Origin of the sequence: Microbacterium sp. UNCCL10 (genome assembly GCF_000746195.1) — a bacterium.
GTDB classification, from domain to species: domain Bacteria; phylum Actinomycetota; class Actinomycetes; order Actinomycetales; family Microbacteriaceae; genus Microbacterium; species Microbacterium saccharophilum.
In genome coordinates this window covers 281,309-393,215 of record NZ_JQKT01000008.1, presented here as the reverse complement: position 1 = coordinate 393,215, position 111,907 = coordinate 281,309, and the positions used below count along the sequence as shown (strand labels likewise).

112 protein-coding genes, 3 tRNA genes and 2 pseudogenes (1 of these 117 only partly in view) are annotated in these 111,907 nt (G+C 70.7%); 69 read left to right on the top strand and 48 right to left on the bottom strand.

Translation table 11 applies throughout. The features are described from left to right. The 5 genes and pseudogenes from BR85_RS15700 to BR85_RS10435 form a co-directional block, all read right to left on the bottom strand. Positions 1-259 (bottom strand): annotated as a pseudogene (locus BR85_RS15700) (IS30 family transposase); the annotation flags it as partial. 47 nt (positions 260-306) lie between these two features. After that, positions 307-1,178, bottom strand: a pseudogene (locus BR85_RS15695) (IS3 family transposase); the annotation flags it as partial. A gap of 209 nt (positions 1,179-1,387) precedes the next feature. Beyond that, positions 1,388-2,083, bottom strand: a complete 696-nt coding sequence (locus BR85_RS10445; RefSeq protein WP_028496170.1) for a hypothetical protein — start codon at positions 2,081-2,083, stop codon at positions 1,388-1,390. A 57-nt stretch (positions 2,084-2,140) separates the two neighbouring features. Continuing rightward, on the bottom strand, positions 2,141-2,635 hold the full coding sequence (locus BR85_RS10440) for a DUF6326 family protein (RefSeq protein ID WP_051526254.1): 495 nt from the start codon (positions 2,633-2,635) through the stop codon (positions 2,141-2,143). Between the two features lie 48 nt (positions 2,636-2,683). Further along, positions 2,684-3,679, bottom strand: coding sequence for an NAD(P)-dependent alcohol dehydrogenase (locus BR85_RS10435; protein ID WP_197018610.1), 996 nt, complete (start codon positions 3,677-3,679; stop codon positions 2,684-2,686). Positions 3,680-3,810: 131 nt separating this feature from the next. On the opposite strand from BR85_RS10435, the gene BR85_RS10430 reads away from it, so the two are divergent. From BR85_RS10430 to BR85_RS15690, 4 genes are read left to right on the top strand one after another with little or no spacing between them, the layout of a single operon-like run. After that, positions 3,811-4,518 (top strand): DUF2306 domain-containing protein, encoded by a 708-nt coding sequence (locus BR85_RS10430; RefSeq protein ID WP_051526255.1) that lies wholly within the window; start codon positions 3,811-3,813, stop codon positions 4,516-4,518. Between the two features lie 4 nt (positions 4,519-4,522). Then, on the top strand, positions 4,523-5,647 hold the full coding sequence (locus tag BR85_RS10425) for a sensor histidine kinase (protein WP_028496172.1): 1,125 nt from the start codon (positions 4,523-4,525) through the stop codon (positions 5,645-5,647). After that, the gene (locus BR85_RS10420; protein ID WP_028496173.1) at positions 5,644-6,297 is read left to right on the top strand and encodes a response regulator; all 654 of its coding nucleotides are present in this window, start codon (positions 5,644-5,646) and stop codon (positions 6,295-6,297) included. Before BR85_RS10425 ends, BR85_RS10420 begins: the two co-directional genes overlap by 4 nt. 34 nt (positions 6,298-6,331) lie before the next feature. Next, a complete protein-coding gene (locus BR85_RS15690) occupies positions 6,332-6,460 on the top strand; it encodes a GrpB family protein (protein WP_166657803.1) in 129 nt (42 codons plus the stop codon). Positions 6,461-6,612: 152 nt separating this feature from the next. On the opposite strand, the gene BR85_RS15430 is transcribed toward BR85_RS15690, so the two are convergent. Further along, entirely contained in the window at positions 6,613-7,071 is a 459-nt protein-coding gene (locus BR85_RS15430) for a hypothetical protein (RefSeq protein WP_155947967.1), read from the bottom strand. A gap of 298 nt (positions 7,072-7,369) precedes the next feature. Here BR85_RS15430 and BR85_RS10415 point away from each other — a divergent pair, with 298 nt between their 5' ends. After that, complete coding sequence (locus BR85_RS10415) at positions 7,370-7,867, top strand: hypothetical protein (RefSeq protein WP_028496174.1); 498 nt, start codon at positions 7,370-7,372, stop codon at positions 7,865-7,867. 19 nt (positions 7,868-7,886) lie between these two features. Here BR85_RS10415 and BR85_RS10410 read toward each other — a convergent pair whose 3' ends face one another. Both BR85_RS10410 and BR85_RS10405 read right to left on the bottom strand, forming a co-directional pair. Next, positions 7,887-8,234, bottom strand: coding sequence for a TraR/DksA family transcriptional regulator (locus BR85_RS10410; RefSeq protein ID WP_028496175.1), 348 nt, complete (start codon positions 8,232-8,234; stop codon positions 7,887-7,889). A gap of 6 nt (positions 8,235-8,240) precedes the next feature. Beyond that, positions 8,241-9,146 carry a TerC family protein gene (locus tag BR85_RS10405; RefSeq protein ID WP_028496176.1) on the bottom strand — a complete coding sequence of 302 codons (906 nt, stop codon included), beginning with the start codon at positions 9,144-9,146 and terminating at the stop codon, positions 8,241-8,243. A gap of 101 nt (positions 9,147-9,247) precedes the next feature. Between BR85_RS10405 and BR85_RS10400 the strand changes: the two genes are divergently transcribed. From BR85_RS10400 to BR85_RS10370, 8 genes are all read left to right on the top strand, one after another. Then, positions 9,248-9,472: a hypothetical protein gene (locus BR85_RS10400; protein ID WP_231478636.1), complete on the top strand. Its 225-nt coding sequence runs from the start codon at positions 9,248-9,250 to the stop codon at positions 9,470-9,472. Between the two features lie 164 nt (positions 9,473-9,636). Continuing rightward, positions 9,637-11,970: a phosphoribosylformylglycinamidine synthase subunit PurL gene (purL, locus tag BR85_RS10395; protein ID WP_036272638.1), complete on the top strand. Its 2,334-nt coding sequence runs from the start codon at positions 9,637-9,639 to the stop codon at positions 11,968-11,970. Continuing rightward, positions 11,967-12,101, top strand: coding sequence for a hypothetical protein (locus tag BR85_RS15805; RefSeq protein ID WP_261798686.1), 135 nt, complete (start codon positions 11,967-11,969; stop codon positions 12,099-12,101). The genes purL and BR85_RS15805 overlap by 4 nt, the downstream gene beginning before the upstream one ends. Positions 12,102-12,155: 54 nt before the next feature. Further along, on the top strand, positions 12,156-13,118 hold the full coding sequence (locus BR85_RS10390) for a patatin-like phospholipase domain-containing protein (protein WP_197018612.1): 963 nt from the start codon (positions 12,156-12,158) through the stop codon (positions 13,116-13,118). Positions 13,119-13,147: 29 nt separating this feature from the next. Next, a complete protein-coding gene (locus BR85_RS10385; RefSeq protein WP_028496178.1) occupies positions 13,148-13,882 on the top strand; it encodes a hypothetical protein in 735 nt (244 codons plus the stop codon). Between the two features lie 96 nt (positions 13,883-13,978). Beyond that, positions 13,979-14,356 carry a GntR family transcriptional regulator gene (locus BR85_RS10380; protein WP_028496179.1) on the top strand — a complete coding sequence of 126 codons (378 nt, stop codon included), beginning with the start codon at positions 13,979-13,981 and terminating at the stop codon, positions 14,354-14,356. Continuing rightward, a complete protein-coding gene (locus BR85_RS10375) occupies positions 14,353-15,276 on the top strand; it encodes an ABC transporter ATP-binding protein (protein WP_028496180.1) in 924 nt (307 codons plus the stop codon). The genes BR85_RS10380 and BR85_RS10375 overlap by 4 nt, the downstream gene beginning before the upstream one ends. Next, complete coding sequence (locus tag BR85_RS10370) at positions 15,273-15,968, top strand: hypothetical protein (protein WP_028496181.1); 696 nt, start codon at positions 15,273-15,275, stop codon at positions 15,966-15,968. Before BR85_RS10375 ends, BR85_RS10370 begins: the two co-directional genes overlap by 4 nt. 6 nt (positions 15,969-15,974) lie before the next feature. Here the strand turns inward: BR85_RS10370 and BR85_RS10365 are convergent, their stop codons facing one another. The 3 genes from BR85_RS10365 to BR85_RS10355 are packed head-to-tail and all read right to left on the bottom strand — an operon-like array spanning position 15,975 to position 18,816. Continuing rightward, on the bottom strand, positions 15,975-16,280 hold the full coding sequence (locus BR85_RS10365) for a chorismate mutase (protein WP_028496182.1): 306 nt from the start codon (positions 16,278-16,280) through the stop codon (positions 15,975-15,977). Between the two features lie 50 nt (positions 16,281-16,330). Beyond that, positions 16,331-17,536: a lactonase family protein gene (locus tag BR85_RS10360; protein ID WP_028496183.1), complete on the bottom strand. Its 1,206-nt coding sequence runs from the start codon at positions 17,534-17,536 to the stop codon at positions 16,331-16,333. Then, entirely contained in the window at positions 17,533-18,816 is a 1,284-nt protein-coding gene (locus BR85_RS10355; RefSeq protein WP_028496184.1) for an adenylosuccinate synthase, read from the bottom strand. Before BR85_RS10355 ends, BR85_RS10360 begins: the two co-directional genes overlap by 4 nt. A 101-nt stretch (positions 18,817-18,917) precedes the next feature. Here BR85_RS10355 and argG point away from each other — a divergent pair, with 101 nt between their 5' ends. Together argG and BR85_RS10345 are read left to right on the top strand one after the other, a co-directional pair. Beyond that, complete coding sequence (argG, locus tag BR85_RS10350; protein WP_028496185.1) at positions 18,918-20,360, top strand: argininosuccinate synthase; 1,443 nt, start codon at positions 18,918-18,920, stop codon at positions 20,358-20,360. Between the two features lie 96 nt (positions 20,361-20,456). Continuing rightward, positions 20,457-23,018, top strand: coding sequence for a penicillin acylase family protein (locus BR85_RS10345; RefSeq protein WP_331280852.1), 2,562 nt, complete (start codon positions 20,457-20,459; stop codon positions 23,016-23,018). 1 nt (position 23,019) lies between these two features. On the opposite strand, the gene mnhG is transcribed toward BR85_RS10345, so the two are convergent. The 7 genes from mnhG to BR85_RS10310 all read right to left on the bottom strand — a co-directional run bounded on the left by mnhG (position 23,020) and on the right by BR85_RS10310 (position 30,328). After that, positions 23,020-23,376, bottom strand: a complete 357-nt coding sequence (mnhG, locus tag BR85_RS10340; protein WP_028496187.1) for a monovalent cation/H(+) antiporter subunit G — start codon at positions 23,374-23,376, stop codon at positions 23,020-23,022. After that, positions 23,373-23,645: an MrpF/PhaF family protein gene (locus BR85_RS10335; protein ID WP_028496188.1), complete on the bottom strand. Its 273-nt coding sequence runs from the start codon at positions 23,643-23,645 to the stop codon at positions 23,373-23,375. Before BR85_RS10335 ends, mnhG begins: the two co-directional genes overlap by 4 nt. Further along, positions 23,642-24,196, bottom strand: coding sequence for a Na+/H+ antiporter subunit E (locus BR85_RS10330; protein ID WP_028496189.1), 555 nt, complete (start codon positions 24,194-24,196; stop codon positions 23,642-23,644). Before BR85_RS10330 ends, BR85_RS10335 begins: the two co-directional genes overlap by 4 nt. Then, positions 24,193-25,752: a Na+/H+ antiporter subunit D gene (locus BR85_RS10325; RefSeq protein WP_028496190.1), complete on the bottom strand. Its 1,560-nt coding sequence runs from the start codon at positions 25,750-25,752 to the stop codon at positions 24,193-24,195. The genes BR85_RS10330 and BR85_RS10325 overlap by 4 nt, the downstream gene beginning before the upstream one ends. After that, on the bottom strand, positions 25,749-26,282 hold the full coding sequence (locus BR85_RS10320; RefSeq protein ID WP_028496191.1) for a Na(+)/H(+) antiporter subunit C: 534 nt from the start codon (positions 26,280-26,282) through the stop codon (positions 25,749-25,751). The genes BR85_RS10325 and BR85_RS10320 overlap by 4 nt, the downstream gene beginning before the upstream one ends. Then, positions 26,279-29,212, bottom strand: coding sequence for a Na+/H+ antiporter subunit A (locus tag BR85_RS10315; protein WP_028496192.1), 2,934 nt, complete (start codon positions 29,210-29,212; stop codon positions 26,279-26,281). Before BR85_RS10315 ends, BR85_RS10320 begins: the two co-directional genes overlap by 4 nt. A gap of 72 nt (positions 29,213-29,284) precedes the next feature. Further along, positions 29,285-30,328, bottom strand: a complete 1,044-nt coding sequence (locus BR85_RS10310) for a LacI family DNA-binding transcriptional regulator (RefSeq protein WP_028496193.1) — start codon at positions 30,326-30,328, stop codon at positions 29,285-29,287. A gap of 58 nt (positions 30,329-30,386) precedes the next feature. Here BR85_RS10310 and BR85_RS10305 point away from each other — a divergent pair, with 58 nt between their 5' ends. Further along, positions 30,387-31,619: an MFS transporter gene (locus tag BR85_RS10305; RefSeq protein WP_028496194.1), complete on the top strand. Its 1,233-nt coding sequence runs from the start codon at positions 30,387-30,389 to the stop codon at positions 31,617-31,619. 15 nt (positions 31,620-31,634) lie between these two features. On the opposite strand, the gene nucS is transcribed toward BR85_RS10305, so the two are convergent. Then, positions 31,635-32,324 (bottom strand): endonuclease NucS, encoded by a 690-nt coding sequence (gene nucS / locus BR85_RS10300; RefSeq protein ID WP_028496195.1) that lies wholly within the window; start codon positions 32,322-32,324, stop codon positions 31,635-31,637. A gap of 68 nt (positions 32,325-32,392) precedes the next feature. Between nucS and BR85_RS10295 the strand changes: the two genes are divergently transcribed. Both BR85_RS10295 and BR85_RS10290 read left to right on the top strand, forming a co-directional pair. Beyond that, positions 32,393-33,073 carry an HAD hydrolase-like protein gene (locus BR85_RS10295; RefSeq protein ID WP_028496196.1) on the top strand — a complete coding sequence of 227 codons (681 nt, stop codon included), beginning with the start codon at positions 32,393-32,395 and terminating at the stop codon, positions 33,071-33,073. Continuing rightward, positions 33,070-34,326 (top strand): hypothetical protein, encoded by a 1,257-nt coding sequence (locus BR85_RS10290; RefSeq protein ID WP_028496197.1) that lies wholly within the window; start codon positions 33,070-33,072, stop codon positions 34,324-34,326. The genes BR85_RS10295 and BR85_RS10290 overlap by 4 nt, the downstream gene beginning before the upstream one ends. Before the next feature lie 9 nt (positions 34,327-34,335). Here the strand turns inward: BR85_RS10290 and BR85_RS10285 are convergent, their stop codons facing one another. Then, a complete protein-coding gene (locus BR85_RS10285; RefSeq protein WP_028496198.1) occupies positions 34,336-34,542 on the bottom strand; it encodes a cold-shock protein in 207 nt (68 codons plus the stop codon). A 294-nt stretch (positions 34,543-34,836) separates the two neighbouring features. Here BR85_RS10285 and BR85_RS10280 point away from each other — a divergent pair, with 294 nt between their 5' ends. Together BR85_RS10280 and BR85_RS10275 are read left to right on the top strand one after the other, a co-directional pair. Continuing rightward, complete coding sequence (locus tag BR85_RS10280) at positions 34,837-35,475, top strand: GntR family transcriptional regulator (protein WP_028496199.1); 639 nt, start codon at positions 34,837-34,839, stop codon at positions 35,473-35,475. A 119-nt stretch (positions 35,476-35,594) separates the two neighbouring features. Further along, on the top strand, positions 35,595-36,146 hold the full coding sequence (locus BR85_RS10275; RefSeq protein WP_028496200.1) for an AMIN-like domain-containing (lipo)protein: 552 nt from the start codon (positions 35,595-35,597) through the stop codon (positions 36,144-36,146). 125 nt (positions 36,147-36,271) lie between these two features. Here BR85_RS10275 and BR85_RS10270 read toward each other — a convergent pair. Further along, positions 36,272-36,355: transfer RNA gene (locus BR85_RS10270), tRNA-Leu, on the bottom strand. Positions 36,356-36,500: 145 nt separating this feature from the next. On the opposite strand from BR85_RS10270, the gene BR85_RS10265 reads away from it, so the two are divergent. The 7 genes from BR85_RS10265 to pknB all read left to right on the top strand — a co-directional run bounded on the left by BR85_RS10265 (position 36,501) and on the right by pknB (position 45,335). After that, positions 36,501-37,226 (top strand): FhaA domain-containing protein, encoded by a 726-nt coding sequence (locus BR85_RS10265; protein ID WP_028496201.1) that lies wholly within the window; start codon positions 36,501-36,503, stop codon positions 37,224-37,226. Continuing rightward, entirely contained in the window at positions 37,223-37,753 is a 531-nt protein-coding gene (locus BR85_RS10260; protein ID WP_028496202.1) for an FHA domain-containing protein FhaB/FipA, read from the top strand. The genes BR85_RS10265 and BR85_RS10260 overlap by 4 nt, the downstream gene beginning before the upstream one ends. Before the next feature lie 12 nt (positions 37,754-37,765). After that, on the top strand, positions 37,766-39,007 hold the full coding sequence (locus BR85_RS10255; RefSeq protein WP_028496203.1) for a PP2C family protein-serine/threonine phosphatase: 1,242 nt from the start codon (positions 37,766-37,768) through the stop codon (positions 39,005-39,007). Then, positions 39,004-40,383 (top strand): FtsW/RodA/SpoVE family cell cycle protein, encoded by a 1,380-nt coding sequence (locus BR85_RS10250; RefSeq protein ID WP_028496204.1) that lies wholly within the window; start codon positions 39,004-39,006, stop codon positions 40,381-40,383. Before BR85_RS10255 ends, BR85_RS10250 begins: the two co-directional genes overlap by 4 nt. A gap of 1 nt (position 40,384) precedes the next feature. Continuing rightward, positions 40,385-41,842, top strand: a complete 1,458-nt coding sequence (locus BR85_RS10245; RefSeq protein ID WP_028496205.1) for a peptidoglycan D,D-transpeptidase FtsI family protein — start codon at positions 40,385-40,387, stop codon at positions 41,840-41,842. Beyond that, positions 41,839-43,572 carry a serine/threonine-protein kinase gene (locus BR85_RS10240; protein WP_028496206.1) on the top strand — a complete coding sequence of 578 codons (1,734 nt, stop codon included), beginning with the start codon at positions 41,839-41,841 and terminating at the stop codon, positions 43,570-43,572. The genes BR85_RS10245 and BR85_RS10240 overlap by 4 nt, the downstream gene beginning before the upstream one ends. 62 nt (positions 43,573-43,634) lie before the next feature. Next, positions 43,635-45,335 carry a Stk1 family PASTA domain-containing Ser/Thr kinase gene (pknB, locus tag BR85_RS10235; protein ID WP_028496207.1) on the top strand — a complete coding sequence of 567 codons (1,701 nt, stop codon included), beginning with the start codon at positions 43,635-43,637 and terminating at the stop codon, positions 45,333-45,335. A gap of 18 nt (positions 45,336-45,353) precedes the next feature. Here the strand turns inward: pknB and BR85_RS10230 are convergent, their stop codons facing one another. Genes BR85_RS10230 through BR85_RS10220 form a run of 3 tightly spaced genes read right to left on the bottom strand, consistent with a single transcriptional unit; the run spans position 45,354 to position 46,932 of the window. After that, positions 45,354-45,995: an anthranilate synthase component II gene (locus BR85_RS10230; protein ID WP_028496208.1), complete on the bottom strand. Its 642-nt coding sequence runs from the start codon at positions 45,993-45,995 to the stop codon at positions 45,354-45,356. Then, positions 45,995-46,153 (bottom strand): hypothetical protein, encoded by a 159-nt coding sequence (locus BR85_RS15535; protein ID WP_036272641.1) that lies wholly within the window; start codon positions 46,151-46,153, stop codon positions 45,995-45,997. Before BR85_RS15535 ends, BR85_RS10230 begins: the two co-directional genes overlap by 1 nt. Then, a complete protein-coding gene (locus tag BR85_RS10220) occupies positions 46,153-46,932 on the bottom strand; it encodes a class E sortase (protein ID WP_028496209.1) in 780 nt (259 codons plus the stop codon). The genes BR85_RS15535 and BR85_RS10220 overlap by 1 nt, the downstream gene beginning before the upstream one ends. 73 nt (positions 46,933-47,005) lie before the next feature. On the opposite strand from BR85_RS10220, the gene BR85_RS10215 reads away from it, so the two are divergent. After that, a complete protein-coding gene (locus tag BR85_RS10215) occupies positions 47,006-47,245 on the top strand; it encodes a cell division protein CrgA (protein WP_028496210.1) in 240 nt (79 codons plus the stop codon). Between the two features lie 100 nt (positions 47,246-47,345). Here the strand turns inward: BR85_RS10215 and BR85_RS10210 are convergent, their stop codons facing one another. Both BR85_RS10210 and BR85_RS10205 read right to left on the bottom strand, forming a co-directional pair. Next, complete coding sequence (locus tag BR85_RS10210; RefSeq protein ID WP_028496211.1) at positions 47,346-48,206, bottom strand: rhomboid family intramembrane serine protease; 861 nt, start codon at positions 48,204-48,206, stop codon at positions 47,346-47,348. A 10-nt stretch (positions 48,207-48,216) separates the two neighbouring features. Continuing rightward, the gene (locus BR85_RS10205; RefSeq protein ID WP_028496212.1) at positions 48,217-48,774 is read right to left on the bottom strand and encodes a peptidylprolyl isomerase; all 558 of its coding nucleotides are present in this window, start codon (positions 48,772-48,774) and stop codon (positions 48,217-48,219) included. A gap of 89 nt (positions 48,775-48,863) precedes the next feature. On the opposite strand from BR85_RS10205, the gene BR85_RS10200 reads away from it, so the two are divergent. Both BR85_RS10200 and BR85_RS10195 read left to right on the top strand, forming a co-directional pair. After that, positions 48,864-49,439, top strand: a complete 576-nt coding sequence (locus tag BR85_RS10200; protein WP_028496213.1) for a hypothetical protein — start codon at positions 48,864-48,866, stop codon at positions 49,437-49,439. Further along, complete coding sequence (locus BR85_RS10195; RefSeq protein WP_028496214.1) at positions 49,432-49,905, top strand: aminoacyl-tRNA deacylase; 474 nt, start codon at positions 49,432-49,434, stop codon at positions 49,903-49,905. Before BR85_RS10200 ends, BR85_RS10195 begins: the two co-directional genes overlap by 8 nt. On the opposite strand, the gene BR85_RS10190 is transcribed toward BR85_RS10195, so the two are convergent. The 10 genes from BR85_RS10190 to dnaA form a co-directional block, all read right to left on the bottom strand. Then, positions 49,902-50,336: an NUDIX hydrolase gene (locus tag BR85_RS10190; RefSeq protein ID WP_028496215.1), complete on the bottom strand. Its 435-nt coding sequence runs from the start codon at positions 50,334-50,336 to the stop codon at positions 49,902-49,904. The two genes, BR85_RS10195 and BR85_RS10190, sit on opposite strands and share 4 nt — an antisense overlap. 72 nt (positions 50,337-50,408) lie before the next feature. Continuing rightward, positions 50,409-50,481: transfer RNA gene (locus BR85_RS10185), tRNA-Ala, on the bottom strand. Between the two features lie 17 nt (positions 50,482-50,498). Then, positions 50,499-50,572: transfer RNA gene (locus BR85_RS10180), tRNA-Ile, on the bottom strand. A 71-nt stretch (positions 50,573-50,643) separates the two neighbouring features. Further along, entirely contained in the window at positions 50,644-51,048 is a 405-nt protein-coding gene (locus tag BR85_RS10175) for a DUF3566 domain-containing protein (protein ID WP_028496216.1), read from the bottom strand. Next, entirely contained in the window at positions 51,045-53,636 is a 2,592-nt protein-coding gene (gene gyrA / locus BR85_RS10170; protein ID WP_028496217.1) for a DNA gyrase subunit A, read from the bottom strand. Before gyrA ends, BR85_RS10175 begins: the two co-directional genes overlap by 4 nt. Positions 53,637-53,661: 25 nt before the next feature. After that, complete coding sequence (gene gyrB / locus BR85_RS10165; protein WP_028496218.1) at positions 53,662-55,701, bottom strand: DNA topoisomerase (ATP-hydrolyzing) subunit B; 2,040 nt, start codon at positions 55,699-55,701, stop codon at positions 53,662-53,664. Between the two features lie 123 nt (positions 55,702-55,824). Continuing rightward, positions 55,825-56,310 (bottom strand): DciA family protein, encoded by a 486-nt coding sequence (locus BR85_RS10160; RefSeq protein ID WP_028496219.1) that lies wholly within the window; start codon positions 56,308-56,310, stop codon positions 55,825-55,827. Continuing rightward, positions 56,303-57,457, bottom strand: a complete 1,155-nt coding sequence (gene recF, locus BR85_RS10155) for a DNA replication/repair protein RecF (protein ID WP_028496220.1) — start codon at positions 57,455-57,457, stop codon at positions 56,303-56,305. The genes BR85_RS10160 and recF overlap by 8 nt, the downstream gene beginning before the upstream one ends. A gap of 63 nt (positions 57,458-57,520) precedes the next feature. Beyond that, positions 57,521-58,663 carry a DNA polymerase III subunit beta gene (gene dnaN, locus BR85_RS10150; RefSeq protein WP_028496221.1) on the bottom strand — a complete coding sequence of 381 codons (1,143 nt, stop codon included), beginning with the start codon at positions 58,661-58,663 and terminating at the stop codon, positions 57,521-57,523. A 442-nt stretch (positions 58,664-59,105) separates the two neighbouring features. Continuing rightward, a complete protein-coding gene (dnaA, locus tag BR85_RS10145) occupies positions 59,106-60,521 on the bottom strand; it encodes a chromosomal replication initiator protein DnaA (RefSeq protein ID WP_028496222.1) in 1,416 nt (471 codons plus the stop codon). Between the two features lie 308 nt (positions 60,522-60,829). On the opposite strand from dnaA, the gene rpmH reads away from it, so the two are divergent. The 9 genes from rpmH (at position 60,830) to BR85_RS10100 (ending at position 66,567) form a co-directional block, all read left to right on the top strand. Then, positions 60,830-60,967, top strand: coding sequence for a 50S ribosomal protein L34 (gene rpmH, locus BR85_RS10140; RefSeq protein WP_026302947.1), 138 nt, complete (start codon positions 60,830-60,832; stop codon positions 60,965-60,967). A 9-nt stretch (positions 60,968-60,976) separates the two neighbouring features. Continuing rightward, complete coding sequence (gene rnpA / locus BR85_RS10135; protein WP_028496223.1) at positions 60,977-61,315, top strand: ribonuclease P protein component; 339 nt, start codon at positions 60,977-60,979, stop codon at positions 61,313-61,315. An 11-nt stretch (positions 61,316-61,326) separates the two neighbouring features. Further along, the gene (yidD, locus tag BR85_RS10130; protein ID WP_051526287.1) at positions 61,327-61,668 is read left to right on the top strand and encodes a membrane protein insertion efficiency factor YidD; all 342 of its coding nucleotides are present in this window, start codon (positions 61,327-61,329) and stop codon (positions 61,666-61,668) included. Between the two features lie 6 nt (positions 61,669-61,674). Further along, the gene (yidC, locus tag BR85_RS10125; protein WP_028496225.1) at positions 61,675-62,778 is read left to right on the top strand and encodes a membrane protein insertase YidC; all 1,104 of its coding nucleotides are present in this window, start codon (positions 61,675-61,677) and stop codon (positions 62,776-62,778) included. A 32-nt stretch (positions 62,779-62,810) separates the two neighbouring features. Beyond that, the gene (locus BR85_RS15425) at positions 62,811-63,314 is read left to right on the top strand and encodes a Jag family protein (protein ID WP_028496226.1); all 504 of its coding nucleotides are present in this window, start codon (positions 62,811-62,813) and stop codon (positions 63,312-63,314) included. A 16-nt stretch (positions 63,315-63,330) separates the two neighbouring features. Next, a complete protein-coding gene (gene rsmG, locus BR85_RS10115) occupies positions 63,331-63,963 on the top strand; it encodes a 16S rRNA (guanine(527)-N(7))-methyltransferase RsmG (RefSeq protein ID WP_028496227.1) in 633 nt (210 codons plus the stop codon). Positions 63,964-64,293: 330 nt separating this feature from the next. Then, a complete protein-coding gene (locus BR85_RS10110) occupies positions 64,294-65,226 on the top strand; it encodes a ParA family protein (RefSeq protein WP_028496228.1) in 933 nt (310 codons plus the stop codon). Continuing rightward, on the top strand, positions 65,226-66,191 hold the full coding sequence (locus BR85_RS10105; RefSeq protein ID WP_028496229.1) for a ParB/RepB/Spo0J family partition protein: 966 nt from the start codon (positions 65,226-65,228) through the stop codon (positions 66,189-66,191). The genes BR85_RS10110 and BR85_RS10105 overlap by 1 nt, the downstream gene beginning before the upstream one ends. Positions 66,192-66,225: 34 nt before the next feature. After that, complete coding sequence (locus BR85_RS10100; protein WP_028496230.1) at positions 66,226-66,567, top strand: hypothetical protein; 342 nt, start codon at positions 66,226-66,228, stop codon at positions 66,565-66,567. Between the two features lie 68 nt (positions 66,568-66,635). Here the strand turns inward: BR85_RS10100 and trxA are convergent, their stop codons facing one another. The 4 genes from trxA to BR85_RS10080 form a co-directional block, all read right to left on the bottom strand. Beyond that, positions 66,636-66,959 carry a thioredoxin gene (trxA, locus tag BR85_RS10095; RefSeq protein ID WP_028496231.1) on the bottom strand — a complete coding sequence of 108 codons (324 nt, stop codon included), beginning with the start codon at positions 66,957-66,959 and terminating at the stop codon, positions 66,636-66,638. Between the two features lie 75 nt (positions 66,960-67,034). Continuing rightward, complete coding sequence (gene trxB, locus BR85_RS10090) at positions 67,035-68,021, bottom strand: thioredoxin-disulfide reductase (protein WP_028496232.1); 987 nt, start codon at positions 68,019-68,021, stop codon at positions 67,035-67,037. Between the two features lie 96 nt (positions 68,022-68,117). Beyond that, positions 68,118-69,716 carry a murein biosynthesis integral membrane protein MurJ gene (gene murJ, locus BR85_RS10085; protein ID WP_028496233.1) on the bottom strand — a complete coding sequence of 533 codons (1,599 nt, stop codon included), beginning with the start codon at positions 69,714-69,716 and terminating at the stop codon, positions 68,118-68,120. Further along, positions 69,709-71,856 (bottom strand): DUF6049 family protein, encoded by a 2,148-nt coding sequence (locus tag BR85_RS10080; protein WP_051526257.1) that lies wholly within the window; start codon positions 71,854-71,856, stop codon positions 69,709-69,711. The genes murJ and BR85_RS10080 overlap by 8 nt, the downstream gene beginning before the upstream one ends. A gap of 121 nt (positions 71,857-71,977) precedes the next feature. On the opposite strand from BR85_RS10080, the gene BR85_RS10075 reads away from it, so the two are divergent. The 12 genes from BR85_RS10075 to BR85_RS10020 all read left to right on the top strand — a co-directional run bounded on the left by BR85_RS10075 (position 71,978) and on the right by BR85_RS10020 (position 88,929). Beyond that, positions 71,978-73,501 carry a DUF7059 domain-containing protein gene (locus BR85_RS10075; protein ID WP_036272645.1) on the top strand — a complete coding sequence of 508 codons (1,524 nt, stop codon included), beginning with the start codon at positions 71,978-71,980 and terminating at the stop codon, positions 73,499-73,501. A gap of 26 nt (positions 73,502-73,527) precedes the next feature. Beyond that, positions 73,528-74,955 carry a CCA tRNA nucleotidyltransferase gene (locus BR85_RS10070; protein WP_028496235.1) on the top strand — a complete coding sequence of 476 codons (1,428 nt, stop codon included), beginning with the start codon at positions 73,528-73,530 and terminating at the stop codon, positions 74,953-74,955. A gap of 253 nt (positions 74,956-75,208) precedes the next feature. Further along, positions 75,209-77,383: a 4-alpha-glucanotransferase gene (gene malQ, locus BR85_RS10065; protein WP_028496236.1), complete on the top strand. Its 2,175-nt coding sequence runs from the start codon at positions 75,209-75,211 to the stop codon at positions 77,381-77,383. A 153-nt stretch (positions 77,384-77,536) separates the two neighbouring features. Further along, positions 77,537-79,171, top strand: a complete 1,635-nt coding sequence (locus tag BR85_RS10060; protein ID WP_028496237.1) for an ABC transporter substrate-binding protein — start codon at positions 77,537-77,539, stop codon at positions 79,169-79,171. A 101-nt stretch (positions 79,172-79,272) separates the two neighbouring features. Then, entirely contained in the window at positions 79,273-80,361 is a 1,089-nt protein-coding gene (locus tag BR85_RS10055) for an ABC transporter permease (protein WP_028496238.1), read from the top strand. Between the two features lie 2 nt (positions 80,362-80,363). Continuing rightward, entirely contained in the window at positions 80,364-81,362 is a 999-nt protein-coding gene (locus BR85_RS10050) for an ABC transporter permease (protein ID WP_028496239.1), read from the top strand. After that, positions 81,362-83,014: an ABC transporter ATP-binding protein gene (locus BR85_RS10045; protein ID WP_028496240.1), complete on the top strand. Its 1,653-nt coding sequence runs from the start codon at positions 81,362-81,364 to the stop codon at positions 83,012-83,014. Before BR85_RS10050 ends, BR85_RS10045 begins: the two co-directional genes overlap by 1 nt. A 107-nt stretch (positions 83,015-83,121) precedes the next feature. After that, a complete protein-coding gene (locus BR85_RS10040; protein ID WP_028496241.1) occupies positions 83,122-84,099 on the top strand; it encodes a glycosyltransferase family 2 protein in 978 nt (325 codons plus the stop codon). Further along, positions 84,096-85,463, top strand: coding sequence for a polysialyltransferase family glycosyltransferase (locus BR85_RS10035; RefSeq protein WP_028496242.1), 1,368 nt, complete (start codon positions 84,096-84,098; stop codon positions 85,461-85,463). The genes BR85_RS10040 and BR85_RS10035 overlap by 4 nt, the downstream gene beginning before the upstream one ends. Next, positions 85,460-86,620, top strand: a complete 1,161-nt coding sequence (locus BR85_RS10030; protein WP_036272649.1) for an acylneuraminate cytidylyltransferase — start codon at positions 85,460-85,462, stop codon at positions 86,618-86,620. Before BR85_RS10035 ends, BR85_RS10030 begins: the two co-directional genes overlap by 4 nt. 96 nt (positions 86,621-86,716) lie before the next feature. Further along, positions 86,717-87,589 (top strand): N-acetylneuraminate synthase family protein, encoded by an 873-nt coding sequence (locus BR85_RS10025; protein WP_028496244.1) that lies wholly within the window; start codon positions 86,717-86,719, stop codon positions 87,587-87,589. Then, a complete protein-coding gene (locus BR85_RS10020; protein ID WP_051526258.1) occupies positions 87,586-88,929 on the top strand; it encodes a DUF6716 putative glycosyltransferase in 1,344 nt (447 codons plus the stop codon). The genes BR85_RS10025 and BR85_RS10020 overlap by 4 nt, the downstream gene beginning before the upstream one ends. A 37-nt stretch (positions 88,930-88,966) precedes the next feature. On the opposite strand, the gene BR85_RS10015 is transcribed toward BR85_RS10020, so the two are convergent. Both BR85_RS10015 and BR85_RS10010 read right to left on the bottom strand, forming a co-directional pair. After that, entirely contained in the window at positions 88,967-90,148 is a 1,182-nt protein-coding gene (locus BR85_RS10015) for a hypothetical protein (RefSeq protein WP_028496245.1), read from the bottom strand. 9 nt (positions 90,149-90,157) lie between these two features. Beyond that, the gene (locus BR85_RS10010; RefSeq protein ID WP_036272651.1) at positions 90,158-90,805 is read right to left on the bottom strand and encodes a TetR/AcrR family transcriptional regulator; all 648 of its coding nucleotides are present in this window, start codon (positions 90,803-90,805) and stop codon (positions 90,158-90,160) included. A gap of 68 nt (positions 90,806-90,873) precedes the next feature. Here BR85_RS10010 and BR85_RS10005 point away from each other — a divergent pair, with 68 nt between their 5' ends. The 6 genes from BR85_RS10005 to BR85_RS09980 all read left to right on the top strand — a co-directional run bounded on the left by BR85_RS10005 (position 90,874) and on the right by BR85_RS09980 (position 95,232). After that, a complete protein-coding gene (locus tag BR85_RS10005) occupies positions 90,874-92,172 on the top strand; it encodes a glycosyltransferase (RefSeq protein ID WP_028496247.1) in 1,299 nt (432 codons plus the stop codon). A 168-nt stretch (positions 92,173-92,340) separates the two neighbouring features. Continuing rightward, positions 92,341-92,679, top strand: a complete 339-nt coding sequence (gene rpsF / locus BR85_RS10000; RefSeq protein ID WP_036272727.1) for a 30S ribosomal protein S6 — start codon at positions 92,341-92,343, stop codon at positions 92,677-92,679. 5 nt (positions 92,680-92,684) lie between these two features. Next, entirely contained in the window at positions 92,685-93,203 is a 519-nt protein-coding gene (locus BR85_RS09995; protein WP_028496249.1) for a single-stranded DNA-binding protein, read from the top strand. Positions 93,204-93,253: 50 nt separating this feature from the next. Beyond that, positions 93,254-93,508: a 30S ribosomal protein S18 gene (rpsR, locus tag BR85_RS09990; protein ID WP_005054609.1), complete on the top strand. Its 255-nt coding sequence runs from the start codon at positions 93,254-93,256 to the stop codon at positions 93,506-93,508. An 11-nt stretch (positions 93,509-93,519) separates the two neighbouring features. Further along, positions 93,520-93,972 (top strand): 50S ribosomal protein L9, encoded by a 453-nt coding sequence (gene rplI, locus BR85_RS09985; RefSeq protein ID WP_028496250.1) that lies wholly within the window; start codon positions 93,520-93,522, stop codon positions 93,970-93,972. 99 nt (positions 93,973-94,071) lie between these two features. Then, positions 94,072-95,232 (top strand): Gfo/Idh/MocA family protein, encoded by a 1,161-nt coding sequence (locus BR85_RS09980; protein WP_081782736.1) that lies wholly within the window; start codon positions 94,072-94,074, stop codon positions 95,230-95,232. 61 nt (positions 95,233-95,293) lie between these two features. Here BR85_RS09980 and BR85_RS09975 read toward each other — a convergent pair whose 3' ends face one another. Both BR85_RS09975 and BR85_RS09970 read right to left on the bottom strand, forming a co-directional pair. Then, positions 95,294-96,451, bottom strand: a complete 1,158-nt coding sequence (locus BR85_RS09975; protein WP_028496252.1) for a chaplin family protein — start codon at positions 96,449-96,451, stop codon at positions 95,294-95,296. A gap of 84 nt (positions 96,452-96,535) precedes the next feature. Then, the gene (locus BR85_RS09970) at positions 96,536-97,468 is read right to left on the bottom strand and encodes a hypothetical protein (protein WP_036272656.1); all 933 of its coding nucleotides are present in this window, start codon (positions 97,466-97,468) and stop codon (positions 96,536-96,538) included. 414 nt (positions 97,469-97,882) lie between these two features. On the opposite strand from BR85_RS09970, the gene dnaB reads away from it, so the two are divergent. The 5 genes from dnaB (at position 97,883) to BR85_RS09945 (ending at position 103,018) form a co-directional block, all read left to right on the top strand. After that, positions 97,883-99,253, top strand: coding sequence for a replicative DNA helicase (gene dnaB / locus BR85_RS09965; RefSeq protein ID WP_028496254.1), 1,371 nt, complete (start codon positions 97,883-97,885; stop codon positions 99,251-99,253). A 47-nt stretch (positions 99,254-99,300) separates the two neighbouring features. Next, positions 99,301-100,179: a hypothetical protein gene (locus BR85_RS09960; RefSeq protein WP_028496255.1), complete on the top strand. Its 879-nt coding sequence runs from the start codon at positions 99,301-99,303 to the stop codon at positions 100,177-100,179. A gap of 90 nt (positions 100,180-100,269) precedes the next feature. Further along, entirely contained in the window at positions 100,270-101,691 is a 1,422-nt protein-coding gene (locus BR85_RS09955; RefSeq protein WP_028496256.1) for a ferredoxin reductase family protein, read from the top strand. A 29-nt stretch (positions 101,692-101,720) separates the two neighbouring features. Then, positions 101,721-102,191: an FMN-binding protein gene (locus BR85_RS09950; protein WP_028496257.1), complete on the top strand. Its 471-nt coding sequence runs from the start codon at positions 101,721-101,723 to the stop codon at positions 102,189-102,191. Next, positions 102,188-103,018 (top strand): FAD:protein FMN transferase, encoded by an 831-nt coding sequence (locus BR85_RS09945; protein ID WP_028496258.1) that lies wholly within the window; start codon positions 102,188-102,190, stop codon positions 103,016-103,018. The genes BR85_RS09950 and BR85_RS09945 overlap by 4 nt, the downstream gene beginning before the upstream one ends. A gap of 61 nt (positions 103,019-103,079) precedes the next feature. Here the strand turns inward: BR85_RS09945 and BR85_RS09940 are convergent, their stop codons facing one another. Further along, positions 103,080-104,417: an HNH endonuclease signature motif containing protein gene (locus BR85_RS09940; protein ID WP_051526259.1), complete on the bottom strand. Its 1,338-nt coding sequence runs from the start codon at positions 104,415-104,417 to the stop codon at positions 103,080-103,082. Between the two features lie 222 nt (positions 104,418-104,639). Between BR85_RS09940 and BR85_RS09935 the strand changes: the two genes are divergently transcribed. Both BR85_RS09935 and BR85_RS09930 read left to right on the top strand, forming a co-directional pair. After that, positions 104,640-106,169, top strand: coding sequence for an MATE family efflux transporter (locus tag BR85_RS09935; protein WP_028496259.1), 1,530 nt, complete (start codon positions 104,640-104,642; stop codon positions 106,167-106,169). A 21-nt stretch (positions 106,170-106,190) separates the two neighbouring features. Further along, positions 106,191-106,994, top strand: a complete 804-nt coding sequence (locus BR85_RS09930) for an alpha/beta fold hydrolase (RefSeq protein ID WP_028496260.1) — start codon at positions 106,191-106,193, stop codon at positions 106,992-106,994. 7 nt (positions 106,995-107,001) lie between these two features. On the opposite strand, the gene BR85_RS09925 is transcribed toward BR85_RS09930, so the two are convergent. Further along, a complete protein-coding gene (locus BR85_RS09925) occupies positions 107,002-107,292 on the bottom strand; it encodes a DUF4287 domain-containing protein (protein ID WP_028496261.1) in 291 nt (96 codons plus the stop codon). 71 nt (positions 107,293-107,363) lie between these two features. Then, positions 107,364-108,287, bottom strand: a complete 924-nt coding sequence (locus BR85_RS09920) for an NADP-dependent oxidoreductase (RefSeq protein WP_028496262.1) — start codon at positions 108,285-108,287, stop codon at positions 107,364-107,366. Positions 108,288-108,362: 75 nt separating this feature from the next. Here BR85_RS09920 and BR85_RS09915 point away from each other — a divergent pair, with 75 nt between their 5' ends. Genes BR85_RS09915 through BR85_RS09900 form a run of 4 tightly spaced genes read left to right on the top strand, consistent with a single transcriptional unit; the run spans position 108,363 to position 110,640 of the window. Further along, the gene (locus BR85_RS09915) at positions 108,363-108,806 is read left to right on the top strand and encodes a helix-turn-helix transcriptional regulator (protein ID WP_028496263.1); all 444 of its coding nucleotides are present in this window, start codon (positions 108,363-108,365) and stop codon (positions 108,804-108,806) included. Positions 108,807-108,811: 5 nt separating this feature from the next. Next, the gene (locus BR85_RS09910; RefSeq protein WP_028496264.1) at positions 108,812-109,240 is read left to right on the top strand and encodes a VOC family protein; all 429 of its coding nucleotides are present in this window, start codon (positions 108,812-108,814) and stop codon (positions 109,238-109,240) included. After that, entirely contained in the window at positions 109,233-109,679 is a 447-nt protein-coding gene (locus BR85_RS09905) for a hypothetical protein (protein WP_028496265.1), read from the top strand. Before BR85_RS09910 ends, BR85_RS09905 begins: the two co-directional genes overlap by 8 nt. Before the next feature lie 7 nt (positions 109,680-109,686). Further along, on the top strand, positions 109,687-110,640 hold the full coding sequence (locus BR85_RS09900) for a Gfo/Idh/MocA family protein (RefSeq protein ID WP_028496266.1): 954 nt from the start codon (positions 109,687-109,689) through the stop codon (positions 110,638-110,640). A gap of 2 nt (positions 110,641-110,642) precedes the next feature. On the opposite strand, the gene BR85_RS09895 is transcribed toward BR85_RS09900, so the two are convergent. Beyond that, on the bottom strand, positions 110,643-111,764 hold the full coding sequence (locus tag BR85_RS09895; protein ID WP_028496267.1) for a PQQ-dependent sugar dehydrogenase: 1,122 nt from the start codon (positions 111,762-111,764) through the stop codon (positions 110,643-110,645). A gap of 76 nt (positions 111,765-111,840) precedes the next feature. On the opposite strand from BR85_RS09895, the gene BR85_RS09890 reads away from it, so the two are divergent. After that, positions 111,841-111,907, top strand: partial view of a VOC family protein gene (locus BR85_RS09890; RefSeq protein ID WP_028496268.1) — the start only. Its footprint extends 818 nt past the window's final position; 67 of the gene's 885 nt are visible here — the first part of the coding sequence; the start codon lies at positions 111,841-111,843; its stop codon lies off the right edge, out of view.

Sequence of the window (111,907 nt, the reverse complement as noted above, 5' to 3'; positions counted from 1 at the left end):
CCTCCCGCTCACGGAACGACAAGTACCGGCCTGAAGGGGGCTTGCTCAGATCGAACGGCGGCATGCCGCCAGCGTTGTGGAACCACCGGCCACCGACCGGCTGCGACACCCCGACCCGCGCCGCAGCTTCTTCCGGCAACAACCCCGTCGCAATCTCGACCCAGAACCGATGCTGCACCTCTCGCGGGATCGGAGGCGTGCCCGGAGACCGAAGCCTTGGCCGCACCGCTCGATCTGCCTGCTGTTGTCGTCGAACCATCCAAACACCTCCGATTCAAGGTGTTGCGACGACCAGTTGAATCCGCCCTGACTTCCCCTATCGCTGTGCACGGTCGTCCCTGTCGGGTTTCGACGCTGGATCGCCATCCGCAACGCCGAGACCGCGAGTTCTGAGGTCATCCGTTCGTTGATCGAGTAACCGACGATCCGGTTCGACCACACGTCCTTGATGGCGCAGAGATAGAGCTTGCCTTCACCGGTCGGGTGCTCGGAGATATCGGTGAGCCAGAGCCGGTCCGGGCCGGTCGCGGTGAACTCGCGCCGCACCAGGTCGTCGCGCACCGGCGGGCCGACCAGTCGCCCCTTGCCGCGCCGTTTGCGGACGAACGCACTGAAGATCTCGTTCTCCGAGCAGACCCGCCACACCCGCCTCTCCGATGCGGTGAACCCGGCCTCAGCGAGCTCGTCGGCGATGAACCGGTATCCGAACGCGGGGTCGTCGGCATGCACATCGATCGCCGCGTTGATCAAGTGCGCATCGTCCCAATCCCGCTGCGACACCGGGTCTCCGAGCCATCGGTAGTACGGCTGTTTCGCGAACTTCAGCACCCGGCACGTCACCGCGACGGGGATCCCATCGGCGGCGAGTTCACTCACGAGCGGGTAGAGCCTTTTGGGCCCGACAGGTTCGCCTGCGACAGATACGCTGCCGCCCGCCGGAGGATCTCGACCTCCTGCTCGAGAAGCTTCACCCGCTTGCGCAACTCACGATTCTCGAGCGCTTCGCTCGAGCTCACACCGGGACGGCGACCGCCGTCGACTTCAGCGATCTTGACCCGTCTCTGCACACACGACTCCGAGATCCCGAAGTCCTTCGCAATCTGAGCGAACGACGACTCTCGTCTCAGCGCGATCGCAACGACATCGTCCCGGAACTCCTTAGGGAACGGCTTAGGCATGAGGACATCCTTCCAGCGGCGACGAATCACCACAGATCAGGAGTCACCCAAACCCTCAGCAGTCCCCACTGGTCCTCGTTGTCGTTGCGCTGAATGCAGCGAAACGCCGATGCGGCTGCGGGTGACCCGAGCGCCGAGCAGGATGAGGCAGGACTTCTGTCAGACGAGGTCGGCGGTGTTGATGGCGAGTCGACGCCGCACCATCGCGGTCACCGCTTGAGGAGTCGTACGCCGGTTACGAGAAGCCAGACGACCCAGCCCGCGAAGCCCAACAGCCCGACGAAGATCAGTGTTGAGCCACCGGCGATCGCGAGGCTGCCGAGCCCCGCAGCGAGAAGCAGGGTCCCACCGACCAGGCCCAACACACGCTGCCAACCCGGAGTCAGTCCGCTCACGTGCGCCGCGACGGATGCACCGAGGAAGGTGGTGCCGAGCATCGGCAGCACAAACCCGAATGCAGCCGCGTGCATCCGCCAGACGAGTTCGAATGCGGCGGTCGGCGCGGAGAGCGCGTCGGCCGAGAGCGTGAGCCCGATCTGCGTGATGTTGAAGAGCACGAATACGGCCGTCAGGGTCGCGCCGGCCGCCACGGCGAGGCCCGACCAGTCGGCGCCTGCCCCGCCGTGTCGCGTAACGAGGCCATGCAGGCCCGTCACGAAGACGAGCAGCAACGGCAGGTACAGGGCCACCAACCCGGATATGACTGCGACCGCACTGCTGTTTGCCGCGTAGTAGGCCACCACGTCTTCCATCGGAGCGCTGTACGACGGCGCCCCTGTCACCGCGAACACCACGTTCTCTATCACCCACAGCACCGCGAACGCGATCGCCGAGGCGCCGACGAGCCGGTCTCGAGCCAGCGCTCGGCGAGCCGGCGTGTAGGCGGTTTTCTTCGGTGTGGGCATCGCTTACTCCTTCGTCGCGGTCGGTTGATCGGTGTTCGCTCGATCAGGCAGACGGCGTCAGCCGTGAACTCGGTGTCTCACGTCCGCAGCAGCGGCGAGGTCGTCTGGGGAGGCGGAGCTGCGGGGCCACGTCCAGGCGGTGCGCAGGATGAACGCGAGCACGATCAGTTCGAGTGCGACGGCCAAGAGGTAGAAGTACATCCACGAGTTGCCGACCTGCCCGACCGCGTTGAACGCCGCGAACGGGACCTGCAGAGCGGCCACGACGAGGTTGGTGATCCGGTTCGCTTGGGCGGGCAGCGCGATCGACAGCAGGACCATGAAGATCGGGATCGCGAGGAGTGTCAGAACCGTCACCGCCCACGTCCCGTTGGTCTCGAACTCCCAGACGACGCCGGCGAGGATGTCATCGACGACGCCGGGTTTGTAGAAGGCGAAGATGTCCACATAGGCGTAGAGGAAGACGAAACTCGTCCATGCGGCAGCGAGTTTGAGCTGCGCGGCGATCGGCGGACTGTCGAGCAGCTTGCGGGTGTTCGTTCGCTTGGCCATGGTTGCTCTCTTCTCGGTGAGTCTCGATGACTCGATCGGTGGGTGGCTTCACGCGGACGTGACGCGCAGCACGACGTTGCCGCGCTTGCGGCCGGTGTCGACGTAGCGGTGCGCTTCGACGATGTCGGCGAGGTCGTAGGTGCGGTCGATGACGGGGTGGAAACGACCTGCTTCGGCGAGGCTGACCAGGTGGGCGAGTTCCGGAGCGCCGGGTCTGCCGACGTCCCAGGTGACGAGCTTTCCCGACCTGCGGCTCTGCCCGCCACTGCGCAGCATCCCCCGCAGGTCGCAGATGACGAGCAGCAGCGCACCGCCCGGATTGATGGATGCGTCGACCCCATCGAAGGCGGCGTTGCCGACGCAGTCGACGATCACGTCGTATCGGATGCCGTTCGCGGCGAAGTCCTGCCGGGCGTAGTCGATGGTGCGGTCGGCTCCGAGGGAGGTCACGAACTCGGTGTTCCTGCCGCTGGTCACTGCGGTGACGTGGGCGCCGAGCAGTGTGGCGAGCTGGATGGCAGCCGTTCCGACGGCCCCGGACGCACCGTTGACCAGAACGCTCGTGCCCGCCCCGATCGAGACTTTCGACAGGAAGCCCTGGGCTGTCATGCCGCCGAACACCAGCGTGACAGCCTCCTCGAAGGTGAGGTTGGCGGGGGCCCGGGTGATGCCGCCGTCCTCGGGCACGCACACGTACTCGGCGTGACCACCGAACGCGCTTCCCGTTGCGGCGATCACCCTGTCACCCGGGGCGAAAGCGCTGACGCCGGGCCCGACAGCTTCGACGACGCCCGCTGCATCCATGCCCAAAACGCGTCTCTTAGGTCGGAACAGGCCGATGCCGGCGGCTGCGAGCAGGCCGAGCCCGCGGGGGACGTCGCGCGCTCGCGCCCTATGATCGGCGACACTCACGGTGCTCGCATGCACTCGGATGAGCACCTCGCCGGACTTCACCGCGGGCACGGGGCGCCGCTCGAGGCGCACAACGTCTGGAGCACCGAATGCGTCATAGACGGCGGCGGTCATCAGGGTGTTCGTTGCCATACCTCGACACTCGCGGCTCCGCCAGCCGCCCGCATCAGCAGAACGGCCCGAACCATCTCGGCCGAAAGTACGGGTCTCGACTCGTGCTCCGTGCCGATGCGGGCTCCCCGGCAACAAGGGAGCATCGAGCCATGTTCTCGACTCGCGCCGGCACCCGCACTGCGAACCCGACCGGCGAGAGACCCCGCTCACGCCACCGGAGTGGCTGGCTCGCCATCACCGGGCTCCTGCTGCTGAGCGCACTGCCCGTGGTCGGAGGGGCACTTCGTCTCGGTGAGTTGACAGCTCAGAACACACTCCTCGATCACTCGCCAGTGCCGTTGATCGGCCACGTCGTGGCGATGAGCGCGTTCTGCCTGCTCGGCGCCTTTCAGTTCTCGCCCGCGCTGCGCATCCGTCGCATATGGCATCGCGCGACGGGTCGCGTGCTCATCCCGGCCGGTTTCATCGCGGCACTCTCCGGTGTGTGGTTGGCGGTCGTCTTCGGTGGGCGCGCGGATGAGTTCGCGCAGGCGATGGTCCGCCTCGCCTTCGGCGTCGCGATGACCGGGTGTCTGGTGCGGGGGGCGTTCGCGATCAGGCGGGGCGACTTCGCTGCGCACGGCGCGTGGTTCACGCGCGCCTATGCGATCGCCGTCTCCGGCGGCACCCAGGCGCTCGTCTTCGTCCTGTGGGCCCTCATCTTCGGCGAGGAGGTCGACACCTTCGGCGAACCGTTCCTCGTCGCCGCGGGCTTCGTGATCAACAGCGCGGTGGCCGAGTTGATCATCATCAAGCGCGCCCGAGCATCCCGTGCCCCTGCATCCCGTGCCCCTGCATCCGGTGCGCTCGTATCATGAGGTGGTGACCGGGCTCCTGCGTTCCGCGTGGAGCGCGCCGAGTGCGGTTCCCCCACCACCGCGGCGGGTGTGGCGCGACTGGGTGCTCCTCGCCGTCGTCGTTGCGCTCGCGATCGTCGAGACGATCCTGCGCACCGACCTCCCCCTTCCACTGGCCTCCGCGCTCAGTGTGCTGGCGACCGCTCCCACAGTGCTGTGGCGCCGAACTCGGCCCTTGCTCATGCTCGCGATCGCGGTCGCCGTGGGCACCCCCGTGCAGCTGCTGTCTCCTGGATCCGAGCTCAACGCGAGCGTGTTCGTCGTGGTGCTCGTGTACGCGCTGTTCCGATGGGGCTCCGGCCGTGAGCTGCTGCTCGGCTCCGCGCTGCTGCTCACGGTGCTCGGGGTGTCGTTCGCGCGCGCGCCGGGGTTCGACATCCTCGTCGGAGGGTTCGCGGTGCTGCTGTCGGTGTCCGTGCTCGGCGTCGTGTTCCGCGCATGGTCGGCCGCGAACCGGCGGCGAGTCGACCGCATCCGTTCGCTCGAGCGGGAGCACCTCGCCCGCGACCTGCACGACACGGTCGCCCACCACGTCACGGCGATCGCGATCCGCGCTCAGGCGGGTATCGCCGTGGCGGCACGAGATCCCGCTGCCGCGACCGATGCCCTCGCCGTGATCGAGGCCGAGGCCGCCAAGACCCTCGGCGATCTGCGCTCGATGGTGCGGGTGCTGCGTCAGGGCGAAGACGCCGAACTCGCACCCACCCCGCGCCTCAGCGACATCGAGGGACTCGCGGGCACGCGCCCGGGTGGCGCCGCGGTCACGGTGCGGGTCGCCGGCGACGACGGCAGCATTCCGATGCCGGTGGTCGCAGCCGTCTTTCGCCTCGCCCAGGAATCGGTGACCAATGCGCTGCGCCACGCGCGACAGGTCACCCGCGTGGCCGTGGACGTCGACGTGAGCGCGAACGGGGTGCACCTGAGCGTGACCAACGACGGCGACGCCGCCCCCGCCCCGACCCCCGGCTTCGGCATCGTGGGCATGATGGAGCGCACCGCCCTGCTCGGCGGTACCTTTCAGTCCGGGCCGATGCCGAGCGGCGGGTGGGCCGTCACCGCGACGCTGCCTCGTGTTGGATGGGCCGCGTGACCATCCGAGTGCTCGTCGCCGATGACCAGGAGCTCGTGCGCACCGGGATGAGCATGATCCTGGACGCGCAGCCTGACATAGAGGTGATCGGCCAGGCGGTCGACGGCACCCAAGCCGTCGCGCTCGCCCGCAGCCTGCGACCGGATGTGTGCCTGTTCGACATCCGGATGCCGGGTCTCGATGGCATCGAGGCGACCCGTGCCATCGCGGGACCCGGTGTGGAAGATCCCATGGCGGTCGTCATCATCACCACCTTCGACCTGGACGAGTATGTGTTCGCCGCGCTGCGATCAGGCGCGAAGGGATTCCTGCTCAAGGGCGCCGGGCCGCAGCTTCTCGCCCAGGCGATTCGCGCTGCGGCCAGTGGGGACGCGCTCATCGCACCCAGTGTCACCGTGCGGCTGCTCGAGGCGTTCGCCGGGTCGGAGCCCGCGGCGTCGCCCGCGCAGCCGCTCGAGCCGCTCACCGATCGCGAAGAGCAGGTGCTCGCCAAGGTCGCCGGCGGGTTGAGCAACAGCGAGATCGCCGGCGAACTCTACATCACCCTCAGCACGGTGAAGACCCACGTGGCGAACCTGATGACCAAGCTCGGCGCTCGCAATCGCGTGGAGATCGCGATCTGGGCGCACGAGACGCGGCGCACGCGTTAGCCGTCTCGTCGACTGTGCCTGAGGTATTGGGATCGTGGCAATCACCGTCGCTCCCTACTCGCCGGGATGGCCCGTGCAATTCGAGCGCGTGGCAGCAATGCTGCGGGTGCCGTTGCGCGATGTGCGCATCGTCGGCGTCGAGCACTCGGCTATTCATTCGTAGAAGGGCACGGGAATGGATCCCATCCGTAATCCCTGTTCTCCCGGCGCCGGCCGCAAGCCAGCAGCTCTGGTCGGACGAGACGATGCGCTGCGCGGGTGGTCGACCTCTCTGGAGAGAGTCCAAATCGGACGCACCGATCAGCCTTACGTGCTCTACGGGCTTCGTGGAGTGGGGAAGACCCGAAGCTCATCGACGACCTCTCCGATGCCGCCGATGAGGAGGGCACCGGGTTGGCCATCCTCATCGACGAAGCTCAAGACCTCCAGGACGCCGAGCTCGCCACGCTCTGCACGATCGCTCACGCGGCCGCGCAGGACAACTGGCCCGTGCTCTTCGCCTTTGCCGGCTTGCCAAGCTTGCCCCGCATCCTCGCCGAAGCGCGCTCCTACGCAGAGCGGTTTCAGTACACACATATCCGGCAGCTCGACACCGAGGTGGTAGCCCAAGCGTTGACCATTCCTGCTGCAATCGAACAGGCTGAGTGGAGCGACGAAGCTGTCGATGTCGTCGTGGAGGCCTCGGGGAGATCCCCCTGCTTCCTGCAACAGTTCGGCCAGGAGACGTGGAACGTCGCCACGGGACCTCGCATCGAGGTCGACGACGCAAGGCATCGCTCATCAGCAAGGGCCTCATCTACGCCCCGGAGCACGGGGTCATCGCTTTCACAGTGCCAGGAATGGCCGCCTTCATCGACCGCCAGATCGCTGCGTAGCAAACGTCGCTCGTCCGAACTCAGCAATCGACGGCGCGAACCCCACCGGAAAGTGTCACGACAACATAGGCCCTTCGCCGCCGCCAGGCCCTGTTGCGCCTGACATTCAGTGTCATCTCAACGCGTTCCCGACACTTTCTGCCGGACACCTCGGCCGCCCGGCGGGCCCCGCCACCCGGCGCCCGTAGGATCCGATCATGAAGCACCGCATCCTCATCCCGATCGCGCTGACCGCGCTCCTGCTCACGGGGTGCTCAGGCAGCCCCTCGACCCCTGCCGGCGAAGGAATTGGAGGCGGCAGCTCCGCGTCGGCACCCCCTGCGGAGCCGACGACCCCGGCCGCGGAGCCGACGCCTCCCGCCGCGGACCTGGACCTCACCGGCGAGTGGAAGCAGACGAACTCGGACTCGGCCACCTCGTACCAGACCGCCACGATCGCCGGTGACGTGATCACGGTCAACTGGGTCAACGAGGCGGAGTCCACGACGGCGCTCTACTGGATCGGCACTTACGAGGCACCCACCGAGGCGACCGACACGTTCACGTGGACGTCTGTCGGTGACGTCGAGAAGATGGATCCCGCGCTTCTGGCCTCCGGCGACGAATCGAAGGTGTTCACCTACGAGGACGGCACGCTGAAGTACGAGCTGACCGCGATGAGCGTGGCGATGACCGTGGAGATGGCGAAGCAGTAGGTCCACCGCCGGCTCCCGCTCAGGCGCGCTGCGCACAGGCGACGCAGAGCGTCGCCATCGGCCGGGCCTCCAGCCGCGCCGGCGGGATCGGCCGGCCGCACGACGCGCACACGCCGTAGGATCCGTCGGCGACGCGCTGCAGCGCGGCATCCACGTCCGCCCGCTCGGCGCGGGCCGCCCGGCGGAGCGCCTCGACGCGCTGCCACTCGCCGGAGAGCGTCGATCCCTCCGGGTCGTGCTCGTCGTCGGCGGTGGCGTCGGCGCGGTCGACGCGGATGCTCTCCTCATCGCGATCGAGCCGCGCGAGCATCTCATCGAGCTCGCCCGCCCGCGCGCGCAGCGCGCGCTCCGCCTCCCCGCCGATCATCGGACGTCAGCCCAAGCCGTGCCGGTCGTCGGGCCCACCGGCATCCGTCCCTGCGACGGGGCGACCCGACAGTCCCACGGAACCGGCGCCGGGATCGGTCGAGGTCGCGGCACGGACGGCCACCGACTCGTCGATCGCGGGATAGGTCGGCCGCAGCTGCACGGGGCCGGAGGAGCGGGCGGCGTCGCGACGCCGCTTGCGTGCCGCGGCAGCAAGGTTGAGGCCTTCGACGAAGATCGCGAACGCCATCGGGCCGTAGATGAGCGCCTTGTCGATCTTGATGTGGAAGCCCTCAGCGATGAGGAACACGCCGATGAGGAGGAGGAACGACAGGGCCAGCATCTTCACGGTCGGGTGCGCGTTGACGAACGCGAAGATGAAGCGCGAGGCGAACAGCATGATGCCGAAGGACAGCACGACGGCCGCGATGATGACGATCATGTTGCTCGTCATCCCGACGGCCGTGATGACGGAGTCGAGGGAGAAGACGAGGTCGAGCAGCAGGATCTGCACGAGCACGCTGCCGAAGGTCGCCGTCGCGACCTTGTCGCCGGGACCGTGGTGCTCCTCGGCGCCCTCCAGCTTCTGATGGATCTCGTGCACGGCCTTGTAGACGAGGAAGAGACCGCCGACGATGAGGATGAAGTCCTTCACCGAGAACTCCAGCTCGCCGAGCGTCACGATGGGCTCGGTCAGGGTGATGATCCAGCCGGCGAAGAAGACCAGCAGCACGCGCATGAGCATCGCCAGCGTCAGCCCGAGGTTCCGCGCCCGCGCCTGCTGGGCGACCGGGAGCCTCGAGGAGAGGATCGAGATGAAGATCACGTTGTCGACGCCGAGCACGAGCTCGAGGACGAAGAGCGTGAGGAAGACGGCGATCAGGTCGGGCGAGAGCTCGAGCGAGAAGTCCATCACCCCAGCGTAAGCGGCTACCGTCCGGATGCGGACCGGTCAAGCCCCTGGGGCGACGCGCGCCGCACCAGCGATCCTGAGGGAGACGAAAGGAGTCCGTCATGTCCGACGCGACCCAGGGAGACACCACGATGCCGAGCGACGACCCGCAGGCCGGCGCGCAGCACGCGCCCGAGGACGAGCCCACGACGGCCGAACTCGAGGAGCCCAGCACCGAGAAGGACCCCGGCGAAGAGCCGAAGGCGCCCCCGGCGAAGGACGGTGAGCCGAGCCATCACGCCGTCGGCATCGGCATCCTCGACGACGAGGAACCGCACCGGGACTGAGCCCCCGGCGCGCGGCGCGAATGGTGGCGCTGCGCGCCGGCTCAGCGCGCGCGAGGCGGCGCATCCTGACCCCTTTTCCAGGCAGCCGCACCGCCGGGAGGGGGTGCGAGCGGCGCCGGTAGGATGAGACCATCCCCGGCACCCGAATCTTGGAGCCCAGCCGCGTGAGCACCCCTGTCGCAGACACCGTAGAGAACGCCGTCGCCACGCCGGAGAAGGAGCAGCCGTACGCGGCGCTCGGCCTCAAGCCCGACGAGTACGACCGCATCCGCGAGATCCTCGGGCGCCGCCCGACCTCCGGCGAGCTGGCGATGTACTCCGTCATGTGGAGCGAGCACTGCTCGTACAAGTCGTCCAAGAACTACCTCCGCCGCTTCGGCCAGAAGGTGTCCGAGGAGATGAAGACGCGGCTCATGGTCGGGATGGGGCAGAACGCCGGCGTCGTCGACGTCGGCGAGGGCTGGGCGGTGACCTTCAAGGTGGAGTCGCACAACCACCCGAGCTACATCGAGCCGTTCCAGGGCGCCGCGACCGGCGTCGGCGGGATCGTGCGCGACATCATCTCGATGGGCGCCCGGCCCGTCGCCGTCATGGACCAGCTGCGCTTCGGTGCCATCGACCACCCCGACACGGCGCGCGTCGTGCACGGCGTCGTCTCCGGCATCTCGTTCTACGGCAACTGCCTGGGCCTGCCGAACATCGGCGGTGAGACGGTGTTCGACGCCGTCTACCAGGGCAACCCGCTCGTCAACGCCCTCGCGGTCGGGGTCATGCGCCACGAGGACATCAAGCTCGCCAACGCGACGGGCGCCGGCAACAAGGTCGTCCTCTTCGGTGCCCGCACGGGCGGCGACGGCATCGGCGGCGCCAGCATCCTGGCATCCGACACCTTCGCCGACGGCGGACCCACGAAGCGTCCCGCGGTGCAGGTCGGCGACCCGTTCGCCGAGAAGGTGCTCATCGAGTGCTGCCTCGAGCTCTACAAGGGGGAGCTCGTCGAGGCCATCCAGGACCTGGGCGCCGCGGGCATCTCGTGCGCCACGAGCGAGCTGGCCGCCAACGGCGGCTCCGGCATGCGCGTCGACCTCGAGAGCGTCCTGCTGCGCGACCCCTCGCTCACGCCCGAGGAGATCCTCATGAGCGAGAGCCAGGAGCGGATGATGGCGATCGTCGCGCCGGAGAAGCTCGACGCCTTCCTCGCCGTGACCGGCAAGTGGGATGTCGAGACGTCCGTGCTCGGCGAGGTCACCGGCGACGGGCGCCTCCAGATCTTCTGGCACGGCGAGGAGATCGTCAACGTCGACCCCTCCACGGTCGCGGTGGACGGTCCGGTCTACGACCGGCCGGTCGCCTACCCGACGTGGATCGACGCGCTGCGCGAGGACTCGGCCTCGGCGCTGCCCCGCACGGACGACCCGGACACGCTCCGCCGCCAGTTCCTGCAGCTCGTGTCGAGCCCCAACCTCGCCGACACCGCGTGGATCACGAACCAGTACGACTACTACGTCATGGGCAACACGGCGCTGAGCTTCCCGGACGATGCCGGCATGATCCGCGTCGACGAGGAGTCCGGCCTCGGCTTCGCGATCTCCACCGACTGCAACGGGCGCTATTGCCAGCTCGACCCGTACGCCGGCGCGCAGCTGGCCCTCGCGGAGGCCTACCGCAACGTCGCCGTGACCGGCGCCGTGCCGACGGCCGTCACCGACTGCCTGAACTTCGGCAGCCCGGAGAACCCCGAGGTCATGTGGCAGTTCGGGCAGGCCGTGGACGGTCTCGCCGACGCGTGCCTCGAGCTCGGCGTCCCCGTCACCGGCGGCAACGTCAGCTTCTACAACCAGACCGGCGACACCCCGATCTTCCCGACCCCCGTCGTGGGCGTGCTCGGGATCATCGACGACGTCGCGCGCCGCATCCCGAGTGGCTGGCAGGATGCCGGTGAGAACATCTACCTGCTCGGCGTCACCTCCACCGAGCTCAGCGGCTCCTCGTGGGCCGGCACCGTGCACGGGCACCTCGGCGGCCGCCCGCCCGCCGTGGACCTGCAGAACGAGAAGAAGCTCGCCGAGCTCATCCACGCCGCCTCCCACCAGGAGCTCATCGCCTCGGCGCACGACCTGTCCGCCGGCGGGCTCGGGCAGGCTCTCGCCGAGGGCGTGCTGCGCTTCGGCGTCGGCGCGCGGGTGTGGCTGCGCGAGATCATGGAGCGCGACGGCGTGGATGCCGCGACGGCCCTGTTCAGCGAGTCCACCGGCCGCGTCATCGTGTCGGTGCCGCGCGAAGAGGACGTGAAGTTCCGCGGCCTCTGCGAAGGACGCGGCTACCCCGTCCTGCGCATAGGCGTGACCGATCCCGCGGCCGTCGGAGAAGAGCCGGCCCTCGAGGTCCAGGACCTGTTCACCGTGCCGCTCTCCGAGCTGCGCGCGGAGTCGCGGGGGACGCTGCCGGCGGCCTTCGGGGCGATCATCGAAGAGATCCCCGTGGAGGCCGGCGCATGAGCGACCAGGACGAGTATGCCGGCTTCGGCGACCGGCGGGCGACCCGCATGAAGATCGTCGCGTGGACGGTGATCGGCGCCCTGGTCATCGTCGGCGGCGGCGCCACGGTCCTCGCCCTCCTGTTCGGCTGACCCCGCCCGCTCGATCCCCGCTGCACTCCCAGGCGGAGTGGCTAGCATGACGACGTGGACCTCTGGGTGGCGATCGCCGAGTTCTGGTGGGTGGCCCCGGCCGTCATCGGCACGGGGGCCGTCGGCTGGTTCGGCGTGCGCCGGCAGCGGGCCGCGCATGCCCGGCGGCTCGCCTACGACGCGGCCCGGCACGAGCTGCGGGATGCGCGCACGACCGCGGCGGGCGCCCGCGCAGAGGTGCGCGTCGCACGCGCCGACCTCGCCCGCGTCCAGGCCGAGCGCGCCGCGGGACGGGCATCGTCGAGCGATGTGACCCGCGCCCGGAACGAGCTCATCCGCGCCCAGCGCGACGCGCGGGCCCTGGCCGCCGGCGTGCGTGCCCAGCGTGCCCGCGTCGCCGCCGCGCGCGCCGTGCTGCCGGGTGCGGCATCCGACCCGGCACGACTGCCCCTCGCGCAGCTCATGACCGCGCACGACACCGTCACGCGACGCTGGCTCGACTACGAGACCGACCCGGCCAAGCTCATCGCCTTCCCGGTCATGAGCGACGTCCGCTCGCCGCTGACCGCCGTGTACCTCGCCGAGCGCGCCACGGCGCAGCGCCTGCGCCCCCGATCGGCGCAGACCCCGATGTCGCCGGGCGAGTTCGCGGCGTACCGCGACGCCGTCCACCGGCTCGAGGCGAGCTTCGACGCCGCGGAGAAGGAGGCGTGGCGCCACGCGCGCGCGAGCGGCGCCGTGCCGCCTGCCGAAGACGAGCCGTCGGCGCCGCGGTGGACCCAGGTCGCGCAGCGCGTCACCGAGACCGTCATCGCCTCGTCGGCCGACGTCATCGCCCGCGTGGGCGACGCCGCGCGTTCCGCCGCGCGCAGCGATGCGCCCGCCGACGCTCCGGTCGACCCCACGCCGCCGCGCACGACGCCTTCGTCGCCCCCCGCGCCTCCCGCCCCCGACGCGCCCCCTCCGCCGGTGTGGCCCGTGCCGTCGCGTTCGAGCAGACGGCCGCCTCGTCCGTGACGCCTGCCGCGGTTGCATAGCATGGCACCGTGGACGCCTTCTTCGACTTCCTCCGCGGGTACTGGTGGCTGGCGTTCCCGCTCATCGGAGCCGCGGGCGGCATCGCGCGCGGCTGGGAGAGCGCCGCGCGGCGGCGGCACAAGCGGCGCCTGGAGATCATCCGCGCCAAGAGCGAACTGAAGGCCGCCTCGCGCGTCACCGTCGCGACGGCCTCGGAGCCGAAGCCCATCACGCGCGCCTCGCCGGTGCCCACGCAGCTCGAGCAGCTGTTCCATGCGCACGACGCGGTCACGGCCCGCTGGCTGGAATACGAGCTGGATGTCGCGAAGCTCATCGCCTTCCCGACGATGAGCGACGGCCGGCAGGAGCTCACCGCGGCGTTCCTGCGGGCGAAGAAGACGGCCGACAATCTGCGTCCGCGCTCGGCCGACGAGCGCATCAGCGCGGGCGACCTCGCCGCGTATCGCGCTGCCGTGACCGACTTCGAGGTCGCCTTCGACATCGCCGAGCGCGATGCGCGGCGCGTCCGCGACTCCTCGTTCACCGAGGGCGAGCGGAAGCGGCTGAACACCGCGAAGCAGCTCCTCACCGTCGCGATCGATCAGGCTGCGACGCCTGCCGAGCGCCAGCTGGCGTACCGGCGCGTCCGCGAGGAGCTCGACGGGCTCCTCTCGATCTCCGACGAGGCCATCGAGGTGCTCGAGAAGAAGGTCGCCCTCGAGCTCGACGCCGGGCACTCGGCGAGCGACACGCCCGCCGACTGAGCGAGCCGCACAGCCCGCCGCACGCCGGGGGTTGACAGGCGCGTGCGTTCCATGGTTTCTTAGTCAAGTAACTAACCAACACACTCGGAGGTGCGGGTGATCGACGAGGGCCGGGCGCTCTTCCTGCAGATCGCGGAGAGCGTGGAGGACTCCATCATCGACGGCAGCCTCGCGCCCGAGGCCCAGGCGCCGTCGACGAACGAGCTCGCCGCCTTCTATCGCATCAACCCCGCCACCGCGGCGAAGGGGATCGCGATGCTCACCGACAAGGGCGTGCTCTACAAGCGCCGCGGGATCGGGATGTTCGTGGCGCCCGGCGCGCGCGACCTGCTCCTGGCCGAGCGCCGCAGTGCGTTCGCCGACCGCTACATCGACCCCCTCCTGGTCGAGGCCCGCAAGCTCGGTCTCGGCCCCGACGACCTCGGCCGCCTCCTCACGGAGCGCGCCGCCACGACGGAAGGAACCGCACGATGACCACCGTGATCGAGGTGCAGAACCTCACCAAGCAGTACCGCGACACGCTCGCCGTCGACGACGTGAGCTTCTCGGTCGAAGAGAACACGATCTACGGCCTCCTCGGCCGCAACGGCGCGGGGAAGACGACGATCATGTCGATCCTCACCGCGCAGAACTTCGCCACTCGTGGCGACGTCCGGATCTTCGGCGAGGAGCCATACGAGAACGCCCGCGTGCTCGGCCGCATGTGCTTCGTCCGGGAGAGCCAGCAGTATCCGGACGATGCCACGCCCCACCATGCGTTCCGCGTCGCGCGCCTGTTCTACCCGAACTGGGACCAGGAGCTCGCCGACCGGCTCGTCACCGACTTCCAGCTGCCGCTGCGCAAACCCATCAAGAAGCTGTCCCGCGGCCAGCTGAGCGCCGTCGGCGTCATCATCGGCCTCGCCGCGCGCGCCGAGATCACCTTCTTCGACGAGCCGTACCTCGGCCTCGACGCCGTCGCGCGGCAGATCTTCTACGACCGGCTCCTCGAGGACTACGCCGCGCACCTGCGCACCGTCATCCTCTCCAGCCACCTCATCGACGAGGTCTCCAACCTGCTCGAGCGCGTGCTCGTCATCGACCGGGGACGCCTCATCATCGACGAGGAGACCGACGCGCTGCGCGACCGCGCGACGCACATCGTCGGCGACAGCGCCGCCGTGGACGCCTTCGCGGTCGGCCGTGAGGTCATCCACCGTGAGAGCCTCGGGCGCGTGTCCGGCGTCACCGTGCTCGGCCCGCTGACGACGGCCGACCGCGCACACCTCGCCGATGCGGGCCTCGATGTCGCACCGGTCTCACTCCAGCAGCTGATCGTCCGCCTCACGCAGCACGCAGCAGGCGATGCCGAAGCGGACGACGCCGCCCGCGCCCAGGAAGGAGCGCTCCGATGAGCCGCACACTCAACGTCATCCGCATGCAGCTGGTGAACCGGCAGACCTATATCTGGGTGCCGCTGATCGTGCTCGCCGGATCGCTCGTGGTCACCCTCGCGATCTACGCGATCCTCATCAACGCGGGCGTGGACGGACCGAAGTACGGCGGCGGCGCGCAGGCGCCGCTCTGGCTCCTCGCCGTCGTGGGCGCGCAGGCCCTGACCCGGACCTTCCCCTTCTCGCAGGCGATGAGCGTCACACGGCGGGAGTTCTACCTCGGCACGATGCTGACAGCCATGCTGGCCGCGGCCGTCCTGGCCCTCATCTTCGTCGCCGGCGGGCTGCTGGAGCTGGCGACCGGCGGCTGGGGGATGAACGGGTACTTCTTCCACCTCCCATGGATCTGGGAAGCCGGCCCGGCTGTCGCAGGGCTGTTCTTCTTCGCGCTCGCGCTGCTCTTCTTCGCGGTCGGATTCTGGGGCGCGACGATCTACAAGCGCGCGGGGACGGCTGTGCTGATGAGCGTGATGATCGGGCTCGCGCTCGTGCTCGTCGCGGTGCTCTGGCTCGTAGGCCGGCTCAACGCGTGGGCGGAGGCGTTCGGCTGGTTCGCCACGCAGGGCGCTCTCGGGCTCGGCCTCTGGTCGCTGCTCGTGATCGCCGTGCTGGCAGCGATCAGCTATCTGACACTGCGGCGCGCGACGCCCTGACCTGGATCACTCGGCCTCGGCCGCGGCGGTGTGGTGGCGGATCACTTCGGCCACCACGAAGGTGAACCACTTCTGTGCGAACTCCGGGTCGAGGTCGGCGTCGGCGGCGAGGCGGCGCAGGCGCTCGAGCTGCTGCTCCTCACGGGCGGGATCGGAGGCCGGCATCCCGTGCTGCGCCTTCAGGACGCCCACCTGCTTCGTGCAGCGGAAGCGCTCGGCGAGCAGGAAGATCAGCGCGGCATCGATGTTGTCGATGCTCGCGCGCAGGTCGTGCAGCCGCGCGGTGGCGTCTTCGGGGGTGGCGTCGCTCATGGTGTGTCCTCCTCGTCCGAGGTTACCGGGCGGGCGGACGCGCCCCGGCCTCAGCCCGCGTCCGCCAGGATGCAGGACGGCGACGGCGCGACCGTGCGGTGGCGCACCCGCCCGGGCACGCCGGTGCGCTCGTCGAGCGTCAGCGAGGCCACCTCGTCGGAGTGCTGCCCGGCCACGAGCAGGGTGTCGCGGACCACGACATGGTGCCGCGGACCGCGCACGCCCGCTTCGGCGAGCGCGACCGGCGTGAACGCGGCACCGGTGTCGCGCACCCGCACCGAGGCGATGGCATCCGTTCCCCGCACGCCGGCGTACACGAACTGGGCGTCGCGGGAGAGCGCGACCTCCGCGGCCGCGTCGCCGGCCGACACGGCCGGCGAGAGCGGCGTCCCGTCGACGAGACGCCACGCGCCGGCGGCATCCGGAGCCAGCGCCAGCAGCTCGAGGGAATGCTCCGTCACGACGTACAGGTGACCGCTCGGATGCCACACCGTGTGCCGGGGTCCGCATCCGCGCGGCAGCACGACGCGACCGCGTTCGCGGAGCCGGCCGCCGGCGGCGCTCCAGAAGCGGACGAGGTCGAAGCCGGCATCCGTCGTCACGAGCGTGCCGTCCGGGAGGAAGCGGGCCTGGTGGGCGCGCGAGGACCGCCCCGCCGGCGGCGGCGCCTCGTCGGACGCGTCGGGCTGATCGGGCTCGTCGGCGAACGGCACGAGGTGCGCGAACTCGGCTCCGGCGGCATCCCGCAGGGCCCGCGCCGCGGCGGCGAGGTCGATGCCGGCGGCGGACCCGAGCGTGACCGCCCCGGACTCCGGCGACCCGTCACGCGAGCCGTACGGGTCCTCGGCCGCCCCCCCGATCTCCGGCGCGGCGGGCGTCCCGTCGGCGCCCAGCGCCATCCGCACGACGCGGCCGTCGCCCCAGCACGAGGCGATGAGCGAGGCGCCGTCCGGAGCGACCGCGACGTGGCACACCGCGTCCCCGGCCGCCACCGCGGAGCCCAGCCGGACGAAGGAGGCGTCGCCCGTGCGCCGGAACGCCTGCACGGTGCCCGCGCCCTCGAGCGCCGCATAGAGGACGTCGCCGCGCGGATGCCACGTGATCCACGACGGCGAGCCGCCGGTCGAGGCGGCGTCCGGACCGGTCCCGAGCGGGCCGCCGGCGAGCACATCGTGCGGGGTCCCGGCGTGCAGCACGCCGATGCCCGTCGCAGCGCCGGCCATCTCGGCGGTGTATCCGCCCAGCAGGAATCTCACACGAGGTCGTGGCGCACGATGACCGCGTCGCGCGCGGCCCCGACGCCGATGACGGAGATCCGCGTGTTGCTCATCGCCTCGAGGGCGAGGACGTAGTCCTGCGCCTCGATCGGCAGGTCGTCGAAAGAGCGGGCCGTGGAGATGTCTTCCTTCCAGCCCGGGAAGTACTCGTAGATCGGCTTCGCGTGGTGGAAGTCGGACTGGTTCACCGGCACCTCGTCGAAGCGCACGCCGTCGACGTCGTAGGCGACGCACACCGGGATCTGATCCAGCCCCGTGAGGATGTCGAGCTTCGTGAGCACGAGGTCGGTGATGCCGTTGATGCGGGTCGCGTAGCGCGTCACGGGGGCGTCGTACCAGCCGACACGGCGCGGGCGACCGGTCGTCGTGCCGAACTCGAAGCCGCGCGAGCGCAGCCAGTCGCCGGACTCGTCGAAGAGCTCCGTGGTGAAGGGACCCGAACCGACGCGCGTCGTGTAGGCCTTGACGATCCCGACGATGCGGTCCAGCCGGTTCGGGCCGACACCCGAGCCCGTCGAGGCGCCGCCGGCCGTGGCGGAGGAGGACGTGACGAACGGGTAGGTGCCGTGGTCGACGTCGAGCATCGTGGCCTGACCGCCCTCGAAGACGACGACGTCACCGGCGTCCAGCGCGTCGTTCAGGAGCAGCGCCGTGTCGGCGACCATGGGGCGCAGCCGGTCGACGTAGGACAGCAGGTCGTCGACGATCTCGTCGACGGCGATCGCGCGGCGGTTGTAGACCTTCAGCAGCAGGTGGTTCTTCTGGTCGAGGGCGCCCTCCACCTTCTGGCGGAGGATGTTCTCGTCGAAGAGGTCCTGGATGCGGATGCCGACGCGGTTGATCTTGTCTGCGTAGGCGGGGCCGATGCCGCGCCCCGTCGTGCCGATCATCCGCTTGCCGAGGAAGCGCTCCGTGACCTTGTCGAGCGTGCGGTGGTACTGCGTGATGACGTGGGCGTTCGCGCTCACGCGCAGTCGCGACGTGTCGAGGCCGCGCGCGTGCAGCGCCTCGAGCTCCGCGAAGAGCACCTCGAGATCGATCACGACGCCGTTGCCGATGACCGCGTTGACGCCCGGCGAGAGGATGCCGCTCGGCAGCAGGTGCAGCGCGTACTTCTCGTCGCCGATGACGACGGTGTGGCCGGCGTTGTTGCCGCCGTTGAACTTGACGACCCAGTCGGTCCGGTCGCCGAGGAGGTCGGTGGCTTTGCCCTTGCCCTCGTCTCCCCACTGGACGCCGACGATCACGATGCCTGGCATGGGTGCTCCCCCGTTATCGGACGGTTACACCCCATCTTATCGAGATGGCGCCGAGGAGCCGCCCGCAAAGGGGCCCGGGCCCGCTCGGTAGACTGGATCCCATGTCCAAGGTCCTCGAGTCCCTGCCCGTCGGCGAGCGCGTCGGCATCGCCTTCTCGGGGGGCCTCGACACCTCCGTCGCGGTCGCCTGGATGCGCGACAAGGGCGCTGTCCCCTGCACCTACACCGGCGACCTCGGTCAGCCCGACGAGGACGACATCGCCGCGATCCCGGGGCGCGCGCTCGAGTACGGCGCCGAGGTCGCCCGGCTCGTGGACTGCAAGACGGCCCTCGTCGAGGAGGGCTTCGTCGCCCTCGCGTGCGGCGCGTTCCACATCCGCAGCGGCGGCCGCACCTACTTCAACACGACCCCGCTCGGGCGTGCCGTCACCGGCACCCTGCTCGTGCGGGCCATGAAGGAGGACGGCGTCGACATCTGGGGCGACGGCTCCACCTACAAGGGCAACGACATCGAGCGTTTCTACCGCTACGGCCTGCTCGCCAACCCCGCCCTGCGCATCTACAAGCCCTGGCTGGATGCCGGCTTCGTCACGGAGCTCGGCGGCCGCAAGGAGATGAGCGAGTGGCTCGTCGAGCACGGCTTCCCGTACCGCGACTCCGCGGAGAAGGCCTACTCGACCGACGCGAACATCTGGGGCGCGACGCACGAGGCGAAGACGCTCGAGCACCTCGACGTCTCGCTGGAGACCGTCGAGCCCATCATGGGCGTGAAGTTCTGGGATCCGGCCGTCGAGATCGCCACCGAGGACGTCACCGTCACGTTCGATCGTGGTCGCCCCGTGGCGCTGAACGGCGTCGACTTCTCCGACCCGGTCGAGCTCGTTTCCGAGGCGAACCGGATCGGCGGCCGCCACGGCCTCGGCATGAGCGACCAGATAGAGAACCGCATCATCGAGGCGAAGAGCCGCGGCGTCTACGAGGCCCCGGGCATGGCGCTGCTCTTCATCGCCTACGAGCGCCTCGTCAACAGCATCCTGAACGAGGACACCCTCGCGACCTACCACGAGCAGGGCCGGCGCCTCGGGCGCCTCATGTACGAGGGTCGCTGGCTCGAGCCGCAGTCCCTCATGCTGCGCGAGTCGATCCAGAAGTGGGTCGGCTCCACGATCACCGGCTCCGTCACGCTGCGCCTGCGCCGCGGCGAGGACTACACGATCCTCGACACGACCGCGCCGCACATGTCCTACGGTCCGGAGAAGCTCTCGATGGAGCGCGTCGGCGACGCCGCGTTCGGCCCCACCGACCGGATCGGCCAGCTGACGATGCGCAACCTCGACATCGCCGACTCGCGCTCGCGCCTCGAGCAGTACGCGGGTCTGGGGCTCATCGGCGGCGCGACCGCGGAGCTCGTCGGCGAACTCGCCGGCGGCCACGCGGACGACATCACCGAGCGCGCGGAGCCGCAGGATGCCGCCGACGCCCAGCTGGCCGACGCGGTCGAAGAGGCCTCCGACTCGGCATCCTTCGACTTCGGCGCCGACTGAGCGCCGACCGGCTACGATTCCAGCACGGTCCCGTCCGTGCTGGGGGCAGGGCCCGTCACCGGCCCGCTTTCGGGGCAGCCCCCGGAGAGCGCTTCGATGACGATGCCCGACACCCTCGCGACCCCTGACGCCCCGCCGCGCCCGCGACTGTCACTGCGCAGAAGGGTCGCGATGGCCGTCGTGGGCCTCGTCGCGGTGGTCGTCGTCATCGCGCTCGTGGCCGCGGGGTTCGTCGTCTGGACGATCCAGCGCTCGTTCCCGCAGCAGGACGGCATCGTAAAGGCCGCCGGGCTCACCTCCGAGGTCACGGTCCACCGCGACGACCTCGGCGTCCCGACGATCGTGGCCGACAGCACGCACGACCTCTTCTTCGCGCAGGGCTATGTGCACGCCCAGGACCGCTTCTGGGAGATGGACTTCCGCCGCCACGTCACGAGCGGCCGGCTGTCCGAGCTGTTCGGCGCCTCCCAGCTCGGCACCGACGCGTTCCTGCGCACGCTCGGCTGGCGCCGCATCGCCGAACAGGAGGTGACGGCGCTCGACGGTCGGTCGCGCGGCTACTACGACGCCTACGCGGAGGGCGTGAACGCCTACCTGGCCGAGCATGACGGCGCGGACGTCTCGCTGGAGTACGCGCTCCTGGGCCTGCAGAACGCCGACTACGAGATCGAGCCGTGGACGCCGGCGGACTCCGTCGCCTGGCTGAAGGCGATGGCGTGGGACCTTCGGACCAACGTCGAGGAGGAGACCGAGCGCGCCCTGCTGAGGTCGGCCTACACGCCGGAGCAGATCGCGGAGCTCTATCCGGCCTACCCGTACGACCGCAATCCCGTCATCGTGCCGACCATCGCGGCGACGGGGGATGCCACGACGGATGCCGCACGCGCCGGCGTCCCCGGCCTCGCGTGGGAGGAGGTCGACGGCGTCCTCGAGGCCGTCGCGGCGCTCGTCGGCGACGCCGGCGAGGGGATCGGGTCGAACTCATGGGTCGTCTCGGGCGCGCTCACCGAGAGCGGCCTGCCGCTGCTGGCCAACGATCCGCACCTCGGCGCGTCGCTGCCGAGCGTGTGGCACCAGGTGGGTCTGCGCTGCCGCACCGTCACCGGCGCGTGCCCGTTCGAGGTGACCGGCTTCGGCTTCGCCGGGATGCCCGGGGTCATCATCGGCCACAATGCCGACATCGCGTGGGGCTTCACCAACCTCACGACCGATGTCACCGACCTGTACGTCGAGGCCATCGAGGGCGACGCGTACTGGCGGGGCGGCGAACTCGTCCCGCTCGAGCGACGGACCGAGACCCTGCGGGTCGCCGGCGGCGACGACGTCGAGCTGGAGATCCGCGCGACCGGGCACGGTCCCCTCGTGTCGGGCCTGACCGACGACTTCACGGCGACCGCCGAGCAGCCGGTCGAGGGCGCCCCGGGCGGCGAGCCGGCGGTGAGCCTGCAGTGGACGGCGCTGGAGCCCGGCACCACGGCGCGCGCACTCTTCGCGCTGAACACCGCCCGCGACTTCGCCGGGTTCCAGGCCGCCGCGGCGCTCTTCGACGTGCCGGCGCAGAACCTCGTGTACGCCGACCGCGCCGGGAACATCGGCTATCAGACGCCCGGCAGGCTCCCGATCCGCGGCGCCGGCGACGGTTCGCTGCCGCAGCCCGGCTGGGATCCGGCGTACGACTGGCGCGGCTACATCCCGTCCGACGAGCTCCCGATGCTCTACAACCCCGAGGCGGGCTACATCGTCACGGCCAACAACGCCATCGTGGGTGAGTCGTACCCGCACGAGCTCACGGTGGACTGGGACCACGGCTGGCGCGCCGCGCGCATCGTCGACCTCATCGAGCGGACGGCGGCGGCCAAGAAGCTGACGGCCGACGACATGAGCGCCATCCAGGCCGACCAGGAGTTCTGGATGGGCACGCGCCTCGCCGTCGCCTACGCCGGGATCGAGGTCGACGACGCGGCGACGCGGCGCGCGCTCGGCCTCCTCGCCGACTGGGACGCGCAGAACCTGGACCGCTCCCCGGCCGCCGCGTACGCGAACGTCCTGTGGGACGAGCTCGTGCAGGACCTCTTCTCCCGCCGGCCCGACCCGGCCCCGGTGTCCGGGCAGGACCGGCTCTTCACCCTCGTCGACCGGCTGCTCGACGACCCGGGGTCGTCCTGGTGGACGAACGAGCAGGTCGGGGTCGCGGGTCGAGACGAGATGCTGGCGCGCGCCGCGGAGGACGCCTCCGACCGGCTCACCGCGCTGCAGGGCGAAGACCCCGCGCAGTGGCGCTGGGGGACGCTGCACGCCCTGCCCCTGACGCACGCCAGCTTCGGCACGAGCGGCATCGCGCCCATCGAGGCGCTGTTCAACCGCGGACCCGTCCCGGTCGGCGGCGGCACATCGGTCGTGGACGCCACGGGCTGGACGATCGGCACCGGCAGCTTCGCGACCGTCACGGTTCCCTCGATGCGCATGACGGTCGACCTCGCCGACCTCGACGCCTCCCGCTGGAACCAGCTGACCGGCGTGAGCGGCCACGCCTTCCACCCGCACTACATCGACCAGGTGGAGGCGTGGCAGGAGGGCCGGCAGACGCCGTGGCCGTTCACCCTCGACGCCATCCGGGAAGCCGCCGCGCACACCCTCGCGCTCGTCCCGGCGGACTGACTCAGCCGCCCGCCGCGGGCGGCGTCTGCTTCGACTCGGCGAGCTCGTCCACGACGAGCGACTGCTCGTCGACGGTCCCGTTGCGGTATGCCTGCCGGCCCACCATGTGCGCCGACAGCGGGGCCGTGGCGAGCTGGATGAGGATCACAGGAAGGAGGAAGGCCGCCGCCTGCCAGGACCGCAGGCCGATCACGACGGCCAGGCAGATGAGGATGAACCCCAGCACCTGGGGCTTCGTGGCGGCGTGCAGGCGCGTCGGAACGTCGTGGAAGCGGAGGAGCCCGATCGCGGCGGTGACGCACAGCAGCGCCCCGATGAGGATGAGGACGAGCGCCACGATGTCCAGGATCTCGTTCATCGTCCCTCTCCGTCCCGCCGGGCCACGAACCGCGCGATCGAGATCGACCCGAAGACGCCGACCGCCGCCACGATGAGGAGCACGGGCAGGGTGCGGGTGTGGCCGTTGACGGCCATCTCCGCGCCGAGCGCGCACATCACGAGGGTCAGCAGCACGTCGGATGCCACGGCACGGTCGAGGATCGACGGACCGAGGATGATCCGCCACACCGTCAGCAGCCCCGCGACCCCGAAGGCCGCGTAGATGGCGATCAGCAGCACGTCGCTCATCGGCGTCCCTCCTCGGCCGCACGGATCTTCTCCACCTGCGTGCGCGAGCCCACCGCGCGCACGATCCGCTTCTCCCAGTGCATGACCGAGCGGCGCTGCGCCTCGATGTCGGCGGCATCCCGCACGCCGATGATGTGCAGGTAGAGGATGCGGCGATCACGGTCGACGTCGACGATGAGGGATCCCGGGATCAGCGACGCCGTGACGCCGACATGCGACATGATCAGGTCGTCGTCCGTCACGAGGGGGACCCCGATGATCGCGGTCCCCGGATAGCGGGCGGGGTTGATCACCTGCCAGGCCACGAGGAGCGACCCGCGGACGACGGCCAGGAGGAACTCCGAGACGAAGACGAACCCCCACCAGAGATTCACGCGCCCCGACAGCTCCACCGGGGGGAGGCGGAAGATGCGGGTGACGAAGATCGCGACGACGATGCCGGTGAGCAGGGACAGGACCGTGAACTGCGCCCAGAGCAGCATCCACAGCGCGACGAGCCAGATGAAGAACGGCAGCTGGCGCCAGATCGCGGAGAGGACCGTGGGGCTCATCGCTCCCCCTCCAGCTCGCTCAGGCTGATCGGATCCTGCAGCGCGTCGCCGATGCTCGCGCAGAGGTCGTAGAGGGGCCCCGCGAACACCGTGAGGGCGAGGGTGACGCCGACCATGCCGGTGGTCGCCGCCGTCATGATGCGCGGGATGACGCGGCGCTCGGTCTGCGTCGCGGCGGCCGGTGCGCCGTCGAGGTAGGAGATCCGCTCCGGCACGCCGGGGTCGTCGAGCTGATCGTCGTCCTCCCGCCAGAACGACAGGTTCCAGGCGCGCATGAGCGCGTAGAGCGTCAGCAGGCTCGTGACGATGCCGCCGATGATGAGGACGTACATGATCGGCGTCCCGACCTGGGCTGCGGCTTCGAAGAGGGCGAACTTCCCGATGAACCCGGAGAACGGCGGCAGACCGCCGAGGTTGATGGCCGGGAGGAAGTACAGCACGGCGATGACGGGCGCCGCCTTCATGAGCCCCTTGACCTTGAGGATCGACGTCGATCCGGCGCGACGCTCGACGAGGCCGACGGCGAGGAAGAGCGTCGTCTGCACCACGATGTGGTGGACCATGTAGTAGATCGTGGCGCCGAGGGCCGCGGGGGTCGCGACGGCGAGCCCGAACACCATGTAGCCGATGTGGCTCACGAGCGTGAACGACAGGATGCGCTTGAGCTCCGCCTGCGCGACGGCGCCGAGCACGCCGACGATCATGGTTGCGAGCGCCACCACGAGGAGCAGGAAGTTCACATCGTTGTCGCGGAAGATCTGCGTCTCGGTGCGGATCATCGCGTACACGCCGACCTTGGTCAGCAAGCCGGCGAACACCGCCGTGACGGGCGCGGGCGCGGTCGGGTAGGAGTCGGGCAGCCAGAAGGACAGCGGGAAGACGGCGGCCTTGATGCTGAAGGCGAGCAGCAGCATGAGGTGGAGCACGAGCTGCACGTCCTGCGGCAGCTCCGTCATCCGCTGCGAGAGCTGCGCCATGTTCACGGTGCCGAGCGCGCCGTAGATCGCGGCGATCGCGGAGAGGAAGAGGATCGACGAGACGAGTGACACCACGATGTACACGACGCCCGTGCGGATGCGGTTCTCCGTCGAGCCCAGCGTGATCAGCACGTACGAGGCCACCAGCAGGATCTCGAACCCGACGTACAGGTTGAACAGGTCGCCCGCGATGAACGCCGTGAAGATGCCGGCCGCGAGGATCAGGTACGACGGGTGGAAGATCGACACCGGCGTCTCGTCGTCGCCGTCGGCGGCGCCCTGACCGACCGAGAAGAGCAGGACGGCGAGCAGGACGATGCTGGAGACGACGACGAGGAGTGCCGAGAGGCGGTCGACGTAGAGGACGATGCCGAACGGCACGGGCCACCCGCCGACGGAGACCGCGAGGGGGATGCCGGTGCTGTGCACGTCGTAAAGGAGCACCGCGGCGACAGCCAGGACGAGGGTCAGCGTGATGATCGACACGCCGACCTGCACGCGCCGGCGGCGTCCGAAGATGAGCGCGACGGCGGCGCCCAGCAGGGGCAGCGTCGCCAGCAGCGGGACGAGGCCGCTCATCGGCCGTCCTCCCCGGGTCCGGTCGGCGAGTCCGTCGGGGCGTCGTCGCGGAGCGCATCGAAGTCGCGGCTGTGCAGGACGGTGATCGGAGCGGTGTCGAGGCCGACGAAGTCCGTCGTGGCGTCGTCGTCGGTGTCGCTGATCTCGTCGCCCATCGTGTCTTCGTCTTCGGCGGCGCGCACGCGGATCGCGAGGTCGGCCTCGTCGTCGTGCACCGTGTCGGCCTGGCCCAGTTGCCATGACCGGTAGATCAGCGCCAGCAGGAACGCCGAGACGGCGAAGGTGATGACGATGGCCGTCAGCGTCAGCGCCTGCGGCAGGGGGTCGCTCATCTCCTCGGGCGAGTCGGCGGAGCCGAAGAACGGGGCGACGCCGGGGCGGCCCATCACGACGAGGAGGAACAGGTTCGCCGCGTTGCCGAGGAGCAGGAACCCGATGAGCACGCGCGTCAGGCTGCGCTCGAGCATGGCGTAGACGCCGGCGGCGAAGAGGGCGCCCATGATGACGATGAGGACGAGCGAGACGTTCACGCGACACTCACCCCCCGCTCGCGGAGGTCCTGTGCCTGCCGGTCGACCTCGGCGCCGAGCGACCGCAGGACGTCGAGCACGAGCCCGATCACGACGAGGTACACGCCGATATCGAACAGCGTCGACGTGACGAACTCGACATGGCCGATGAGCGGGAGCTCCGCCTCGAAGAACGCGCTCGTCAGCGGCGGGGCGCCGAAGAGCACCGGCGCGAGGGCGGTCACGACGGCGAGCGTCATCCCCGCCCCCAGGAGCCGGCCGGCATCCGTCGGCGCCGCGGCGCCCAGCTCGTAGCGGCCGCCCGCGACATAGCGCATGACGAGCGCCATCCCGGCGACGAGGCCGCCGGCGAACCCGCCGCCGGGGAGGTTGTGCCCCGCGAAGAGGAGGTAGATCGACACGACGATGATCGTGTGGAAGAGGATGCGGACGATCACCTCGAGCACGATGGACCGGTTCTCCGGCCGCACCCGCTGCCCGCCGATGAGCCACGTCTGCCGCGTGCTGTCCGGCGACGCGGCCCGCGGCCGCGGGCCGTCGGTCGTCTCCACGAGCGGGCGGCGATGGCGGATGACCCCGGTCGGCATCGACGCCGTCCCGGCGGAGAGGTTGTCGGCGCGGTGCGTGACGAACACGAGGGATGCCACGCCCGTCGCGGCGAGGATGAGGACCGACAGCTCGCCCATCGTGTCCCAGCCGCGGAGGTCGACGAGCGCGACGTTCACGACGTTGCGGCCGTGGCCGAGCTCGTACGCGAGCTCGGGGAACCGGTCGGAGATGGGATCGGCCACCCGCGCCCCCGTGGCGACCAGCGCGATCATCGCCATCGTCGCACCCACGGCGACCGCGATGACGGCGCGGACGACGGGCAGGACGGACGCGTTGTGCTCGCCCATCCGTGCCGGGATGCGCCGCAGCACGAGCGCGAACGCCACGAGGGTGACGGTCTCGACGAGGATCTGGGTGAGCGCCAGGTCGGGCGCCCCGCTCGTCGCGAAGAGCAGCACCATGCCGAGCCCGGTGACCGACACGAGGACGACGCCCGTGTAGCGCTTTCGCGCGCGGACCGCGACTGCACCGGCGAGGATCATGATCGGCGCGACGACGAGCTGCATCGTCGTGTGCCAGCCCTCGAGCTCGATCTGCCAGTCGCCACCGGAGAGCAGGGCCGTGGCCTCGGCCGCGACGAACACGACGAAGATCGTGCCGACGTAGACGGGGAGGGACCCGCGCTGCGTGAAGGTCGTCGTCGCGACGGCCGCGCGCGCGATGCCGCGGAGGACGAGGTTGTACGCGTCGGCGGACGTGAACGGGAGCACGCGGGAGTGCCAGTTCGTCACGCGCACGAGCCCGAACAGCAGGATGCCGGCGGCGATCGTCCCGAGCGAGAGGAAGAGGGCCGGTTCCCAGCCGTGCCACAGCGCCAGGTGCTCGACGTGATCCGCGTGCGCCGGATCGGCGGCCAGGTCGGCGTACCCCGCGAACACGGCGTCGAGGGCGGGCGCGGCGATGCCGCCGACGATGGCGAGACCGGCGAGGAGCACCGGTGCCGCGAGGAAGCCGAGAGGCGGGTCGGGCCACGCCGTGACGGGACGGGGCTGCCCGGCGGCATCCTTCTTGGTCCAGAACGCGCCCCAGATGAAGCGGATGCCGTAGGCCGCCGTCAGCGCCGATCCGAGCAGGATGCCGATCAGCGCGACGAGCGCCCACGCGTCGTCCCGGGCGTACTCCAGCAGCGCCGCGAGGGTCGTCTCCTTCGCGACGAACCCGACGGTGGGGATGATCCCGATCATCGACGCCACCGCGATCATCGAGAACGCGGCGAGCGTCGGGGCCTGCCGGCCCACACCGGACAGTTCGCCGATGTCGCGCGTGGAGAGCTGGCGGTCGATGACGCCGACGACGAGGAAGAGTGCGGACTTGAAGAGGGCGTGCCCGAGCAGGAGGGCGAGGCCCGCGAGCGCCGTGTTACGCGAGCCGTAGCCGAGGACGGCGGTCAGCATGCCGAGCTGACTCACGGTGCCGAAGGCGAGGACGCGCTTGAGGTCGGACTCGCGCAGCGCCTGGATCCCGCCGAGGAGCATCGTGAAGACCCCGAGCGAGATGACGATCGGGCGCCACGGCTCGGCGAGCGCGAACGTCGGCGCGAACCGGGCGATGAGGTAGATGCCGGCCTTCACCATGGCGGCGGCGTGCAGGTACGCGCTCACCGGGGTGGGCGCTGCCATGGCCCCGGGCAGCCAGAAGTGGAACGGGAAGATCGCCGACTTGCTGAGGGCGCCGACGAGGATCATGACGATCGCCGCGTTGACGAGCGCCCCGCCCTCGCCCCGCCAGATCTCGCTCGTCGCGAGGATCTTCGACATGCTCGTCGTGCCGACGTGGACCGCGAGGAGCACGACGCCCACGAACATGACGAGCCCGCCGAGGGTCGTCACGAGCAGCGCCTGCAGGGCCGCACGTCGGCTCGCGCCGCGGCGGTGGTAGAAGCCGATGAGGAGGTAGGACAGGACGCTCGTGATCTCCCAGAACATCACGAGCACGACGATGTCATCCGTCAGCACGAGCCCGTACATCGCGCCGGCGAAGGCGAGCAGCACGGCGGAGAACTGGCCGACGCCGTCCTTCTTGCCGTCGAAGTACCAGCGGCAGTAGACCATGACGAGCGCGCCGACGCCCGTGACGATGAGGGCCATGACCCAGCCGAGCGTGTCCATGCGCATCGACAGGTCGAGACCGAGCTGCGGGATCCACACGTAGGTCTCGAACGGCGTGCGCCCCGCGAAGACGTCCGGCGCGACGAGGACGGCCTGGACGAACGCGGCGACCGGCACGAGGGCCGCGACGAGGAACGCGCGGGCCCCGATCCGTCCCACGAGCCACGGCAACGCCAGCGGGAGGACCGCGAACGCGCCGAGGAGGACCAGCAAGCGGGCCTCCTCAGAGCGGTTGTGGGGGGGTCGTGGATCCCAGTCTACCGGCGCGAAGCGGCGATCCTCCGGTCAGGAGGGCACGGGACCGGTCGTACTGCCCTCGCGGAATGTGCAGGTCAGGAGGATCGACGCGGGCTCGCGATCCTCGAGCATGGCGGCGATGGCGGCGCCCGCCGCGCGGCCTTTTTCCGCCGCCGCCTGCACGAGAGTCGTCAGCTCGTACGGGGCGAGGCCGTCGACCTGCACCCCGTCGAAGCCCGTGATGCTGACATCGGCCGGCACCCGGAGCCCGGCCTCCTCCGCGGCGCGGACGACGCCGGCGGCGAGCAGGTCGCTCTGCGCGATGACGGCCGTCGGCCGGTTCGCCGGGTCGGCGAAGAGCACGCGGCCGGCGGCGAGCCCCTCGTCGATGAAGCTTCCGGCCGCGGCGTAGGCGACGGCATCCGGGAAGACGTCGCGCGCCCCCGCGAGCCGCTCCCGCGTCACGTCGATCGCGATCTCCGCGTCCGCCGGCACCCAGCCGCGGCGGCGGCCGGCATCCAGCGGGAGGGTGAGGATCGCGACCGAGCGGTGCCCCAGACGGCGGAGGTGATCGGCGGCCTGGCGCTGGGCCTCGCGGTTGTCCAGCAGGATGCGGGGGACGCCGTCGCCCGCATCTCCCTCGACCACGACGACCGGCAGGCCCCGCGCGCGGACGAGTTCGAGCGAGTCGCGGAGCAGTCCGCTGCAGCCGATCAGCACGGCGGCGTCGATGGGCGCCGTGGAGAGGGTGGGCGCGTTCTCGGTGAGCGCTTCGTCGCGCAGGAGCAGCAGGCCGGCGCCGAGGGGCGCGACGGCGTCGGCGAGGCCGTCCATCATGAGGGTCTTCACCGGATCCAGGAACGCCGCCCCCAGGTGCTCCTCGAAGACGACGCCGACGATGCCGCTGCGGCCGCGGCGGAGTGACGCGGCGAGCGGGTCCGGACCGGCGTATCCGAGCGAGGCCGCGGCCGCGCGCACGCGCTCGCGCGTGGCATCCGACACCGGCGTCTTGCCGCTGAAGACGACGGACGCCGTCGACGGCGAGACGCCGGCCGTGCGGGCGACGTCGGCGATCGTGGGACGGCGGGTCATGTCTTGATGGTAACCCGCGCCGCTTCCAGAGGTCGAATCGATTCGGTACGCTGTCCCGATGGACTCCGCCCTGACCTCGTCGCAGCTCCTGCGCTGGCGCCTCGCCATCTTCGCCATCTTCACCGCGAGCGGTTTGAGCATCGCCACCTGGGCGTCGCGCGTGCCGTCCATCAAGGCCGACCTCGGCATCGAGAACAGCGACATCGGGCTGCTCCTGCTCGGCATGGGCATCGCCTCGATCCTCGGCCTGTCCGCCGCGTCCGTCGTGATCGCGCGCTTCGGGACGCGTCGCGGGATGCTCGGCGCCATGCTCGTGTTCGCCGTCGGGGTCGCCCTCATCGGCATCGGGACCAACCTCGCGCCGTCGGTCGTGATCGTCGTGATCGGCCTCTGTCTCTTCGGCTTCGGCAACGGCGCGGTCGACGTCATGATGAACGTGGACGGCGCGGCGATCGAGATCCAGGTCGGGAAGACGATCCTGCCGCTCTTCCACGCGTTCTTCAGCTTCGGCACCGTGATCGGCGCGGGGTTCGGTGCCCTCGCCGCCGGCATCCGGCTGGACGTCTTCACGCACACGATGATCGTCGCGATCGCCATCGTGATCGTCGCCGTCGCGGCCTTCGCCAACGTGCCGCCCCGTGAAGCGGCCGGCGACCCCGCATCCGGCGACGCCGAGAAGCCGGCGCTGCGCGCGCGCATCGCCCTCGCGCTGTCGGCGTGGCGCGAGCCGCGCACCTACGCCCTGGGCGTCGTCATGCTGGGCATGGCCTTCGCCGAAGGCGGGGCGAACGACTGGCTCGCGCTGGGCGTGAGCGAGGACCACGGCGGCGGTGCGGCCCTCGGCGCCGCGGCCCTCACCGTGTTCTCCGTCGCGATGACCGTCGTCCGCGTGCTCGGCGGCCCGCTCGTGGACCGGTTCGGCCGCGTCGCGGTACTCCGCGTCCTCGCCGTGGCCGCGGGGGCGGGCATCCTGCTGTTCATCCTCGCGCCGAACCTGCCGCTCGTCTTCGTCGGGGCGGCGCTGTGGGGCGTGGGCGCGTCCCTGGGCTTCCCCCTCGGGATGTCGGCGGCCGCCGACGACCCCGCGAAGGCGGCGTCCCGCGTGAGCGCGGCCGCGACGATCGGCTACGTCGCGTTCCTCTGCGGTCCGCCCGTCCTCGGCTTCATCAGCGACCACATCGGCCTGCTGAACACCCTCTTCATCCTCGTGGCGCTCGTCCTCGCCTCCGGCTTCGCGTCGGGTGCGGCGCGGCCGATCGCCGGCTCGAAGGTCGGCGCCGGGCACCACTGACCCGCCCGACGAGCGTCAGAACAGGCGCGGCGCCCCCGAGTCGATGCCCTTCATCTCGTCGTAGTCGAGCGTGACGCAGCGGATGCCGCGGTCGGCAGCGAGGACCTTCGCCTGCGGCTTGATCTCCTGCGCCGCGAAGACGCCGCTGACCGGCGCCAGGTGGGGGTCGCGGCCGAGCAGCTCGAGGTAGCGGGTGAGCTGCTCGACGCCGTCGATGTCGCCGCGCCGCTTGACCTCGACGGCGATCGTGCCGCCCGCGGGATCGCGCAGCAGCAGGTCGACGGGGCCGATCGCCGTCGGGAACTCCCGGCGGACGAGGGTCAGGCCCGCACCGATCACCTCGACCTGCTCGGCGAGCAGGCGCTGCAGGTCTGCCTCGACACCGTCCTTCACCAGGCCCGGGTCCACGCCCAGCTCGTGTGAGGAGTCGTGCAGCACCTCGTAGAGACGCACGGTCAGGGAGTCGCCCGTCTTCGTGTGGGTGACACGCCACTTCTCCACGACGTCCACGTCCTCCTCGTCGGGGGTCACGACCGAGAGCGTGCAGGGCGGGCTCATCCAGTTCAGCGGCTTGTACGAGCCGCCGTCGGAGTGGACGAGGAGGCTTCCGTCGCCCTTGTGGACGAGGAGGCGCGTAGCCAGCGGAAGGTGCGCGTTGAGGCGACCCGTGTAGTCGACGGAGCAGCGGGCAATAACGAGACGCACGGCGTCGAGCCTACCCGCCGTGCGGATCCGGCCCGGCGGCCCCCGACGGGGTTTGTAGGGTGGTCACCATGACGAGCCGATCACCGTGGAGCTGCATCCTGTGGGACGTCGACGGGACGCTCGTCGACGCCTCGGAGGGGATCCTCCGCCGGCTCACGCTGTGCCTCGCGGACTTCGGGCTGCCGGCGCCTACCCGCGCCGAGCTCGTGCACTGGATCGGGCCGCCCATGCACGAGTCGTTCCAGGCGAACGCGGGGATGACGCCGGAGCGGGCCGCGGAGGCCGTCGCGCACTACCGCGTGATCGGCAAGGCCGACGGGTACACGACGGGCGCGAAGCTGTATCCCGGGATGGGCGAGCTCATCGCGGAGCTCGCGGCGGCCGGCATCCCGCAGGCGACCGCGAGCTCGAAGCCCGAGGTGCAGGTCTCTGCGCTGATGGACCACTTCGAGCTGGCCGAGCACCTGCAGGCGATCGTGGGCGCGACGCCGGACGAGAAGACGCTGGCCTCCAAGGCCGACATCGTCGGCGAGGCGCTGCGCCAGCTCGCCGCGGCCGGCTGCGATACGAGCCGGCCGGTCCTCATCGGCGATCGCCACCACGACGTCGAGGGCGGCGCAGAGCACGGGGTGCCGGTCATCTTCGTGCGCTGGGGCTTCAGCTGGCCGCATGAGTCCGAGGGCGCGCAGGCCGTCGTCGACACCGCCGCACAGCTGCGGGCGCTGCTGCTCATCGAGGACGAGACGTGAACGGGGCCCCGGAGTCGTTCTGGCAGTGGGCCGTGCCCGCGCTGATCGTCTTCGGGGCCGCCGCGGCGCTCGCGGGCGCGGCGATCTGGGCGCTGCGGCGTGCGCGCCGCTCCCCGCGCGCCCGCGCCGCAGCCGAGCGGGAGCGGATCGAGGCCGGGTCCGCCCTCGTCCGGCTGGACGACGCGGTCGCCGAGCTGGACATCGAGGTGGAGCTGTCCGGGGCGCTCTACGACGGCACCGCCCCCGCAACGCTGCGGCGGGCGCGGATGACGGCGCAGCACGCGCGCGACGAGGCGTTCGCGGAGTTCCAGGAGCTCGGCCCCGACACCCACCCCGATGAGGTGACGCGGGTGAGCCGGCGCATCCGCACGCGGACCGACGCCGCGACCGCCGCCATCGCGCACGCCCGCACGGAGCACGCGGACTGGATGACGGCCAACGTCACCGCGGCCGCGCAGGTGCAGGCCGCGCAGGAGCGCTGGGCGGCCCTCCGCGATCAGATCGGCGATCCGCAGCCCCTGCTGGATGACCTGGCGGCCCGGTTCGACGCGGCCGAGTGGGCCGACGCCGCGCGGGCGGCCACGGACGCGCGCGCAGGGCTCGCCGAGGCGGAGCGGCTGCTGCGGGATGCCGCCGAGCGCGCGGCTGATCCGACGCGCAGCGCGCTGGCGTCGCTCACGCGCGCCGAGCGGATGCTGCGCCGCACGCAGACCGCCGCGCGGACTCTCGAGGAGAATCACCGCGTCGTGGTGGATGCCGCGGAAGCCGTGGCGGGCGAGCTGGAGGCGGCCCGCGCGGCGCTGCGTCAGGCGACGACGGTGCGCGACGGTCTCGAACCCGCCGACGCGGCGCGGCTCGGCGGGCAGATGCGGGAGATCGAGGTGGCGCTGACGGCCGCGGAGGAGCACGCGCTCCGCCGTCCCACGGCGACCGTGGCCGCCGTGGCGCGCCTCCGGGACCGGCTCGACCTCGCGCTCGGCGATGCGCGCACGGCGCAGCAGCGGCTGCGGGGTGCGCGGACGGCGCTGCCCGGGGCCCTGGCCGCGGCACGGCAGGCGATCGCCCACGCGGCTCCGGCGGTCGCGCAGGCCGGGGCCGACGCACGGGTGCGGCTCGCGGCTGCGGAGCAGGACCTGGCGCGGGCGCGCGGCGCCGACGATCCGGTGGCGGCCCTGGATGCGGCGCGTCGGGCGCTGCGGGACGCCGAGGACGCGTCAGCCCTCGCGGACTACGACCGTCTCACGAGGGGCTGACGCCGTCGATCACAGCGGGCGGATGTTCTCCGCCTGCAGGCCCTTGGGGCCCTGTGCGATCTCGAACTCGACGCGCTGGTTCTCCTCGAGCGAGCGGTAGCCGCCCGACTGGATGGCGGAGTAGTGGGCGAACACGTCAGCGCCGCCCTCATCGGGTGCGATGAACCCGAAGCCCTTCTCCGAGTTGAACCACTTGACGGTACCGCTGGTGCTCATGAAACTGCCTTTACCTCCGCATGGGTCCGGCGCGTCCGCGCCGGGTGATCCCACGGTAACGGCCGTATGCCGGTGCAGGGAAGCACGTCTGCGATGGTTACGCAGATGTTGCACGCCGGCTCCCATTCGACGCCCGGGCGCCACGGCAGATGCAACGCTCGCCCGGGCGTCGACGGATCCCCCCGGATATGTCACGACGAGCGTGACGCTGGTCACTCTACTGATATATCGATTCCCTGGCGAGTGGGAGGATCATGAGAATCCGCCCCACGTCGGCCCTACACTGGAGCGGCCATGCGCACGAGACTCCCTCCCATCGACCTCACGAGCGGCACCATCCTCAGCGACGAGGTGTACGCGCGCATCGGCGACGCCATTCTGGACGGCCGCCTGGCCCCGGGCGAGCGACTGCGCGACGTCGACCTGGCCGCCGACCTGGGCGTCTCCCGCACGCCCGTACGGGAGGCCCTCCAGCGCCTCGAGCGCTTCGGCCTCGTCGAGATCGCGGTCGGGCGCTACACGCGCGTCGCGGAGCACGACGACCACACACGCGGCGCCATGGGCGCCTTCACGGTCTACATGCTCGGCAACATCATGCATCTCGCCCTCACACGCTGCACCGACGACGAGCTCGCGGGCCTCGTCGCGGCGGCGGATGCGGTCATCCGCTCGGTCGAGCACGACGGGCTCCAGCTGTTCGACGCGAACGCCGCTCTCTTCGAGAAGGTCACCGTGGCGGCGGCCAACCGGGTGTTCGAGGGCTTCGTCCGCGAGGCGTCGGTGACGATCCGGCACAGTCTGCGCGGATGGACGCCGTTCCTCCCCGCCGTGGAAGACCGCACCGAGGCCTACACGCGGCTGCGCGACTGCATCGCAGCGCGGGACGCCGCCGGCGCGGAGGAGACGCTCCGCCGCCTGCACAAGCTGATCTGAACCCGCGACCGTGCGGGTGGAAATGACACCGATTCCGTGACCTTGCCGGCCTGATGCCGGCGCAGACGCGCGCGTACGATGTGCGGTGGGTGGCCTGAATCCTCGAGGAGTGGGTCGCGATGAAGCGTTCCTTTGCACCATCGATGAGCATCCTGCTCGGCGCCGGCTTCCTGGTGTCTGCCGGCCCCGCGGCAACCGCCGCGCCGTACTGCGGCATCACGTGGGGATCGCTCGCGGAGTCCCATCTGATCGGCACGATGGATGCCTCACTGACCGGCGTGCGCGCCGGACGCCACGCATGCTTCGACAGGCTCGTCATCGACGTGCGGGGCGACATCCACGGATACGACGTCCGCTATGTCACCGAGGTGCGTACCGATGCCTCCGGCGTCCCGGTGCCGGTGCGCGGCGCGGCAGACCTGCAGATCGTCGCCTTCGCGCCCGACCACGACGTCGACACCGGAGGGCTCACGTACCGCCCGGCCGACAAGCGGGAGCTCGTCGACGTCGCAGGCTACTCGACCTTCCGCCAGGCGGCGTGGGCGGGAAGCAACGAAGGGCAGAGCACGATCGCGCTGGGGGTGCGTGCACGCCTTCCGTTCCGGACGTTCATCCTCGATGGCCCGGGCACCGGCAGTCGGCTGGTCGTCGACGTGGCCCACCGCTGGTGAGGTGCCGGTCCGGCCGGTCGCTTCACCGCCACCCCGGAGCGCCCGGCCGCCCGACATCCTCACCAGTCCGGAAAGCGAAGAACCCGGCCGGAGCACATTGCTCTGACCGGGTCCTTCGTGCGCTGTGCGCGAGGGGGGAGTTGAACCCCCACGCCCTTTCGGGCACTGGCACCTGAAGCCAGCGCGTCTGCCTATTCCGCCACTCGCGCGAATCCGGTAGCACCGGAATCAACTTCCCGAGGATATCACGCGGCACGGCGACGGCAGAATCGCACCCGCCGGGGCCCGGGTCCCGGCGACGCACAGGGTCAGCAATTAGCATGTACCCACCGGCCGGCATGCCAGAGGAGCCCCGTGGGACTACTTGACAGCTTCGAGAAGGGACTCGAGCGCGCGCTCAACAGCGCCTTCGCGAAGACCTTCCGCAGCGGCGTGCAACCCGTCGAGGTCGCCGCCGCTCTCCGCAGCGAGCTCGACGCGAAGGCCGCGGTCGTCAGCCGCGACCGCATCCTCGCGCCCAACACCTTCGAGGTGCGCATGGCGCCCGCCGACGAGGAGCGCATGCGCTCACTCGGGTCCACGCTGGACGATGAGCTGCACCGGCTCGTCGACGCGCACGCCAAGGCGCAGGGCTTCAGCTTCGCGGGGCCCGTCACCATCGACATCCGCGCGGACGATCAGCTCGCCACCGGCACGCTGCGCGTCCGGTCGCGCACCGCCGCAGGTGAGGTCGCCTGGCGCGGCGTCGTGGAGATCGCCGGGAAACGGCATCCGCTCGTGAAGAGCCGGACGGTGATCGGGCGCGGCAGCGATGCCGACATCACGATCCCGGATGCCGGCACGAGCCGCCGCCACGTCGAGATCCTGTGGGACGGCGAGCGCGCCATGGTCCGCGACATGAAGTCCACGAACGGCACGACCCTCGACGGGCGTCCCGTCACCGAGGCGCCGCTCGCGCCGGACTCCGTCGTCCGGATCGGGCATACCGACATCGTGTTCCGCGTCGTCGCCCAGGCGACGCCGCCGCGGCCGCCCGCACCCGACGCGACGCGCGCCTTCGGCTACGGAGGGACCCCGTGAGCGAACTGACCCTCCTGCTGCTGCAGGTGGGCTTCCTCGTCCTGCTGTGGTTCTTCGTCTTCGCCGTCGTCTACTCGCTGCGCGCCGACCTCTTCGGCGTGAAGGTGCGGAAGATGCCCGAGCCCGGCCCCGCCCCCGTGCCGGCCGCCGCGGCCGGTGCCGCGACGGCGCCCGTCGCCCCGGTCGCCCCGCCCCGCCCGCCGCGCACGTCCGGCCCGGTCCCCGCGACCCGCGACGCGGTGTCCCGCATCGTCATCACGAGCGGCCCGAAGGCCGGGCTCGAGCTGCCACTCGGGGGTGAGCCCCTCACGATCGGCCGCTCCAGCGAATCGGGTCTCGTCATCCGAGACGACTACACCTCCAGCCACCACGCGCGCCTGCTGCTGTGGGGCGACAAGTGGATGATCCAGGACCTCGACAGCACGAACGGCACCTGGCACGACGGCGCGCGCGTCACGACACCCGTCCCGATCGTCGTGGGCGCCCCCATCAAGGTCGGCGCGACGACGTTCGAACTGCGGAAGTAGCGGCCGCCCACCATGGTCTTCGAGGGCTCGAGCGCCGCCATCTCCCACACAGGGAAGGTGCGCTCCAACAACCAGGATTCGGGCTACTGCGGCGCGAACCTGTTCATCGTCGCGGACGGCATGGGCGGGCACGCCGGCGGCGACGTGGCCTCGAGCATCGCCATCCATCGCCTGAAGGACCTTGAGAACGGCTACATCGACACCGCCGACGCGGAGCGCGATCTCCGCGACGCGATCGCCGAGACGGCCGGGCAGCTCATCGAGACGGTCGCCGAGCGCCCCGAGCTCGCGGGTATGGGCACGACCGTCAGCGCCCTCATGATGGTCGAGGACCACGCGGTCATCGCGCACATCGGCGACTCGCGCATCTACCTCTTCCGCGACGGCGCGCTCACGCAGATCACGACGGACCACACGTTCGTGCAGCGGCTGGTCGACTCCGGGCGCATCACACCGGAGGAGGCGCGCTACCACCCGCGCCGCTCCGTGCTCATGCGGGTCCTCGGCGACATGGACCCCGACCCCGAGGTCGACACCTTCATCATGCCGACGCAACCGGGCGACCGGTGGCTGCTGTGCTCCGACGGCCTCTGCGGCGTCGTGGACGACGCGCACACCTCGAAGACCCTCGACCAGGGCTTCGCCCCCGGCCGCACCGCCGACCTGCTCCTCAAGCAGGCGCTCGACGCGGGGGCCCCCGACAACGTCACGATCGTCATCGTCGACGTCGGCGGACAGCATCCCCTCGTCAGCGGAACCCCGACGATCGTGGGCTCCGCGTCGAACCCGCAGGGAATCGAGATCCCCGCGGCGCGCTCCGGGCGGACGGGCGGCGGGTGGTTCCACCCGGGCCGCGTCGCGGCCAACGAGCCCACCCACTACGAGCCGTCGTCGGAGTTCCTCGAGGAGCTCATCGAGGAGGACTGGCGCCGCGCCCGCCGCCGCCGCGTGTGGTGGATCGTCGGTCTCGTCGTGATCCTCGCCGCCTTCGCCGTGGCCCTGTTCGGCGCGTACTCCTGGACGCAGACGCGTTACTTCATCGGCGCCGACGAGGACACGGTCGTGATCTACCGCGGGATACAGCAGGACATCGGTCCCCTGAGCCTGTCCTCCGTGCACGACGACACCGGCATCCTGCTCGCCGACCTGCCCGCGTACCAGCGCAACGAGGTCGAGCAGACCATCTCGGCCCGCTCGCTGGCCGACGCCGTCGCGATCGTCGACAACCTCCGCCCCGTGACGGAGGTGCCATGACCGACACGCAGCTCTCGACCGACACGACGGTCATGAAGGCGCTCCGCCGCCTCCGGATGCCGCAGACGCAGCGCAACCGCGAGCTCGGACTGCTGCTGTTCGCCTTCCTCATCAACGGCGCCGCCGTCGCGCTCGTGCAGCTCGGCGCCCTCGGCGCGATCGACTGGACCTTCCTGTACTACTGCGGCGGCCTCACGGTCCTCGTGCTGGCCCTGCACGTCGTGCTCCGCTTCACGGCCCGCTCCGCGGACCCGTTCGTCGTCCCGATCGCGACGGTGCTCTCCGGCCTCGGTCTCGCGATGATCTACCGCATCGACATCGAGGACGAGCTGACCGGCTGGGAGGCGCTGTCGACCCGCCAGCTCGTCTGGGCGGCCATCGCCATCGCGGGAGCCATCGCCGTCGTGGTGTTCCTGAAGAACTACCGCGTGCTCTTCCGCTACACGTACCTCTTCGGCCTCACCGGCATCCTGCTGCTCCTCCTGCCGTTCGTGCCGGGTCTCGGCACGGATGCCGGCGCCGACGTCTGGGTCTCGATCGGCGGGATCTTCTCGTTCCAGCCGGGCGAGCTCGCCAAGATCGCGCTCGGCATCTTCTTCGCCGGCTACCTCGTGCGCACGCGCGAAGCGCTCACCTCCGTCGGCACCCGGTTCCTCGGGATGACCTGGCCGCGCGCGCGGGAGCTCGGCCCGCTCCTGATCATGTGGCTGGCGTCGATGGCAATCATCGTGCTGCAGCGCGACCTCGGCACGGGGCTGCTGATGTTCGGCATGTTCATCGCGATGATCTACGCCGCGACCGGGAAGACCAGCTGGGTCGTCCTCGGCGTCACCCTCGCCGTCACCGGTGCGCTCGCGGCATCCCAGGTGCTGCCCTACGTCGGCGCGCGCTTCACGAACTGGCTCGACGCGTTCAACCCCGAGCTCATGGACAACTCGAGCATGCAGCTCGTCAGCGGCATCTTCGGACTCGCGCACGGCGGGCTCCTCGGCACGGGCCTCGGTCAGGGCCGCCCGGGCCTGACGCCCCTCGCGCACAGCGACTACATCTTCCCGAGCCTCGGGGAGGAGCTCGGCCTCATCGGCGCCTTCGCGATCCTGTGCCTCTACATGGTGTTCACGAGCCGCGGCATCCGCATCGGCATCGCCGGTCAGGACGACTTCGGCAAGCTCCTCGCGACCGGACTGTCCTTCACGATCGCGCTGCAGGTGTTCATCATGGTCGGCGGCGTCACGCGCCTCATCCCGCTGACCGGCCTCACGACGCCGTTCCTCGCCGCCGGCGGTTCGTCCCTCGTCGCGAACTGGCTCATCGTCGCCCTGCTGCTGCGGGTGTCGGATGCCGTCCGCTCCCGGCCCCGGGTGGTGATCGGCTGACATGACCAAGGAACTGCGCCGCCTCAGCATCGTCATGCTCGTGATGTTCCTCGCCCTGTTCGGGTCCACGACCTTCATCCAGGTCCTCGGCGCCGGCGACCTCACCGCCAACCCGCAGAACCGCAGGGCCCTGTACGACTCGTACGAGGTGCAGCGCGGATCGATCATCGCCGGCGGGAGCGTGATCGCCGAGTCCGTCCCGAGCGACGACGTGTTCAGCTGGATGCGGACGTACACCGACGCGGAGATGTGGGCACCGGTCACGGGGTACATCAACCCCGTGCTGGGTGATCGGACGGGCCTCGAGCAGGCGATGAACTCCGTCCTCGCGGGCACCGACGACTCGCAGTTCCTCGCGCGCATCGAGCGGATCATCACGGGTCAGGCCCCGCGCGGCTCGAACGTGATCGTGAGCCTGGACCCGGAGCTGCAGCGCGTCGCCTACGACGCCCTCGCCGGCTACGAGGGCGCCGTCGTCGCGATGGACCCGAGCACGGGGCGCATCCTCGCGATGGCCACGAGCCCCAGCTTCGACACCAACCGCCTCGCCACGCACGACACCCGGGCCGTGAGCGCGTCGTACGACGAGCTCGTCGCCGACGCGCGCAATCCGCTCTACAACCGGGCGATCGGGGGCAACCTCGAACCCCCGGGGTCGACGTTCAAGCTCGTCGTCGCCGCGGCCGCGCTGTCCTCGGGCCAGTACACGCCGGCGTCGACGTTCCCGAACCCGGCCACCTACACGCTGCCGGGCACCGACACCGCGATCAGCAACTTCGACCGCGGCACGTGCGGCGAGGGCGAGACCGTGACGCTCGCCGACGCGCTGCGGCTCAGCTGCAACATCCCGATGGCGCAGCTCGCGATCGCGCTGGGTGACGACGTCATCCGCGCGGAGGCGGAGAAGTTCGGCTTCAACTCGTCGTTCGAGATGCCGTTGGACTCCACGCCGTCGGTGTACCCGCCGGCGCTCGACGACCCGCAGACCGGGCTCAGCGGGTTCGGTCAGGGCGACGTCATCGCCACGCCCCTGCAGGTGGCCATGGTGGCGGCGGGGATCGCCAACGGCGGCGTCGTGATGAACCCGCGGATGGTGGACACCGTCGTCGCCCCCGATCTGACCATCCAGCAGACCTTCGACGACACGGAATTCCGCCGTGCGCTGACCGAGGAGATCGCCGCCCAGATGACCACCATGATGACCGCCAACGTCGCGAACGGTGCGGCGAGCGGTGCAAGAATAGACGGCGTCGACGTCGCCGGGAAGACCGGCACTGCGGAGCACGGCCCAGGCGATCCGTACACGCTCTGGTTCACGGGATTCGCTCCCGCGGAAGACCCCGAGATCGTCGTCGCCGTGATGGTCGAAAACGGTGGTGGGCTCGGTCAGAACGGCACGAGCAACGGGATCGCGGCCCCCATCGCGAAGAAAGTCATGGAGGCGGTGCTGAGCAGATGAGACCGACACAGGGTGTGAGCTTCGGCGGGCGCTACGAGCTGGACTCGCGGATCGCCGTCGGCGGCATGGGTGAGGTGTGGGAGGCCACGGACCACGTCATCGGCCGGACCGTCGCCATCAAGATCCTCAAGGACGAGTACATGGGCGACCCTGGCTTCCTCGAGCGCTTCCGCGCCGAGGCCCGCCACGCCGCCCTCGTCAACCATGAGGGCATCGCGAGCGTCTTCGACTACGGCGAGGAGAACGGCTCCGCCTTCCTCGTGATGGAGCTCGTCCCGGGCGAGGCCCTGTCGACGATCCTCGAGCGGGAAGGCCCGCTCTCCACCGACAAGACGCTCGACATCGTCGCGCAGACGGCCGCCGCCCTGCAGGCCGCGCACGCCGCCGGTCTCGTGCACCGCGACATCAAGCCCGGCAACCTGCTCATCACCCCCGACGGCCGCGTCAAGATCACCGACTTCGGCATCGCCCGGATCGCCGACCAGGTGCCGCTGACGGCGACCGGCCAGGTCATGGGGACGGTGCAGTACCTCTCCCCCGAGCAGGCCTCGGGCCATCCGGCATCCCCCGCCACCGACACGTACTCGCTGGGGATCGTCGCGTACGAGTCCCTGGCCGGCAAGCGCCCCTTCACGGGCGAGTCGCAGGTCGCGATCGCCATGGCGCAGATCAACGACGCCCCGCCGCCGCTGCCGCCGACGGTCTCCGAACCCGTGCAGAACCTCGTCATGAGCATGATCGCGAAGAAGCCCGAGGATCGGCCGGCGTCCTCCTCCGCCGTCGCGCGCGCGGCCTCGGCTCTCCGTCGCGGCGATGTCGCGGGCGCCGCCGCCATCGTGCCCGCGATCGCCGGCGCCGCGAGCGTCGACGAGGTCACCCGGTTGCTGACCGCAGGGGTCGCCACCGAGGACGCGACCCGCATCATGCCGACCACGGCCGTCATCCCCGAGGAGCAGCCGGTCGCGGAGAAGAAGAAGCGCAGCCCCTGGACCTGGCCGCTCGTCGCGCTCATCGCGCTGCTCGTGCTCGTCCTGGGCGGCACGCTGTTCGCCCTGTTCGGCCAGGGTGGCGCCCAGGAGACGCCGACGCCCAGCGACACCGCGACGCAGGCCGAGCCCACTCCCTCGGACACCCCTGTCGCGGAGCCCACGAGCATCGATCTGGCCTCGGTCGGCTTCCTCGGCAAGACGTGCGAGGAAGCGCTCGCCCTGGCGACCGAGAACGAGCTGACGAACGTGTCCTGCGGCATCGGCTCGCCCGCGCCGAGCGACGACCAGGTCGGCAAGGTCTACGAGATGAACCCGGTCGGCGGCAACGTCGACCTCGACGAGCGCATCACGCTCACCGCCTACGACGCGGCCACCGAGCTCACGACCCCCACGCCCGCCCGCATCCAGGTCGACGGCACGACGGCGGAGACGGTCGAGCAGGGCGCCGTCGTCCAGGTCGTGTGGGACGGGTACACGTGCCCGTCCGGCACGGGTTCGGTCGCGTCCTACGACCTGACGCTCATCAACGGCACCTTCTCCAACGGCGGCACGACCGGCTCGTTCCAGGGCGGTGACCGCCCCGTGGCGGTGACCGTCACGGGCGAGCCGACGCAGCTGCTCATCGTCTCGTACACGGTGAGCTGCGACGGCGCGCAGCGTCCGTCGGGGCCTGCGCCCGAGGCATCCTCGACGATCACGGCGCCGGCCCAGGAGAACCCGACCCCCGGCACCGAGGGCTGATCTCCCGGAGGCTCCCAGGCGCGGTCGGTTACGCTGGGTTGTTGTCCAGCCCAGGGAGTGAAGTGTCTGCAGAGCAGCGTGTGCTGTCCGGCCGCTACCGCATCGATGAGCTCATCGGGCGAGGCGGCATGGCGAGCGTCTACCGGGGCCAGGACCTCACCCTCGGGCGCGCGGTCGCGATCAAGATCCTCAAGCCCGAGCTCGCCGCCGACAGCGCCTTCCGCACCCGCTTCCGTCTCGAGGCGCAGGCCGCCTCGCGCATGGCCCATCCCGCGGTCGTCCGCGTCTTCGACGCCGGTGAAGACGTCGAGACGAGGCCGGACGGGTCGACGGAGCCGCTCCCGTACATCGTCATGGAGCTCGTCCGCGGGCGTCTCCTGAAGGACATGATCTCGGCGGGCGGTGTCACGGTCCCCGACGCGATCCGCTACACCGACGGCATCCTCGAGGCCCTCGAGTACTCGCACCGCGCCGGCGTCGTGCACCGCGACATCAAGCCGGGCAACGTCATGGTGACCCCGCAGGGCCAGGTCAAGGTCATGGACTTCGGTATCGCCCGCGCCGTGTCGGACTCCTCCTCCACCGTCGCGGAGACGACCGCCATCATCGGAACGGCCGCCTACTTCTCGCCCGAGCAGGCCAAGGGCGAGCCCGTCGACGGACGCGCCGACCTCTACTCGGCGGGCGTCGTGCTCTACGAGCTGCTCACCGGGCGGGCGCCGTTCCGCGGGGAGACGCCCGTCGCGGTGGCCTACCAGCACGTCAGCGAGGCTCCGCTGCCGCCGTCCGACGTCGTCGAGACGATCCCGCGCGCCCTGGATGCCATCGTGCTGCGCGCCCTCGCGAAGGACCCGTTCCAGCGCTTCCAGGACGCCGCGTCGTTCCGCGAGGCCCTGGATGCCGCCGTCGACGGCCGCTCCCCGAGCAAGCGCCACGTCGGTCAGCTCACGAGCGAGCTGTACGGCGCGAACCCGCGCCAGGCGGCCGAGACCGCGCGGTCGCTGCGCCAGCTCAGCACCGACACCACGATGCGACGGACGCAGGCCGGTCCGCCGGTGGCGTTCATCTGGTCGGGCGTCGCGGTGCTCGCCGTGCTCCTGATCTCGGTGCTCATCTGGGTCATGACGATCCGCCCCGGCACCCAGATGCCCGCGAACGCGCGGATCGTGCCGGACATCGTCGACATGTCGTGGGACCGCGCCGAGGAGATCCTCACCGAGGAAGACCTCGAAGCCGTCCGCCTCGAGGAGAGCAACGACACGATCGCCGAGGGCAACGTCATCCGCACCGACCCGAGCACGGGGACGTCGGTCGCGGTGGGCCAGAAGATCCGCGTGTACGTGTCGACCGGCCAGGACATGGCGGCCGTGCCGCCGCTGCAGGGTCTCACCCGCGCCGAGGCCACCGCCGCGCTCGAGGGCGCGCGTCTGCGGCTCGGCCCCGTCACGACGGCGAACGACCCCGATCTGCCCGCCGACACCGTCATGAGCGCCGGGTACGCCCAGGGCGAGGAGGTGCCCCTCGGTACGAGCGTGTCGCTGCAGGTCGCCAGCGGCCGGGTGACCCTCGTCAACCTGGAGGGCTACTCGCTCGAGGGCGCGGAGCGCGAGCTCGCCGGGATCGGCCTCACGGCCACGCGCATCGACAACCCGGATTGCGCCGGCGATCCCGCCGCGCCCGTCGTGACGGCGCAGTCGCTCGCCGCGGGGGACGTGCCGATCCACTCCGAGGTGGCCCTGACCGTCTGCACGGGCGCGCCCTGAGCGGGTCGGTCCGGGCCGTCAGACGATCGCGCGGTGCGGGTGCAGGTTCGCGCCCCGCGCCGCGGCGCCCGTGAACCCGATGCCCTCCAGCCACGTGCCCAGGAGCAGGTAGCCCCCTTCGGTGAGGACGCTCTCCGGGTGGAACTGCACCCCGGTGATCGGGAGGCTCTCGTGCGCGACGCCCATGACGACCCCGGATGCCGTCGTCGCCGTCACCCGCAGCGGGGCGCGGACGGTCGCCGGGTCGATCGCGAGCGAGTGGTAGCGCGTCGCCGGGAACGGGCGGGGCAGGCCTGCGAACACGCCGGTGCCGTCGTGGTGCACGGCAGAGGTCATGCCGTGCACGGGTTCCGGCGCGTGCACGACTCTCGCGCCGAACGCCTCCCCGATCGCCTGGTGCCCCAGGCAGACGCCGAGCAGGGGGATGCCGGTGCGCGCCGCCTCGTGCACCACCGCGACCGACGCGCCGGCGTCGGCCGGCGCTCCGGGACCGGGCGAGATGACGACCCCGGCCCGGCCGGCGAGCGTTCCGGCGACGTCGGTCACGGCATCCGCTTCGATAACGTCGCACGCGGCACCCAGTTCCGCGAGGTAGCCGACGAGGGTGTGGACGAAGCTGTCGTGATTGTCCACGACCAGGACGCGCGAAGCGTCCGTCATCAGCCGCCGATCGTGGAGTCGGTGGGGGTCAGGAACTGCGACACCCACGGGAAGACGTGGAAGAACAGGCCGTACAGGACCGCCGCCACGGCGAGGGTCAGCAGGATGATCCGCAGCCAGGCCGGGCCCGGCAGCGCACGCCACAGTGCCGCGTACATCAGGCGGCCACCCCCTCGGTCAGGGACGCCGGCGGACCGTCGGCGACCGGCGTGAACTCCTCGAACACGGCGTACGCGATGATGCGCTCGAGCATGTTGAGCTTGGGTGCGCAGCTGGTGAGCGTGAGGTAGCGCTCGTCGGCCGCGACAGAGGGCTGCTGGGGAACGGGCGAGAGCACCTCGACCTCCGTGTCCTGCACGTACTCGAGGGTCCGGAAGCGGTAGGTGTACCAGCCGTCCTGGGTCTGGATGACGATGGCGTCGCCCACGACGAGGCGGTCGATGGGGTCGAACGGCGCGCCGGAGGTCCACCGGTGCGCCGCGTACACGGTGTTACCGACCTCGCCCGGCATCGCGGTGTCGGGGTAGTGCCCGATCTCCCCGCGGTCGAGGATGTCGGAGCGCGTGACGCCGCCGGCGATCGTGAACTGCCAGTCCGCGCCGAACCGCGGCACGAACATGACGCCGAACTGCTCGCCGTGCTCAGGCTGGGCCCGGACGGGGATGATGGTCTCCGCAGGGGCACTGGGAGCGGCCTCGGGCGCGGTCTCCTCCGGCGCGGTCGTCGGGCTGGGTGCCGGCTCGCTCTGCCACTTCTCGACGAGCGCCGAGGCCTCGGCGTGCTTCTGGTTGCCGATGATGAGATCGCCGATCCACATCTGGTAGGACACGTACAGCAGGACGACGACGCCGAGGGTGATGAGCACCTCGCCCAGGATGCTGAGGACCGAGGTCCGGGGGCGGGCCCGCCGGCTTCGTCTCGTCGTCTCGTCACCCACAGGCCGATTGTACTCAGGGCGGCCTGTGGCGCGGCTGGGTCGGCGGCGCCCCGCGCCCGGTAGAATCACACGCATGGCACGTTCAGGCAAGGACGACGAACCGCTGGTCGAGCACACCGAGGGTGGCGCTGCTCCGAACCCGGTGTGGTTCAAGCCCATCATGCTGGGCCTCATGCTGCTGGGTCTCGCCTGGGTGCTGGTGTTCTACCTCAGCTCGATGGCCTTCCCCATCCCGGGCATCGGCCCGTGGAACCTCGTCATCGGCTTCGGCATCGCGTTCGTCGGCTTCCTCATGACGACACGCTGGCGCTGACGAGCACCGACTTCCCACACATCCACTCACAGGCTGTGAATTACACCGGTGTGATTCATCCCCACCCTGTGGATGAACCTGTGGATAACTCCCCGCTCGCTCAGGCGTAGACGAACGCGGGGATGACGAGGAGCGCCAGCAGCGCGACCGCGATCCCGATCAGCAGCCAGAGCTGCGCACGCTGCTGACGGATGGCCCGTGTGCGGGCGAACACGAATCCCACGAGCAGGCCCACGAGCCCGCCGCCGATGTGCGCCTGCCACGAGATGTTCGATCCGGGCAGGAACGTGATCACGAGGTTCAGGCCCAGAATCACGGCGATCGCGGTGACATTGGCGCCCAGGTGCCGGCCGATGACGAACATCGCGCCGAGCAGACCCCAGACCGCACCGGAGGCTCCCACGACCCACGTCCCCGGGGCCAGCAGCGCGACGAGCACCGACCCGCCGAGCGCGCTCAGCAGGTAGAGCGCGAGGAAGCGCATCCGCCCCAGCAAGGGCTCCAGACTCCGGCCCAGCGCCCACAGCGCCAGCATGTTGAGAGCGACGTGCCAGATCCCCGCGTGCACGAGCGTCACGGTGACCAGCCGCCACGGCTCGAACGCGTACACCGGCAGCACGTACAGGCTGTTGAAGGCCAGCGCGGACCGGATCACTCCGCCGATACCGGGGATCAATCCGACGAGGAACAGCGCCGACGTCAGGATCACGAGCGCGTAGGTCACGACGGGGCGGTCGGACTGCCCGCGCGCCCGGCGCCGCGGCATCCGCGTCACCGTCGCGGCCTTCGCACCGCGCTGCTGCTCGGCGAGACACTCCGGGCAGATGACGCCGACCGGCATCTGCGTCTGGCACTCCGGGCAGATGGTGCGCAGGCAGCGCTGGCACAGCACGAAGCTCTGCCGATCCGGATGCCGGTAGCAGTAGTTCTCCGGGTTGCTCCGGTAGTCGGTGGAGCTCACGCGCGGTGCGTCAGACGGCGACGACGTCGACCGAGGAGAGGACGACCGGCTCGACGGGGCGATCGCCGGCGCCGGTGGGCACGGCGGCGATGGCGTCCACGACGGCACGCGACGCGTCATCGGCGACCTCGCCGAAGATCGTGTGCTTGCCCTGCAGCCAGGGGGTCGGGTCCGTCGTGATGAAGAACTGCGACCCGTTGGTCCCCTCGGGCTTGCCCGTGATCGCGTTGCGACGCAGACCCGCGTTGGCCATCGCCAGGACATAGGGCTTCGTGAAGTCGAGCTCGGGGCTGATCTCGTCGTTGAACGTGTAGCCGGGGCCGCCGACGCCCTGGCCGAGCGGGTCGCCACCCTGGATCATGAAGCCCGGGATGATGCGGTGGAAGACGACGTCCTTGTACAGCGGGCCCTCGCCCGGCTGGCCGGTGGCGGGGTCGGTCCAGGCGCCGGTGCCGTCTGCGAGGCCGGTGAAGTTCTGCACCGTGCGCGGTGCGTGATCGCCGAAGAGGTTGACGACGATGTCGCCGTGGTTGGTGTGCAGAGTCGCGACAGCGGTGTGAAGGGCCATGCCTCCCATTCTCACATCTGTCAACCCCTCGCGCGTTCGCCGTGGTCTGGCAAGATGGGGGGAAACGTCTCCGATTAGAGGAGGGCCCCGTGAGCCTGAGCCGCAAGCGCAAGAAGGAACTCCGCAAGCTTCAAGAGCAGGCCAACAACCTGTGGGAGTCGCAGCAGGTTCTGCTGGGGCAGGTGGGTGCGGTCGCCCGCGAAGCCGGCCGCCAGCTGGGCAACTACAGCCGTGAGCAGGTGGCGCCGACCGTGCAGCACACGTACGAGAAGTACGCAGCACCCTACGTCGACAAGGGCGTGACGACCTCCAAGCAGGTCTACAACCGGAAGCTCGTCCCCGCGGCGGGCGCCGTCGTCGGCTCTGCCCTGTCGGTGTGGGATGCCGCGAACGACACGCGGGAGCGTCTCGCCGCGGGCCGCGCGCCGAGCCCGGTCGATTTCGCCGCCTTCGCCAAGCGCGCCGAGAAGCACGGGAAGGATGCCGCGAAGCGGCTCACCATCCGGGAGGCTCCGGCACCCAAGGGCCTCGGTGCCGGAAGTGTCATCGCGATCATCCTCGGTGTGGGCGCCGCCCTGGGCGTGCTCTACGCCGCGTGGCAGACGCTGCGCGCCGACGACGAGCTGTGGGTGGCGGACGACCCGCTGCGCGCACCGGATGCCTGACCCGCTCGACCGGGTCAGAACCGCCGCAGCAGAACGCGGCCTCGACATCGAGCTGCGCCCCCGTCCGGAGGCGCGCAGTCTCGTCGAGGCCGCGTCGCTGTTGGGGCTGCAGCCCGCGGACATCACCAAGACGCTCGTGGTCAAGCGAGCGGACGACACCTACCTGTTCGCCCTGATCCCCGGGGATCGGGCGATCTCGTGGCCGAAGCTGCGTGCCGTGGTGGGTGTGAACCGTCTGCAGCTGCCCGATCCCGCCCTCGCCCTCGCCGCCACCGGCTACGAGCGCGGCACGATCGTGCCCATCGGCAGCACGACGCCGTGGCCCGTCTACGCGGACGAGTCGATCCGGGGCCGCCGCATCGCCATGGGTGCGGGCGCCCACGGCTACAGTCTGTTCGTCGAGGCGGATGCGCTCATCGCGGCGTACGACGGGATCGTCGCCGACATCTCGCAGGAGATCCCCTAGTCCGGGCTCAGCACGCCCGCCATCCGCAGCCCGACGTCGACGAGCTTCACATGCGGAAGCTGCGGGACGGCGCTGACCGGGAACCAGTCCGCCCGGTCGGTCGACCCGTCGACCTCATTGCGCAGCCGTCCCCCGGTGATATGGGCGCGGTAGAGGATGCGCAGGGCGTGCAGCGCCTCCGTGTGCCCCGGCTGCACGCGCCGGGACGCCGGGATCACGTGCGAGTCGATGCCGAGGAGTCCGTCCAGCTGCACCCGGAAGCCGGTCTCCTCGCGCACCTCGCGTCGTGCCGCCGTCTCGGGATCCTCACCGGGCTCGAGTCCGCCGCCGGGCAGAGTCCACGCCGCGCGGCGCCCCTCGACCCAGTGCGCGAGCAGCACGTGGTCGCTGTCGTCGATGATGACGGCGTACGCCGCGACGCGCAGGTCCATTCCGGCACCCTACCGAACGCGGCCCCCGGAACGTCGAAGAGGCCGGCCCGATGGGCCGGCCTCTTCGTCCTGTGGAGCCTAGGAGATTCGAACTCCTGACATCCTGCTTGCAAAGCAGGCGCTCTACCAACTGAGCTAAGGCCCCGCGGGGGATGTGTTGTGTGGGGCTACCAGGACTTGAACCTGGGACCTCTTCATTATCAGTGAAGCGCTCTAACCGCCTGAGCTATAGCCCCGTCTGGAGATCGGCGTCGCCGCCGTCAACCTCCAAGACTTTACCCGAATCACGGGCAATCCCGAAATCCGGTCAGTTCGAGGTGAACCCCACGAGCAGACCGCCCGTGACCTTGACCATCAGGTTGTAGATCCCCGCGACGACGGCGCCCAGCACCGTCACGACGATGAGGTTGAGGATCGCGACGATCGCGGCGAACGCCATCACCTGCGGGAGGTTCAGGAACGCGCTCAGCTGGAAGCTGCCGTCCGTGAACGCGAGGAAGAACTCGTCGAGCTTGCCGATGAGGTTCGTCGTCTGCAGGACCATGAAGATGAGGAACACCGACACGATCGTCACGATCGCGAGGGCGACCGCCGCCAGGAACGACAGCTTCACGGCGGACCAGAAGTCCACGTACACCAGGCGCAGGCGCACCTGCTTGGAGCTGGTCTTGCTGGACGATTTCTTGGCCAGCTTGTCGGCTACCGTGCTCATGCGTCAGTGTCACTCTCTTCGGGGCTCGCAGGCGGGGCGTCATCTGCGGCGGCGGAGGCGGCATCCTCGGATGCCGCGGCTTCGGCGGCCTGAGCCAGCCCACGCTCACCGTTGCGGGCGATCGCGAGGATGCGATCGTCGTCATCGGGGCGGGCGAACACGACACCCATGGTGTCGCGACCCTTGGCGGGGACCTCGGCCACGGCAGAGCGTACCACCTTGCCGCTGGCAAGAACCACCAAGACCTCGTCGTCCTCGGCGACCATCATGCCGCCCGCGAGCACGCCGCGATCCTCGTTCAGCTTGGCCACCTTGATGCCGAGTCCACCGCGTCCCTGGACGCGGTACTGGTCGACGGAGGTCCGCTTGGCGTAGCCGCCCTCCGTGACGACGAACACGAAATCGGTGTCGCGCGCGACGGATGCCGACAGCAGACTGTCGTCCTCGCGGAACGACATCCCCTTCACGCCCTCGGTCGCGCGGCCCATCGGCCGGAGCGAATCATCGCCGGCCGTGAAGCGCAGCGACATGCCGTGACGGGAGATGAGCAGGATGTCGTCGGTCTCGTCGACCAGCAGGGCGCTGACCAGCTCGTCGCCGTCCTCGTCGTCCTGGCCGCGCAGGCGGATCGCGATGATGCCGCCCTGCCGGTTGGTGTCGTAGTCGGTGAGCGCCGTCTTCTTGATCTTGCCGTCGCGCGTCGCGAGCACGAGGTACTGCGCGGCGCTGTAGTCGCGGAGGGCCAGGATCTGCGCGATCTCCTCGCCGGGCTGCAGCGCGAGGAGGTTCGCGACGTGCTGGCCCTTCGCATCGCGGCCGGCCTCCGGGACTTCGTAGCCCTTCGAGCGGTACACGCGCCCCTTCGTCGTGAAGAAGAGGAGCCAGTGGTGGGTCGTCGTGACGAAGAAGTGCTCGACGACGTCGTCGGCGCGCAGCTGCGCGCCCTTGACGCCCTTGCCTCCGCGGTGCTGCGAGCGGTAGTTGTCGCTGCGGGTGCGCTTGATGTACCCGTCGCGGGTGACGGTGATGACCATCTCCTCCTCGGGGATCAGGTCCTCCATCGACATGTCGCCGTCGAAACCGTGCAGGATGTGCGTGCGGCGCTCGTCGCCGAAGCGGTCGACGATCTCGGTGAGCTCGTCGCGGATGATCGTGCGCTGCCGGAGCGGGCTCGCGAGGATCGCGTTGTAGTCCGTGATCTTCAGCTCGAGCGCCGTGGCTTCGTCGACGATCTTCTGCCGTTCGAGGGCGGCGAGGCGACGCAGCTGCATCGACAGGATGGCATCCGCCTGCGCGTCGTCGATCTCGAGCAGGGCCTTCAGGCCTTCGCGCGCCTCGTCCACGGTCGGGGACCGGCGGATGAGCGCGATGACCTCGTCGAGCGCATCGAGCGCCTTGAGGTAGCCGCGCAGGATGTGCATGCGCTTCTCGGCCTCGCGGAGCCGGTACTGCGTGCGCCGGACGATGACCTCGACCTGGTGGTCGATCCACAGCGTCACGAATCCGTCGAGCGGCAGCGTGCGGGGCACGCCGTCGACGATCGCGAGCATGTTGGCGCCGAAGTTCTCCTGCAGCTGCGTGTGCTTGTACAGGTTGTTGAGGACGACCTTCGCGACGGCATCGCGCTTCAGGACGATGACGAGGCGCTGACCCGTGCGGTCGGAGGTCTCGTCGCGGATGTCGGCGATGCCGCTGAGCTTGCCGTCGCGGGCGAGGTCGCGGATCTTGGCGGCGACGTTGTCGGGGTTGACCTGGTACGGCAGCTCCGTGACGACGAGGCACGTGCGCCCCTGGATCTCCTCGACGTTGACGACGGCGCGCATCGTGATCGAGCCGCGGCCCGTGCGCTGCGCGTCGCGGATGCCGCGGGTGCCGAGGATCTGCGCACCGGTCGGGAAGTCCGGCCCGGGGATGCGCTGCATGAGCTGCTCGAGCAGCTCCTCGCGCGGAGCGTCGGGGTTCTCCAGCGACCAGAGCGCACCGTCGGCGACCTCGCGGAGATTGTGCGGGGGGATGTTGGTCGCCATGCCGACGGCGATGCCGACCGAGCCGTTGACGAGGAGGTTCGGGAACCGCGCCGGCAGGACGGTGGGCTCCTGCGTCCGGCCGTCGTAGTTGTCCTCGAAGTCGACGGTCTCCTCGTCGATGTCGCGGACCATCTCGAGGGCCAGCTGGGCCATCTTGGTCTCGGTGTACCGCGGGGCGGCGGCGCCCATATTGCCGGGCGAGCCGAAGTTGCCCTGGCCGTCGGCGAGCGGATAGCGCAGCGACCACGGCTGCACGAGGCGGACGAGCGCGTCGTAGATCGCGCTGTCGCCGTGCGGGTGATACTGGCCCATGACCTCGCCGACCACGCGCGCGCACTTCGAGTACGCCTTGTCCGGACGGTAGCCGCCGTCGTACATGCCGTAGATGACGCGGCGGTGGACGGGCTTGAGGCCGTCGCGGACGTCGGGCAGTGCGCGCCCGACGATGACGCTCATCGCGTAGTCCAGGTAGCTGCGCTGCATCTCGACCTGGAGGTCGACCTGGTCGATGTTGCCGTGCGAGTAGCCCTCGGGGAGTTCGGGGCGCTGTTGGTCAGTCATGTTCTCTCAGTTCCGTTCGCAGCGCTCAGATGTCCAAGAAGCGGACGTCCTTGGCGTTGCGCTGGATGAACCCGCGCCGCGCCTCCACGTCTTCGCCCATCAGCACGGAGAAGATCTCGTCGGCGGCGGCCGCGTCGTCGATGGTCACCTGGCGGAGGGTCCGCGTCTGCGGGTCCATCGTGGTCTCCCACAGCTCCTTGGCGTTCATCTCGCCGAGACCCTTGTAGCGCTGCACGCCGTTGTCCTTCGGGATGCGCTTGCCGGCCGCGAGGCCATCGGCCATCAGGGCGTCGCGCTCCCGGTCGCTGTAGACGTACTCGTGCGGCGAGTTCGACCACTTGAGGCGGTACAGGGGCGGCTGCGCGAGGTACACGAAGCCGGCCTCGATGAGCCCGCGCATGTAGCGGAAGAGGAGGGTGAGCAGCAGCGTCGTGATGTGCTGGCCGTCGACGTCGGCATCCGCCATCAGGACGATCTTGTGGTACCGGGCCTTCTCGACGTTGAAGTCCTCGCCGATGCCGGTCCCGAAGGCGGAGATCATCGCCTGGATCTCGGCGTTGCCGAGGGCGCGGTCCAGGCGCGCCTTCTCCACGTTGAGGATCTTGCCGCGGAGGGACAGGATCGCCTGCCGCTCCGGGTCGCGACCGGAGACGGCGGAGCCGCCGGCGGAGTCACCCTCGACGAGGAAGATCTCGCTGATCGACGGGTCCTTGCTCGTGCAGTCCTTGAGCTTGTCGGGCATGGATGCCGACTCGAAGACGCTCTTGCGCCGTGCCGTCTCGCGGGCCTTGCGGGCCGCCATCCGCGCCGTCGCGGCGTCGATGGCCTTCATGATGACGCGCTTGGCCTGCGCCGGGTTGCGGTCGAGCCAGTCGGTGAGCTGATCGCCCACGACCTTCTGGACGAACGCCTTCGCCTCGGTGTTGCCGAGCTTCGTCTTGGTCTGCCCCTCGAACTGCGGCTCGGAGAGCTTCACCGAGATGACCGCGGTGAGTCCCTCGCGGATGTCCTCGCCCGTGAGGTTGTCGTCCTTCTCCTTGAGCATGCCCTTCTCGCGGGCGTACTTGTTGATGTTCACGGTCATCGCGGCACGGAAGCCCTCTTCGTGGGTGCCGCCCTCGTGCGTGTTGATCGTGTTCGCGAACGTGAAGACGTTCTCGGTGTAGCTCGTCGTCCACTGCATGGCGAGCTCGAGGGAGATGTGCCGGACGGTGTCCTCGGCCTCGACCTCGATGATCTCGTCGTTGACGACGTCGGCCTTGCGCACCTTGTTGAGGTACTCGACGTAGTCGACGAGGCCGCGCTCGTAGAGGAAATCGTCGTGCTTCTGCACGGTCTGCGCCGTACCGTCCTCGCCGTCGACGATGTACGAGGAGTCGGGCCGCTCGTCGCGCAGGGTGATGCGGAGGCCCTTGTTGAGGAACGCCGTCTGCTGGAAGCGCGTGCGCAGGGTGTCGTAGTCGAACGACACCGTCTCGAAGATCGTGTCGTCGGGCCAGAACGTGATGGTCGTGCCGGTCTCGTCGGTCTCCTCCGCCATGGCCAGGGGCGCCTCGGGCACACCGCCGTCGCGGTAGGTCTGCCGCCAGGCGTGGCCCTGCCGCTTGACCTCGACGTCGAGGCGCGTGGAGAGGGCGTTGACGACGGAGGATCCGACGCCGTGCAGACCGCCGGAGACGGCGTAGCCGCCGCCGCCGAACTTTCCGCCGGCGTGCAGCACGGTGAGCACGACCTCGACGGTGGACTTGCCCTCCGCCTTGTGCATGTCGACGGGGATGCCGCGGCCGTTGTCGACGACGCGCAGAGCGCCGTCTTCGAGGATCGTGACGTGGATCGTGTCGCAGTATCCGGCGAGAGCCTCGTCGACGGAGTTGTCGACGATCTCGTAGACGAGGTGGTGCAGGCCCCGCTCGCCCGTCGATCCGATGTACATGCCGGGGCGCTTGCGCACCGCTTCGAGCCCCTCGAGCACCTGGATCTCATCGGCCCCGTACTCGGCCGGAACCTTCGCGGCCGGCTGCGGGGGGAGATCCTCGGGAACGCTGTCGGGGGTTTCAGACGTCATATGTTTCGAGCGCTCCACATCGTTCTTGCAGTGTGGTCCCAGTCTATCGTGAAACGCCTGCCGAGCTGGGCGAAAACGGCCCTGTGGCGCGTTGAAACCTCCTCAGAGGTCGCAGGACGTGGTTCAGCCGTAGGTATCGCGAGGACCGCGCCCTGGAACGGCTCTGGGGCCCCATTTCCAGGAGGGGACGTCCGGGCCCACGAAACGGAGGTTCTGCACACCGGCGTCCGGGAAGCGCGCCATGATCTCGGTGAGGATGACCCCGCGCATGAGGTGGAGGTTCTTCGCCCAGGCCGTGGAATCGCACTGGACGGTCAGCACGCCGTCGCCGAGGGCGACCGGATGCGCATGCCGCGCGGTCTCGGCACCGGCCACTTCCTCCCACTGCAGCACGAGGTCCTCCCGTGCGAGCGCCGGGTCCCAGCCGGCTTGCCGGGTGAGGTCGGCCAGCAGGTCGCCGACGCCCTTCGGGTCGCGTCCCGGGGCGAACGGGAGGTTCTCGTCGTCATCGCGCTTGCGCCGTCGGCGCTTCTTCGCCATCGACGGCTCGAGACCGCGCAGGCGCAGGTACGTCGCGACCGTCTCCGGGATGCCGTCGGCGTCAGACATCGGCTGCCTCGCTGATCGTGCCGGCCTCGACGCGCACGGTGCGGGCGCGGAGCGCGGCCGGCACGTCCTCCTCGACCGCGGCCGTGACGATGACCTGCTCGAAGTCGGCGACGACGCCCGCCAGACGCGACCGGCGGTCGGCATCCAGCTCGGCGAAGACGTCGTCGAGGATGAGCACGGGGTCGCCCAGGCGCGACTGCTCGCGCAGGAGCCGCGCCGAGGCGAGGCGCAGCGCGAGGGCCACCGACCAGGACTCGCCGTGCGACGCGTAGCCCTTGACCGGGAGTCCACGCACCCGCATGAGCAGGTCGTCCCGGTGCGGGCCGACGAGCGTCATCCCGCGCTCGAGCTCGGCGGGGCGCTTGGCGGCGAGGGCCTGCCGGAAGAGCGACTCGATCCCCGCGGCGTCGGCGACCGTCGCGGACGCGTCGCCGTCCTCCGGATCGGCACCGCTCACGGTCAGCGCCCACTCCAGCTCGGGCCGGTGATCGGCGCCGGCGATCGCGGTGTACGCCTCGGCGACCGGAACAGCGAGGTCGGCGGCGAGGGCGAGCCGCGCCCGGATCACCTCGGTGCCGAGTTGGACGAGCTTGTCGTCCCACACCTCGAGGGTCGACAGCGCGTCACCCCGGATGCCGCGCGCCCGCGCCGATTTCAGGAGCGCCGTTCGCTGCCTGAGCACCCGGTCGTAGTCCGCGAGCACACCGGCCATGCGGGGGGTGCGCTGGATGAGGAGCTGATCGGCGAAACGGCGGCGCGAGGTCGGGTCGCCGCGGACGATCTGCAGGTCCTCGGGCGCGAAGAGCACGACCTGCGCATACCGGGGCAGCTCCGCCGTGCGGGTCGGTGCCCCGTTCACGCGAGCCTTGTTGGAGCCGGTCCGGTTCAGCTGGACCTCGAGCAGGATGCGGCGATCGCCGTGTGCGAGCCGGGCCCGCACGATCGCGGCGTCCGCCCCGTGCCGGACCATGGGAGCGTCCTGCGACACGCGGTGCGAGCCGAGCGTCGCGAAGAACGCGATCGCCTCCGCGAGATTCGTCTTGCCCTGACCGTTGCGGCCGACGAAGACGTTGGCACCGGCGGCCAGCGTCACGTCGGCTGCCGCATAGTTGCGGAAGTCGACGAGGCTGAGCTGCTCCACGATCACCAGATCACCCTAATCCGCGCCCCTGACCTCGCCGTGTGCGCCGAGGACCGGCGACGTCGGGGTTCAGCGGAGCAGGAGATTGGGCTGCAGGAGGTACTTGAAGCTCTCCGGGCCGCCCGAGGTCTGCGGCGTCACGAGGACGGGGCTCAGCTTGTTGGCGTTCTCGCTCGAGGTGAACGTGATCCGCGTGAACTCGCTCTTGACGGCGCCGAGCGCTTCGAGCAGGTACTGCGGGTTCAGGCCCAGCGTGACGTCCTCCCCGGTGAGCGTCGCGTCGACGGACTCGGTGGCGCGGGCCTGCTCGGTGCCGGAGGCATCCATCGAGACGCCCTCCTCGGAGAACGTGAACCGCAGCGGCGCCGACCGGTCGAGCACGAGTGCGACACGGCGGACGGCCTCGACGAGCTCGGCGGTGTTGACCACCGCGTAGTGATCGGTCTGCTCGGGGAACAGGCGCCGGACCGGCGGGAAGTTCCCCTTGATCAGCAGCGACGTGACGGTCTTGTTGCCCGCGGTGAAGGCGATGATCTCGCGGTCGCCGGAGCCGGAGAACGACACCTTGATGTCGCCGGAGTGCGCGAACGTCTTGCCGACCTCGGTGAGGGTGCGGGCCGGCACGAGCGCCGTCGTGGAATCTTCATCGCCCACCGTGCCGCCGTCCCAGGGGATGTCGCGGAGTGCGACGCGGTAGCGGTCGGTCGCCACGAGGCTGAGCTGCGTGCCGGCCACCTCGAGCTGCACGCCGGTGAGCACGGGGGTGACGTCGTCACGAGACGCCGCGAAGGCCACCTGCGCGATCGCGGTCGCGAAGTCCTCGGCGGGCACAAGACCGGAGTCGCCGGACACCTCGGGGATCGCGGGGTATTCCTGCACCGGCATCGAGGCGAGGGTGAAACGTGCGGAACCGCACGTGAGCACGATGCCGCCGTCTTCGGCCACGGAGATCTCGATCGGCGCATTCGGCAGGCGGCTCGCGATCTCGGACAGCAGTCGGCCGTGGACGAGGATCGTGCCGGGCTCGTCGACGGTCGCCTCGATCGTCGTGCGGGCGGATGCTTCGTAGTCGAAAGCGGCGAGCGACAGACCGTCTTCGGATGCCTCGATGAGCACACCGGCGAGGATCGGCTGCGGGTTGCGCTGCGGAAGGAGCTTCACAACGAACGACACGGCCTCGCTGAACACATCGCGATTCACGTGGAACTTCACTGGCGCTCCCTTGACGTCGAGTAGGGCCTTCCCATGCTAGTGCCCTCGCTCCCGGCGTTGTGCGCCACGACGGCCTGGGCCCCGCTCCGGCCCGTTCGCCCTTGAGGTGATCGGATCGGGATTTCGAAGAGGGAGAGAGATGTCATGGTGTTAACCGCTGTGGAAACTGTGGATAACTCGGCCGATCCCGCTGACGGAGCCGAAACCACATCGGTGTAACTTGTGGGCCGGCTGCGGAATCCGCGTGTTCTCCGGTGCAGCCGTCGTCCGGGCGTCGAACCTGTCATCCACAGGGATCCGCGATCCGCTCACAATCATCCGGATCGGACGAGGAGTTATCCACAGGCTTTCCACACTGTGCAGAACGTCATGATGGACACCCGCGCGACGGGTGTCAAGCGCGGGTGAGGGAATATATCGGCCGATGGCGGACCGAGGCGGGTCAGCGGCCGACGCGACCGAGCTGCGTCGTGATCTCGGACACCTGGTTGTAGATCGAGCGCCGCTCCTTCATGAGCTCGCTGATCTTCTTGTACGCGTACATGACGGTGGTGTGATCACGGTTGCCGAAGAGCTGCCCGATCTTCGGCAGCGACAGGCTCGTGCGCTCCCGGCACAGGTACATCGCGATCTGACGGGCCGTCGCGACGGCCTGGGAGCGGCTGGAGCCGTAGAGGTCGTCGACGGAGAGACGGAAGTACTGCGCCGTCGCGGTGATGATGTCGGTCGGCGAGATCACGTTGGCATCGTCATGGTCGACGATGTCGCGCAGCACCGTCTGGGCCAGCGAGATGTCGAGCGACGAGCGGTTGAGGCTCGCGAAGGCCGAGACGCGGATGAGGGCGCCCTCGAGCTCGCGGATGTTGGAGGAGACCTTCGTCGCGATGTACTCGAGGACCTCGTCGGGCACGAGGAGCCGTTCGCTCTGCGCCTTCTTGCGGAGGATCGCGATGCGGGTCTCGAGGTCGGGCGCCTGGACGTCGGTGATGAGACCCCACTCGAACCGGCTGCGCATGCGGTCTTCGAAGCCGGTGAGCTGCCGCGGCGGCACGTCGCTCGTGATCACGACCTGCTTGTCGTGGTCGTGGAGCGTGTTGAACGTGTGGAAGAACGCCTCCTGCGTTTCCTGACGACCCTGCAGGAACTGGATGTCGTCGATGAGCAGGATGTCGACATCCCGGTAGCGCGCCTGGAAGGCGGAGCCGCGGTTGTTGGCGATCGAGTTGATGAAGTCGTTCGTGAACTCTTCGCTGGAGACGTAGCGGACGCGGATGCCGGTGTACAGGTTCAGCGCGTAGTCGCCGATGGCATGCAGGAGATGGGTCTTGCCGAGGCCGGAGTCGCCGTAGATGAACAGCGGGTTGTAGGCCTTCGCCGGCGCCTCGGCCACGGCGACCGCGGCCGCGTGGGCGAAGCGGTTGGACTGGCCGATGACGAAGTTGTCGAACGTGTACTTCGGGTTGAGGCGGGTGTCGTTGCGCGTGGCGGGTGCCGCCTGCTCGGCATAATCCTCGGCGGCGGGGCGCGGGATCACCGGCTGCGTCGCGGACTGCACGGGCACGGGGGCCGTGAGGTGCGCGTCGGCGAGCTCCGGATTCACCACGACGCGGAAGGCCGAGGCGGAAGGCTCGGCATGCACGTGGGCGAGGGCCTCCATGATGGGGGCGCGCAGTCGCTTGTTCAGCTGTGCGGCGGTGAGGTCGTTCGGCACGTCGAGATAGAGCGTGCCGCTCATGACCCCCTGCGCGACGGCGAGATTCAGGAATCCCTGCAGCTGTGGCGTGACGCGGTCGTCATCGGCGAGCACATCCAGCACAGCCGTCCAGACCGGGACGTCCGGAAGATCGTGCGAAGACATGTCCCCCCAAGGGTAGAAAGCGCGGGTGACAGTCGATCGGATACGCTGTCCACACCTGTGGATAAGTGCCCGAGCCACGCTAGTCACCGCGTCGTGCGGAGCCAAATCCACTGTAGATCCGGTCCGCGTGTCGTCGCCAGGATGTCTGGGAGGTCGGTGGATAATGACACGTTTCCGCGGACCCGGTTTGGGTAATCCGGCATGTCGACGTATTCTTAGTCGGTTGACTTATGCCCTCGCGGGCAGTCCCCTGTACCTGTGTCCCCGGTCTAGAGCGTTCGGGTGACGAGCCGATCCGGAGTGATCTCATGAGCAAGCGCACGTTCCAGCCCAACAACCGCCGCCGCGCCAAGAAGCACGGCTTCCGCGCCCGCATGCACACGCGTGCCGGTCGCGCGATCCTCTCGGCTCGTCGCGCCAAGGGGCGCACCGAGCTCTCGGCCTGACCTGACCCGGTGCTGGCGCGCGGGAACCGCATCACCCGCGGGGCGGAGTACAAGGCCGTCGTCCGCAGGGGTGCCCGCTGCGCCGCCGCGCACACGGTGACCTACGTGGTCACGACCTCCGAGGCTCGTTCGGCGCGCTTCGGCTTCATCGTCAGCAAGCAGGTGGGATCCGCGGTCGTCCGCAACACCGTGCGGCGCCGGCTCAAAGCCGTGTGCGCCGATGCGCTCGGCGGCGTCCGCGACGGCACGGACGTCGTCATCCGCGCCCTGCCCGGTGCGGCGACCGCCGAATACGGCGAGCTCCGCGACGAAGTGGCCCGCTGCCTCAGCCGGAAAGCCGCGGCGTGAGTTCCGCGACGCTGCCGGCGTCGGCGACGGGCGACGCGCACTTCTCGGCATCCGACATCCTCACCGCCGTTCCCCTCCTTCCCCGCAACGCGGTCCTCGCGGTGCTGCACGCCTATCGCGCGACCATCTCGCACGCGTACGGCGACGTCTGCAAGTACTACCCCTCGTGCTCGGCCTACGCCGTCGGCGCGGTCCAGCAGCACGGTGCCGTCAAGGGCGCGGCGCTGGCCGCCGCCCGCATCGCGCGCTGCCACCCCTGGGCACAGGGCGGCATCGACGATGTACGCCCGCGCGAGGGATTCCGACACCACCTGACTCCGCACGGATTCGTCGTGCCCCCCAGAAAGGACTGATCCGTGCTGGATCTTCTCTTCGCCGCCGCCGCCACCCCGACGCCCGACGCGTCCGCGGGCGGCTTCGACCTCTTCAGTACGATCCTCTGGCCGCTGAAGTGGCTCGTCGAACTGATCCTCGTCGCCTGGCACGCGATCTTCACCTTCTTCGGCCTCGGCACGAACGACGGCATCACGTGGGTGCTGTCGATCGTCGGCCTCGTCCTCGTCGTCCGCTCGGCTCTGATCCCGCTGTTCGTCAAGCAGATCAAGAGTCAGCGAAAGATGATGGAAATCGCCCCTGAACTGCGGAAAGTTCAGGACAAGTACCGCGGTAAGAAGGATCAGCTCTCTCGCGAGGCGATGAGCCGCGAGACCATGGCGCTGTACAAGAAGCACGGCACGACCCCGGTGTCGGGGTGTCTCCCCCTGCTCGTGCAGATGCCGATCTTCCTCTCCCTCTTCTACACGCTCAGCGACGTCAAGAAGCACGCCGAGGCCGGTCTCGGCGGCGTGGGGTTGCTCAACCCCGAGCTGACCCTCGAGTTCTACGACGCCAAGCTCTTCGGCGTCGCTCCCCTGCACACGAGCCTCATGGAAGCCATCCAGCTCCAGCCGGCCGGCTGGGAGGCCACGGTCACGATCCTCGTGATCCTCGTGATCCTCATGATCGGGTCGCAGTTCATGACCCAGCTGCAGATCATCTCGAAGAACCTGTCGCCGGAGGCCAAGACCGGCCAGGCGTACCAGATGCAGAAGATCATGCTCTACGTCCTGCCGCTGGCGTTCATCTTCTCCGGTGTCTTCTTCCCGCTCGGCGTCGTCATCTACTGGTTCATCTCGAACCTGTGGACGATGGGTCAGCAGTTCCTCGTCATCCGCAACATGCCCACGCCCGGCTCGGAGGCGGCGAAGGCCCGCGAGGAGCGGCTGGCCCGCAAGGGGAAGGCGCTCGACTCCCAGGGCAAGATCGTTCCCATCGAGAAGTACGAGGCCGAGCAGCAGCGTCTCTACGAAGAGGCGCAGCGCGCGAAGGAGCAGGCGCCCAAGCGTCAGCAGCCCGTCGGCAAGCAGCGCGCGAAGAAGCAGGGCAACAAGCCCAAGCCCCAGAACCCGCCCGTCGACCACTGACGTCGACCACTGACATCGATCAAGGACCGTCAATGACCACCTCTCCCGAATCGACCGAGCAGCGCCACAGCACGAGCGTCGAGCACCTCGAGCAGGAAGGCGACATCGCCGCCGACTACCTCGAGGCCCTGCTCGACATCGCCGACATCGACGGCGACCTGGCGCTGGATGTGCGCGGCGACCGTGCCTACGTCTCGGTGGAGAACGACGTCGAGGGATCGCTCGACCTCCTCTCCGACCCCGACACCGTGCAGGCGCTCCAGGAGCTGACCCGCATCGCCGTCCAGACGAAGACCGGACGCTTCTCGCGGCTTATCCTCGACATCGGCGGATCGCGCGACACGCGTCAGAAGCAGCTCGAGAAGCTCGTGGACCGCGCCATCGCACGTCTGGATGACGGTGCGTCGCAGGCATCACTGCCCGCCATGTCGAGCTACGAGCGCAAGCTGGTGCACGACATCGTGGCGGAGCGCGGGTTCGTGTCGGAGTCGTACGGTGAGGCCGCCGACCGGCACACCGTCATCCGCCGCGCGTGATGTTTCACGTGAAACAGTGACGGTGGAGATCGAGCGGGAACCCGCCGGCGTCGACGCCCTGTTCGGCGCCCGCGCGGATCTGGCGCGCCGGTTCACGGCGGCGCTGGGTGCCCACGGCGAGGAGCGCGGTCTCATCGGACCGCTGGAACCGCCGCGCCTGTGGTCCCGGCACATCCTCAACAGCGCGGTCGCCGCGCCGCTGTTCGCGGCGGGATCCCGGGTGGGCGACATCGGCTCCGGTGCCGGCCTCCCCGGCCTCGTGCTCGCCATCGCCCGACCCGATGTGCGGTGGGTGCTCATCGAGCCGATGGAGCGCCGCGTCGCATGGCTCGACGAGCAGGTCGCGGACCTGGGGCTGGACAACGTCGAGGTCGTGCGTGCGCGCGGCGAGGAGTGGCGTGAGGGCCCCGTCCTCGACGCCGTGACCGCCCGGGCCGTCAGTGCCTTCCGCACACTCATCCCCCTCACTGCGCCGCTCGTCCGGGACGGCGGTGAGCTGATCCTCCTCAAGGGCGCCAACGCCGCCAACGAGATCACGGCAGCGGACAAGCAGATCCGGCGCTACAAGCTCTCCCATGTGCGTGTGGAGCCGGTCGGCGAGGGCGTCGTGGACGAGCCCACGCGGGTCATCCGCGCCACCGTGCGCTGAGCGGCTCCGCACCGTTTCACGTGAAACATCCGGTCGCCGACGGGGGGGCGGATGCAGTGATTGATCGAGTGACATGCCGAGACGCGTCAGCGACGTTTCACGTGAAACGCGGCACGGCGTCGCGTGACCGGTCGAACGGTGACCGGCTCCGAGGTCGCACCCGCCTCCGATGCCCGGTTTCACGTGAAACATCCCGCCCGACCCTCGCGCTGGATCGGGAGCGCCGGTCGCCCGTGTTTCACGTGAAACACTGACGCGCCGACACGGCGTCGGTGGCGTCCGCGCGCTCGACTACAGTGGGATGAGCCCCCGGTACGACAGGAGTTGCAGGTGCAGGAATCGGAGTACGCGACCTCTCCCGCACCCTTCTCCCTCGGCGACACCCCGCTGGCCCGCGAGATCGCCGACCTCTCGTCTCGGCGTCGGGCGCTGGAGAAGGTCACCCTCGAGTTCGGCGGACCGACGCGGGTCGTGACGGTCTCGAACCAGAAGGGCGGCGTCGGAAAGACGACGACGACCGTGAACATCGCCTCCGCGCTCGCGCTGGTGGGCGCGCGAGTGCTCGTGATCGACCTCGATCCGCAGGGAAACGCCTCCACGGCGCTCGGTGTGCCGCACACGGCGGACATCCCGAGCGTCTACGACGTGCTCATCGACGAGTTCCCTCTCGCGGAGATCGTGCAGACGAGCCCGGAATCCCCGCTGCTGCTCTGCGCTCCGAGCACCATCCACTTGGCCGGCGCCGAGATCGAGCTCGTGTCACAGGTCGCGCGGGAGCACCGGCTGCGCACCGCGCTGGAGGACTACCTCGCGGCGGCCCCCGAGCACATCGACTTCGTGCTCATCGACTGCCCGCCGTCGCTGGGACTGCTGACGATCAACGCGTTCACCGCGGCGAACGAGCTCATGATCCCGATCCAGTGCGAGTACTACGCGCTGGAGGGCCTGAGCCAGCTGCTCGGCAGCGTCCGCATGATCCAGAAGCACCTGAACCCCGCACTGCACCTCTCCACGATCCTGCTGACCATGTACGACGGCCGGACCCGGCTCGCACAGCAGGTCGCCGAGGAGGTGCGCAGCCATTTCCCCGCCGAGGTGCTCCGCACCGTCATCCCGCGCTCCGTGCGCGTGTCGGAGGCACCCAGCTTCGGCCAGACGGTGGTCGCGTACGACGGCCAGTCGGCCGGGGCGATCGCCTATCGCGAAGCCGCGGTGGAGATCGCACGACGAGGGCACACGCACGACGACGAGGAGAACAACTGATGGCGAAGCGAACCGGATTGGGGCGCGGCATCGGCGCGCTCATCCCCACCTCGGAGGCCAACGAGGCCGGTGCCGCGCGCCCGGTGGACGTCTTCTTCCCCGGTGCGTCGATCGAGCAGGCTTCTCCTGCGGAGGATGTCGCCGAGCTGATCGCGATCCCCGGCACCTCCTTCATCGAGGTGGACCCGCACGACATCGTCCCCAACCCCCGGCAGCCGCGCACCCACTTCGACGCCGACGATCTCGCCGAGCTCGTGCACAGCGTGCGGGAGTTCGGCGTCCTGCAGCCGGTCGTCGTCCGGACGAACGAAGACGGCAAGTACGAGCTCATCATGGGCGAGCGCCGGACGCGCGCCGCGCGCGAGGCGGGGCTGACCGCCATCCCGGCGATCGTCCGCGACACGTCGGACGAGCACCTGCTGCGTGACGCGCTCCTGGAGAACCTGCACCGCTCCCAGCTGAACCCGCTCGAAGAGGCCTCGGCCTACCAGCAGCTCCTCGAGGACTTCGGGATCACGCAGGAGGAGCTCGCCGGCCGCATCGGCCGTTCCCGCCCGCAGATCAGCAACACGATCCGGCTGCTCAAGCTCCCCGTTCCCGTGCAGCAGCGCGTGGCGGCGGGTGTGCTGAGCGCCGGTCACGCCCGGGCCATCCTGTCGCTCGAGGATGAGACGGCGATGAGCCGCCTGGCCGACAAGATCGTGAACGAGGACCTGTCGGTGCGCGCCGCCGAGGCGGCCGCGAAGCTCCCGGATGCCGGGTCGACGCGCCGCGTGGCACCCAAGGCCGGTGCCCGCCGGGCGCATCTCGATGAGGTCGCGGAGCGGCTCGGAGACCGCCTGAACACGAAGGTCAAGATCAACCTGACCTCACGAAAAGGCCAGGTCATCATCGATTTCGCTACGATTCAGGATCTCAACCGCATCCTGTCCGAGATCGGCGACGACGGATTCGGCGCGCTCTGATCCACCTCGCAAACGGTCGTCGTAGGCTGGATGGGTGACCGATCGTCAGAACCTCCCGCGGCGTGCGAGCCTCGAGGTTCTGCGCGCGGAATCGGCGGACGAGCTGTCGGTGCTCGTCGAGGAGCGTGTGCGCGGCGGCGAGGACCCGTGGGACTTCATGGAGGATCTCCCGACGGTCGATGAGCTCGTCGTTCTGACACTGCGGGCCGAGAACATCGCCGCCGACGGCGGCAATCGGCCGAGCGCGGCGCGCAACTACCGCGTGCTGCGACAGATCGCGCTCGACTACCCCGATCTGACCCGGGCCGTGTGGCGTCTGCTGGGCAGCGAGCCGCACCGCACGTGGGATGCGTCGGTGCGCGCGGAGGCCTCCTGAACGGCAGCCGGGCATAGAAGAAGCCCCGGTCAGATGTGTATTCCGACCGGGGCTCCCGATGTCTTGCGTCAGGCGATGTACGCCGCGAGGTCCTGCTCGAGCGCGAACTTCGGCTTGGCGCCGATGATCGTCTTCTCGACCTCGCCCTTGCTGAAGACCTTCATCGCGGGGATGGAGGTGATCTGGTACTCCATCGCGAGGTTCGGGTTCTCGTCGACGTTGAGCTTGAGGACGGTGATCTTCTCCGGGTGCTCGGTCGCGATCTCGTCGAGGATCGGGCCGACCATGCGACACGGTCCGCACCAGGCGGCCCAGAAGTCCACGAGGACCGGGCCCTCGGCGTCGATGACGTCCTGCTGCCAGGTGCTCTCGCTCGTGGCCTTGGCGGTCATATGTCTGTCTCCTTCGGAATCGACACGCGGTGTGTCCAACAGGGTGGAACGCGCGGGGCGCGCGGTTTGTTCCGGTCAGGCGACGCCCACGTCGGCGAGGCCGTCGATCTCCGCGACCTCCGTGGCCGGCAGGCCCGCATCGCCCCGTGCCGCGAGGTAGTGCTCGACGTCCAGGGCGGCGACCGTTCCGCTGCCCGCTGCCGTGACGGCCTGGCGGTACGTCGGGTCGATGACGTCGCCCGCCGCGAACACGCCGGGGACCGACGTGCGTGACGTGCGGCCGTCGACCCACACCGTCCCGTGCTCGGTCAGCTCGAGGCTCTGGTGCACGAGGTGCGTGCGCGGGTCGTAGCCGATCGCGACGAATACGCCCTGAAGCGGGAGTTCACGGGTGGATCCGTCGACGGTGTCCTGCAGGACGACGCCGGTCACGGCATCCTCACCGAGGATGTCGACGACCTCGCTGTTCCAGACGAACTCGATCTTCTCGTTCGCCATCGCGCGGTCCTGCATGATCTTGGAGGCGCGCAGCTCGCCGCGGCGGTGGATGACGTACACCTTCGATGCGAACTTCGTGAGGAACGTCGCCTCCTCCATCGCGGAGTCGCCGCCGCCCACGACGGCGATGACGCGTTCGCGGAAGAAGAAGCCGTCGCAGGTGGCGCAGTAGGAGACGCCGCGACCGGACAGGCGGGACTCGCCCTCGATGCCGATCTTGCGGGGCGCGGAGCCGGTCGCGAAGACGAGGGACTCCGCCTCGTGGGTGGCACCGCTGCCGAGCGTGACCTTCTTGATGTCGCCGGAGATGTCGAGCTCGACGACGTCGTCGTAGAGGACCTCGGCGCCGAAGCGCTCGGCCTGCTCCTGCATCTTCGCCATCAGGTCGGGGCCCATGATGCCCTCGGGGAAGCCGGGGAAGTTCTCCACCTCGGTGGTGTTCATGAGCTCGCCGCCGGCCTCGACGGAGCTGGCGATCACAAGCGGTTCGAGGTTCGCGCGCGCCGCGTAGATGGCGGCGGTGTATCCCGCCGGTCCCGAGCCGATGATGATGACCTGCCGCACGGCGTTGCCCCTCTCAGATGCGGGGCGCCAACCGCCCCAGAGCATTCAACCCATGGTAAGCGCGGGGCATTCCCCACGGCGCCGCGACAGGCGTCTCTAGCGACGCGGGAGGAACCGGCGCGCCGCGCCGAGGGCCGTCCGGAGCTCGGGAGCGCGGAGGAGCCCGAGGACGGCGAGGTACACGAGGAGCGCGACGGCGGCGATGGCGAGCGTCGCGAGGACCGCGGGGCCCTTGTCCGAGGCCGCCCAGCCCTCGACGCCGCCGAGGAGGAGGAAGGTGAGCCACCCGGCGGCGGCGGCGGGGACCGCGGCCGCGAGGAAGCGCAGGTACGACAGAGCCGCCGGGCGGAGCCCCAGCGGGCCGATCTTGCGGCGCAGCAGCCAGACCGCGAGGCACAGCTGGACGATGTTCGCGATCGACTGTCCGAGCGCGATGCCGAAGCCGAGGAGGGGCAGCGGGAGGAGGACGAACGCGGCGATCGCCGTGACGATCACGAGCACGGCCTGCACGGCGGTGAACACGAACGGCGTTCGGGTGTCGTGGTGCGCGTAGAACGTGCGCTGGATGCCGAACTGCATCGACAGCGGGAGGAGCGCGATGAGGTATCCGCCGAGGACGAGGGCGAACTGCACGGCCCCGCTCGGGCCGTCCGTGAAGATCCGCGAGACGGGCACGATCGCTGCGACGATCGCCGCCAGCGCGCCCACCATGAACACGCCGATGATGCGGATGGATGCATCCAGGTCGGTGCGCACCTCGTCGTGGCGACCGGCCGCGACGTGCTCGCTGAGGCGGGTGAAGTACGGGGTGCCGATGGAGAGCACGATCACCGAGAACGGCAGCATGAAGACGAGCCACGCGTACTGCAGGGCCGCGACCGACGCGCCCTCGCCGGATGCCCTGCCGACGAGGTTCGTCTGCACGAGGCCGGCGAGCTGACCGACGACGACCATGAGGAAGGTCCAGCCGGCCAGGCGCGCGATGTGCCGGAGACCGATGCCCCGCCAGGCGAAGTCGGGCCGGACGTGCAGGCCGGCACGGCGCCAGAACAGCAGGAGCACGAGCGCCTGCGCGACGATGCCGAGGGTCGCCGTGCCGCCCATGACCGCGACCATCTCCGGCGTCCATCCCGTCGCGTCGCGGTGCAGGCCGAAGAGCCAGATGAAGGCGGCGAAGCCGGCGATGGAGACGACGTTGTTGATGATCGGCGACCACGCGAACGGACCGAAGACGCGGCGCGCATTGAGGATTTCGCCGAGCAGCGCGTAGAGGCCGTAGAACAGCAGCTGCGGGAGGCACCAGTAGGCGAAGGCGAGGGTCAGCGCCGCGCTCTCCGGGCTGAGCTGCGAGCCGTACAGCTGGACGAGCAGGGGCGCGGCGATCACCGCGACGACGGTCGTCGCGGCGAGGGCGACGACCCCGAGCGTCAGCAGCTTCGAGACGAAGGCGCTGCCGCCGTCCCGGTGGGCGGCGGCCTTGACGATCTGGGGCACGATCACGCCGGCGAGCAGCCCCGAGGAGATGATCGCGTAGATGTTGTTGGGCAGCTGGTTGGCGATCGCGAACGAGTCGGCGGCGCGCGTGCCGATCGTGCCCAGCGCGGCGGCCAGCACGATGTTGCGCAGGAGTCCCGTGATGCGCGAGACGAGCGTTCCGGCCGCGACGGTGGCACTGGCGCGGGACAGGCTAGACATCGGCGTCCTCGGTGGCTTCGTCGGTGGAGTGCGGCGCGGCTTCGTCGGCCGTGGCCTCGTCGGGTGCCGCCGCGCGCCGCCGCCGCATCCGCAGCACGGTCCGGATGACGCCGAAGACCAGGAGACCGGCGACGAGGACGGCCATGACGATGACGCCCACCGACTCCCACTCGGCCCGCACGCTGACGCCGACCGCGACCGGCTCGCCGATGGCGACCATCGACGGGCTCCGCAGCTGCAGGTCGATCGTGGACTCCCCGGAGCCCACGCGGGCTTCGACGCGTACCTCGGCGCGGGTGTTCTGCGCCGCCTCGGCGTCGACCGGGGTGGTCCGCTGCACGACGAGGCGCGCGTCGTTGGGCGCTGCGATGAGGACGAGCGAGACGGGCCAGCGCAGATCGTTGCGGATCGAGAAGCGCATCGGCGCGGCCGACCCGAGCAGCGTCTTGTCGCCGGCGCGGACGATCGCCACGGCGCCGAGCGTGTCCTGGGTCTGCGCGCGGTGGTCGGCCACGGCGTCGCCCCACGACCCGAGCTCTCCCCGCCAGCCGTTGCCGAGGAGCTGCAGCACGGCGGCCCGCTCGGCTCCCGTGATCAGGGTCGGGTCGGCGAGGATCGTCGCGAACGCCGTCAGCTCGGTCTCGTCGTCCTGGAACGCGCGGAGCGCGGCGACGCGCGCGACGTCGGGCTGCACCGACTGCAGGTCGACGGTGGCCGGCGTGCCGGCGAGGACCTCGCGCAGGGTCACCGCCGAGCGGCCCGGAAGCCCCGTCGCGGTCGCGATGGCATCGTGCAGGGCGGCGCGGGAGCGGTCGGCGCCGCGGTCGACGGTCACGAGCAGCGTGGCGCCGGGGACTTCGCGGCCGGCTGCCTGGGCGTAGGCGGCCGCGGCGGCCTGCGCGGCGGCGCGGGGAACGGCATCCTCGGTCGCGGCGGCGGTCTGCAGCGCCTCCGAGACGGCCGCGTCGTAGACGAGCAGCTGCGCGTCGCCGGCCACGGCGCGCGCGGGCACCGCGCCCGCCGCGGTCGTCACGCTGGAGGGGACGAGCGTGAGGGATGCCGCCCCGTCGGGGGCGACGTCGCCCAGTGCCGCGACGGTCTCCGCCCCCGCGGTGCCGCTCGCGGGCCAGAAGATCGTCCCCGCGGAGGCCCCGATGCCGGTGAGCGCCTCGAGGTCGGGGAGGGACGCCGCACTGCCGGGGGTCGGGCTCGGTTCCGGGGAGGCGGCGGTGCCGGTGAAGTTCGCCGCATCCAGGTAGGAGGTGAGGGGCAGGGGGGAGAGCGGGCGGCCCAGCCCCGCGGCGATCTGCGATGCCAGGTCGGCGTCGCCGAACTGCAGTGCGAACCGCGAGTTCGGCAGGGCCAGCAGTTCGTCGAGCCAGCTGACGGCTGCGGGGGGCGCGGACTCGCCGAGGACCCGGATGGCCGCCGGGAGGGCGGGATCGATGGCGAGGACGGCGGCCGTGCCGGCCACGGCGTCGAGCTGGTCGCGCAGCGTCCCCCCGTCGGCGGTGAGCTCGCGGAGCTGGTCCGCCGTGAGCAGTCCGTCGCTCAGCGCCCCGGCCGTGATCGGGACGACGACGGCGATGTCGGCCGATGCGGCACCCGCATCCGGGACCGTGATGACGCTGGCGGACGTGAGTTCCCCCTGCGCCGAGGCGTAGGTCGCCAGGAGCGGGTACACGCCCGGCCCCAGGCCGTCGACGCCGGTGGAGGCGGACTCGATGGCGATCGTCGTGGTGCGCGCGCCGTGCGCGGCGAGCGAATCGATCGTCGTCGACGCGATCGGTGTGAGCGGCAGCGGCGGTCGCTCGTCGCCGAGCCACGCGTCCAGGGAATCGCGGGTGGCCAGCGCGTCGCGTCCGATCGCGATCGTGACATCCCCGGCCGCCACCGTCGAATCGGTGGGATTGCCCGCCGTGAGGGAGACGATGAGGCTCTGCCCGTCGGCGACGACGCCGTTTCCCCGCGGACCCATCGCGAACGTCAGGGGCGGGCTGGCGGGCAGTCCGGCGGCGACGGCCGCGAGCGGTGACGCGACGAGGGCCAGGATCGCCGCCGCCGCGACCGCGAGGCGCGTGCGCGACGCACGCCGCGGACGCGCGGCACGTGGGCCCGATGAAGGCGAAGTCAGGGTCATGGCGGGGATTCACTCCTGTGCGATCCATGACCGCACGATCAGGTGCGATTCTATGGTCCCGGCCCTGAGCGCTCCCCGTGACGGGCCGCGCGGAGCCGGATCGACGCGATTGAATGGACCGGTGACCTCTGCACCCGCGACTCCCGATCCCGCCCTCGTCGCCGCACTGCGGGCGGACCTGACGTCCGCGGGATACACCGCCGACGCCGTCCGCGGCGCGTGGGGGTCGCTCGCCGACGAGGCGATCGGCCACGGCCTGCACGGACCCGCGCTCGCCGCCCTGGGCCGGCGCACGGATGCGCTCGCCGTGCTGTGCCGCCTGCTCTTCCTCGGCGCTCCCGCCCCGAGGGCGGCGGTGGACGCCGCCCTGCCGTCGCTCGGCGCGGAGGGACTCGCCGCGCTGGGTCTCGCCGACCGGGACGGCGACACCGTGCGCGCGACGGCGCTCGTACGCCCGCAGGACTTCGCTGACGCGCGCGGCGCGGGGCAGTGGTGGATCGCGAGCGACCTCGACGAAGCCGCGATCGGCGGGGCCCTGCCGACCGGCCACGTGCTGGGCGTCGGCGGAGCATCGCTCACGCTCGCCGGCCTGCAGCTGCCCGGTCATGCGGGGCTCGCGCTGGATGTCGGCACGGGATGCGGCATCCAGGCGCTGCGCGCGCGCCGCACGGTCGACCGGGTCGTGGCGACCGACGTCTCGGCGCGCGCCCTGGCGTTCACGGCCCTCAACGCCCTCCTCAACGACGTCGATGGCATCGAGGTGCGTCTCGGCAGCCTCTTCGAGCCGGTCGCCGGCGAGCTGTTCGACCGGGTGGTCTCCAACCCGCCCTTCGTCATCACCCCGCGCGTCGAGGGCGTCCCGGAGTACGAGTACCGCGACGGCGGCATGGCGGGAGACGATCTCGTCGCGGCGTTCGTGCGCGGCGTGGGGCAGGTGCTCGCCCCTGGCGGCACCGCGCAGCTGCTCGGCAACTGGGAGTACCGGACGGGCGCCGACGGTCTCGACCGCGTGCGGGAGTGGGTCGCGGCCTCGCCCGTGCCGCTGGACGCCTGGGTCGTGGAGCGGGAGCTCCTCGATCCCCTCGCCTATGCCGAGCTGTGGGTGCGCGACGGCGGCACGGCGCCCGGTTCTCCGGCGTACGCACGGCTCGTCGAGGCATGGCTGGCCGATTTCGCGGATCGCGAGGTGACGGCCATCGGGTTCGGGTATCTCCTGCTGCGCCGGGCGGAGGACGAGCCGACCCTCGCGCGGTACGAGCGGATCACGCAGGGCGTCGGGGACGCCCTGGGCATCCATCAGGGCGCGGCGCTCACCGCCTGGGACCGTCTCGCGCGCACCGACGACGAGGCGCTCGCCCGCGCCGTGCTCACCGTCGCCGACGACGTCACCGAGGCGCGGCATCACCTGCCGGGAGCGGAGGCGCCGAGCGTCATCGAGCTGCGGCAGGGCGGCGGCTTCGCCCGCACGGTGCATGTCGACCCCGCCCTCGCCGCGCTCGTGGGCGCGTGCGACGGCGACCTGCCGGTGGGCGTGCTCATCTCCGCGATCGCCGACCTCCTCGAGGCGGATGCCGCGGCGCTGTCCGCCGACCTCCTGCCGCGGGTGCGGGAGCTCCTGTTCACCGGGTTCCTCGCCTGGGGGTGATGGCGCCCGCCGGTAGGCTCGAACCCATGCTCAACATGGCCGAGGGACTCGCGCGTCTGGGCGCCCTCGCCGCTTCGCCCGTCGTGGCGAGCCTCGGCGAGGCCTTCGCGACCGCCGGTTTCGAACTCGCCGTCGTGGGCGGTCCGGTGCGCGACGCGCTGCTCGGGCGTGTGACGAACGACCTCGACTTCACGACCGACGCGCGGCCCGACGACATCCTGCGGATCGTGAAGCCCCTCGCGAGCGCGCACTGGGACATCGGCCGCGCCTTCGGCACCATCGGCGCGCGGGTCCGCGGCGAGCAGGTCGAGATCACGACGTATCGCGCCGACAGCTACGACGGCGTCACCCGCAAGCCCACCGTCGAGTTCGGCGACACGCTCGAGGACGACCTCCGCCGCCGGGACTTCACCGTCAACGCGATGGCGCTCCGCGTGCCCGGGCCCGCCCTCGTCGACCCCGCCGGCGGCGTGGAGGACCTCGTCGCCGGGACGCTGCGGACACCCGTCGATCCGGCCGTGAGCTTCGGCGACGATCCGCTGCGGATGCTCCGCGCCGCGCGCTTCGCGGCCCAGCTCGGCTTCGACCCCGCGCCGGAGGTGCTCGAGGCGGTCGAGCGCCTGCGCGAGACGCTCGCGATCGTCAGCCCGGAGCGCATCCAGGGCGAGCTCGTCAAGCTGCTGCAGACCGATGCGCCGGATCGCGGCATCCGGATCCTCGTCGAGACGGGTCTCATCGAGCTGTTCCTCCCCGAGGTGCCGGCGCTGCGCCTCGAGGTCGACGAGCACCACCATCACAAGGACGTGTACGAGCACTCCCTCACGGTGCTGCGCCAGGCCATCGACCTGGAGCGCGAGCGGAACCCCGGGGCGGCCCCCGACGTCACGCTCCGCCTCGCCGCGCTCCTGCACGACATCGGCAAGCCGGCGACCCGGAAGCTGGAGCCCGCCGGCGGCGTCAGCTTCCACCACCACGACGTGAAGGGCGCGCGGATGGCGCGCAAGCGCCTGCAGGCCCTGCGCTTCGACGGCGACACGATCTCCTCCGTGGCGCAGCTCATCGAGCAGCACCTGCGGTTCTTCGGCTACGCCGAGGGCGCGTGGACCGACTCGGCCGTGCGCCGCTACGTGCGCGACGCCGGCCCGGAGCTGGACCGCCTGCACATCCTCACCCGCGCCGACGTCACGACGCGCAACCGCCGCAAGGCCGCGCGGCTGGCCTCGGCGTACGACGACATCGAGCGGCGGATCGCGGAGCTCGCCGAGCAGGAGGAGCTCCAGGCGATGCGGCCCGAGCTCGACGGCAACCGCATCCAGGAGATCCTCGGCATCCGACCCGGTCCCGAAGTGGGTCAGGCGTACCGGTTCCTCCTCGATGTGCGCCTCGATGAGGGCGTCATCGGCCCGGATGCCGCGGAGCAGCGCCTGCGCGAGTGGTGGGCGACCCGCGCCTGACGGCGCGTCGGCCCGCCTCCCCGCACCCGCGCCGTGCGCCGTGCCCGCGCCGTGCGAACTGCAGGACGGACTGTGACCCGTGGGACTCCCGAGCCTCATAGGCCTCACCCGTCACACTCGATCCTGCGGTTCGCTGCGCCGGGGTGCCGGCCGGCGGCGACGGCCGGCACGGCACGCGGTACTCACGGCCGGGCGCCTCGCCGTCGGCGACGGCGCCCTGGCAGGATGAGGAGCAGCCGCGGAAGGGACGACCATGAGCGACAACCCAGCATCCCCCGACCGACCGAGCCCCGCGCTGACGGCGCTCGCCGAGGCGCACGGCGTTGCGACGCAGTACTGGTCGTTCTTCGGCGAACAGGTCACCGTGCCCGCCGCGACCCTCCGCGCCGTGCTGCGCGCGATGGGCGTCGATCCGCTGACCGACGCCGACATCGACGCCGCGCTCGCCGCCGTGCGAGACGAGCCGTGGCGCGGCCTGCTGCCGCCCTCCGCGGTCGTGCGCCAGGAAGGGGGCACCATCGCGGTGCACGTCGCGGACCGGCACGACGTGACGCTCAGCGTCGCGCTGGAGGACGGCTCATGGCGCGACCTGTCCATCCCCGACCAGCAGGCCGAGTCGCGCGAGATCGACGGCACGACGGTGTGGCGGGTGCAGGTGCCGCTCCCCGGCGACCTGCCGCTCGGCTGGCACGCGCTGCACGCCTGGCAGCGGCCGTTCGACGGCGGCGAGGTCGACCGCACGGCATCCTGCGTGTTCGTCGTCACCCCGAACCGGCTCCCGGAGCCGCCGAGCCGCCCGGGGCGCGGTGGCCGCGGCTGGGGCCTCATGGCCCAGCTGTACTCCGTGCGCTCGCAGGACTCGTGGGGCATGGGCGACTTCGCCGATCTCGCCGATCTCGCGGCGATCGCCGGGCGCCGGGGCGCCGACTTCCTCCTCGTGAACCCGATCCACGCGGCCGAGGTCACCGTCCCGATCGAGCCGTCGCCCTACCTGCCGGCCACCCGTCGCTTCCTCGCGCCGCTGTACGTGCGGCCCGAGGATGTCCGTGAGGCGGCGTACCTGGCCCCCGCGGACCGGGCCGTCGTGGACGAGGCGCGCACGCCGGTCGCGGCGAGCGACACCGACCCCCGGCGCATCGATCGCGACGCCGTCTGGACCGCGAAGCGCGCTGCGCTCGCCCTCATCCATGCCGCGCCGCGCTCTGCGGCACGCCAGGCAGAGCTCGACGCGTTCCTCCGGCGCGAGGGGCAGCCCCTGCAGGACTTCGCCCTCTGGTGCGCCCTTGAGGAGCACTTCGCCGACACGCTCCCCGCCGGCGCCGAGCGCCCCGCGGCGGCGTGGGACATCTCCTCGCCGCTCGTCGGCGAGCTGCGCACGCGGCTCGCGGACCGGGTCGACTTCCACGCCTGGCTGCAGTGGATCGCCGACGAGCAGGTCGCCGCGGCGCAGGCCGCCGCGACGGCATCCGGCATGCGGATCGGCGTCATGCACGACCTCGCCGTGGGTGTGCACACCAAGGGGTCGGATGCCTGGTCGCTGCGCGACATGTACGCCCAGGGCATCACCGTCGGGGCGCCCCCCGACATGTACAACCAGCAGGGACAGGACTGGAACCAGCCGCCCTGGCTGCCGCCGGCCCTCGCCCGCGCCGGGTATGCGCCGCTGCGCGACATGATCCGGACCCTCCTCCGGCATGCCGGGGCGCTGCGCATCGACCACGTGATCGGGCTCTTCCGGCTGTGGTGGATCCCGGCCGGGCTCGGTGCGGGCGCCGGGACCTACGTCCGGTACGACCACGAGGCGATGATCGGGGTGCTCGCCCTCGAGGCGCACCGCGCGGGGGCCGTCCTGATCGGCGAGGACCTGGGCAACGTCGAGCCGTGGGTGCGCGACTACCTGTCGGCCCGCGGCATCCTCGGCACCAGCGTCCTGTGGTTCGAGCAGGAGGAGGACGGTCCGCGGCCGCCCGAGCGCTGGCGGCGGGAGCTCCTCGCGACCGTCAACACGCACGACCTGCCCCCCACCGCCGGCTACCTCGCCGACGAGCACGTCGCGCTGCGCGCGCGCCTGGGCCTGCTCGAGCAGTCCGTCGAGGACGCGCTCGCCGACGCCGCGGCGGAACGGGGCGCGATGCTGCGGCTCCTCCGCGAGCGCGGCCTCATCGGGGCAGAGCCGACCGAGCAGGAGGTCATCGAGGCGCTGAACGTCCTCATCACGGCGTCGCCGTCGCTGCTGCTCGGCGTCGCCCTCGTGGATGCCGTGGGCGAGCGCCGCGTCCAGAACCAGCCCGGGACCGACAAGGAGTATCCGAACTGGCAGATCCCGCTCGCCGACGGCGACGGCCGGGCGGTGCTCGTCGAGGACCTCGCGCACAACGAGCGGTTCCTGTCCCTCACGGCCGCGGTCGACGACGCGCTGCGCGCCTGATCGGCCGCCCGGGCGGCACGCGGTGCCGCGGCCCCCGGGTTTCAGTCTCGTTACGAATTGGGCGCGAGGGACGATTTGCGGCCGGGTCGGGTGAAAGATAGCGAGTTGGACCCGTCTGCCGACGGGACCGTCATCGACACAGCAGAGGTACACATGTCACTGCACCACAGCACGCGGGGCCGCGCCGGCCTCGCCATCGGGGCGCTCGGCGTCTCGGCGCTCCTCCTGGCCGGCTGCGCCGGCGGCGGCGCCCAGAACAACGGCGACGACGCGTCGTCGGCCGAGCCCATCATCGTCGGCACGACCGACAAGGTCACGACCCTCGACCCGGCCGGCTCCTACGACAACGGCTCGCTCGCCGTGCAGACCCAGGTCTTCCCGTACCTGGTCAACACCGACTACAACAGCACCGAGGTCGTGCCCGACCTCGCCGAGTCGGCGGAGTTCACCTCGCCGACCGAGTACACCGTGACGCTGCCGGCCGGTCTGAAGTGGGCCAACGGCAACGACCTGACCTCGGCCGACGTGAAGTTCTCCTTCGACCGCAACGTCGCCATCGCCGACCCGAACGGCGCGTCGAGCCTCCTCTACAACCTCGACAGCGTCGAGACCCCGGACGACACGACCGTCGTCTTCAAGCTCAAGACGGAGAACGACCAGGTCTTCCCGTTCATCCTGACGAGCTTCCCGGGCGCCATCGTCGATGACGAGGTCTTCGCGGCCGACGCGCTGACCCCCGACGCCGACATCGTGGACGCCAACGCTTTCGGCGGTCCCTACACGATCACCTCGTGGGACTTCAACAAGACCGTCGAGTTCACGCCGAACGAGGAGTACCAGGGCCTCCTCGACGCGCCCGTCAACGGCGGTGTCATCCTCAGCTACTACGGGGAGTCGTCGAACCTGAAGCTCGCCGTGCAGGAGGGCGACATCGACGTGGCGTACCGCAGCCTGTCCGCGACCGACGTCGAGGACCTGAAGGGTCGCGACAGCGTCAAGGTCGTCGACGGCCCCGGCGGCGAGATCCGCTACATCGTGTTCAACTTCAACACGCAGCCGTACGGCACCGGCACGAGCGAGGCGGACCCCGCGAAGGCTCTCGCCGTCCGTCAGGCCGTGGCGGACCTGGTCGACCGCGAGGCGATCTCGGAGCAGGTCTACAAGGGCACCTACACGCCGCTGTACTCCTACGTCCCGGAGGGCTTCGCCGGCGCGACCGACGCGCTGAAGGGCCTGTACGGCGACGGCGACGGCGGTCCGGATGCCGCGAAGGCGAAGGCCACGCTGGAGGCTGCGGGCGTGACCACGCCGGTCAAGCTCAGCCTGCAGTACAGCCCCGACCACTACGGTCCCTCCTCGGGTGACGAGTACGCGCTCGTGAAGGAGCAGCTCGAGGCCGACGGCCTGTTCGAGGTCGACCTGAAGTCCACCGAGTGGGTCCAGTACTCCAAGGACCGCACGGCCGACGTCTACCCGGCGTACCAGCTCGGCTGGTTCCCGGACTACTCCGACGCGGACAACTACCTGACGCCGTTCTTCCTCAAGGAGAACTTCCTCGGCAACCACTACGACAACCCCGAGGTCAACGACCTGATCCTCGAGCAGGCCGTGGAGCCGGATGTCGACACCCGCACCGGGATGATCGAGCAGATCCAGGAGCTCGTCGCCGGCGACCTGTCCACCGTCCCGCTGCTGCAGGGCGCCCAGGTCGCGGTGACCGGAGCCGACGTCGAGGGCGTACTCCTCGACGCGTCGTTCAAGCTCCGGTTCGCCCCGATCACGAAGTAGACGGAATGAGCACCGGTGGGGCGGTCCGCAGGTCGGGCCGCCCCACCGCCTTTCCGTCCGCACGACCCGGGCTCCGCCCGGCCCACAGTTAGGCTCTCTCCATGACGATCGACCTCGCCGCGGCACCGGTCGACCAACCGCCCGCAGCTCTCGCCGCATCCCGTAAGAGCGGCGGTTCCTTCGGCCGCTATGTGCTGGTGCGGTTCCTGCTGATGATCCCGACGGTGTTCATCCTCGTCACCCTCGTCTTCTTCCTCCTCCGACTGACCGGCGACCCCATCACGGCCGCGCTCGGCGGACGCCTGCCCGCCGACCAGCTCGCCGAGCGCATCGCCGAGGCGGGCTACGACCGCCCGATCATCGTGCAGTACCTCGAGTACCTGGGTCAGATCTTCACCGGCAACTTCGGCACGACGCTCACCGACAACCGACCGGTCGGCGAAGTCCTCATCACCTACGGCACCGCCACGTTCGAACTCGTCGTGTACGCCCTCGTGGTGGCCCTCATCGTCGGGATCCCGCTCGGCATGGTCGCCGCCGCGCTCCGTGACCGCTGGCCGGACGCGGTGCTGCGCGTCGCCGCCATCCTCTTCTACGCGACGCCCGTGTTCTTCGCCGGCCTCGTCGGGAAGCTCGTCTTCTCGGTGTGGCTGGGCTGGCTCCCCGTCAGCGGCCGCGCCGACGCGCGGACCGGCATCGCCCTCAACCGCGGCGACGGCACCGGCATCTACCTCATCGACGCCCTCGCGACGGGCAACGGCGCCTACGTCCAGGACGTCATCGAGCACGCCGTCCTCCCGGCCGTGACGCTCGGACTGGTCACGGCGGGGATCTTCCTGCGGCTGGTCCGCACGAACGTCATCGGAACCTACAACATGCCGTTCGTGGATGCCGCCCGCTCACGCGGCGTCGGGGAGTTCCGCCTCGTCCGCAAGCACGCGTACCGGCCGGCCCTCATCCCGATCATCACGGTCATCGGCATGCAGATCGCCCTCATGCTCGGCGGGGCCGTGCTGACCGAGACGACGTTCGAGTGGAACGGACTCGGGTCGCAGCTGACCCACTACCTCGCCGCTCGCGACTATGTCGCCGTGCAGGGCATCGTCGCGATGATCGCGATCATCGTGGCCGCCACCAACTTCCTCGTCGACATCATCGCGGCGTTCATCGACCCGAGGGTGAGGTACTGACGATGGCCGAGCGCACGCTCCTCGATCGCCTGCCGGTCGTCCACCAGCTCCGGCAGAGCGTCGGACTCCAGCGCGGCATGCTCGTCGCGGGACTCATCATGACCCTCGTCTTCCTCCTCTGCGCCGCCCTGGCGCCGTGGATCGCGCCGTACAGCTACAGCCAGCTGCGCGGCGCGGACGGCGTGAACTTCGGCGCTCAGCAGCCGCCGAGCGCCGACCATCTGCTGGGCACGACCGTCGGCGGCTTCGACGTGTTCTCCCGCGTCGTCTGGGGCTCGCAGACGGCGCTCCTCGTCGTCGTGATCGCCGTGCTCCTCTCGGTCTTCATCGGCATCCTCCTCGGGCTCGTCTCCGGCTATCTCGGCGGCTGGGTCGACCGCGTGCTCGTCGTGATCGCCGACGCGATCTACGCCTTCCCGACCCTGCTGCTCGCGATCGTCGTCGCGATCGCCATCAGCGGCGGCCAGTCCGATCTGTGGTCCGGCGTCATGGCGGCGGCGGTGTCGATCACCGTCGTGTTCATCCCGCAGTACTTCCGCGTCGTCCGTGCGGAGGTCGTGCGGGTGAAGTCCGAGGCGTTCGTCGAATCGGCGAAGGTCATCGGCGCCTCGACCGGCCGCATCATGTTCCGTCACGTGCTCCGCAACGCGACACGGACGCTGCCGCTCGTCGTGACGCTGAACGCGTCCGAGGCCATCTCGACGCTCGCCGCCCTCGGCTTCCTCGGCTTCGGCATCGAGCCGACGAAGGCGGCCGAGTGGGGCTTCGACCTCAACCGCTCGATCAGCGACGTCGCGGCCGGCATCTGGTGGACCTCCATCCCCCCGGGCCTCGCGATCGTCTTCACGGTGCTCGGGGTCACGCTCATCGGCGAGAGCCTCAACGACCTCGCCGATCCGCGCCTGCGCGCGCGTCGGCGTGCCGCCAAGAGCCGGACCCCGGCCGACGCCGTCGCGGCCACCGTGCCGACGGCCCGCGAAGAGCTCGGGGAGGTGCAGTGATGACCATCGCAGATCCGTCGGACCGCGTCGTGGAGATCCGCGACCTCGATGTGACGTTCGCCACCGACGGCGGCGACGTCTTCGCCGTCCGCGACGTGTCGCTCGAGGTGCGCCGCGGTGAGGTGCTCGCGATCGTCGGCGAGTCCGGCAGCGGCAAGACCGTGACGGCGCGCTCGATCCTCGGGCTCCTGCCCGAGACCGCGACTGCGAGCGGCGCCGTCATCCTCGACGGCGTCGACGTCGTCAGCATGGGCCGGGAGCAGCTGCGTCAGGTGCGCGGCACCAAGGCGGCGATGATCTTCCAGGAGCCGTCCACGGCGCTGAACCCCGTCTTCACGGTGGGCTGGCAGCTTGCGGAGGGACTGCGCGCGCACCAGAAGATCTCGAAGAAGGCGGCCCGTGCCCGGGCCATCGAGATGCTGCGGCTCGTCGGCATCCCGGATCCCGAGCATCGCGTGGGCCATTACCCGCACCAGTTCTCCGGCGGCCAGAAGCAGCGCATCGTCATCGCGATGGCGCTGGCGCTCGAACCGGCCGTGATCCTCGCCGACGAGCCGACCACCGCGCTCGACGTCACGGTGCAGGCGGAGATCCTCGAGCTGCTGCGCCGCCTCCGCGACGACTTCGGGACGGCCATCGTCCTCATCACCCACAACATGGGTGTCGTCGCCGACCTCGCCGACCGGGTCGCCGTGATGCTCAACGGCGAGATCGTCGAGAGCGCGCCCGCCCGGGAGCTCTTCACCGCGCCGCAGCACGAGTACACCCAGCGGCTGCTGGCCGCCGTGCCGCGCCTGGAGATCGTCGACCGGACGCCGCCCGCCGGCGTGTCCGGCGAGGCCGTCGTGCAGGCCGAGGGCCTCATCATCGAGTATCCGGGGCGTCTCGGCACCCCCGCGTTCCGCGCCGTCGACGGGGTGAACTTCCGGATCGGACCCGGGGAGGTGCTGGGCCTCGTCGGCGAGAGCGGTTCGGGCAAGACCACGATCGGCCGCGCGATCGCCGGGCTCGCGCCGGTGTCGGGGGGCTCGCTGCGCGTGCTCGGCGCGGAGATGAACGGCATCAAGGAGCGCGAGTTCCGCAAGCTCCGCAAGGATCTCGGGTTCGTCTTCCAGGATCCGGCGACGAGCTTCAACCCGCTGCTCACCGTTGCGGAGTGCGTCGCCGAGCCGCTCGTCGTGCATGGCTCTGCGCGCCGCGCGTCCGATGCCCGCGACAAGGTCGACGAGCTTCTCGAGGCCGTCCAGCTGCCCAAGGCGTTCGGGGACCGATTCCCGCACGAGCTGTCCGGCGGCCAGCGTCAGCGTGCGTCCCTCGCCCGGGCGCTCGCGCTCGACCCGAAGCTGCTCATCGCCGACGAGCCGACGAGCGCCCTCGACGTCTCGGTCCAGGCGCGCGTCCTCGATCTGTTCGGCGAGCTGCAGGAGCGGTTCGGGTTCGCGACGCTGTTCATCACGCACGACCTCGCCGTCGTCGACCTGCTGGCGCACCGCGTCGTCGTGCTGCACCGCGGCCGCATCGCGGAGGAGGGGCCGACGGCCCAGGTGCTCGGCGACCCGCAGGACGACTACACGAAGCGGCTCATCGCCTCGCTGCCGGTGCCCGATCCCGTCGAGCAGGCCGCGCGGCGCGCGGCCGCACGGGAGGGATGACGCTCCGGTCCCTCTGACCGGACGAGCGCGGCGCGCGCCCACCGGCGCGCTCCGCGCGTTCATCGGCGCGCCACCTCGGCGTCATCCCGGCTTGCGAGCATCGGCGGGTGCCGAAGCCCCTCGTGACCGTCATCCTGCCGGCGAAGGATGCGGGTGCCCACATCGGGACGACCCTCACGACCCTCTCCCGTCAGTTCGACGACCCTGCGCTCCTCAAGGTCGTCGCGATCGACGACGGCTCGAGCGACGACACCGGCGCGCAGATGCGGCACTTCGGGGAGCGACTGGAGCACGTCGAGGTGCTGCGCAACGCGACGCCCGTCGGCTTGGCGTCGGCGCGGAACCAGGGCCTGCAGCGCGTCGAGGGCGAGTTCTTCTGCTTCGTCGACGGCGACGACTGGATGCAGCCGCTGCGACTGCAGAGCCTCACGGCCGCGATGCGCGAGCTCGCATGCGATTTCGTCCGCACCGACCACGTGACCGTCACCGAGGGACGGCGGCAGCTCGTCCGCGCACCGTTCGCGTGGCGCGGCACGAGCGTCTCCCCCCGCGACGCCATCCTCCCCCCGGACGAGACGACGATGGTCGACTACCCGTATGCGTGGGCTGGCATGTTCCATCGGCGAGTGCATGACGCCGGACTGGCCACCTTCTCGGAGGGGCTCTTCACGGCCGAGGACCGACCGTGGATCTGGGGGCTGCATCTCGGCGCGGCGTCGTTCGCGGTCGTCGACGCGCCCGCGCTGCTGTACCGGCGCGGACTCCCCGGCTCGCTGACGCAGGTGCTCGACCGGCGGCAGCTGGACTTCATCCCGGCGTTCTCGGAGGCGCTGGGCGCCGTCGAAGCCGACCGGGAGGCAGCCCGCTTCCTCCCGAAGATCGTCGCGACGACACTGGCCGTCTGTGCGCACCACCTCTCCCGCTCGCGTGCCATGGCGCCGGGCACCCGCGCCCAGCTCCGCGCCGGCATCCGCGACCTGCTGCGCCCCGTGCCCGCCGACATCCTGGATCATGCCCTCGCCGGCATGTCCGACCGCCGGCGCAGGCTGCTCGCCCGCAGCGTCCGCGAGGTGCGCCGCGCATGACCCAGGTCTTCGTCCTCAACTCCGCATACGGGGTCATGACCGCAGCCGCCGCGATGGATGCCGGTCTCTTCCCCGAACCGTTCGGCGATCGCATCCTGCTCGCCGTCAACGCTGCGATCGTGCCCGAGACGACCACGGGGATCGCGGAGTCGCGGCAGCTGCAGGGGGTCCTCCGCCGCTTCGACCGCGTCGAGTCGCTCAACGCGCTCGTCGCGCCGACCCCGCCGGTGCAGTGGCAGCCCGCGGCCGACGACCTGCCCATGCTCGAGCGGCTGCTCCGCCGCGCGTGGGGCATCGACGACGGCTCGTCCCTCGAGCTCTTCCTGCAGAGCCCGCAGGTGCCGCCCTCCCGGACGCTCGCCGCCGTCTTCCCGGGTGCGCCGATCACGATCGTCGGCGACGGCCTCATGACGTACTCGCCCATCCGCGACCGGATGCCGGCGGCCTTCGCCGACCGCGTGCGCGGGGTCGCCTACGCCGACGTCGTGCCCGGCGTGGAGCCGCTCCTGTTCGCGGAGACGGGCGCTCCGCGGCTGCCGGTGCCCGTCGACCGGTTCCGCTCGATCGTGGAGGAGGTCGCGGCGGCGGCGGAGGATCCCGCCCTTGACGACCTCGCCGCATCCGCCGCCCCCACCGTCCTGATCCTCGGCCAGTACCTCGCCCACCTCGGCCTGGTCTCGGCCGACGAGGAGCAGGCGCTGCAGGCGGAGATGGTCGACCGCGCGCTCGAGTGGTCGCCCCGCCGCATCGTCTTCAAGCCGCACCCGTCCGCGCCGCCGGCGATCACCGACGCGGTCGCCCGCCGTGCACGCGCCCACGGCCTCGAGGTGGCCACGTACGACGGCGAGGTGCCGGCGGAGATCGTGGCGGCCCGCCTGCGCACCGTCGGCGTCGTCGCGGGGTTCTCGACGGCGCTGCCCACGGTCCGCGCCCTGTTCGGGACACCCATCGCGTCCGCCGGCACCGAGCTGCTGCTGCGCCGACTCCATCCCTACGGGAACGGCAACCGCATCCCCGTCACGATCGTCGACGCGCTCACGCGGCCGGGCTCTCCCTACACCTCGCCCGCGCGACTTCAGCACCTCCTGGACACCGTGGGCCACACCATGCAGCCGCAGACCGCCGCGCAGCTACGGGGGCGAGCCGCGTCCTTCCTCGCCGGCGCCGACCCGGACGAGCGCGACCGGTACGTCGGCGCCCGGCGGCTCACGCAGCTGCGCCTCCCGGGCGGACGCCGCCCGGGACCGCTCGCCCGCCTGCTCGCCCTCAGTGGCGTCGCGGGGCGCCTCGAGCAGGTGCGCCTCATAGCGCGCGGCGGGCTCCGGCGCGCGGCCCGCGCCTGGAACGCGCTGGAGGGTCGATGAGAGGCGGCGAGGTCGGCGTGGTCGCGGTGATCCCCGCGCGCGGCGGGTCGAAGGGCGTCCCGCGCAAGAACCTGCGCCGCGTGGGGGGCGTGCCCCTCGTCGTCCGCGCGATCGGCGCCGCGCACGCGGCGGAGCGGGTCGACCTCGTCGTGGTGTCCACCGACGATCCGGAGATCGCGGCGCTGGCGGAGGGCGCCGGGGCGCGCGTGGTCCACCGGCCCGCGGAGCTCGCCGGTGACACGGCGTCGTCGGAGACGGCCGTGCGGCACGCACTCGACCTCCTGGAGCGCGACGGCATCCGCCCGCACACGGTCGTCTTCCTCCAGGCGACGTCCCCCTTCATCCCGAGCGAGGGCATCGACCGCGGCGTCGACGCGGTGAGCGGCGGCGGTTACGACAGCGCGTTCTCGGCCTACGCGACCTACGGCTTCCTCTGGGAGCGGGGCGAGGACGGCGCGGCGACGGGCGTGAACCACGACCCCGCCTATCGACCGCGGCGGCAGGACCGTGCCCCTCACCACGTCGAGACGGGTGGCTTCTACGTCTTCGACGCCGCCGGCTTCCGCGCCGCGGGCCACCGCTTCTTCGGGCGCACGGCGATCATCGAGGTGCCCGAGGCGACGGCGATCGAGATCGACGATGCCGAGCAGCTCGCCGTCGCGACGACGCTCGCCCCGCTCGTCGCCCCGCGCGGGCGCATCCCGGTGGACGCCGTCGTCACCGACTTCGACGGCGTCCACACCGATGACTCCGCCTGGGTCGACGCAGAGGGTGGGGAGGCCGTGCGGGTCAGCCGCTCCGACGGGATGGGTGTCGCCCTGCTGCGACGTGCCGGGGTGCCCGTGCTCATCCTCTCCACCGAGGTGCACCCCGTCGTCCGGGCGCGTGCCGACAAGCTCGGCGTTCCGGTGCTGCACGGCGTCGAGGACAAGGCGGCCGCGCTCGTGGGGTGGGCCGCGGACAGCGGCATCCCGAGCGAGCGCATCGCGTATCTCGGCAATGACGTCAACGATCTCGGGGTCATGGCGATCGTCGGGTGGCCCATCGCCGTCGCCGATGCCCACCCCGCCGTCCGGGCGGCCGCGCGCGTCGTGCTGGACCGGGCGGGGGGCCACGGCGCCGTCCGGGAGCTCGCCGATCGCGTGTTGCGCGCCTGACAGGGGAACGCCCCGCGCCCGCCACCCCGGGTTCACGGGCAGTTCACGACGCGCGATCAGTCTGGAGGCGAAGCCACCGGCGAGAGGAGGACGGATATGCCCGTCAGCATCGGGTCCCACGTCCTGGGCGGCGGCCACCCCGTCTACGTCATCGCGGAGATCGGCCTGAACCACAACGGCGACGTCGAACTGGCCAAGCAGCTCATCGACGTCGCCGCACGGGCCGGCGCGAATGCCGTCAAGTTCCAGAAGCGCACGCCCGACATCGCCACCCCGGAGCACATGCGCGACACCCTGCGCGAGACGCCGTGGGGAACCATGACCTACCTGCAGTACCGGCACCGCATCGAGTTCGGCCTGGACGAGTACGTCGAGATCGGCGACTACGCGACACTGTCGGGGCTGGACTGGTTCGCCTCGCCGTGGGATGTACCGAGTGTCGACTTCCTCGAGAGCCTCGGCGTCGTCGCGCACAAGGTGGCGTCGGCGAGCCTCACCGACACGGCACTCCTGGAGGCGCTGCGGGCGACGGGCAAGCCCGTCATCCTGTCCACCGGCATGTCGACGATCGAGCAGATCGACCGTGCGCTCAGCGTGCTCGGCACCGATCGCGTCGTCCTCATGCACACCACATCCACGTACCCCATGGAGCCGGAGGAGGCGAACCTGAAGGTCATCGCGACCCTCCGCGACCGCTACGCCGGCATCCCGGTCGGCTACTCGGGACACGAACGCGGACTCCAGATCTCCCTCGCCGCCGTCGCGCTCGGTGCCGTCGCGGTCGAGCGTCACATCACGCTGGACCGCACGATGTGGGGCTCCGATCACGCCGCGTCGCTCGAGCCGGGCGGCCTGGAGCACCTCGTCCGCGACATCCGCGTCATCGAGACGGCCCTCGGCGACGGGGTCAAGCGCATCTACCCCGGCGAGTTCGCCCCGATGGCGAAGCTCCGCCGCATACCGGCATGAGCGGCCCCGCGGACCGCCGGCCGCGACTGCGCGTCGTGGCGATCGCCGACGCGGATTCGTTCGTGAAGTGGTCGTCGGCGCTCATCGACGCGATCCCGGATGTCAACCCGCACCTCGTCCTGGTGCGGACGCCCCTCCTCGTGAGCGAAGAGCAGCAGGCGGCCGCGCTCGCCGGCACCCGCCTGAGCGCGGGCGACGTGACGCGGGTCGATCACGACGCGCTGACGCCGTGGCTCGCGGCGGATCGCCCGGATGTGATCGTCGTGGCCGGCCGCGGCCCGTTCGTCCGGCTCGTGCTGCGCCAGGTGGACCGCCTGCCGGTCCGCCCCGTCACCGTCTCCGGCCTGCCCGGCATGTCCATCCCCGCCCAGCGCGGCGCGGCGCTCTACCGTCGCCACGTCGATCTCCTCGTCGTGCATTCGCGCCGCGAGCTGCGCGCGTTCCGTGAACTGACCGGCCGCCTCGGGGTGTCCGTCGAGCTGGGCCTGGCGACGCTGCCGTACACCCGCAGCGCGCCGTCGGACGGCCGCGGCACCGACCTCGTGTTCGCGGCGCAGGCGATCGTTCCGCGCGAGCGGGCCGACCGGGCGGCGCTCGCCGACATCCTGCGGCGTGCGGCGCTCGCCGACCCCACCCGCCGCGTCGTCGTCAAGCTCCGCTCGCGCGCCGAGCGGGGCGAGCAGGAGACCCACCTGGAGCGCTCCGCGTACCAGGAGCTGCTCCGCGACCGCCCGGAGAACCTCGTCTTCTCGCACGAGCCGATGGCCGTCGCGCTCTCCCGCGCGGAGGGCCTCGTCACGGTGAGCTCGACGGCCGCCGTCGAGGCGATCGCGATGGGCGTGCCGGTCATCGCGCTGGACGCGTTCGGGGTGAGCAAGGCGCACCTGAACACCGTGTTCGTCGGCAGCGGCCTCTTCGGCGACGCCGACGACGTCGTGGCGCGCCGGTTCCGGCATCCGCACGCCGCGTGGCTCGACGACAACTACTTCCACGACCCGGCCGCCTCGACGTGGTGGGCGCGGGTGGGGGAGCTCGTGACGCAGCGGCGGCGCGGGGAGCTGCCGGCGCGATACGTTCCGGCGCCGCGCGGCGGCGCACTGCACGCCGCGTGGCACCGCAAAGCCGTGCTCGGCGCCGAGGATCGTACGGTCGCGGGGGCTGTCGCCCTGGCGCTCGGGTCGCCGGTGGTCCGCGCGATCCTCGCCGCGCGCCGGATCCGCGGCCGCCGCGGGGCGGGCACGTGGTCCGACGACAGCAGTGACATCACGGTGACCCCGGCGCGCCATCAGGATCCCATCCGCCGCCGCGGTCGGACGCTCGCCCTGTCCGCCGTGGACTGACCGCCCGGCGGCCCGCCCGCCGCGATGCGTCCCGCGCTCAGCGGGAGAACAGCGCCGACAGGATGCCGCCGAAGAACCCGGACTGCAGGACGAGCCAGAACAGCACGAACCCACCGAACAGGGCGATCGTGCCCCACGGCACGCGGCGCGTCAGCCGCCGGCCCTGCGGGGCGACGCCTGGCGGCGGGCGCAGCGCCGCCGTGGGGGCGGCGAACGGAAGCGCCGGGGCGGGCCCCGCCGCGACCGCGGGATGTGCCGTCGGGACGGCGATGTCGGCGAGGCGCGCGTCGCGCCAGCGCTCCCACTGTGCGAATTTGTCCAGCAGCGCTGCGACGGCGGCGAACAGCCACGCCCAGGTCGCCGGGTCGAGCGTGGAGAAGTCCCGCTTGGCGTAGAGGAACAGCCAGTCGTCGACGATCTCGACGTCGAGCGCCGCGGCGTTGTCGATGAACCGCGCCATGATGTCCGGCGTGAACAGGTACAGCGCGTCGCTCTCATAGCCGCGCGGGCAGTACAGCGCGAAGTACCGGTCGAAGTCGCCCTCGAGGCTCAGGCGCTGCTCCCTGTCGAAGGATGCGGGGAGGTTCGACCCGAACAGCGCGTTGTTGCCGAGGGCATCCAGCACGATGTGCGGCAGCGGCGTGGACAGCTTGACCGCGACATAGCCCCACTGATGCGTCATCTGGTTCTTGCCGGACCCGGTCGTGTAGCGGTAGTTCGCGAACTCGACGAAGCGCGGCTCACTCCCGCGCAGGATGTCCGTCGCACGACGGCCGTGCCCCAGCCCGAAGATCATGCCCGGTAGCGGCGGGGCGGGCGATTCGGCGTGCCACGTCATCCCGTTCGCCTGCGCGAACCGGTCGAGCCGGTACCAGCGCTCCCCGCTCGCGCCGCGGAACAGCTTCACGGCGACCACGACGACGAGACCGACGATCACGACGAGGAAGAAGATCGGGAAGACCGCGAACATGATGCCGGCGGGGCTCCCGCCGCCGTCACGCGCGAGCTGCCAGAACGACCCGAGGATGCCGATGGCGATGTTGGCGAACATGACGAGGAACACGACGCCGACCACGACCGCCACGACGACGGCTGCCGGGGCCGTCTTCGGTGCCCGCCCATCGGCCCGCAGTCGCTGCACGTACGCGCGGACGACGTTCCGGTCGACCGGTTCCACGAGCGGGCGGGCGTCGAAGGGCAGTGCCGAGGTCCACTCCATGCGGCCACGCTACCTGCCGCGTACCGCTGCCCACCCGAGCACGCTCTCCGACATCCAGGCGCGGTACCGCTTCGGTGTCCAGCCGGACTGCGCCACGAGCTGCTGGCAGCCCTCGGGCGACATGAGGAACGACAGCTCGTCCGCGAGCGCGTCGGCGTCGTCGGGCGGCGCGACGATCCCGCGACGCACGAGTTCCGCCACCAACATCCGGTAGTCGGCGCGCCGGTGCTCCAGGATCTCCGCCAGCGCCGTGGAGACCAGCGGGTCGGATGCCGAGGCGCCCAGCAGCACCGTCCACAGGGCGTAGCCGCGCTCATTGGCGCCGGCGATCTGACCGACGACGGCGTCCACGAAGGCGTCATCGGGAAGCGCGAAGACGCCCCGCGCCACCTCGGTGTCGGCCAGCGAGGGCGCCGACTCGACACCGGCGAAGACGACCTCGAACGCGGCCACGAGCAGGGAGGCTTTCGATCCCGCGGCCTTGACGGTCTCCACCGACACCCCCGCGGCCCGGCCGATCGCCGCGAGGGTCGTCGCCTGGTAGCCCTGCGTCGCGAAGAGCTCGGCGGCCGCGGCGACGATGCGCGTGCGGGTCTGGGCCGCCTGCGCGGTGCGCAGGTCGGATCGATAGGCGCGGGGGGATTCTTCGGGAACCACTATTGACTACCTCGTGGGTGTAGTGAATACTCTGACAGGCAAATCAAACTTAGACGAAGGATGCCGTCATGTCCACGTACCTCCTCACCTGCACGCCCGCGCACGGCCACGTCGCTCCGCTGCTGACGATCGCCCGCCACCTGCGGGAACAGGGCCACCGCGTGCGGATGCTGACGAGCGATCGCTACGCCGACCGCGTGCGCGCCGCAGACGTGGAGTTCCTGCCGCTGCCGCCCGCCGCCGACGTCGACCTCGACGAGCCGGATGCCGCGTTCCCGCAGCGCCGCGGACTGCGCGGCCCTGCGGCGCTGCGCTTCGACATGACGCATCTCTTCCTCCGGCCCGGGCCGGCGCAGTACGCCGCTCTGCGGGAGGCGCTCGCCGAGGCGCCGACGGACGCCGTCCTCACCGAGCCGCTCTTCGTCGGCGCCGCCCTGCTGAACGAACTGCCGCGCACCGAGCGTCCGCCGGTCGTGGCGCTCGGGATCTTCCCGCTCGGGGTCAAGAGCCGGGACACCGCACCGTTCGGCCTCGGGGTCACCCCGCGTCCCGGTGTCGCCGGGCGGCTCCGCAACGCGGCGCTGACCGTCGTCGCGGAGAAGATCGTCTTCGGACCTGTCACCCGTGTCGCGGACGAGGTCGCCCGCGAGGCCGTCGGCGCTCCGCTGTCGCGCTTCTTCCTGGACTGGGCCGGCGGCGCGGACGCGGTCGTGCAGTTCACCGTGCCGGCCTTCGAGTACCCGCGGAGCGACCTCCCGGCATCCGTGCACTTCGTCGGCCCGCTGCCGCCCACCGCGGGCGAGGTCGCGCTGCCGGACTGGTGGGCCGACCTCGACGGCACACGACCGGTGGTCCACGTCACGCAGGGCACGATCGCCAACGACGACCTCACGCAGCTCGTCGCTCCGACGCTGCAGGCGCTCGCCGATGAGGACGTGACGGTCGTCGTCAGCACCGGCGGGCGGGATGTCGCCGCGCTCGGCCCACTGCCGGCCAATGCGCGTGCCGCGAGCTACCTGCCGTACGCCGACCTCCTTCCGCGCGTGGATGCGATGGTCACCAACGGCGGCTACGGCGGAGTGCAGCAGGCGCTCGGTCACGGCATCCCGCTCGTGGTCGCCGGGCAGACCGAGGACAAGGTGGAGGTCAGCGCCCGCGTCGGGTGGTCGGGAGCCGGGATCAACCTCCGGACGAACCGGCCCACCCCCGCCGCGGTCCGGACGGCCGTGCGGAGCGTCCTCGACGAGCGCGGCTATGCCGAGCGCGCGCAGGCCCTGGCCGCCGCGTTCGCCGCCGCCCCCGGTCTCGCCGGCCTGGACGGCGTGCTCTCCGGCCTCGAGGCGCCGAAGCGGGCGCGACAGAACTGATTGGGCCGCTGACCGGGCATCCGCTAGACTGTGGAGGTTGTCCGGCATCGGCCCAGTCCGAAGAAGCCCGTGACACGTGCACACACCCTCCTGCTGCCGGGAAATGCCCGTCAGCCGTTCTAGTCCGAAGGAGGTGGGTTAGTGACGCACACGCATCAGTACGAGCTCATGGTCATCCTCGACCCCGAAATCGATGAGCGTCAGGTTGGCACCAACCTCGACAAGTTCCTCAAGGTCATCACCAACGAGGGCGGCAGCATCGACAACATCGACATCTGGGGCCGTCGCCGCCTGGCGTACGAGATCCAGAAGAAGAGCGAGGGCATCTACGCCGTCGTCAACTTCACCGCCACGAGCGAGGCCACGCAGGAGCTCGACCGTCAGCTGAAGCTGAACGAGCAGATCATGCGCACCAAGGTCCTCCGCGCCGAAGAGGCCATGGCCATGGTCGCTGCCGAGAAGGAGCGCTCCGACGCCAAGGCCGCCCGCAAGGCAGCGAAGGCGTAACGACGATGGCCGGCGAGACCGTCATCACCGTCGTGGGCAACCTCACGGCAGACCCCGAGCTGCGCTACACGCAGAACGGCCTGCCCGTCGCGAACTTCACGATCGCGTCGACTCCGCGCACCTTCGACCGCCAGGCCAACGAGTGGAAGGACGGCGAAGCGCTGTTCCTCCGCGCGTCGGTGTGGCGCGAGTTCGCCGAGCACGTGGCGGGTTCGCTCACGAAGGGTTCCCGCGTGATCGCGACCGGTCGCCTGAAGCAGCGTTCCTACCAGGACCGCGAAGGCAACAACCGGACGTCGATCGAGCTGGAGGTCGACGAGATCGGCCCCTCGCTGCGGTACGCGACGGCTCAGGTCACCCGCGCCGCCTCCGGCGGCAGCGGGAGCGGCGGTGGCGGCAGCTTCGGCGGCGGCCAGGCGCGTCCCCAGGTCCAGCAGGACGAGCCGTGGTCCACGCCCGGCTCGGCTGCCCCGGATGCCTGGAGCGCCCCCGGCACGTCGTACGGCGACGACACCCCGTTCTGATTCAGATTCCGGATGCCACCGGCATCCGATCACACTCGTAAGGAAGAAACATGGCTGGAAAGGCTACCGGCGATCGCCGTAAGCCGCGGAAGGGCGCCAAGAACGCCGCTCCCGCGAAGGCGATCCGCGTCGGCGTCATCGACTACAAGGACGTCGCAACACTTCGCAAGTTCATCTCGGAGCGCGGGAAGATCCGCGCCCGTCGTATCACCGGTGTCTCGGTTCAGGAGCAGCGTCTGATCGCCAAGGCGATCAAGAACGCGCGCGAAATGGCGCTCCTGCCCTACGCCGGCGCTGGCCGCTGAGGGGTAACGACATGGCAAAGCTGATTCTCACGAACGAGGTTGCCGGGCTCGGAAGCGCCGGCGACGTCATCGAGGTCAAGAACGGGTACGCCCGCAACTACCTCATCCCCCAGGGCTTCGCAGTGGCCTGGAGCCGCGGTGGCGAGAAGCAGGTGGCGTCCATCCGCGCCGCCCGCGAGTCGCGCGCGATCCACGACCACGAAGAGGCCGTGGCGCTCAAGGACGCCCTCGAGGCTGCCACCGTCAAGCTGGCCGTCACGGCCGGCAAGGAAGGCCGTCTGTTCGGCTCGGTGAAGACCGGCGACGTCGCAGACGCCGTCAAGGCCGCCGGCCTCGGTGACCTCGACAAGCGCAAGATCCACATCACCTCCCCGATCAAGGCCGTGGGCGAGCACGAGGCGACCGTTCGCCTCCGTGACGACCTCACCGCGGTGATCAAGCTGCAGGTGGTCGCCGCCAAGTAAGGCGTCGACGAGAGAAGCCCCGGACCCGAGCGGTCCGGGGCTTCTTCGTGTGCGGTGGTGGATTCGCGCGGAAGACATCTGATGTCTAATGTCTTCGGTATGGACGACATCCGCGCGCAGTCCTACGGCCCCGCTTACGGCACCGCTTCCCGCACCGCGGAGGTGCGCTACGGCCTCGTCGGGGCCGGGTACTTCGGCATGGCCCTCGGGCGGGGACTGGGGCGCCTGGAGGGCGCACGCATCACGCGGGTGTACGACCCCGAGCACGCCGCCGCCGCAGTCGAGGAGTTCGGGGCGGTCGCCACGGCATCCGTCGACGAACTCTGCGCGAGCCCCGACGTCGACGCCGTGATCGTGGCGTCGCCGAACTGGGCGCACCGCGAGGCCGCCGTCCTCGCCGCGCAGGCCGGCAAGCCGGTTTTCTCGGAGAAGCCGATCGCCCTGAGCTACGCGGACTGCAGCGCGATGGTGGATGCCGCCGCCGAGGCGGGTGTGCTGTTCATGGCTGGCCACGTGATGAACTTCATGAACGGCGTGCGGCTCGCCAAGCGCCTCATCGCGGACGGGACCCTCGGCAAGGTGTTGTACTGCCGCGCGGTGCGCACCGGCTGGGAGGAGCCGCAGCCGTCCATCTCGTGGAAGAAGCAGCGCGCCCTCTCCGGCGGGCACCTCTACCACCACATCCACGAGCTCGACGTCGTGCAGTTCATCATGGGACCGGCCACGACCGTCACGATGGTGGGCGGCAACGTCGCGCACCGCGGCGAGCAGTTCGGCGATGAGGACGACATGCTCCTCATCACGCTCGAGTTCGGCGACGACACGTTCGCCACGCTCGAGTACGGCTCGGCGTTCCGCTGGCCCGAGCACCACCTCCTCATCCAGGGCACGCGGGGCGCCGTCATGATCGACATGCAGCAGACCGGCGTGACCGTCCGCATCGGCGACCGCGTGGAGAAGCACCTCCTGCATCGCACCGCGGAGGAGGACGCGCAGCGCACGGCGACCTACGCGCACAGCGAGACGTCCGGCGCGATCGGCTACGGGAACCCGACGACCGTCCCGCCCCTGTGGCTCACCGGCATCGTCGAGGAGGAGACCGCCTACTTCCACGGCCTCCTGCAGGGCGCCGCACCCGAACCGGAATTCGCCGCGCTCACCGACGGCACCGCCGCGCGTGCCGCCATCGCCACCGCCGATGCGCTCAGCCTCTCGCTCGTCGAGAACCGCAAGGTCGAGGTCGCCGAGATCACGGGGTGACTCGACGGGCGGATGCCGCGGACCGGGGGGGTTCCGCGACACCGCCCGCCGAGCCGGTCTGTCAGGCGATGCGTCGGCGCGCGAGGAGCGCTGATCCCGCCGCAGTCAGCAGCACGCCCACCATCGGCAGGAGCGCCATCGCCGTGCCGCCGGTCTGCGCCAGCACCGCTGCCACAGCTCCGGATGCCGCGGCGCGGCCGACGACGGTCTCGCCGGCCGACTGTGCGATCGGTGCGCGATCCGGCAGGGTCGCCGGGGCGGTTCCGGGAACGGAGCCGGGGTCGGTTCCGGGGTTGCTGCCCGGATCGGTACCCGGTCCGGTGCCCGGGCTGACCGCGCCGGGCGCGGTCGATGCGGCATCCCCGATGACGGAGATCGCCGTCCCGCCGAGCGCGATGGGAGCCGTCACCGGAAGCACCAGCTGCGTGCCCCCGAGGACGCCATCGGCACCCGAGGTGGTCGGCAGGCCGCTCGCGGGCGGGGCGGCCGCCGGCGTGGCCGCCGGGCCGTCACCACCTGCGGCGGTGCTGTCCCCGATGACCGAGACGGCGAGGCCGCTGAGGTCGACCGGCACCTGGATCGGCGCGATCACCTGCGTGCCGCTCGCGATGCCGCCGTCCCCGGTGGTCGAGCCGCTCGGGGCGGTGCCGCCAGCCGACGCACCCGTCGGAGTCGTCGCGCCACCCCCGGCCGCACTGTCCCCGATGAGCGAGATCGCGACGCCGTCCACGGTGACCGGCACCGACACCGGCGCGACGGCCTGCGTGCCCGAAGCGACGGCATCCGCACCGTCTGTCGTGGCCACCGGCGCGGTCGCTGTCGATTCGGCCGCGCCCGTCGGTGTTCCCTGCATCGGGGCGGCCGACTCGGCGTCGCCGATGCCGGACACAGAGATGCCGTGGATGTCGACGGGGACGCTGACCGAGATGAGCGCCTGCGTTCCGGATGCGATGCCGCCGGTGCCGCTGGTCGTAGCCTCGGCGGGTGCCGACGCGGCCGCGGGCGCGGCGCCGCCGCTCGTGCTCGAGGCATCGCCGAGCAGCGAGACGGTCGCCCCGGACACCGTGACCGGTGCTTCGACCGAGAGGAGGGCCTGGGTTCCGGAGAGGAGCCCGTCTTCCCCGGATGTCTCCGCCGCCTGCGCGACGGTCGCGCCGAAGACCGTGAGGCCCCCGGCCAGCAGCGTGCCCCACAGGGCGCGCGTGACGTTGATGTTCATGGTTCTGTCTCCTTGATCTGACGTTCGTCACGGCGTGCGGGTGCACGCCGGATGCGTTCCGCCGAGACGGCGGCGCGGTGAACGTCAGTCGGGAGAGACGTCGGCGGGATAGACGGGCGACGCGGGGACACGGCTGTCCGTCGCGCCGTGACGCCGCGTCCAGGCATGGTGCGCGGCGAAGAGGACGAGTGCGAGCAGGGCGCCCGTGGCGGGACCCATGCCGGCTGAGCCCGCGGTGGCGGAGGAGCCGACGGGGAGGAAGCCGCTCCCGCCCGGCAGGACGGCCGATGCGAGCGGGGCGACCGCGTCGGCGACGACGGCCATCGGCGCGGCGACATGATCCGCGACGACCAGCAAGGACGTGAGCGCGGCGGACCACAGAGAGCCGGCGCTCGGCGACGAGTCGTCCATGCTCGGCGCGGACGGTGGGACGGTCGTCCCGCTTCCGACGGTCACGGGGTGGGCAGGCGGTGGGAAGGTCGGCGCGTCGCCCACGAGAGGCGGCACGACGACCGCATCCACGGCGGGGCGCACGACGTCCAGCACGGGTGCCAGCGCGTCCGTCACCGGCGTGAGTGCGGGGTCGAGCGCGCCCGCGACGGGGGTCACTGCGGCATCCACGAGCGGGGCGACCAGCGGTGCGATGGGGGCGACGACCGGGGCGACGACCTGCTCCACGACCGGGTGGACGACAGTCTCCGACACCGGCTTCACGACAGCGTCGATCGCGGGACCGACCACCGGCTGGACCGCCTCGGCGACCGGTCGGACGACGGGTGCCAGGACGTGCTCGGAGACCACGCTCGTCACGGGCTGGATGACCGGCTCGACGACAGCGTCCCGCAGCGTGGACGTCACGGTCGCGATGATGCCCGGCCGCTCGTCGTCGTCGTCCGCGTGCGCGATGGAGGGGCCGAACAGGAGGGAGAGAACGAGAAGCGCAAAGGCCGACCCGAACCCCGTCGCGATGGCGCGCGCGAGGCGCGACCCGTGCCCGTCGACGACTTCCACATCCACCTCCCGTGACGAAAGTCCGGCACGCACCGGGGGGTTGCGCGCTCTGGGATGCCAGTGTGGTGACGTTACCGGGCGGCCGTCCGATGTGTCCAGAGCGGAAGCGGAATCCCGACTTGACAAACGCGGATCCATCCCCAGCTGTCCACGGCGAGGACAACCTTCAAGCGACACTTCAATCACATTCCCACTCCACAGGGTGTGGAATAGCGAATGCCTGGTCAGAGGCGATATAAAAGTCGCGACGTTCGCGTATCCCGGGCGTTTTCCACAGGCGTTGTGCACAGGCGGTGCGGCGTTTCTCGCACGTTCTCCACACAGTTATCCACAGGCAGGTTTGCGGGGGTCGGACCCCATCCCTAACGTTGCGTGTGGCCCGCCCCCGAGGGCCCGACAATGCGTGCAGAAAGGTGCCGTATGTCTATTGCGGACATCTCGCAGGAACGTCTCGGCGCGCCCCGTGAACACGAGCGGACGCCCCCGCACGACCTGCTCGCCGAGCAGAGCGCGTTGGGCGGCATGCTCCTGTCGAAGGATGCCGTCGCCGACGTCATCGAGACCCTCCGCGGCACCGATTTCTACGTTCCGAAGCACGAGCTGATCTTCGAAGCGATCCTCACGCTCTACTCGCACGGTGAGCCCACCGACGTCGTGGCGGTCACCGACGAGCTCATCAAGAGCGGCGAGCTGCAGCGGGCCGGCGGCGCGGACTACCTGCACTCCCTGACCTCGATCGTGCCGACGGCCGCGAACGCCGGCTACTACGCGTCGATCGTCAACGAGCGCGCCTTGCTGCGCCGCCTTGTCGAGGCCGGCACCCGCATCGTCCAGATGGGCTACAACGGCCAGGGCGAGGCGCTCGACCTCGTCAACAACGCACAGGCGGAGATCTACTCCGTCACCGGCACCGAAGCCGCCGAGGACTACGTCCCGCTCGAGGTCGCCGTCGGCGTCGCCATCGAGGAGATCGAGGCCGCCCGCGGTCGCGACGGTCAGATGACCGGCATCCCGACCGGCTTCAGTGGTCTCGACCAGCTCACCAACGGCCTGCACCCCGGCCAGATGATCATCATCGCCGCGCGTCCCGCCATGGGTAAGTCGACGCTCGCGCTCGATTTCGCCCGCGCCGCGGCCATCAAGCACAACTACCCGACGATCTTCTTCTCGCTCGAAATGGGCAAGAGCGAGATCGCGATGCGTCTCATGAGTGCCGAGGGCGCCGTGCCGCTGCAGAGCATGCGCAAGGGCACGCTCGACTCGCGGGACTGGACGACGATCGCCGCGACGCGCGGCCGCATCAACGACGCGCCCCTCTACATCGACGACAGCCCGAACATGACGCTCGTCGAGATCCGCGCCAAGTGCCGTCGCCTCAAGCAGCGCGTGGGCCTGAAGATGGTCGTCATCGACTACCTCCAGCTCATGACGAGCGGCAAGCGCGTCGAGTCGCGCCAGCAGGAGGTCTCGGAGTTCTCCCGTGCCCTCAAGCTCCTCGCGAAGGAGCTGCAGGTGCCGGTCATCGCACTGTCGCAGCTGAACCGTGGTCCCGAGCAGCGCGCCGACAAGAAGCCGGCGCTCTCCGACCTGCGTGAATCGGGCTCGATCGAGCAGGATGCCGACATGGTCGTGCTCCTGCACCGCGAGGCCGCGTACGAGCGGGACAGCCCGCGCGCCGGCGAGGCCGACCTGATCGTCGCCAAGCACCGCAACGGCCCGACGGACACGATCACGGTCGCGTTCCAGGGTCACTTCTCCCGCTTCACCGACATGGCCGTCGGGATGGACTGAGGTGCAGCGATCGCGGCTCACCGGGGCCGCACGCGTATCCTCGTGGCGTGAATGACGTCGCCACCGCGCTCGCCGCTCCCGAGTGGGCGGCGCTGGCGCGCGGGCACGCGGCGCGTGCCGACGCGTTGACGGCGGGCCGGCGGGCGCGGGCGGCGGTCGGCCAGACGCACCCCGTCGACGACTTCCTCTTCACCTACTACAGCTACAAGCCCGCACTGCTGCGACGCTGGCACCCCGGCGCCGGGGTGCTCCTGGAGGATGCCGGCGAGGCCCGCGCCGCCTGGCGCTGGTATCGCGTCGAAGGCCGGCATGCGATCGTCGACCACGAGACTTTCGCTCGGGAGAAGAGCCTCCTCCTCACGGGCGTGGGTCGCATCCTGCGGGGCACGCGCTCACGGCGAGCACAGTTCGGATGCTTCGGGCTGCACGAGTGGGCGATGGTCTACCGTCAGTCCGCGCACCGGCATCCGGCGCCGCTGCGCCTGGGACAGGCCGACACGGACGCCGTCGTGGAGGCGCATCAGCTGGGCTGCACGCACTTCGACGCCTTCCGCTTCTTCACGCCCGAAGCCGTGCCGCGGAACCGGCGGCCGCTCGACCGCGAGCAGCAGCCGGCGACGGAGCAGCCGGGCTGCCTGCACGCGAATATGGACCTGTACAAGTGGGCGGTCAAGCTCGGTCCGCTGGTCCCGGGCCGTCTGCTGCTGGACTGCTTCGAGCTGGCACGCGATATCCGTGAGCTCGACATGCGTGCCTCCCCGTACGACCTGACCGAGTGGGGCTACGCGCCCGTGGCCATCGAATCGGCCGACGGGAAGGCGGTGTACGTCGCCCACCAGAGGGCCTTCGCCGAACGCGCCGAGCCGCTCCGCGAGGAGCTGATCGGGGCGGTCGACGGCGTGGCAGGCACTTCGCCCCGGGTGTGATTCCCTGAGCCGCCGATGAATCGGCTATGACGCGGCGCGCTCATGCGTCATTCTGGGCACCGTCATAGCTCCCGCGCCGACCATGAGCGCATGACAGCCACCTTCCCGACGACGATCGGCAGAGCCTCCGCCGCCACGGCACCTGTCCTCCGGCGCCGATGGAGCCGCGCGGCGTGGAACGCCGCCGCGGTCACCGTCATCTGGGTGACGAGCCTCGTCGTCGTGGCGCTGTGGGTGGCGGGCGCCGGCGTGCAGGCGATCGTCGGGGGCGGAGCGGAGGCACTGACCACGCTCGGCCGCCTCACCGGCCTCGTCTCGGCGAACCTCCTCCTCTACCAGGTGCTCCTCATGGCACGGGTGCCGCTCTTCGAACGCGGATTCGGACGGGACGGCATCACCCGGATGCACCGCCTCGTCGGGTTCTGGTCGTTCTCGCTCCTCCTCGTCCACATCGCCCTGCTCGTGGCCGGCTATGCCGCGCAGGCGGGCATCGACGTGTTCACCCAGCTCTGGCAATTCGTCTGGGACTACCCGGGGATGCTGCTGGCCACCGCGGGCACGCTCCTCCTGGTGCTCGTCGTGGCGAGCTCCATCCGCCGCGCCCGCCGACGGCTCCGGTACGAGAGCTGGCATCTCCTCCACCTCTACGGCTATCTCGGTGTCGGCCTCGCCGTCCCGCACATGCTCTGGACGGGCGCGGACTTCCTCGCATCCCCCCTCGCCACGATCTACTGGTGGACGCTCTGGGCGGTCGCCGCCGCCGGCGTCGTCGTGTTCCGCGTCGGCGTGCCGGTCGTCCGGTCGCTGCGGCACGACGTGCGGGTCGCGTCCGTCGAGCCGGACGGCGACCGCGGGGTGACCGTGCGGCTGCGGGGGCGCGGACTGGCCGCCCTGCGCGCCCGACCGGGCCAGTTCTTCGTGTGGCGGTTCCTCGATGGCGCCGGGTGGATGCGGGGACACCCGTTCTCCCTCGCGGCGGCGCCGACCGGCGACGCCCTGACCATCTCGGCGCGCATCGTCGGCGACGGCACGCGACGCCTGGCCGGCCTGAATCCCGGGACCCGCGTCGTGTTCGAAGGACCGTACGGCGTCATGACCGGGGAGGTGCGCGCCGGAACGAAGCTCCTGATGATCGGCGCCGGCGCGGGAGTCGCCCCCCTCGTCTCCCTGCTGGAGGGCGAGGCATACGCGCCCGGCGCCGCGACCCTCGTGGTGCGCGAACACGTGGAGGAAGACGCCCTGCTGCGGGGCCCGATCGCGCGTCTCGTCTCCACCCGGGGGGTCACCCACTACGCGCTCAACGGCCCGCGCGCCGCGACCGGGTCGACCTGGGTGCCGGCGAGCCACGCCGCGTGGCGCGGCTCCGACCTGCTCCGCCACCTCGCGCCCCGCCCGGCGGAGTACGACGTGTTCCTCTGCGGACCGGGCCCGTGGATGGATGCGCTCCGCCGCGACCTCCACGCTGCGGGGTTCGCCCCCAGCCGCATCCACGCGGAAGCGTTCGCGCGGTAGCGGGCCGTGTCACGTTCCTCGGAGGAATCATGAAGAAGATCATCTACAGCATCCTCGCCACCCTGAGCGGGCTCGTGCTGTTGTTCAGCTATCGCACCTCCCTGGGCGAGGAGATCAGCCCGGTCCCGGCGGACGTCGCCGCCCCGGCCGCCGAATCGACACCCACGCCGACCGATCAGGGCACCGGCGGCACGAGCGGAACGACGCGCGGTTCGGGTCTCGTCGACGGCACCTACGCGGGGCAATCCGTGCGCACGCGCTTCGGTCCGGTGCAGGTCTCCCTCACGGTGTCCGGCGGCGCGATCTCCGCCGTCGACGTCGTCCAGTACCCGGACACCAACTCCCGCGACCGCCAGATCAACGAACGGGCCATCCCGCAGCTGGTGTCGGAGACGCTCGATGCGCAGAGCGCCGACATCCACATGGTGTCGGGAGCGACCTACACGAGCGAAGGCTACCTCCAGTCGCTGCAGAGCGCGATCGACCAGGCACAGTCATGAGCCCCGTCATCGCCGTCCGCCCGCACCGACAGGTCTGGACCGAGCAGATCATGGGCACGGTCGTCAGCATCCACGCCGTCACCCGCACCGGCGCACCGGAACGGGGCGCGACGGAGGCTGCGGCGGCTTTCGCCGCCCTTCGCGAGGTGGACCGCGTCTTCTCGACCTACCGGGCTGACTCCGACATCTCCCGGCTCCGGCGGGGCGAGTGCGCCGTCGCGTCACTGGACCCGCGCGTCGCGGAGGTCGCCGCCGCGTGCACCGCGTGGGAAGCGGCGACGGCGGGACGGTTCAGCGCCGACTGGCGGGGATGGTTCGACCCCACGGGCTTTGTGAAGGGCTGGGCTGTCGAGTCGGCGGCGCGTGCGCACCTTGCGCCGCTGCTCGCGGACGACGACGTCGTGGCGGTGGGGATCAACGCCGGGGGTGACCTCCAGCTGTTCACGGCGCCGGGCGCGGACTGGGTGTGGCGCGTCGGCATCGCCGATCCGACCCGCCCGGGCGTCGTGCTCGCGACGGTCGACGTGGTCGACGGCGCCGTCGCCACGTCGGGGCTCGCCGAGCGCGGGGCGCACATCGTCGACCCGCGGTCGGGGGCGCCGGCGCGCGGCGTCGCGAGCGCCAGCGTGATCGCCGACGGCCTCGCCGCGGCCGATGTGTGGGCGACCAGCGCGGTCGTTGCGGGAATGGACGAGCTGGCCTGGATCCAGGATGCGGGCACCCGCACGGGCATCCTGATCGGCGACGACGGCCGCGTGCGGCGGTGGATCCGCTCGACCGAGGTCTCGGTCGTCGGGGCCGACCCTGACCTGGCGACGATCGCCTGACCTCCACTCCGGCCCGGCCCGGGCCTGAGCGCGACTGACCGCAGGGACGGAGGGCGCCGGCTCAGAACGGCGCGTCGCGGGAACCGAGTGGATCCTCGGCGGGGAGGAGCCACGGTTCCCGGAACCGTCTGCGCCTGCCGAGCACCTCGGGCTCCGGCACGAACCGCACGGTCGGCTCCGGCCGGTCGGTGTGCCGGCGCCCGCCCGGGCTCGTCCAGACCAGCACGCCGGGCGAGATCTGCTCGACCGACCACGCGCTCGCGTGTTTCAGGGTGTGATGCCGACGGCAGAGGTGGGCGAGGTTGTCGGATCGAGTGGGTCCTCCGCGCGCGGCGTCGCGGGTGTGGTCCAGATCGCAGCGCCACACCGGCCTCCGGCATCCGGGGAAGCGGCAGTGCTCGTCGCGAGCGCGAAGGAAGCGCTGGAGTCCGGCCGGCACCCGGTAGCGATCGACGGCGAGGACGTCGCCGGTGAAAGGTGAGGTCATCACGCGCTCCCAGCCGGTGGCGCCGCCGGCGAGCTCGCGGGCCGTGTCCGCGTCGATCGGCCCGTACCCGGCGAGAAGGGCCGGCTCTTCGCTGCGTCCGACCATCGTGAGGACCGGAAGCGTGACCTGGACGATCGCCCGGATCTCACCGAGCCCCTCCCCGCCCACGCACGCGTCCGGGGTGGCGGTGAGCAGCAGGTCGGTGAAGACGTCGGCGCGCACCTGTTCCACGGTCCGCGCGTCGGCGTCGGCGTCGCCGTCCCGGGCGTCGATGACGCACCGGGCCTGCCTGCTGAGACGGTCGTGGATGCCGTGCGCGAGCGTCGCGGGGAGCGTCGCGACCAGTTCCGCCATGCCATCGGGGAGGTCGTTCACCTCGACGCGGCGGCGCTCTCGGGCCCCCTCGGCCCGCTCGTCGAGCGACCGGTCCAGACAGCGCTCCGCGAACGTGCGGACGAGCGGGGCCAGTCGTCCCGGAGTCGTCGAGCGCGCCCGGTCGAGCGCGAAGTCGAGGTACGCCGCGCGAGCCGCGTCATCGTGAATCGCCGCGCCGGCCTCGTGGATCACGGTCAGGTGGCGCCGCGAGATCTCACCTCGCCCGAGAGCATCGACGCCGGCCGCGAACCGCTCGCAGAGATCGGCGCACTGCCCCATCTGCCGGGAGACCGACCACTCGCTCATCCTCGTCGCCGTGGCGAGTTCGGCGAGGAGCGACCGCTGCGCGATCTCGCGGCTGGACCCTCGTTCCCCGGCGTCGTCGACGAGGGCCGCAGCGCGGGCGAGAGTGCGGATCTCCTCGGCGTCGAGGGCGCCCTGTCGCCGCTGGACGTCCGCGAAGGCATCCACCACCTGATCCGTGCGGCGCAGAACGAGCGACGGGTCTTCGTCGCGGTGTGCGTCGGATGCAGACATGAGGGCTCGCTTTGGTCGGGGTCAATGCGGGCACATGATCGAATGTCTGAGGACATTCTAGCACATAGCCTCCGACATCGCCGTACTTTTGTTCCCATCTTCTTCGCATCCCTCGCCGCCCGTCCGCCGTGCCGCGCAGTTCTAACGAATCGATTCGATAGAATGTTGCCGTGGTGCCGACGCGGACACCGCTCCCCCCGCCCCGTTTCGCCGAAAGCCCGCATGTCCACGTCCCTCACCACCGGCAGCCCCTGGCGCGTCATCCTCCTCTTCTCCGTGCCGCTGCTCCTCGGCAACGTCGTGCAGCAGCTCTATCAGTTCGCGGACGCCATCGTCGTGGGCCGGCACCTCGGCGTCGGCGCGCTCGCCTCCGTCGGTGCGACGGGCAGTCTCTTCTTCTTCCTGCTGGGCTTCGTCTGGGGGCTGACGACCGGTTTCGCCATCCCGACGGCGCAGGCCTTCGGCGCGGGCGATCATGCCGCCGTCCGGCGCTCCGTCGCGACGGGCACCCTGCTGACCGCCATCGCGACCGTGCTCCTCACGGTCGCGGGCACCCTGCTCGCGGAGCCGATGCTGCAGCTCCTGCAGACCCCGCCGGAGCTCATGGCCGATGCCACGGTGTTCGCGCAGGTCAGCTTCCTCGGTTCCGGCACGATGCTGTTCTTCAACTACCTGTCCGCGATCATCCGCGCCATCGGCGACTCCCGCACGCCACTCGTCTTCCTCACGGTGGCCTGCGCACTCAACGTCGGCCTCGTCATCCTCATGGTCGGCCCCCTGGAGTGGGGAGTCGGCGGCGCCGCCCTCGCCACCGTGACGTCGCAGGGGGTCTCGGTGCTGCTGTGCCTGGAGTACGTGCGCCGCCGCGTGCCGGTGCTCCATGTCCGCCGCGCCGACTGGCGCGTCGCCCGCATCGACCTCGTCCAGCACCTCCGCATCGGCCTGCCGATGGGCTTCCAGGCATCGATCATCGCGATCGGCACCCTTGCCGTGCAGGTGCGCCTCAACGAACTGGGGGCGGACGCCGTCGCCGCCTACACGACCGCCTCCCGCGTGGACAGCCTCGCCGTCGCCCTGCTGCAGTCGCTCGGTCTCGCGGTGTCCATGTTCGTCGCGCAGAACTTCGGCGGGGGCCGGCCCGACCGCATCCGCCGCGGCGTCGTGCAGGCGACCTGGATGGCGCTCGGCGGCGCCGTCGTCCTCGGCATCGTGCTCGTCGCGTTCGGCAGCCACATGGTCCGCCTCTTCGTCGGTGAGGGATCGGACGGTGTCGTCGACCTCGCCGCGCTCATGCTCGTCATCAACGGGATCTCGTACAGCGCGCTGGCCGTGCTGTTCGTGCTCCGCGGAGCCCTGCAAGGGCTCGGCCACATCCTCATCCCGACGGTCACGGGCGTCATCGAGCTGTTCATGCGCGTCGGTGCGGCCGTCATCCTGGGCGGAATCGTCGGCTACGTCGGGGTCGTGTGGAGCAACCCACTCGCGTGGATCGGCGCCGTGGTGCTGCTGGCACCGGCCTACGTCCGCGCGCATCGCGAGCTCGCCGGGATGCCGATCGCGACCGGCGACCACATCTCCCCGGCCACCACGCCGATCGCGGTCGTGGGACCCGTCGACGGTTCGATGAGCGTGGATGCCGTCATCACCCGCCCGGTGCCGCTGCCCGAGTTCGCTACCGACAGTCGCGTCCGCCGACGCCTCACGCACCTGCGTCGACGGCGCGTCGAGCGCGCGGCGAAGCGCGCGGACTGATCCGAGGGGGACAATCGGGGGGTGACCAACGCGCTTCCCGCCCTCACCGAGATGCCCGACGCGAAGTTCGTCATGGTCGGTGACGGCCACCGGATCGCGACGTACTCGTGGGGTGACGACACCGCACCGACCGTCGTCGTGGTGCACGGATTCGCTTCGAGCACCCGCGACAACTGGGTGAGCACCGGCTGGGTCCGTGACCTGCAGCAGGCCGGCTACCGCGTGCTCGGCCTCGACCAGCGCGGCCACGGCGCGAGCGACAAGCCGCACGACCCCGCCGACTACGACCTGCGGACCCTCGCGGGCGACGTCGAGGCGGTCCTCGACACCTACCTCGTCGGGACGGCGTCCTATGTCGGCTACTCGCTCGGGGCGCGCGTGGGCTGGGAGGTCGCGCAGGACCTGCCGGGCCGCATCGAGCGGGTCGTGCTGGGTGGGGTCCCCGACGGGATCCCGCTCGGACGCCTGGATCTCGACCAGGCGACGGCGTACGTCCAAGACGGCACCCCGGTCGAGGACCGCGTCACCCAGAACTACATCGCGCTGACCGAGCGCGTGCCCGGCAACGACCTGCGCGCGCTTCTCGCGATCGCCGGCGGCATGCGGCGGTCGGGCACGGTCGACCCGGACCCGGCGCAGGCGCCGGCGCAGCCGATCCTCTTCGCGACGGGGTCGCAGGACGCCATCATCGAGGGCTCGAAGGCGCTCGCCGCCGCCTGCCCGCAGGGGCACTTCGTGGAGATCCCCGACCGGCACCACTTCAACGCGCCGGGCTCCCGGGTGTTCCGCGCCGCGGCCCTGGAATTCCTCGCCCAGGCGGACTGACCGCGACTCAGCCCGCGGGGTTGCTCGCCTTTCCGTCGAGCCACAGCGTGTCCGTCGGGTCTGCGTGCGTGCCGCCGCTGTCGACGTGCTTGGCGCTGATCTGCGGACCCTTCGTGATGACGTGCACGAGCGCCATCGCGTGCCCGCGGCCGAGACCGTAGTCCTCGGCCAGCCACTGCACGATGGGTGTCGCCTTCGTCGTCTCGTCGAACCCGCGCTCACGGGCGAGATCGATGAAGTGGCGGGGCGTCAGCCCCGTCTTCTCCTCGATGTTGTCGAGGTAGGCCTGGAACGACATGATGTCTCCTCAGGGTTGGCGGTCGAGCACAGCCTGCCAGAGCGCACCGGCGCCGACCATGTCCCGCCCGGTCAGATCGTGACGACGATCTTGCCCTGGACGTGTCCGGCCTCCAGCTGGCGGTACGCCTCGACGGCGTCGGCCAGCGGGTAGGTCGCGGCGCGTTCGACGCGCAGCGTCCCGTCCGCTGCGAGCTGCGCGAGCGCGGCGAGCTGCACGGCATCCGGCCGCACCCACGCGTACACCCCATCGAACTCGTCGCGGGCACGCGGGTCGGTGATCGAGACGACGAACCCGCCTTCGCGCAGCAGGGTCGGCGTGGAGTCCAGGGCGCCGCCGCCGGCGTAGTCGAGCACGACGTCGATGCCGTCGGGGGCGAGCGCGCGCACCTGCTCGATGAGCGGATCGCCGTACTCGACGGGCTCCGCGCCGAGGGAGCGGACGTAGTCGTGCTTGGCGGCGGACGCCGTGCCGATCACGCGCGCGCCACGAAGGCGCGCGAGCTGCACGGCGAACGAGCCCACGCCGCCGGCGGCGTTGTGGACGAGCACGGTGTCGCCCTCGGTGAGCCCGGATCGCTCCACGGTCTGCAGGGCCGTGAGGCCTGCGAGCGGCAGCGCCGCGGCATCCTCGAACGACAGTCCCTCCGGTATCGGCGCCGCCGTGCGGACCGGCACCGGCATGAGCTCGGCAAGCGACCCGTGCTCCACGACATCGGCGCGCGCGTACGCGAGGATGCGGTCCCCGACGGCGTACTCGGGGGTGTCCAGGCCCACCTGCTCCACGACACCGGCGACATCCCAGCCGGGGACGGCGGGAAGCCGCGTGTCGAAGAGCCCGCGGAGGTGTCCCTCCCGGAGCTTGTAGTCGACGGGGTTGAGGCCCGCCGCCGCGACGCGGACCAGGAGCGTGTCGGGACCGATGTGCGGATCGTCCACCTCGGTCAGTTCGAACCGGTCGGCGCCGCCGAACTCCGTGTACACGAGTGCCTTCATGCTGGTAGCAAACACCACCGCCCGCGGGCATTCCACTCCCTGGCAGGGCGCCGGGCGGCGTGGCATCATCGGCGGGTGACCGCTCGGCACCCCCAGGACCTGCAGACCCTGGCCCTGCTGCGCCGTGTGCGGGACCGGATGGACCGGGAGTACGCGAAACCGCTCGACGTCGAATCGCTCGCGCGGGACGTGCACCTCTCCGCGGGTCATCTCAGTCGTCAGTTCAAGCGCGCCTACGGTGAATCGCCGTACTCCTACCTCATGACCCGCCGCATCGAGCGGGCGATGACGCTGCTCCGCCGCGGCGACCTCAGCGTCACCGAGGTCTGCTTCGCCGTCGGCTCGTCGTCGCTCGGCACGTTCAGCACCCGATTCACCGAGCTGGTGGGCGTGCCGCCCAGCGTCTACCGGGAGCACGGCGCCGCCTACGTCCCCGGGATGCTGCCGTGCATCGCGAAGCAGATCACGAAACCGGTCAGGAATCGAGAAGCGCCGAGGTCACGCGTCCTCGTACCGTGAGAGCCATGGACATCACGATTCATTCGAGCTTCCTGCCGCACACCGACCCCGAGGCATCCCTCGCGTTCTACCGGGACGTCCTCGGCTTCGAGGTGCGACTGGACGTCGGCTACGAGAACATGCGCTGGATCACGGTGGGTCCGGCCGGTCAGCCGGACACGGCGATCGTGCTGCACCCGCCGGGAGTCGGCAACGACATCTCCGACGACGAGCGCGAGACGATCCTCGAGCTCATCGCCAAGGGCACCTACTTCGGCGTCAACCTCGCCACGGACGACCTGGACGGGACGTTCGCGAAGCTCGAGGGAGCCGGCGCCGACATCGTGCAGGAGCCCATCGAACAGGACTACGGGGTGCGCGACGCGGCCTTCCGCGATCCCGCGGGAAACCTCATCCGCATCCAGGAGAACAAGAGGAGCAGGGACAATGGCTGACCAGCGGAGCAAGGCAGACGGCTTCAGCGCCGAAGAGCGCGCCGCCATGAAACAGCGCGCGGACGAGCTGCGCGCATCGAAGGGGCTCAAGGGCGCCGCGAAGCTCGCGAAGGAGCTCGAGGCGTGCGTCGCCGCGATCGACGGCCTGGACGGCGTCGACCGTCAGGTGGCCACCCTCCTGCACGGCATCGTGACCGACGAGGCCCCCGACCTCGACCCGAAGACCTTCTACGGGTTCCCCGCGTACGCCCGGGACGGCAAGGTGGTCGTGTTCTACCAGCCCGCCTCGAAGTTCAAGACGCGCTACGGGACGGTGTCCTTCGATGACCCCGCGAACCTGGACGACGGGCCTATGTGGGCGGTCTCGTACGCCGTGGTCGAGGTGACGGACGCCGTGGAGAAGAAGGTCCGCGAACTCGTCAAGAAGGCCGCGAGCTGACCCCCCGATGACCGTCATCCGCATCGCCACCATCGGCACGAGCATGATCACCGGCAGGTTCCTGGATGCCGTGCGGCAGACGGACGGCATCCAGGCCACCGTGGTCTACTCGCGCGACAGCGACCGGGCGGCCGCGTACGCCGACGAGCAGGGGATCGGCGCGGCCTCCTCCGACCTCGAGGAGCTGCTCGCCTCCGGCGACGTCGACGCGGTGTACGTCGGCTCGCCCAACGGGAAGCACGTCGGGCAGGCCCGCGCCGCGCTCCGGGCCGGGCGGCATGTGTTCGTCGAGAAGCCGGCCGCGCCCACGGCCGCCGAGTTCGAGGCGCTCGTCGAGGAAGCCCAGGACGCCGGCGTGATCGTGTTCGAGGGGATGCGCAGCGCCTACGACCCGGGCATGGACGAGATCCGTGCGCTCCTGCCCCGGCTCGGGACGATCCGGCGGGCGGCGTTCACGTACTGCCAGCGGTCGGCGCGCTACGACCGGGTCCTCGCCGGCGAGCGGGTGAACATCTTCGATCCGGCGCTCGCCGGGGGCGCGCTGCTCGACCTCGGCGTCTACTGCGTGAGCCCGATGGTCGACCTGTTCGGCGAGCCGGACGCCGTGCGCGCCGTCTCCGTGGAGATCGCGGGCGGCGCCGACGGCACCGGCTCGGCGCTGCTGACCTACCCCGGATTCGTCGGCGAGGTGGCGTACTCGAAGATCACCGTCACCGCGCGCCCGAGCGAGATCCAGGGCGAGCTGGCGACGTTGGAGATCGACCGGATCGCCGAGCCCTCCCGCCTGCGGGTGCACGGCATCGACGGCTCCATCGAGGAGATCGAGCTGAACCCGCCGGAGAACAACATGCTCTTCGAAGTGCAGCGCTTCGTCGACCTCGTCCGCGGCGGCGACCCCGCCCCGGACAATGCCCGGACGCTCAGCACGCTCCGTGTCGTCGAGGCGATCGTCGCCGGCTGAGCTCAGTCCAGCAGCGCCGGCGGGACGGCGATGATGCGGTCGTCCCCGTCCCGCGGGGAGCCGCGGCCGTCGGTGTTGTTCGTGAGCACCCACACCGCGCCGTCTGGCCCGGCGAACACGTCGCGGAGGCGGCCGAACGCGCGCGCGTAGAACTCCTCCGACGCGGCGGTGTCGGAGAGCGGGACCGATCGCAGCACCTCGCCGCGCAGGTTCGCGATGAGGATGCGGTCGCCGATCACCGCGATACCGCTCGGGCTCGCGGCATCCGTCGCCCAGCTCTGCAACGGGTCGACGAAGCCCCGCTCCTCGCCGCCGGTCCCCTCGACGACGGGCCAGCCGTAGTTGCCGCCCGGCACGATCTCGTTGAGCTCGTCCCACGTGTTCTGCCCGAACTCGCTGGCGAACATCCGGCCGTCCGGTGCCCACGCCAGGCCCTGAACGTTGCGGTGCCCGAGGGTGTAGACGGGCGAACCCCGCCTCGGGTTGTCCGCGGGGATGCCGCCGTCCGGCTCGAGGCGGAGGATCTTCCCGTTCAGCGCATCGGGGTCCTGCGCGGCGTCAGGGTCCCCGGCATCCCCGACCGGGACGTACAGCATGCCGTCCGGACCGAACGCGATGCGTCCGCCGTTGTGGTTGCCGGCCCGGGGCAGCCCGTCCACGACGATCCGCGGGTCGGTGAGGCGGAGCGCGCCGGGTGCCCCCGCCACGGCATACCGTTCGATGCGGTTGCCGTCCGCGGCGGTCGAGTACACGAAGAGGCCGTCGTCGCCGTCGAACGCGAGTCCGAGCAGGCCGCCCTCCCCGCCGTGGGCCACGTTCTCGACCGTGACGACATCGCGGAGGGCGCCGCCGGTGGTCAGCTCGCGGATGCGGCCGGTGTCGCGCTCGCTGATGAGGACGGAGGTGCCGATCCGGACGAGCGACCACGGCGCGGCGAGGCCGGTGACGATCGTCACGGGCTCGGAGGTCGGGGCGGCGGACGGGGACGCCGCGGGCGGTGGGGGTGGCGGGGGATCGGGCCCGGCGACGCCGCAGCCGGTGAGCCAGCAGGCGGTCGCGAGCACGAACGCCGCCGCGGCCGTGCGTCGTGGCCGTGTCCCTGCGAGCCGTCCCCGGGGCGACATGCTCACACGGTACCCAGGTGCCGAGGGTCGCGCCGCCCCCCTTGCACGCTTCGCGGAGGCGGCGCATCCTGACCCCATGCAGAAGATCGTGCCCAACCTGTGGTTCGCCGATGCCGCCGCCGGCGGCGAGTTCTACGCCGGCG

Bases quoted from the DNA above. Each gene is read 5' to 3' on its own strand.
- BR85_RS10445 (WP_028496170.1), bottom strand. From the start codon at position 2,083: ATGCCCACACCGAAGAAAACCGCCTACACGCCGGCTCGCCGAGCGCTG.
- BR85_RS10440 (WP_051526254.1), bottom strand. From the start codon at position 2,635: ATGGCCAAGCGAACGAACACCCGCAAGCTGCTCGACAGTCCGCCGATC.
- BR85_RS10435 (WP_197018610.1), bottom strand. From the start codon at position 3,679: ATGGCAACGAACACCCTGATGACCGCCGCCGTCTATGACGCATTCGGT.
- BR85_RS10430 (WP_051526255.1), top strand. From the start codon at position 3,811: ATGTTCTCGACTCGCGCCGGCACCCGCACTGCGAACCCGACCGGCGAG.
- BR85_RS15430 (WP_155947967.1), bottom strand. From the start codon at position 7,071: ATGCCTTGCGTCGTCGACCTCGATGCGAGGTCCCGTGGCGACGTTCCA.
- BR85_RS10415 (WP_028496174.1), top strand. From the start codon at position 7,370: ATGAAGCACCGCATCCTCATCCCGATCGCGCTGACCGCGCTCCTGCTC.
- BR85_RS10410 (WP_028496175.1), bottom strand. From the start codon at position 8,234: ATGATCGGCGGGGAGGCGGAGCGCGCGCTGCGCGCGCGGGCGGGCGAG.
- BR85_RS10405 (WP_028496176.1), bottom strand. From the start codon at position 9,146: ATGGACTTCTCGCTCGAGCTCTCGCCCGACCTGATCGCCGTCTTCCTC.
- BR85_RS10400 (WP_231478636.1), top strand. From the start codon at position 9,248: ATGTCCGACGCGACCCAGGGAGACACCACGATGCCGAGCGACGACCCG.
- BR85_RS15805 (WP_261798686.1), top strand. From the start codon at position 11,967: ATGAGCGACCAGGACGAGTATGCCGGCTTCGGCGACCGGCGGGCGACC.
- BR85_RS10375 (WP_028496180.1), top strand. From the start codon at position 14,353: ATGACCACCGTGATCGAGGTGCAGAACCTCACCAAGCAGTACCGCGAC.
- BR85_RS10370 (WP_028496181.1), top strand. From the start codon at position 15,273: ATGAGCCGCACACTCAACGTCATCCGCATGCAGCTGGTGAACCGGCAG.
- BR85_RS10365 (WP_028496182.1), bottom strand. From the start codon at position 16,280: ATGAGCGACGCCACCCCCGAAGACGCCACCGCGCGGCTGCACGACCTG.
- BR85_RS10355 (WP_028496184.1), bottom strand. From the start codon at position 18,816: ATGCCAGGCATCGTGATCGTCGGCGTCCAGTGGGGAGACGAGGGCAAG.
- argG (WP_028496185.1), top strand. From the start codon at position 18,918: ATGTCCAAGGTCCTCGAGTCCCTGCCCGTCGGCGAGCGCGTCGGCATC.
- BR85_RS10345 (WP_331280852.1), top strand. From the start codon at position 20,457: ATGACGATGCCCGACACCCTCGCGACCCCTGACGCCCCGCCGCGCCCG.
- mnhG (WP_028496187.1), bottom strand. From the start codon at position 23,376: ATGAACGAGATCCTGGACATCGTGGCGCTCGTCCTCATCCTCATCGGG.
- BR85_RS10335 (WP_028496188.1), bottom strand. From the start codon at position 23,645: ATGAGCGACGTGCTGCTGATCGCCATCTACGCGGCCTTCGGGGTCGCG.
- BR85_RS10330 (WP_028496189.1), bottom strand. From the start codon at position 24,196: ATGAGCCCCACGGTCCTCTCCGCGATCTGGCGCCAGCTGCCGTTCTTC.
- BR85_RS10325 (WP_028496190.1), bottom strand. From the start codon at position 25,752: ATGAGCGGCCTCGTCCCGCTGCTGGCGACGCTGCCCCTGCTGGGCGCC.
- BR85_RS10310 (WP_028496193.1), bottom strand. From the start codon at position 30,328: ATGACCCGCCGTCCCACGATCGCCGACGTCGCCCGCACGGCCGGCGTC.
- BR85_RS10305 (WP_028496194.1), top strand. From the start codon at position 30,387: ATGGACTCCGCCCTGACCTCGTCGCAGCTCCTGCGCTGGCGCCTCGCC.
- BR85_RS10295 (WP_028496196.1), top strand. From the start codon at position 32,393: ATGACGAGCCGATCACCGTGGAGCTGCATCCTGTGGGACGTCGACGGG.
- BR85_RS10285 (WP_028496198.1), bottom strand. From the start codon at position 34,542: ATGAGCACCAGCGGTACCGTCAAGTGGTTCAACTCGGAGAAGGGCTTC.
- BR85_RS10280 (WP_028496199.1), top strand. From the start codon at position 34,837: ATGCGCACGAGACTCCCTCCCATCGACCTCACGAGCGGCACCATCCTC.
- BR85_RS10275 (WP_028496200.1), top strand. From the start codon at position 35,595: ATGAAGCGTTCCTTTGCACCATCGATGAGCATCCTGCTCGGCGCCGGC.
- BR85_RS10255 (WP_028496203.1), top strand. From the start codon at position 37,766: ATGGTCTTCGAGGGCTCGAGCGCCGCCATCTCCCACACAGGGAAGGTG.
- BR85_RS10250 (WP_028496204.1), top strand. From the start codon at position 39,004: ATGACCGACACGCAGCTCTCGACCGACACGACGGTCATGAAGGCGCTC.
- BR85_RS10245 (WP_028496205.1), top strand. From the start codon at position 40,385: ATGACCAAGGAACTGCGCCGCCTCAGCATCGTCATGCTCGTGATGTTC.
- BR85_RS10240 (WP_028496206.1), top strand. From the start codon at position 41,839: ATGAGACCGACACAGGGTGTGAGCTTCGGCGGGCGCTACGAGCTGGAC.
- BR85_RS10230 (WP_028496208.1), bottom strand. From the start codon at position 45,995: ATGACGGACGCTTCGCGCGTCCTGGTCGTGGACAATCACGACAGCTTC.
- BR85_RS15535 (WP_036272641.1), bottom strand. From the start codon at position 46,153: ATGTACGCGGCACTGTGGCGTGCGCTGCCGGGCCCGGCCTGGCTGCGG.
- BR85_RS10215 (WP_028496210.1), top strand. From the start codon at position 47,006: ATGGCACGTTCAGGCAAGGACGACGAACCGCTGGTCGAGCACACCGAG.
- BR85_RS10205 (WP_028496212.1), bottom strand. From the start codon at position 48,774: ATGGCCCTTCACACCGCTGTCGCGACTCTGCACACCAACCACGGCGAC.
- BR85_RS10195 (WP_028496214.1), top strand. From the start codon at position 49,432: ATGCCTGACCCGCTCGACCGGGTCAGAACCGCCGCAGCAGAACGCGGC.
- BR85_RS10190 (WP_028496215.1), bottom strand. From the start codon at position 50,336: ATGGACCTGCGCGTCGCGGCGTACGCCGTCATCATCGACGACAGCGAC.
- BR85_RS10175 (WP_028496216.1), bottom strand. From the start codon at position 51,048: ATGAGCACGGTAGCCGACAAGCTGGCCAAGAAATCGTCCAGCAAGACC.
- gyrA (WP_028496217.1), bottom strand. From the start codon at position 53,636: ATGACTGACCAACAGCGCCCCGAACTCCCCGAGGGCTACTCGCACGGC.
- gyrB (WP_028496218.1), bottom strand. From the start codon at position 55,701: ATGACGTCTGAAACCCCCGACAGCGTTCCCGAGGATCTCCCCCCGCAG.
- BR85_RS10160 (WP_028496219.1), bottom strand. From the start codon at position 56,310: ATGTCTGACGCCGACGGCATCCCGGAGACGGTCGCGACGTACCTGCGC.
- dnaA (WP_028496222.1), bottom strand. From the start codon at position 60,521: ATGTCTTCGCACGATCTTCCGGACGTCCCGGTCTGGACGGCTGTGCTG.
- rpmH (WP_026302947.1), top strand. From the start codon at position 60,830: ATGAGCAAGCGCACGTTCCAGCCCAACAACCGCCGCCGCGCCAAGAAG.
- BR85_RS15425 (WP_028496226.1), top strand. From the start codon at position 62,811: ATGACCACCTCTCCCGAATCGACCGAGCAGCGCCACAGCACGAGCGTC.
- BR85_RS10105 (WP_028496229.1), top strand. From the start codon at position 65,226: ATGGCGAAGCGAACCGGATTGGGGCGCGGCATCGGCGCGCTCATCCCC.
- trxA (WP_028496231.1), bottom strand. From the start codon at position 66,959: ATGACCGCCAAGGCCACGAGCGAGAGCACCTGGCAGCAGGACGTCATC.
- murJ (WP_028496233.1), bottom strand. From the start codon at position 69,716: ATGTCTAGCCTGTCCCGCGCCAGTGCCACCGTCGCGGCCGGAACGCTC.
- BR85_RS10080 (WP_051526257.1), bottom strand. From the start codon at position 71,856: ATGACCCTGACTTCGCCTTCATCGGGCCCACGTGCCGCGCGTCCGCGG.
- BR85_RS10070 (WP_028496235.1), top strand. From the start codon at position 73,528: ATGCTCAACATGGCCGAGGGACTCGCGCGTCTGGGCGCCCTCGCCGCT.
- malQ (WP_028496236.1), top strand. From the start codon at position 75,209: ATGAGCGACAACCCAGCATCCCCCGACCGACCGAGCCCCGCGCTGACG.
- BR85_RS10060 (WP_028496237.1), top strand. From the start codon at position 77,537: ATGTCACTGCACCACAGCACGCGGGGCCGCGCCGGCCTCGCCATCGGG.
- BR85_RS10055 (WP_028496238.1), top strand. From the start codon at position 79,273: ATGACGATCGACCTCGCCGCGGCACCGGTCGACCAACCGCCCGCAGCT.
- BR85_RS10050 (WP_028496239.1), top strand. From the start codon at position 80,364: ATGGCCGAGCGCACGCTCCTCGATCGCCTGCCGGTCGTCCACCAGCTC.
- BR85_RS10045 (WP_028496240.1), top strand. From the start codon at position 81,362: ATGACCATCGCAGATCCGTCGGACCGCGTCGTGGAGATCCGCGACCTC.
- BR85_RS10035 (WP_028496242.1), top strand. From the start codon at position 84,096: ATGACCCAGGTCTTCGTCCTCAACTCCGCATACGGGGTCATGACCGCA.
- BR85_RS10030 (WP_036272649.1), top strand. From the start codon at position 85,460: ATGAGAGGCGGCGAGGTCGGCGTGGTCGCGGTGATCCCCGCGCGCGGC.
- BR85_RS10025 (WP_028496244.1), top strand. From the start codon at position 86,717: ATGCCCGTCAGCATCGGGTCCCACGTCCTGGGCGGCGGCCACCCCGTC.
- BR85_RS10020 (WP_051526258.1), top strand. From the start codon at position 87,586: ATGAGCGGCCCCGCGGACCGCCGGCCGCGACTGCGCGTCGTGGCGATC.
- BR85_RS10015 (WP_028496245.1), bottom strand. From the start codon at position 90,148: ATGGAGTGGACCTCGGCACTGCCCTTCGACGCCCGCCCGCTCGTGGAA.
- BR85_RS10005 (WP_028496247.1), top strand. From the start codon at position 90,874: ATGTCCACGTACCTCCTCACCTGCACGCCCGCGCACGGCCACGTCGCT.
- rpsF (WP_036272727.1), top strand. From the start codon at position 92,341: ATGGTCATCCTCGACCCCGAAATCGATGAGCGTCAGGTTGGCACCAAC.
- BR85_RS09995 (WP_028496249.1), top strand. From the start codon at position 92,685: ATGGCCGGCGAGACCGTCATCACCGTCGTGGGCAACCTCACGGCAGAC.
- rpsR (WP_005054609.1), top strand. From the start codon at position 93,254: ATGGCTGGAAAGGCTACCGGCGATCGCCGTAAGCCGCGGAAGGGCGCC.
- rplI (WP_028496250.1), top strand. From the start codon at position 93,520: ATGGCAAAGCTGATTCTCACGAACGAGGTTGCCGGGCTCGGAAGCGCC.
- BR85_RS09980 (WP_081782736.1), top strand. From the start codon at position 94,072: ATGGACGACATCCGCGCGCAGTCCTACGGCCCCGCTTACGGCACCGCT.
- BR85_RS09975 (WP_028496252.1), bottom strand. From the start codon at position 96,451: ATGAACATCAACGTCACGCGCGCCCTGTGGGGCACGCTGCTGGCCGGG.
- dnaB (WP_028496254.1), top strand. From the start codon at position 97,883: ATGTCTATTGCGGACATCTCGCAGGAACGTCTCGGCGCGCCCCGTGAA.
- BR85_RS09955 (WP_028496256.1), top strand. From the start codon at position 100,270: ATGACAGCCACCTTCCCGACGACGATCGGCAGAGCCTCCGCCGCCACG.
- BR85_RS09950 (WP_028496257.1), top strand. From the start codon at position 101,721: ATGAAGAAGATCATCTACAGCATCCTCGCCACCCTGAGCGGGCTCGTG.
- BR85_RS09945 (WP_028496258.1), top strand. From the start codon at position 102,188: ATGAGCCCCGTCATCGCCGTCCGCCCGCACCGACAGGTCTGGACCGAG.
- BR85_RS09940 (WP_051526259.1), bottom strand. From the start codon at position 104,417: ATGTCTGCATCCGACGCACACCGCGACGAAGACCCGTCGCTCGTTCTG.
- BR85_RS09935 (WP_028496259.1), top strand. From the start codon at position 104,640: ATGTCCACGTCCCTCACCACCGGCAGCCCCTGGCGCGTCATCCTCCTC.
- BR85_RS09925 (WP_028496261.1), bottom strand. From the start codon at position 107,292: ATGTCGTTCCAGGCCTACCTCGACAACATCGAGGAGAAGACGGGGCTG.
- BR85_RS09920 (WP_028496262.1), bottom strand. From the start codon at position 108,287: ATGAAGGCACTCGTGTACACGGAGTTCGGCGGCGCCGACCGGTTCGAA.
- BR85_RS09910 (WP_028496264.1), top strand. From the start codon at position 108,812: ATGGACATCACGATTCATTCGAGCTTCCTGCCGCACACCGACCCCGAG.
- BR85_RS09905 (WP_028496265.1), top strand. From the start codon at position 109,233: ATGGCTGACCAGCGGAGCAAGGCAGACGGCTTCAGCGCCGAAGAGCGC.
- BR85_RS09900 (WP_028496266.1), top strand. From the start codon at position 109,687: ATGACCGTCATCCGCATCGCCACCATCGGCACGAGCATGATCACCGGC.
- BR85_RS09895 (WP_028496267.1), bottom strand. From the start codon at position 111,764: ATGTCGCCCCGGGGACGGCTCGCAGGGACACGGCCACGACGCACGGCC.